102 protein-coding genes, 2 tRNA genes and 2 pseudogenes (1 of these 106 cut by a window edge) are annotated in these 111,718 nt (G+C 67.3%); 55 read left to right on the forward strand and 51 right to left on the reverse strand.

What is annotated here, in order from left to right; translation table 11 throughout:
• The first annotated feature begins 265 nt into the window (after positions 1–265).
• From ACOHX0_RS13895 to ACOHX0_RS13905, 3 genes and pseudogenes are all read left to right on the forward strand, one after another.
• The gene (locus ACOHX0_RS13895; protein WP_420677503.1) at positions 266–490 is read left to right on the forward strand and encodes a hypothetical protein; all 225 of its coding nucleotides are present in this window, start codon (positions 266–268) and stop codon (positions 488–490) included.
• A gap of 430 nt (positions 491–920) precedes the next feature.
• A tRNA-Asn gene (locus tag ACOHX0_RS13900) sits at positions 921–995 on the forward strand.
• Between the two features lie 123 nt (positions 996–1,118).
• A pseudogene (locus ACOHX0_RS13905) lies at positions 1,119–1,907 on the forward strand (transposase); the annotation flags it as partial.
• Positions 1,908–2,246: 339 nt separating this feature from the next.
• On the opposite strand, the gene ACOHX0_RS13910 reads toward ACOHX0_RS13905, so the two are convergent.
• Complete coding sequence (locus tag ACOHX0_RS13910; protein WP_420677505.1) at positions 2,247–4,796, reverse strand: hybrid sensor histidine kinase/response regulator; 2,550 nt, start codon at positions 4,794–4,796, stop codon at positions 2,247–2,249.
• Between the two features lie 13 nt (positions 4,797–4,809).
• Positions 4,810–5,298, reverse strand: a complete 489-nt coding sequence (locus ACOHX0_RS13915) for a putative pterin-binding protein (protein WP_420677506.1) — start codon at positions 5,296–5,298, stop codon at positions 4,810–4,812.
• A gap of 321 nt (positions 5,299–5,619) precedes the next feature.
• On the opposite strand from ACOHX0_RS13915, the gene ACOHX0_RS13920 reads away from it, so the two are divergent.
• On the forward strand, positions 5,620–6,234 hold the full coding sequence (locus ACOHX0_RS13920; protein ID WP_420677508.1) for a response regulator transcription factor: 615 nt from the start codon (positions 5,620–5,622) through the stop codon (positions 6,232–6,234).
• 211 nt (positions 6,235–6,445) lie between these two features.
• On the opposite strand, the gene ACOHX0_RS13925 is transcribed toward ACOHX0_RS13920, so the two are convergent.
• Together ACOHX0_RS13925 and ACOHX0_RS13930 are read right to left on the reverse strand one after the other, a co-directional pair.
• Positions 6,446–7,918, reverse strand: a complete 1,473-nt coding sequence (locus ACOHX0_RS13925; protein ID WP_420677509.1) for a glycosyltransferase family protein — start codon at positions 7,916–7,918, stop codon at positions 6,446–6,448.
• Positions 7,919–8,050: 132 nt separating this feature from the next.
• Entirely contained in the window at positions 8,051–9,292 is a 1,242-nt protein-coding gene (locus ACOHX0_RS13930; protein ID WP_420677510.1) for a cytochrome P450, read from the reverse strand.
• A 156-nt stretch (positions 9,293–9,448) separates the two neighbouring features.
• Between ACOHX0_RS13930 and ACOHX0_RS13935 the strand changes: the two genes are divergently transcribed.
• From ACOHX0_RS13935 to ACOHX0_RS13945, 3 genes are all read left to right on the forward strand, one after another.
• Entirely contained in the window at positions 9,449–9,829 is a 381-nt protein-coding gene (locus tag ACOHX0_RS13935) for a TfoX/Sxy family protein (RefSeq protein ID WP_420677512.1), read from the forward strand.
• A 771-nt stretch (positions 9,830–10,600) separates the two neighbouring features.
• Positions 10,601–10,771, forward strand: coding sequence for a YqaE/Pmp3 family membrane protein (locus tag ACOHX0_RS13940; RefSeq protein WP_420677514.1), 171 nt, complete (start codon positions 10,601–10,603; stop codon positions 10,769–10,771).
• Positions 10,764–11,246 carry a DUF4112 domain-containing protein gene (locus tag ACOHX0_RS13945; RefSeq protein ID WP_420677515.1) on the forward strand — a complete coding sequence of 161 codons (483 nt, stop codon included), beginning with the start codon at positions 10,764–10,766 and terminating at the stop codon, positions 11,244–11,246. Before ACOHX0_RS13940 ends, ACOHX0_RS13945 begins: the two co-directional genes overlap by 8 nt.
• A 145-nt stretch (positions 11,247–11,391) precedes the next feature.
• Here ACOHX0_RS13945 and ndk read toward each other — a convergent pair whose 3' ends face one another.
• Complete coding sequence (ndk, locus tag ACOHX0_RS13950; protein ID WP_420677516.1) at positions 11,392–11,814, reverse strand: nucleoside-diphosphate kinase; 423 nt, start codon at positions 11,812–11,814, stop codon at positions 11,392–11,394.
• A gap of 151 nt (positions 11,815–11,965) precedes the next feature.
• A complete protein-coding gene (locus tag ACOHX0_RS13955; protein ID WP_420677517.1) occupies positions 11,966–13,168 on the reverse strand; it encodes a multidrug effflux MFS transporter in 1,203 nt (400 codons plus the stop codon).
• 116 nt (positions 13,169–13,284) lie between these two features.
• Between ACOHX0_RS13955 and ACOHX0_RS13960 the strand changes: the two genes are divergently transcribed.
• The 4 genes from ACOHX0_RS13960 (at position 13,285) to ACOHX0_RS13975 (ending at position 16,978) form a co-directional block, all read left to right on the forward strand.
• Positions 13,285–15,141 carry an ABC-F family ATP-binding cassette domain-containing protein gene (locus ACOHX0_RS13960; RefSeq protein ID WP_420677519.1) on the forward strand — a complete coding sequence of 619 codons (1,857 nt, stop codon included), beginning with the start codon at positions 13,285–13,287 and terminating at the stop codon, positions 15,139–15,141.
• Positions 15,138–15,758, forward strand: coding sequence for a MarC family protein (locus ACOHX0_RS13965; RefSeq protein ID WP_420677521.1), 621 nt, complete (start codon positions 15,138–15,140; stop codon positions 15,756–15,758). The genes ACOHX0_RS13960 and ACOHX0_RS13965 overlap by 4 nt, the downstream gene beginning before the upstream one ends.
• Positions 15,759–15,802: 44 nt before the next feature.
• Positions 15,803–16,384, forward strand: a complete 582-nt coding sequence (locus tag ACOHX0_RS13970; protein ID WP_420677523.1) for a retropepsin-like aspartic protease family protein — start codon at positions 15,803–15,805, stop codon at positions 16,382–16,384.
• 252 nt (positions 16,385–16,636) lie between these two features.
• Positions 16,637–16,978, forward strand: coding sequence for a hypothetical protein (locus ACOHX0_RS13975; protein WP_420677525.1), 342 nt, complete (start codon positions 16,637–16,639; stop codon positions 16,976–16,978).
• A gap of 76 nt (positions 16,979–17,054) precedes the next feature.
• On the opposite strand, the gene ACOHX0_RS13980 is transcribed toward ACOHX0_RS13975, so the two are convergent.
• Positions 17,055–17,513 carry a DNA polymerase III subunit chi gene (locus ACOHX0_RS13980; protein ID WP_420677527.1) on the reverse strand — a complete coding sequence of 153 codons (459 nt, stop codon included), beginning with the start codon at positions 17,511–17,513 and terminating at the stop codon, positions 17,055–17,057.
• A 7-nt stretch (positions 17,514–17,520) separates the two neighbouring features.
• Positions 17,521–18,996, reverse strand: a complete 1,476-nt coding sequence (locus ACOHX0_RS13985) for a leucyl aminopeptidase (RefSeq protein ID WP_420677528.1) — start codon at positions 18,994–18,996, stop codon at positions 17,521–17,523.
• Between the two features lie 185 nt (positions 18,997–19,181).
• Here ACOHX0_RS13985 and lptF point away from each other — a divergent pair, with 185 nt between their 5' ends.
• The 6 genes from lptF to rsmA all read left to right on the forward strand — a co-directional run bounded on the left by lptF (position 19,182) and on the right by rsmA (position 26,763).
• Positions 19,182–20,312, forward strand: a complete 1,131-nt coding sequence (gene lptF / locus ACOHX0_RS13990; protein ID WP_420677530.1) for an LPS export ABC transporter permease LptF — start codon at positions 19,182–19,184, stop codon at positions 20,310–20,312.
• Positions 20,309–21,412, forward strand: a complete 1,104-nt coding sequence (gene lptG / locus ACOHX0_RS13995; protein ID WP_420677531.1) for an LPS export ABC transporter permease LptG — start codon at positions 20,309–20,311, stop codon at positions 21,410–21,412. Before lptF ends, lptG begins: the two co-directional genes overlap by 4 nt.
• A complete protein-coding gene (locus ACOHX0_RS14000; RefSeq protein WP_420677533.1) occupies positions 21,396–23,585 on the forward strand; it encodes an LPS-assembly protein LptD in 2,190 nt (729 codons plus the stop codon). Before lptG ends, ACOHX0_RS14000 begins: the two co-directional genes overlap by 17 nt.
• Entirely contained in the window at positions 23,570–24,865 is a 1,296-nt protein-coding gene (locus ACOHX0_RS14005; RefSeq protein ID WP_420677535.1) for a peptidylprolyl isomerase, read from the forward strand. Before ACOHX0_RS14000 ends, ACOHX0_RS14005 begins: the two co-directional genes overlap by 16 nt.
• A complete protein-coding gene (gene pdxA / locus ACOHX0_RS14010; protein ID WP_420677538.1) occupies positions 24,862–25,833 on the forward strand; it encodes a 4-hydroxythreonine-4-phosphate dehydrogenase PdxA in 972 nt (323 codons plus the stop codon). The genes ACOHX0_RS14005 and pdxA overlap by 4 nt, the downstream gene beginning before the upstream one ends.
• Before the next feature lie 84 nt (positions 25,834–25,917).
• On the forward strand, positions 25,918–26,763 hold the full coding sequence (gene rsmA, locus ACOHX0_RS14015) for a 16S rRNA (adenine(1518)-N(6)/adenine(1519)-N(6))-dimethyltransferase RsmA (protein WP_420677539.1): 846 nt from the start codon (positions 25,918–25,920) through the stop codon (positions 26,761–26,763).
• Positions 26,764–27,224: 461 nt separating this feature from the next.
• On the opposite strand, the gene ACOHX0_RS14020 is transcribed toward rsmA, so the two are convergent.
• The 3 genes from ACOHX0_RS14020 to prfA all read right to left on the reverse strand — a co-directional run bounded on the left by ACOHX0_RS14020 (position 27,225) and on the right by prfA (position 30,222).
• The gene (locus tag ACOHX0_RS14020) at positions 27,225–28,001 is read right to left on the reverse strand and encodes a DUF4167 domain-containing protein (RefSeq protein WP_420677540.1); all 777 of its coding nucleotides are present in this window, start codon (positions 27,999–28,001) and stop codon (positions 27,225–27,227) included.
• Positions 28,002–28,213: 212 nt separating this feature from the next.
• Positions 28,214–29,170 (reverse strand): peptide chain release factor N(5)-glutamine methyltransferase, encoded by a 957-nt coding sequence (prmC, locus tag ACOHX0_RS14025; RefSeq protein ID WP_420677541.1) that lies wholly within the window; start codon positions 29,168–29,170, stop codon positions 28,214–28,216.
• The gene (gene prfA, locus ACOHX0_RS14030; RefSeq protein WP_420677542.1) at positions 29,167–30,222 is read right to left on the reverse strand and encodes a peptide chain release factor 1; all 1,056 of its coding nucleotides are present in this window, start codon (positions 30,220–30,222) and stop codon (positions 29,167–29,169) included. The genes prmC and prfA overlap by 4 nt, the downstream gene beginning before the upstream one ends.
• 168 nt (positions 30,223–30,390) lie before the next feature.
• On the opposite strand from prfA, the gene ACOHX0_RS14035 reads away from it, so the two are divergent.
• Complete coding sequence (locus tag ACOHX0_RS14035; protein WP_420677543.1) at positions 30,391–30,666, forward strand: hypothetical protein; 276 nt, start codon at positions 30,391–30,393, stop codon at positions 30,664–30,666.
• 214 nt (positions 30,667–30,880) lie between these two features.
• Here ACOHX0_RS14035 and ACOHX0_RS14040 read toward each other — a convergent pair whose 3' ends face one another.
• The 4 genes from ACOHX0_RS14040 to ACOHX0_RS14055 form a co-directional block, all read right to left on the reverse strand.
• Complete coding sequence (locus ACOHX0_RS14040) at positions 30,881–31,321, reverse strand: DUF1499 domain-containing protein (RefSeq protein WP_420677545.1); 441 nt, start codon at positions 31,319–31,321, stop codon at positions 30,881–30,883.
• A gap of 69 nt (positions 31,322–31,390) precedes the next feature.
• Positions 31,391–32,338: an agmatinase gene (gene speB / locus ACOHX0_RS14045; protein WP_420677546.1), complete on the reverse strand. Its 948-nt coding sequence runs from the start codon at positions 32,336–32,338 to the stop codon at positions 31,391–31,393.
• Positions 32,331–33,299: an agmatinase gene (speB, locus tag ACOHX0_RS14050; protein WP_420677548.1), complete on the reverse strand. Its 969-nt coding sequence runs from the start codon at positions 33,297–33,299 to the stop codon at positions 32,331–32,333. Before speB (ACOHX0_RS14050) ends, speB (ACOHX0_RS14045) begins: the two co-directional genes overlap by 8 nt.
• Positions 33,300–33,470: 171 nt before the next feature.
• The gene (locus ACOHX0_RS14055; protein WP_420677549.1) at positions 33,471–34,646 is read right to left on the reverse strand and encodes a M20 aminoacylase family protein; all 1,176 of its coding nucleotides are present in this window, start codon (positions 34,644–34,646) and stop codon (positions 33,471–33,473) included.
• A 62-nt stretch (positions 34,647–34,708) separates the two neighbouring features.
• On the opposite strand from ACOHX0_RS14055, the gene mazG reads away from it, so the two are divergent.
• The 4 genes from mazG (at position 34,709) to ACOHX0_RS14075 (ending at position 37,710) form a co-directional block, all read left to right on the forward strand.
• Positions 34,709–35,524 (forward strand): nucleoside triphosphate pyrophosphohydrolase, encoded by an 816-nt coding sequence (gene mazG / locus ACOHX0_RS14060; protein WP_420677550.1) that lies wholly within the window; start codon positions 34,709–34,711, stop codon positions 35,522–35,524.
• A gap of 282 nt (positions 35,525–35,806) precedes the next feature.
• Complete coding sequence (locus ACOHX0_RS14065; RefSeq protein ID WP_420677552.1) at positions 35,807–36,748, forward strand: nucleoside hydrolase; 942 nt, start codon at positions 35,807–35,809, stop codon at positions 36,746–36,748.
• On the forward strand, positions 36,745–37,194 hold the full coding sequence (locus tag ACOHX0_RS14070) for a GNAT family N-acetyltransferase (protein WP_420677553.1): 450 nt from the start codon (positions 36,745–36,747) through the stop codon (positions 37,192–37,194). Before ACOHX0_RS14065 ends, ACOHX0_RS14070 begins: the two co-directional genes overlap by 4 nt.
• Before the next feature lie 240 nt (positions 37,195–37,434).
• Positions 37,435–37,710, forward strand: a complete 276-nt coding sequence (locus tag ACOHX0_RS14075) for a glycine zipper 2TM domain-containing protein (protein WP_420677554.1) — start codon at positions 37,435–37,437, stop codon at positions 37,708–37,710.
• Positions 37,711–38,555: 845 nt separating this feature from the next.
• On the opposite strand, the gene eno is transcribed toward ACOHX0_RS14075, so the two are convergent.
• From eno to ACOHX0_RS14090, 3 genes are all read right to left on the reverse strand, one after another.
• Entirely contained in the window at positions 38,556–39,833 is a 1,278-nt protein-coding gene (gene eno / locus ACOHX0_RS14080) for a phosphopyruvate hydratase (RefSeq protein WP_420677555.1), read from the reverse strand.
• Positions 39,834–40,021: 188 nt separating this feature from the next.
• Positions 40,022–40,915 carry a DMT family transporter gene (locus ACOHX0_RS14085; protein ID WP_420677557.1) on the reverse strand — a complete coding sequence of 298 codons (894 nt, stop codon included), beginning with the start codon at positions 40,913–40,915 and terminating at the stop codon, positions 40,022–40,024.
• Between the two features lie 232 nt (positions 40,916–41,147).
• Positions 41,148–41,561: a Fur family transcriptional regulator gene (locus ACOHX0_RS14090; RefSeq protein WP_420677558.1), complete on the reverse strand. Its 414-nt coding sequence runs from the start codon at positions 41,559–41,561 to the stop codon at positions 41,148–41,150.
• A gap of 370 nt (positions 41,562–41,931) precedes the next feature.
• Here ACOHX0_RS14090 and ACOHX0_RS14095 point away from each other — a divergent pair, with 370 nt between their 5' ends.
• Positions 41,932–43,254: a DEAD/DEAH box helicase gene (locus tag ACOHX0_RS14095; protein WP_420677560.1), complete on the forward strand. Its 1,323-nt coding sequence runs from the start codon at positions 41,932–41,934 to the stop codon at positions 43,252–43,254.
• 441 nt (positions 43,255–43,695) lie between these two features.
• On the opposite strand, the gene ACOHX0_RS14100 is transcribed toward ACOHX0_RS14095, so the two are convergent.
• Both ACOHX0_RS14100 and ACOHX0_RS14105 read right to left on the reverse strand, forming a co-directional pair.
• Entirely contained in the window at positions 43,696–44,409 is a 714-nt protein-coding gene (locus ACOHX0_RS14100) for an endonuclease/exonuclease/phosphatase family protein (RefSeq protein ID WP_420677562.1), read from the reverse strand.
• A 219-nt stretch (positions 44,410–44,628) separates the two neighbouring features.
• Entirely contained in the window at positions 44,629–46,047 is a 1,419-nt protein-coding gene (locus ACOHX0_RS14105; protein WP_420677564.1) for a protein adenylyltransferase SelO, read from the reverse strand.
• A 56-nt stretch (positions 46,048–46,103) separates the two neighbouring features.
• Here ACOHX0_RS14105 and ACOHX0_RS14110 point away from each other — a divergent pair, with 56 nt between their 5' ends.
• Entirely contained in the window at positions 46,104–46,523 is a 420-nt protein-coding gene (locus ACOHX0_RS14110; RefSeq protein WP_420677566.1) for a cupin domain-containing protein, read from the forward strand.
• Between the two features lie 111 nt (positions 46,524–46,634).
• On the opposite strand, the gene ACOHX0_RS14115 is transcribed toward ACOHX0_RS14110, so the two are convergent.
• Positions 46,635–47,744, reverse strand: a complete 1,110-nt coding sequence (locus ACOHX0_RS14115) for an anhydro-N-acetylmuramic acid kinase (protein WP_420677567.1) — start codon at positions 47,742–47,744, stop codon at positions 46,635–46,637.
• A 177-nt stretch (positions 47,745–47,921) separates the two neighbouring features.
• Here ACOHX0_RS14115 and tyrS point away from each other — a divergent pair, with 177 nt between their 5' ends.
• A complete protein-coding gene (tyrS, locus tag ACOHX0_RS14120) occupies positions 47,922–49,214 on the forward strand; it encodes a tyrosine--tRNA ligase (protein ID WP_420677569.1) in 1,293 nt (430 codons plus the stop codon).
• Between the two features lie 947 nt (positions 49,215–50,161).
• Here the strand turns inward: tyrS and ACOHX0_RS14125 are convergent.
• Positions 50,162–50,299: a hypothetical protein gene (locus tag ACOHX0_RS14125; protein WP_420677571.1), complete on the reverse strand. Its 138-nt coding sequence runs from the start codon at positions 50,297–50,299 to the stop codon at positions 50,162–50,164.
• 46 nt (positions 50,300–50,345) lie between these two features.
• Here ACOHX0_RS14125 and ACOHX0_RS14130 point away from each other — a divergent pair, with 46 nt between their 5' ends.
• The 3 genes from ACOHX0_RS14130 to ACOHX0_RS14140 all read left to right on the forward strand — a co-directional run bounded on the left by ACOHX0_RS14130 (position 50,346) and on the right by ACOHX0_RS14140 (position 53,141).
• Positions 50,346–51,272, forward strand: coding sequence for a GNAT family N-acetyltransferase (locus ACOHX0_RS14130; protein ID WP_420677572.1), 927 nt, complete (start codon positions 50,346–50,348; stop codon positions 51,270–51,272).
• A gap of 367 nt (positions 51,273–51,639) precedes the next feature.
• Positions 51,640–52,395 (forward strand): SDR family NAD(P)-dependent oxidoreductase, encoded by a 756-nt coding sequence (locus ACOHX0_RS14135; protein WP_420677573.1) that lies wholly within the window; start codon positions 51,640–51,642, stop codon positions 52,393–52,395.
• A gap of 182 nt (positions 52,396–52,577) precedes the next feature.
• Positions 52,578–53,141: a sugar O-acetyltransferase gene (locus ACOHX0_RS14140; RefSeq protein WP_420677574.1), complete on the forward strand. Its 564-nt coding sequence runs from the start codon at positions 52,578–52,580 to the stop codon at positions 53,139–53,141.
• Between the two features lie 241 nt (positions 53,142–53,382).
• Here the strand turns inward: ACOHX0_RS14140 and ACOHX0_RS14145 are convergent, their stop codons facing one another.
• The 3 genes from ACOHX0_RS14145 to ACOHX0_RS14155 all read right to left on the reverse strand — a co-directional run bounded on the left by ACOHX0_RS14145 (position 53,383) and on the right by ACOHX0_RS14155 (position 56,611).
• Complete coding sequence (locus ACOHX0_RS14145) at positions 53,383–55,200, reverse strand: ABC-F family ATP-binding cassette domain-containing protein (protein WP_420677576.1); 1,818 nt, start codon at positions 55,198–55,200, stop codon at positions 53,383–53,385.
• A 170-nt stretch (positions 55,201–55,370) separates the two neighbouring features.
• Positions 55,371–56,108, reverse strand: a complete 738-nt coding sequence (locus ACOHX0_RS14150; protein WP_420677578.1) for a GNAT family N-acyltransferase — start codon at positions 56,106–56,108, stop codon at positions 55,371–55,373.
• 29 nt (positions 56,109–56,137) lie between these two features.
• Complete coding sequence (locus ACOHX0_RS14155) at positions 56,138–56,611, reverse strand: outer membrane protein assembly factor BamE (protein WP_420677673.1); 474 nt, start codon at positions 56,609–56,611, stop codon at positions 56,138–56,140.
• Between the two features lie 100 nt (positions 56,612–56,711).
• Here ACOHX0_RS14155 and ACOHX0_RS14160 point away from each other — a divergent pair, with 100 nt between their 5' ends.
• From ACOHX0_RS14160 to ACOHX0_RS14200, 9 genes and pseudogenes are all read left to right on the forward strand, one after another.
• Positions 56,712–57,293: a YceD family protein gene (locus tag ACOHX0_RS14160; RefSeq protein ID WP_420677580.1), complete on the forward strand. Its 582-nt coding sequence runs from the start codon at positions 56,712–56,714 to the stop codon at positions 57,291–57,293.
• Positions 57,294–57,521: 228 nt separating this feature from the next.
• Positions 57,522–57,728 carry a 50S ribosomal protein L32 gene (gene rpmF, locus ACOHX0_RS14165; protein ID WP_420677582.1) on the forward strand — a complete coding sequence of 69 codons (207 nt, stop codon included), beginning with the start codon at positions 57,522–57,524 and terminating at the stop codon, positions 57,726–57,728.
• A 38-nt stretch (positions 57,729–57,766) separates the two neighbouring features.
• On the forward strand, positions 57,767–58,888 hold the full coding sequence (gene plsX, locus ACOHX0_RS14170) for a phosphate acyltransferase PlsX (protein WP_420677584.1): 1,122 nt from the start codon (positions 57,767–57,769) through the stop codon (positions 58,886–58,888).
• A 17-nt stretch (positions 58,889–58,905) separates the two neighbouring features.
• A complete protein-coding gene (locus tag ACOHX0_RS14175) occupies positions 58,906–59,877 on the forward strand; it encodes a beta-ketoacyl-ACP synthase III (RefSeq protein ID WP_420677585.1) in 972 nt (323 codons plus the stop codon).
• A gap of 91 nt (positions 59,878–59,968) precedes the next feature.
• Positions 59,969–60,271 (forward strand): integration host factor subunit alpha, encoded by a 303-nt coding sequence (ihfA, locus tag ACOHX0_RS14180; protein WP_008207184.1) that lies wholly within the window; start codon positions 59,969–59,971, stop codon positions 60,269–60,271.
• A 15-nt stretch (positions 60,272–60,286) separates the two neighbouring features.
• Positions 60,287–60,457: pseudogene (locus ACOHX0_RS14185) on the forward strand (MerR family transcriptional regulator); the annotation flags it as partial.
• 1,119 nt (positions 60,458–61,576) lie between these two features.
• Positions 61,577–62,473: a hypothetical protein gene (locus tag ACOHX0_RS14190; protein ID WP_420677682.1), complete on the forward strand. Its 897-nt coding sequence runs from the start codon at positions 61,577–61,579 to the stop codon at positions 62,471–62,473.
• Between the two features lie 105 nt (positions 62,474–62,578).
• Positions 62,579–62,655 (forward strand) — tRNA-Pro (locus ACOHX0_RS14195).
• A 133-nt stretch (positions 62,656–62,788) separates the two neighbouring features.
• On the forward strand, positions 62,789–63,868 hold the full coding sequence (locus ACOHX0_RS14200) for a 2'-deoxycytidine 5'-triphosphate deaminase (protein WP_420677587.1): 1,080 nt from the start codon (positions 62,789–62,791) through the stop codon (positions 63,866–63,868).
• 204 nt (positions 63,869–64,072) lie between these two features.
• Here the strand turns inward: ACOHX0_RS14200 and ACOHX0_RS14205 are convergent, their stop codons facing one another.
• Positions 64,073–64,600 carry an AsnC family transcriptional regulator gene (locus tag ACOHX0_RS14205; protein ID WP_475682895.1) on the reverse strand — a complete coding sequence of 176 codons (528 nt, stop codon included), beginning with the start codon at positions 64,598–64,600 and terminating at the stop codon, positions 64,073–64,075.
• A 75-nt stretch (positions 64,601–64,675) separates the two neighbouring features.
• On the opposite strand from ACOHX0_RS14205, the gene ACOHX0_RS14210 reads away from it, so the two are divergent.
• Entirely contained in the window at positions 64,676–65,836 is a 1,161-nt protein-coding gene (locus ACOHX0_RS14210; RefSeq protein ID WP_420677588.1) for an MFS transporter, read from the forward strand.
• Here the strand turns inward: ACOHX0_RS14210 and ACOHX0_RS14215 are convergent.
• The 8 genes from ACOHX0_RS14215 to ACOHX0_RS14250 form a co-directional block, all read right to left on the reverse strand.
• Positions 65,796–66,038, reverse strand: coding sequence for a hypothetical protein (locus tag ACOHX0_RS14215; protein WP_420677589.1), 243 nt, complete (start codon positions 66,036–66,038; stop codon positions 65,796–65,798). The genes ACOHX0_RS14210 and ACOHX0_RS14215 overlap by 41 nt on opposite strands.
• Positions 66,039–66,117: 79 nt before the next feature.
• Complete coding sequence (scpB, locus tag ACOHX0_RS14220; RefSeq protein WP_420677677.1) at positions 66,118–66,786, reverse strand: SMC-Scp complex subunit ScpB; 669 nt, start codon at positions 66,784–66,786, stop codon at positions 66,118–66,120.
• The gene (locus ACOHX0_RS14225) at positions 66,786–67,580 is read right to left on the reverse strand and encodes a segregation and condensation protein A (protein WP_420677591.1); all 795 of its coding nucleotides are present in this window, start codon (positions 67,578–67,580) and stop codon (positions 66,786–66,788) included. Before ACOHX0_RS14225 ends, scpB begins: the two co-directional genes overlap by 1 nt.
• The gene (nagZ, locus tag ACOHX0_RS14230) at positions 67,573–68,577 is read right to left on the reverse strand and encodes a beta-N-acetylhexosaminidase (RefSeq protein ID WP_420677592.1); all 1,005 of its coding nucleotides are present in this window, start codon (positions 68,575–68,577) and stop codon (positions 67,573–67,575) included. Before nagZ ends, ACOHX0_RS14225 begins: the two co-directional genes overlap by 8 nt.
• Before the next feature lie 107 nt (positions 68,578–68,684).
• Positions 68,685–69,890 (reverse strand): SPOR domain-containing protein, encoded by a 1,206-nt coding sequence (locus ACOHX0_RS14235; protein ID WP_420677593.1) that lies wholly within the window; start codon positions 69,888–69,890, stop codon positions 68,685–68,687.
• A gap of 97 nt (positions 69,891–69,987) precedes the next feature.
• Positions 69,988–71,733, reverse strand: coding sequence for an arginine--tRNA ligase (gene argS / locus ACOHX0_RS14240; RefSeq protein ID WP_420677594.1), 1,746 nt, complete (start codon positions 71,731–71,733; stop codon positions 69,988–69,990).
• A gap of 205 nt (positions 71,734–71,938) precedes the next feature.
• Positions 71,939–72,238 carry a YciI family protein gene (locus ACOHX0_RS14245; protein ID WP_420677595.1) on the reverse strand — a complete coding sequence of 100 codons (300 nt, stop codon included), beginning with the start codon at positions 72,236–72,238 and terminating at the stop codon, positions 71,939–71,941.
• Between the two features lie 339 nt (positions 72,239–72,577).
• Positions 72,578–73,801: a deoxyguanosinetriphosphate triphosphohydrolase gene (locus ACOHX0_RS14250; RefSeq protein WP_420677596.1), complete on the reverse strand. Its 1,224-nt coding sequence runs from the start codon at positions 73,799–73,801 to the stop codon at positions 72,578–72,580.
• 18 nt (positions 73,802–73,819) lie between these two features.
• On the opposite strand from ACOHX0_RS14250, the gene ACOHX0_RS14255 reads away from it, so the two are divergent.
• Positions 73,820–74,143, forward strand: a complete 324-nt coding sequence (locus tag ACOHX0_RS14255) for a HesB/IscA family protein (protein ID WP_420677597.1) — start codon at positions 73,820–73,822, stop codon at positions 74,141–74,143.
• A 63-nt stretch (positions 74,144–74,206) separates the two neighbouring features.
• Here ACOHX0_RS14255 and ACOHX0_RS14260 read toward each other — a convergent pair whose 3' ends face one another.
• From ACOHX0_RS14260 to ACOHX0_RS14270, 3 genes are all read right to left on the reverse strand, one after another.
• On the reverse strand, positions 74,207–75,139 hold the full coding sequence (locus tag ACOHX0_RS14260; protein ID WP_420677598.1) for a DMT family transporter: 933 nt from the start codon (positions 75,137–75,139) through the stop codon (positions 74,207–74,209).
• Complete coding sequence (locus tag ACOHX0_RS14265) at positions 75,136–76,215, reverse strand: DUF6902 family protein (protein ID WP_420677599.1); 1,080 nt, start codon at positions 76,213–76,215, stop codon at positions 75,136–75,138. The genes ACOHX0_RS14260 and ACOHX0_RS14265 overlap by 4 nt, the downstream gene beginning before the upstream one ends.
• A 101-nt stretch (positions 76,216–76,316) precedes the next feature.
• On the reverse strand, positions 76,317–76,862 hold the full coding sequence (locus ACOHX0_RS14270) for a hypothetical protein (protein ID WP_420677600.1): 546 nt from the start codon (positions 76,860–76,862) through the stop codon (positions 76,317–76,319).
• A gap of 383 nt (positions 76,863–77,245) precedes the next feature.
• Here ACOHX0_RS14270 and xth point away from each other — a divergent pair, with 383 nt between their 5' ends.
• Positions 77,246–78,055: an exodeoxyribonuclease III gene (gene xth / locus ACOHX0_RS14275; RefSeq protein WP_420677602.1), complete on the forward strand. Its 810-nt coding sequence runs from the start codon at positions 77,246–77,248 to the stop codon at positions 78,053–78,055.
• A gap of 132 nt (positions 78,056–78,187) precedes the next feature.
• On the opposite strand, the gene ACOHX0_RS14280 is transcribed toward xth, so the two are convergent.
• Together ACOHX0_RS14280 and dksA are read right to left on the reverse strand one after the other, a co-directional pair.
• Complete coding sequence (locus ACOHX0_RS14280) at positions 78,188–79,354, reverse strand: FAD-dependent monooxygenase (RefSeq protein WP_420677603.1); 1,167 nt, start codon at positions 79,352–79,354, stop codon at positions 78,188–78,190.
• A gap of 107 nt (positions 79,355–79,461) precedes the next feature.
• Positions 79,462–79,884, reverse strand: coding sequence for an RNA polymerase-binding protein DksA (dksA, locus tag ACOHX0_RS14285; RefSeq protein WP_420677605.1), 423 nt, complete (start codon positions 79,882–79,884; stop codon positions 79,462–79,464).
• A gap of 196 nt (positions 79,885–80,080) precedes the next feature.
• Here dksA and ACOHX0_RS14290 point away from each other — a divergent pair, with 196 nt between their 5' ends.
• The 6 genes from ACOHX0_RS14290 (at position 80,081) to ACOHX0_RS14315 (ending at position 86,286) form a co-directional block, all read left to right on the forward strand.
• A complete protein-coding gene (locus tag ACOHX0_RS14290) occupies positions 80,081–80,920 on the forward strand; it encodes an AAA family ATPase (protein ID WP_420677607.1) in 840 nt (279 codons plus the stop codon).
• Positions 80,921–81,197: 277 nt separating this feature from the next.
• Positions 81,198–82,556 carry a DUF2927 domain-containing protein gene (locus ACOHX0_RS14295; protein ID WP_420677679.1) on the forward strand — a complete coding sequence of 453 codons (1,359 nt, stop codon included), beginning with the start codon at positions 81,198–81,200 and terminating at the stop codon, positions 82,554–82,556.
• Between the two features lie 46 nt (positions 82,557–82,602).
• Positions 82,603–82,770, forward strand: coding sequence for a hypothetical protein (locus ACOHX0_RS14300; protein ID WP_420677609.1), 168 nt, complete (start codon positions 82,603–82,605; stop codon positions 82,768–82,770).
• A gap of 64 nt (positions 82,771–82,834) precedes the next feature.
• Positions 82,835–84,019 carry a vWA domain-containing protein gene (locus ACOHX0_RS14305; RefSeq protein ID WP_420677611.1) on the forward strand — a complete coding sequence of 395 codons (1,185 nt, stop codon included), beginning with the start codon at positions 82,835–82,837 and terminating at the stop codon, positions 84,017–84,019.
• 191 nt (positions 84,020–84,210) lie between these two features.
• Complete coding sequence (locus ACOHX0_RS14310; protein WP_420677612.1) at positions 84,211–85,539, forward strand: HD-GYP domain-containing protein; 1,329 nt, start codon at positions 84,211–84,213, stop codon at positions 85,537–85,539.
• Between the two features lie 60 nt (positions 85,540–85,599).
• A complete protein-coding gene (locus ACOHX0_RS14315; RefSeq protein ID WP_420677613.1) occupies positions 85,600–86,286 on the forward strand; it encodes a M48 family metallopeptidase in 687 nt (228 codons plus the stop codon).
• Positions 86,287–86,502: 216 nt separating this feature from the next.
• Here ACOHX0_RS14315 and ACOHX0_RS14320 read toward each other — a convergent pair whose 3' ends face one another.
• The 4 genes from ACOHX0_RS14320 to ACOHX0_RS14335 form a co-directional block, all read right to left on the reverse strand.
• Positions 86,503–87,054, reverse strand: a complete 552-nt coding sequence (locus ACOHX0_RS14320) for an RSP_2648 family PIN domain-containing protein (protein ID WP_420677615.1) — start codon at positions 87,052–87,054, stop codon at positions 86,503–86,505.
• A gap of 6 nt (positions 87,055–87,060) precedes the next feature.
• Positions 87,061–88,275, reverse strand: coding sequence for an RSP_2647 family RNA methyltransferase (locus tag ACOHX0_RS14325; RefSeq protein WP_420677617.1), 1,215 nt, complete (start codon positions 88,273–88,275; stop codon positions 87,061–87,063).
• 101 nt (positions 88,276–88,376) lie between these two features.
• Positions 88,377–88,646 (reverse strand): hypothetical protein, encoded by a 270-nt coding sequence (locus ACOHX0_RS14330; RefSeq protein ID WP_420677619.1) that lies wholly within the window; start codon positions 88,644–88,646, stop codon positions 88,377–88,379.
• Positions 88,630–91,452 carry a [protein-PII] uridylyltransferase family protein gene (locus tag ACOHX0_RS14335; RefSeq protein WP_420677621.1) on the reverse strand — a complete coding sequence of 941 codons (2,823 nt, stop codon included), beginning with the start codon at positions 91,450–91,452 and terminating at the stop codon, positions 88,630–88,632. The genes ACOHX0_RS14330 and ACOHX0_RS14335 overlap by 17 nt, the downstream gene beginning before the upstream one ends.
• 542 nt (positions 91,453–91,994) lie before the next feature.
• On the opposite strand from ACOHX0_RS14335, the gene ACOHX0_RS14340 reads away from it, so the two are divergent.
• The 4 genes from ACOHX0_RS14340 to ACOHX0_RS14355 all read left to right on the forward strand — a co-directional run bounded on the left by ACOHX0_RS14340 (position 91,995) and on the right by ACOHX0_RS14355 (position 94,356).
• Positions 91,995–92,444 carry a DUF2852 domain-containing protein gene (locus ACOHX0_RS14340; protein ID WP_420677622.1) on the forward strand — a complete coding sequence of 150 codons (450 nt, stop codon included), beginning with the start codon at positions 91,995–91,997 and terminating at the stop codon, positions 92,442–92,444.
• Between the two features lie 113 nt (positions 92,445–92,557).
• Positions 92,558–93,052: an RDD family protein gene (locus ACOHX0_RS14345; RefSeq protein ID WP_420677623.1), complete on the forward strand. Its 495-nt coding sequence runs from the start codon at positions 92,558–92,560 to the stop codon at positions 93,050–93,052.
• A gap of 96 nt (positions 93,053–93,148) precedes the next feature.
• Positions 93,149–93,973 carry an arginyltransferase gene (locus ACOHX0_RS14350; protein ID WP_420677624.1) on the forward strand — a complete coding sequence of 275 codons (825 nt, stop codon included), beginning with the start codon at positions 93,149–93,151 and terminating at the stop codon, positions 93,971–93,973.
• Positions 93,973–94,356, forward strand: a complete 384-nt coding sequence (locus ACOHX0_RS14355) for a VOC family protein (RefSeq protein ID WP_420677626.1) — start codon at positions 93,973–93,975, stop codon at positions 94,354–94,356. The genes ACOHX0_RS14350 and ACOHX0_RS14355 overlap by 1 nt, the downstream gene beginning before the upstream one ends.
• Positions 94,357–94,523: 167 nt before the next feature.
• Here the strand turns inward: ACOHX0_RS14355 and ACOHX0_RS14360 are convergent, their stop codons facing one another.
• The 3 genes from ACOHX0_RS14360 to ACOHX0_RS14370 form a co-directional block, all read right to left on the reverse strand.
• Entirely contained in the window at positions 94,524–96,878 is a 2,355-nt protein-coding gene (locus tag ACOHX0_RS14360) for a TRAP transporter large permease (RefSeq protein ID WP_420677628.1), read from the reverse strand.
• Between the two features lie 16 nt (positions 96,879–96,894).
• Entirely contained in the window at positions 96,895–97,821 is a 927-nt protein-coding gene (locus ACOHX0_RS14365) for a TRAP transporter small permease subunit (RefSeq protein ID WP_420677630.1), read from the reverse strand.
• A 124-nt stretch (positions 97,822–97,945) separates the two neighbouring features.
• A complete protein-coding gene (locus tag ACOHX0_RS14370) occupies positions 97,946–99,028 on the reverse strand; it encodes a TRAP transporter substrate-binding protein (protein ID WP_420677631.1) in 1,083 nt (360 codons plus the stop codon).
• Positions 99,029–99,319: 291 nt separating this feature from the next.
• On the opposite strand from ACOHX0_RS14370, the gene ACOHX0_RS14375 reads away from it, so the two are divergent.
• Both ACOHX0_RS14375 and ACOHX0_RS14380 read left to right on the forward strand, forming a co-directional pair.
• The gene (locus ACOHX0_RS14375; RefSeq protein ID WP_420677632.1) at positions 99,320–100,747 is read left to right on the forward strand and encodes a cache domain-containing protein; all 1,428 of its coding nucleotides are present in this window, start codon (positions 99,320–99,322) and stop codon (positions 100,745–100,747) included.
• A 19-nt stretch (positions 100,748–100,766) separates the two neighbouring features.
• Positions 100,767–101,408 (forward strand): response regulator transcription factor, encoded by a 642-nt coding sequence (locus ACOHX0_RS14380; protein WP_420677633.1) that lies wholly within the window; start codon positions 100,767–100,769, stop codon positions 101,406–101,408.
• A 159-nt stretch (positions 101,409–101,567) separates the two neighbouring features.
• On the opposite strand, the gene ACOHX0_RS14385 is transcribed toward ACOHX0_RS14380, so the two are convergent.
• Entirely contained in the window at positions 101,568–102,425 is an 858-nt protein-coding gene (locus tag ACOHX0_RS14385) for a HalD/BesD family halogenase (RefSeq protein ID WP_420677634.1), read from the reverse strand.
• Positions 102,426–102,830: 405 nt separating this feature from the next.
• On the opposite strand from ACOHX0_RS14385, the gene ACOHX0_RS14390 reads away from it, so the two are divergent.
• The 3 genes from ACOHX0_RS14390 (at position 102,831) to ACOHX0_RS14400 (ending at position 106,807) form a co-directional block, all read left to right on the forward strand.
• Positions 102,831–104,582, forward strand: a complete 1,752-nt coding sequence (locus ACOHX0_RS14390; RefSeq protein ID WP_420677636.1) for an acetolactate synthase 3 large subunit — start codon at positions 102,831–102,833, stop codon at positions 104,580–104,582.
• Between the two features lie 86 nt (positions 104,583–104,668).
• Complete coding sequence (gene ilvN / locus ACOHX0_RS14395) at positions 104,669–105,232, forward strand: acetolactate synthase small subunit (RefSeq protein ID WP_420677637.1); 564 nt, start codon at positions 104,669–104,671, stop codon at positions 105,230–105,232.
• Between the two features lie 777 nt (positions 105,233–106,009).
• Positions 106,010–106,807, forward strand: coding sequence for a helix-turn-helix domain-containing protein (locus ACOHX0_RS14400; protein WP_420677681.1), 798 nt, complete (start codon positions 106,010–106,012; stop codon positions 106,805–106,807).
• On the opposite strand, the gene ACOHX0_RS14405 is transcribed toward ACOHX0_RS14400, so the two are convergent.
• The 4 genes from ACOHX0_RS14405 to ACOHX0_RS14420 form a co-directional block, all read right to left on the reverse strand.
• A complete protein-coding gene (locus ACOHX0_RS14405) occupies positions 106,804–107,580 on the reverse strand; it encodes a DUF2189 domain-containing protein (protein ID WP_420677639.1) in 777 nt (258 codons plus the stop codon). The two genes, ACOHX0_RS14400 and ACOHX0_RS14405, sit on opposite strands and share 4 nt — an antisense overlap.
• A gap of 167 nt (positions 107,581–107,747) precedes the next feature.
• Positions 107,748–108,875 carry a peptide chain release factor 2 gene (gene prfB, locus ACOHX0_RS14410; RefSeq protein ID WP_420677640.1) on the reverse strand — a complete coding sequence of 376 codons (1,128 nt, stop codon included), beginning with the start codon at positions 108,873–108,875 and terminating at the stop codon, positions 107,748–107,750.
• Positions 108,876–109,011: 136 nt separating this feature from the next.
• Positions 109,012–111,513, reverse strand: coding sequence for a penicillin-binding protein 1A (locus tag ACOHX0_RS14415; protein ID WP_420677642.1), 2,502 nt, complete (start codon positions 111,511–111,513; stop codon positions 109,012–109,014).
• 178 nt (positions 111,514–111,691) lie between these two features.
• Positions 111,692–111,718, reverse strand: partial view of an N-acetylmuramoyl-L-alanine amidase gene (locus tag ACOHX0_RS14420; RefSeq protein ID WP_420677644.1) — the end only. 1,197 nt of this gene lie beyond the right edge of the window; only the last 27 of its 1,224 coding nucleotides appear in the window; its start codon lies beyond the right edge, outside the window; its stop codon occupies positions 111,692–111,694.

Consider the following 111,718-nt stretch of genomic DNA (forward strand, 5'->3'; position numbering starts at 1 on the left):
TGGGGAAGAAAGGCTCAAGGCGCGCCATCTGCGCGTCAGTTAGCCAGAAAAGATCAGACATGGTCACCGCTCGTTTTCGAGCCGTGAATCATACCGATAGCCGAAAATCAATGGGTCCTGACCCTAGCGGGAGAGCCGGTTCATTTCGGAAATGGCACCGGCCGCAGATGCCGCTGCCACAGCTGCCAATCCTCGCTTTAGAAAAAGAAAACGGCAGCCAAGGACCAAGGCAGAGTACCTGCATGAAGAAATACCATCCGCGCGAATGCAGCAGGCGTTGAAGCATAAAGGGTGGTTGAACGCGCGAGCCACGGGTGGCACCGCAAATGATGATGCATATCAATTTCTCCGTCGCGATTTCGTGGCCGATCCCGCGCTTTGCGACCAGCTTGGGCCGTTCGTCAGGACCTGCCTTAACCTGTCCGGCTTCTGGACCTGTTTCCAGCGCGAAGCAGAGCGCTACGCCGAGCGGCGCGAGATCGTCGGCTAGGCGTTCACACCCCTCGACCGCGCACTGGCTGCGCCAGCCATGCTCCGCCTTGGTCATGGCTCGAAGGCTGGCGAGTTCCGCAACTTGGGCAGCGGCCTCCGTGAACCCAAGCTATGAGGTGCCGTTGTTCACGGCAGCCGGCGCAGCAAAAATCATCAGCCAAGCTGCTGACTTCCAGCGCGCGCCAAGAAATGGCGGGGGGCTTTGGATCGCTGTTGACCATTTGGCGGCAGTGACGATCCCGACTGCCGGAAGCAACCTTCCTCCGCCAGTATTCCAGACAAGCCAGCTGTCAGACGATGGCCGTGCACGCAATAACCCGTGGCTAAACAACCGCTTGCGCACGTTCTCGGGCTCCGGAAAAAATTTCCGGGGGACGTGATTTTCCTATGGACGCCAGTATCCGCGCGCCCTATACACCACCTCGTGTTCCGGCGTAGCTCAGCGGTAGAGCAGTTGACTGTTAATCAATTGGTCGTAGGTTCGATCCCTACCGCCGGAGCCAACTTCCACATAAAAATTTGGAAATAAACGAGAAAGCGCCCCGCTACGGGGCGTGTTTGTCGTTCTGGGCACATTCTCCGTCATTTCCGGTTACACACACCGCTTGCGGGAGCCGGAGCAATGCGGACCGGTGTGGACTTGGTTTGATCCTGAGATGATCCGGACGCCGCCGCCAACAGGCAAGCGTGAACCGCCTGTGCCAATTAAGCGATGCAGCGATCCAGACCTGCCTGCCCTTGAAGGTGTTATTTGGCATGCCATTGCGGCAAACCACCGGGTTCGCGCAGAGCCTGGTGAGGCTGGTCAGTCTGGACTGGGCCGTGCCCGGCTGCAGTCCGCTTTGCCGCTGCCAGAAGACGCTGAACGGGAACCTGCTCTACCGGGGCGGAACCGGTCCGCTGAACCTTCTGATCGGCAGCACAGGCATCAAGGCCACCACCAGCAATGCTGGTGACGCGCCCATTCTCCCGGACCTGCCGGGCCAAATCCCGTCCGGTCAGGACATCGGCAGCGTCACTGCTGACGGGGCCTGCGACACCCGAAAATGCCATGATGCCATTGAAGCGCGCGGCGCTCATGCCGTCATACCCCCGCGCCAGAACGCCAAGCCATGGCAGCCCGCGAGCGCGGGGGCCCCTCTCGGCAGATTTCTTTCAGAATTCGCCTGCCGGCAATGATCGCCCGGAGCGAGGCGATCAATGCTTCGCGATACCTCGGCCGAGCCATCTGGCAACGATGGAGCCGATGCCTCCGCCGGAGCCGCGCCGGAACCACGATGCATTGTGTGAAGCTGTAGGGGCAAAGCCTCATGGCGAGGGACGTCGACCGCCAGGTCGCGGAAGCCCAAGTCCGCGCCGCCGTTCTCAACCGCTGCACCGCTAGCGGCAAACCCGTCACAGAGGCCGTGGGTTAAATCCGTCCGGGGAAAGGGAAACTGCGCCCAAAGCCCGCTTGGCGCAACAATGCCCGCGCAATGTCCTTTCGATTGCCATTGAAGCGGCTGCCACCGGCGGCGGCGCTGGCCTCTGCGCTGGCCGGCGCGGTGAAGGTGCGGGTCCAGAGGCTGATTTTCCATGCTGGCGTCGCTTTCGTCCGCAGCACGGAGACAAGCACGGCACCCAAGCGTCCCGGGCAGCGGAGGCGGCGGCCGCGCCGCGCTGCATGTCCTGCCGCGCGGATCCGGCTCTCAGCTGACAGCGGCGGCAGCCGCCTGCGTCTCTGCCCGCTCCCGCACCGCCATCGGCGCGCTCTATCAGCCGCGCAGGTGCGGGGTGAGCATCTGTTCCGCTTCGCGCCAGGATTGCGCCAGACCGCCCTGCGGCGGCGTGCTGCCCTCCTCGGCGGTTTCGATGTCCAGCATCGCTGCGCGCAGGCCGGTGAGTCCCAGCACCGCGGCAGAGCCCGCCAGCCGGTGCGCTTCCTTGCGCTGGCTGTCGCTGAGCTGCTCTGCCTCCTGCAAGCCGCCGTTGAGGCGGCGCACGTCCTCGCAGAAGGTGATCAGGAAACCGCGGGCGCGGTCGCGGCCCAGCGCGTCGAAGAACTGGTGAATGTCTGACTGCGGCGCCCCGGCATGGTCCGTTGCGACGGGGGCGGCCGGCGCGGGTGCGGGCGGAGGTGCGGCAGCGCTCTTACGGGCGCGGCGGGCCACCAGATCGGCCAGCGCGGCCGGGCTCACAGGTTTGGTCAGCACCTCGGCAAAGCCCGCCTCCAAGATGCGGGCGTGATCTTCGGCGGCGGCATGGGCGGTCAGCGCCACAACCTCGATGCCTTCGGCCAGGTTCCGGGTGCGGATGCGGCCCAGCGCCTCGATGCCGTCGACACCCGGCATGCTGATATCAGTGAGGATCAGGTCGAATTGCGCCTTTTCGGCGGCCTCCACGGCTTCGGCGCCGCCGGGCACCGCGGTCACGCTGTGGCCCTGCCCCGTCAGCATCTGGGCCAGGAGCTCGCGGTTGATGTCATTGTCCTCCGCAATGAGCAAACGGCGGGGGCAACCCGCCTGCTCCGCCTCTTTGGCGGCCACATCCTGCGGCGCGGCCAGAGCGGCATCGGCGGCGGGCATCGGCAGCGTGATGGTGAACTGGCTCCCCTCCCCCACCTCGCTTTCGCAGCGGATTTCACCGCCCATCGCCAGCACCAGGCGGCGGGTGATGGCGAGCCCCAGACCGGTGCCCTCACTGCCGCGGCGGTAGCTGGCATCGAGCATGGTGAAATCCTCGAAGATGCGTTCCAGATCGGCGGCGGGGATGCCCTTGCCGGTGTCGGCAACGTGGAATTCCACCGTGTCACTACCCGGGCGGCGCTCCACATCAACGCTGACGGCGCCCTCGCGGGTGAATTTCAGCGCATTGCCGATCAGGTTCAGCAGCGCCTGCTGCACCGCCCGCGGCTGCCCCGAGACATGCGGCGCGGCGCCAAGGCTGCAATGCAGCGACAGCGCGATTCCGTTGCTTTTGGCGGCGGCCTGCTGGCTTTCCACCAGATCGCCCACCAGGGCGGCAAGATCGAAGACGCGCGGCTCCTCGGTATCGCGGCCGGCCTCCAGCCGGGAGAGTTCCAGCACGTCGTTCACATGGTGCAGCAGCAGCTCGCCAGAAACCCGCATCGCCTGCAGGTAGCGCTCCTGTTCCGGGCTGGGAGCGGTGGATTCCATAAGGTCGATCGCACCCAGCACGCCGGTCAGCGGTGTGCGCATCTCGTGGCTCATCACGGTGAGCAGATTGGCCTTGGCGCGCTCCCCCGCCAGCGCGTCGTCCCGCGCGCGGCGCAGCTCTTCTTCGGCGGCGATCCGGTCGGAAATGTCGCGCAGGAAGCTGATGAAGACGGTGTCACGCTCCGAGCGGCTGATGGCGAGCGACATTTCAACCGGGAAGACCTCCCCCGACTTGCGCCGCGCCTCCAGCCGGATCCGGCCCTTGCCCGCCACCCTTGTCTTGCCGCTGCGGGCAAAGCGGCGCATCCCTTCCAGATGGGCGTCGCGCAAGTGATCGGGCACAATCAGATCCGCCAGAGCCTGGCCCTTGGCTTCGGCGCTGGTGTAGCCGAAAATGGCCTCGGCGGCGCCGTTGAACTCACGGATGCGGCCGTCGGCACCGGCCATCAGCACGGCGTCCAGCGAGGAGGCCACCATCGCCTCCATCCGCTTCGCGGTGCGGGTGCGCGCCGCCGCCAGCCGCCGGCCCGCGCGGTAGAGGCCGCCGAGCGTCAGCGCAGTGAGCGCCAGCGCCAGCACCAGCGCCAGCACCACCCAGCTTAGCCGCGACAAAAGCGCCATCAGCTCCAGGCGCTGGCCATGGCGCAGGTCGCTTTGCAGGACCAAACCCAGCAGCGCCAGCTCGCGCACGTCGCGGCCATTGTCTGCCAGCAGCGTGCGGATCTGCGGCGCCGCGGCCAGAAGCGCCGCATCGCTGCCGTCGATCCAGCCGGTCATGGCGTCGAGGCGCCCTTGCATCCGGTCCAGGAACGCGGCTCCTGGCCCAGTGCCGCGCAGGCCGGCAAACAGCGGGCTGTCGCGGAAAGTGGCGATTCGGCTGTAGAAAATGTCGAACTGGCGCCGGAGCTGCGGCAGCGCGGCCGGCTCTGCAGCCGCCTGGGCGGCCTGCGACAGCTTCAGATGCTCTACTTCGGCCTGCGACAAGCTCCACTGCATGTTGTCCGTCGCCGCGGTGGAGAGATCGTCGAGCCGCTGCACCACCTGGTAGCCGAGGTGCAGCGACTGCGCGACCAGAACTGCCGCTGCCGCAAGCGCCAGGACCAGAACCCAGCCCGGCAGTTCGGGGAAGCGGCGGCCGGTCTCACGCATCGCCAGGTCAGCCTCAGTTGCGCAGCTCGATTCGGTCGAGCTGCCAGATGCTGCGGGAATAGACCTCCTCGGTGCGGAAGGCGGGATTGCTGTCATAGGGGTAGACCACCCAGAGCGGCCCCTTGCCGCGCAGCGGCATTTCCGCGCCGTTGCGCTCGAAAGCGACCATCGGGCCGTCCTCGCCCGGGGCGGGCAGCGGGATTTCCACCGCATAATCGTTGACCGCCTTGGCCAGCACGGTGCTGCCCTCCCCGCCGAGGCGCGCCGCCAGGGCGGCCAGCGGCACACCGGTGAAGCGCTGCGGCCCGGTGGTCCAGATCGTTTCGGTCTCAAACGTGACGGTGTCCATCGCGCGCAAGTCTTCAAGGCTCAGCTGTTGCGCCGCGCTGCTGCCCTCCACCCGCAAGGTCAGCACCGGGCCGCCGCCGGCGGCGGCCGCGGTAGCCAGGGCGGTGAAGGCAATCGCGGCGGCGGCCGCAAACCGTGTGATCCAAGCTTTCATGTGCACGTCCTTTTCTGAGGCAGCCGGCCCGCCCGGCTGTGTTGCTTCTGAAGTGGTCTTCGCATTGCGGTCTTCGGGTTGGAATCTTCGTCTTGGGTTCTTGCTGCTTGCCAAGCTGCCACAGGTGCCGCGGCGAGGCACAGGATAAGGCGTATACCGGCCTAGCCTTCCGTATAGGCCAGACCGGGCGCCGCCGATCATAGAGCAAGCTTCCTAACGCGGGCTTACCGGCGGCCTGCGCCGCTCCGCCGTTAAGTTGACCGTTTGGCAACCTTTCCGTGTCACGCTGGCCCAGGACAGCCACAACAGGTCTGAGAAGTGATGCGCATTTTGCTGGCAGATGACCATGACTTGGTCCGGGAAACCATCTCCGCCTATCTGAAATCCGAAGGCGGTGCCGAAGTGAGCCTGGCGGTGGACCTGGCCGGGGCACTTACGCAGATCGGCGAAGAAGGCCCTTTCGACCTGGTTCTGCTCGACTACAACATGCCTGGGATGATGGGGCTCGACGGGCTCGGCAAAGCACTGCAGGCCAATGGCGGCAAGGGGGTTGCGATCCTGTCGGGCAGCGCTCCGACCCGCACCGCACAGGAGGCGCTGGACAGCGGCGCCGTCGGCTTCCTGCCCAAGACGATGGGGGCGCAATCGCTGCTGAACGCAGTGCGCTTCATGAGCGCAGGAGAGATCTACGTGCCGGTGAACCTGATGCGGGAGGAAGCCGCCGCACCGGCGCATCCGCTGGCAGAACGTCTCAGCCCGCGGGAGCTGGAGGTGCTGAACGGGCTGTGCCGGGGTTTGTCGAACAAGGAGATCGCGCGGGAGCTGGAGTTGCAGGAGGTCACCATAAAACTGCATGTGCGCACGCTCTGCCGCAAACTGGAGGCCAAGAACCGCACCCAGGCGGCGCTGACCGCGAAGGAAGCCGGGCTGTTCTGACCTGGCGCCCCGGCTGGCAACGCCGCTTGCACCGGCCAGCGGAGCGCAGCGGCGGCCCGCGGCGGGCGCAATTCGGCGAAACGCCTCCCCCGGAAGTCCCCTCAGCGTCCGCGGGGCAAAAGCGGGCGGCAGTTCGGCATTGACCGTGCCAATGGCGCGCCGCGTGACTGCGGGAATTCAGCACAAGTCCGGCACAGCCCTCCTCTGCCCGTCAGCAGGGGCGCGGCCGGCTTGGGACCGGTTGCGAGGCCAGAGACGGAAGCGGGACAATGGCGGCGCTTTCTTCCGGCCAGGCGGGCAGCGGCTTCGCGGCAGACAGTTGGCGCGGGCAGGCTTCGACCAGGACCGCGTGCAAGGGCGCCCGGGTTGGGTTTTCAATCACCAGGCCGCCGCCTGCCGGCACCACCGCGCTCTGATCCTCCCAGAGAAGGCGGCTGCGGCCGCGGCTGCAGAGGAGCGCGCAGCCCTGCAGCACAGCCAGGTGGCCGGGCACCGCCCCAGGGGGCAGCTGCAGCCGCGCGCCGGGCTGCAGCTCCAGCCGCTCCACCCGGACCGCACGCTCCGGTGCGCCGGCGCCGGACGGCGGCGATTCCGGCACCGTTTGGAGGCCGCTGCCAAGTCGGGCCCCCTGCCCGTCCCCTGCGACAAGGGAGCGCGAAGGCGGGCAGCCCGCGCCGCCAAGCGTGCCGGTGCCGGACCATTGCCCCGCAGCCTGCGGCACATCCCCGGCGCTTTCAGGCACTGCCGGAGCGCCAGGGTGAGAAGCAACCGCGTCCGGAAAGCCCGGGGCAGCCAGAGGCATCCTGATCACATCGCAGGAGACGCCGGGCAGCGCTGCGGAGGGCTTGGCAGACGGGGCGCGGCGGTCGGCTTCCCACTGCGCATAGATATCCGGCGCAGGCCCGCTGGCAAGCGCCACCAGCGATCCCGCGCGGCTGGCGACCGCCTCTTCGAAACTGGCGGACCGCGCCCGCTGCCAGCCCGCGGCGTCCAGCTGCACGGCGCCGCGGGAGCCGCGCGCGCCGGCCAGCGCCGCCTTGGCCGCCTGAAGGATGCGCGGCGCGCAGCGCTTGAGGGCCGCCAGCAGCGTGCCCGCACGCAAGAGATAAACGCCGGTATTGTGCAGCGCGCCAGGTCCGGCCTCGGTCAGTTTGCAGCCCGCGGGCAGCAGCACCGCAGGCTGCGGGCTGCGGCCGGGGCGCGGGCTGCGGCAGTCCAGCAGGCCAAATCCCAGCGCCGCGCTGCCGGGCGCCGCGCCAAGCGCCACGATGCGCCCTTGGGCAGCATCCGGCAGAGCCCCCAGAAGCAGCCGGTCCAGCGCAACGGCATCTGCTAAATGATGGCTGGCCGGGACAATCAGCAGCAGCGCCTCAGGCCGGTGCTGAAAGTGCAGCGCCGCAACCGCGGCCGCGGCGGCGGGTTTGCTGCCCCCGGGCTCCAGCAGAAGCCCGGGCCCGGGGCTTGCGGCGCCTTGGACGGCGGCGGCCTGCGCGGTGGCGGCAAGCCGGCAGCCTGTCCCGGTAATCACGAGGGGGGCCGCACAGCGGGTTCCGGAAAGTGCGCGCAGCACCGCCTGAAAGCGGCTCTCGAGTCCCGGTCCGGCGCTGAAATGTGCAGGCAGGCCATCGGCTTGCGTGGCATTCTCACCGGCACTCCCACTTGCCAGAACGATCGGGTAAATCATCGTGAACCTCCTTCACCACACTGTTTTTCCGAATGTCAGAATAGGTGGAGGCTGCCCTCCGGTCTGCTATCCGGGGGGCGGCTGGCGCCGGGCAAAAGCGGCGCGGCAAGCGCAAAAGGATAGGCAGTCGGGTCAGCCGGCGGCACAGCCCAGCACCGCGGGCAGCGCCGCATAGCCGCGGAAGCGGATCCGCCCGCCCGGCACCCGGCCCGGCCGCAGCCGGTAATCCGGGTAGCGGCTGAGCAGGCGGGAGATTGCGGCCTGCGCCTCGAGCCGCGCGAGGCTCAACCCGACGCAGACATGCGGCCCGGCGGCAAAGGCCAGGTGCCGGTTCGGCTTGCGGCTGATGTCGAAGACCTCCGGCGCCTCGAACACCGCGGGGTCGCGGTTGGCGGCACCGATCACCAGGTGCAGATTGACGCCCGCGGGCAGGTGCAGCCCGCCTATTTCCACCGGCGCGGTGGTGGCCCGGTTGCCCAGCTGGTTGGGCGAGCGGAAGCGCAGCATCTCCTCCACCGCGGGTTTAATCAGGGCGGGCTGGTCCAGCAGCAGGCGCTTCTGCTCCGGATAATCATTGAGCAGGGCCAGCCCATTGCCGATCAGGTTTGTGGTGGTTTCATGGCCCGCGTTCAGGATGAAGATACAGTTCTGGATCAGTTCGGCCGGGCTCAATTTCGCGGCTGCCGCCTCGCCCCGGATCAGCCGGGTCAGCACATCACTTTCGGGGTCCCCGGGCGCGGCGCGGCGGCGGGCGATTAGGATTTCGAGGTAGGCCGAGAACTCCTCCACCGCCCGGTGCCCGGCGTCCAGCTGCGCCGGGGTCAGCGCGGGCTCCAGCGCACCGAGGATGGCCAGAGACCAGCTCCGGAGCGGCGCCCGCTCGGCCATGGGCACATCGAGCAGATTGCCGATGATCTGCACCGGGATCGCGGCAGCGAAATCCTCGATCAGATCCACCTCCGCCCAGCCCGCCATCCGGTCAAGCAGCGCATCCACCGCGGCAATCAGCCCCGGCTCCATCTGCGCGATGGCCCGCGGGGTAAGCGCGGCGGCCATGATCCGGCGCACCCGGGTGTGCAGCGGCGGATCGGAGAAGACAAGCGAGGTGGTGTGATGCTCGTAAAGCGGCGAACCGGCGCCGAATTTGGGCGCAAAAGCCGCTTTCTTGTCCGAGGAGAACAGCGTGGTGTCCCGGTAGATCCGGTCCAGATCGGCATGGCGGCAGAGCAGCACCGAGCCATCGGGCTGCGGCAGCACCGGAGCTTCGCGCAGGAGGGTGTCGTAAATGGGGAACGGATCTTCGATGAAACCTTGCGGCGGGTCGGAAAGATCAAAATCCAGAATGTTGTGAGGGTCTTGCCATGCTTCTTTCATCCAATGCCTCCCCGGCTTGCCGCCCGCTTGCAGCCTGTCTCCGGACGCAGGGTTTCCGTGGCGTATGCGACTGTCAATCGTCAAGTCTCCGGCAAAAGGGTTTTGCAGGCGGATTTGCCGGGTGACAGCAGCGCGCCGAGCCTGTATGAACAAAGCATGAACACGCCCATCTCTTCGATCCGCAATCTCGGCCCCGCCTATGAGGAGGCCTGTTTGCGTGCGGGCATCTCTTCGGCAGAGGAACTGCGCGCGTCCGGGGCGGATGCGGCCTATGCGCGGCTGCTGCAAAGCGGGACGCGGCCGCATTTCATCGGCTATTACGTGCTGGTGATGGCGCTGCAGGGGCGCCCGTGGAACGATTGCAAGGGAGCGGAGAAGCAGGAACTGCGCAAGCGGTTCGACGACATCAAGGCGCGCGCCTTCGACCGCGGCCGCGCCGAGCTGGAGGCGGCGCTGGACATGATTGGAGTGATCGCGCGGCCCGGTTCCGCAGCTCCCGGCGCTGGCAACGAGGCGGGCCGGGCGCCGGAGGGTTAGCGCGGCTGCATATACGGCCAGTGCGGCGGCCGGCCCAGTGGTGGGAACGGCTTTCGCATCGATGCAGGCCGCGGCAAGGTAGGGGTACGGTCTTTGTGCGGCGCGGCCCGGAGCTAGATGCGCATGCTGGCGGTGCCGCAACATAAGCAGGCGCCGGTGGCTGGCACTCCAGTTGCACCCGTTGGTGCGTTAGCTGCACCAGCCAATGCGTCAAGTGCAGCAGTTGCACCCGCTAGTGCGTCAGGTGCAACAGCCAGTGCGTCAGGTGCAGCAGTTTCGCCCGCTAGTGCGTCAGCTGCGTCAGCCAGTGCGTCAGGTACAGCGGTTGCGCCCGCTAGTGCGTCAGCTGCGTCAGCCAGTGCGTCAGGTGCAGCACTTGCGCCCGCTAGTGCGTCAGGTGCATCGGCCAGTGCGTCAGGTGCAGCGCTTGCACCCGCTAGTGCGTCAGCCGCATCAGCCAGTGCGTCCCGTGCAGCAGTTGCGCCCGCTAGTGCTTCAGTTGCATCAGCTAGTGCATCAGCTGCCTCAGCCGGTCATCGGCACTTGCGGAGGCTGCGGCAAAGCCTGGCGCAGGCAATTCAGCAGCGAAGCCAGCGGCCGGGGGATGGGCAGCGTTTCTTCACCGGGTTCCGCTGCTGCGGCGTCAAGACCGGCGGCAGGCACAACCCTTGCAACGGCGGCTTCGCCATCGCAACGCCAGCAAGAACGGAACCAAAACCGTCCCCTGAGGGTTAGTCCGGCAACAGCCGCTAACCAAAAGGGAGATCCGGTATGGACCTGATCCGCATCATCTTCGCCATCCTTCTGCCGCCGCTGGGCGTGTTTCTCCAGGTCGGCCTGGGCAAGCATTTCTGGCTCAATATCCTGCTCACCATCCTGGGCTACATCCCCGGCATCGTGCACGCTGTCTGGATCATCGCGAGGACGCCGGACCATGCCTGACGCGCCGCTTCTTCATCAAGAGCGCCTGGAGCAGCTGGAGCGGCTCGCGGGGCGCATGGATAAGGCCTTCCGGCTGCCGGTGATCGGCACGCGGATCGGCTGGGACAGCATCCTGGGCCTGATTCCGGGTGTGGGCGATGCACTGACGCTGCTGCCAGCGGGCTATATTCTGATATCCGCGCACCGGATGGGCGTGCCCAACACGACGCTGGCGCGGATGGTGGCCAATACCGGAATTGATGCGCTGATCGGCTCGATCCCGCTGGTGGGTGACCTGTTCGATATCGGCTGGAAGGCCAACAGCCGCAACGTGGTCCTGCTGCGCCGCCATCTGGAACGCGAGGCCGAAGCGCGAGAACCGCTCGCCAAGCGCATGGCGCGCGCGGCGCGGCCAGGCCCGGGCCGGCGTGAACGCCGCACGCCGCCGCGGCCGGGGCAAGGCGCCCGGCACGATCCGCAGATGCGGATGCATTGAGCGCCGTTGGCTAAGAAAAAGCCCGGGCCGGGACCCCGCCGGCAGCCAGACTGGGATACCGGCGCTGGAAACCAAACCAATATCAAAAAAGGGCCGCACCGGCATTCCGGTGCGGCCCTTTTCCTTATGCTCTGGCAGCGTTGGCTTAGCCTACCAGCTCGGTGCCGGAGAAGAAGTAGGCGATCTCGGCCGCGGCGGTTTCCGGCGCGTCGGAGCCGTGCACGGAGTTTTCGCCAACCGATTCAGCAAATTCGGCGCGGATGGTGCCGGCGGCCGCGTCGGCCGGGTTGGTGGCGCCCATCACTTCGCGGTTCTTGGCAATGGCGTTTTCGCCTTCCAGAACCTGCACCACGACCGGAGCCGAAGACATGAACTCGCACAGTTCGCCGTAGAACGGGCGCTCGGCGTGCACTTCGTAGAACTTGCCGGCCTGTTCCTTGGACATGTGGATGCGCTTCTGCGCGACGATGCGCAGGCCCGCTTCCTCGAACTTGGCGTTGATCTTGCCGGTCAGGTTGCGGCGGGTTGCATCAGGCTTGATGATCGAAAAGGTGCGTTCCAGAGCCATTTGGCGTTCTCCTTACTGTCCGGTCCGGGGATTGGCCCCCGATCCGCAAATACCGCGCGCCGGGTACCATGGCTGCGGCGTCTTGGGAAGGGGGAGATTGGCGTGCGTACGGGGTTTCGGACGCGGTACCGGTCGGGGCTGAACGCGTGGCTCAGGTCAGGTCCGGCAGCGGCTCGCGCCGGTCGACCCAGCGGGTGTAGAGCGCCGACAGCAGAGCCAGCGCATTTGTCGCCAGGATTACGCCGAGCACCGCAAGAGGAGCATTTTCCGGCTCCACCAACGCCCCAGTCAAAGTTGTCAGCACCGCGCCCAGCGCCACCATCATGGCTCCGGACAAGCCGGACGCGCTGCCCGCGAGTGAGGGGCGCACCGACATCAGTCCGGCGCTGGCGTTTGCCAGGGTCAGCCCGTTGCCAAACCCGACAAAGACCGCGGCCCCAAAAAACACCCAGAGCGACCCCTGCCCTGCCAGGAACAGCGCCAGACCACCGGCCGGCCCGGCGATGGCAATCACGCGCCCGGCTAGGATCAGGGTCAGCAGGCTGACCCGCACTGCCAGCCGGCCGGTCGCAAAATTGCCTGCCATGAAACCCCAGGTAATGATCCCGATGCCAAGGCCCAGCATTGCGGGGCTCAGATCGAACCAAGCCTCCGCCACGAGCGGCGCGCCGGTGATGAAAGCGTAAAAGCCCCCTACCGAGAAGGACGCGCAGAAGCTGTATCCCCAGAACCGGCGAGAAGAGAACAGTTGCGGATAGGTCCGCATCTGGGCTCCGAACGTTGCCGAGCGCTGGCTGTTGGTCTCGCCCCAGTCGCGCCAGGTCAGCACCAGCATGGCAACCCCCATGAGCGAATAAAGCACAAAGGACGACCGCCAGCCGAACGCCATGTCGAGAAACCCGCCCAGCATAGGCCCCAGCATCGGCGCCAGCGCCATGGCCATCGAGATGTAGCCCAGCTTGCTGGCAGCCTCGGAGGCCGGATGCATGTCCCGCACCGCCGCACGGCTGACAACTGCCCCGGCCACCACCGCGCCCTGCAACAGGCGAAAGCCCAGGAACACCCAGATATCCTGCGCCAGCGCGCAGCCGGCTGAGGCAAAGGCAAATATCAGCAGCGACACCAGCATCACCACCCGCCGCCCGTAGCGGTCGGACAGCGGCCCCATGACGATCTGCAACACCGCCGAGACCGCCAGGTAGGCGGCGATTGACAAGTTCGCGAGGCCGTAGTCCACCTGAAACTCTCCCGCGATCCGCGCCAGCGAGGGCAAGAACATGTTCAGCGACAGAACCGCCAGCCCGGTCGCCAGAATCAGAGTGGCAATATGCGGCGGGGTTTGGTCTGGGCGCATCTGCGGGGCCTCAATAACATCAATATCCTAGTCAGCTATCGCGGCAACAGACACCTCTGCCCTGACCCTGTCAATGCCGCTGGCGGCACGGCCAGCCCTCTGCTAAGAGCGCTGCCATGCTACGCATTCAGGACATCACATATTCCGTCGAAGGCCGCCCCCTGATCGAGGGCGCATCGGCCACCATTCCCACCGGCCACAAGGTTGGCCTGGTGGGGCGCAACGGCACCGGCAAGACCACGCTGTTCCGGCTGATCCGGGGCGAGCTGGCGCTGGAGGGCGGCAGCATCTCGCTGCCGTCGAAGGCGCGCATTGGCGGGGTGGCGCAAGAGGTGCCCTCCTCCAATATGTCACTGACCGACACGGTGCTTGCGGCCGATACCGAGCGCGCGGCGCTGATGGCAGAGGCCGAGACCGCCACTGACGCCGCCCGCATTGCCGAGATCCAGACAAGGCTGGCGGACATCGACGCATGGTCGGCGGAGGCGCGCGCCTCGGCGATCCTGAAGGGGCTGGGCTTTGACGACGCCGACCAGAAGCGGCCGTGTTCGGATTTCTCCGGCGGCTGGCGGATGCGGGTGGCGCTGGCCGCTGTCCTCTTTGCGCAGCCCGACCTGCTGCTCTTGGACGAGCCGACCAACTACCTCGACCTCGAAGGTGCGCTGTGGCTGGAAAGCTACCTCGCGAAATACCCGCACACGGTGCTGATCGTCAGCCACGACCGCGGGCTGCTGAACCGCGCGGTGGGGGCGATCCTGCATCTGGAGGACAAGAAGCTCACCTTCTACCAGGGCCCCTACGACACCTTTGCCGAAACCCGCGCCGCGCGGATCCTGGCGGCGCAGTCCGAGGCCCGCAAGCAGGAGGCCCGCCGCGCCCATCTGCAGAGCTTCGTCGACCGGTTCCGCGCCAAGGCCTCAAAAGCGGTGCAGGCGCAGTCGCGGCTGAAGATGATCGCCAAGATGAAGCCGATCACCACGCCGCAGGAAGCCGCGCTCAGGGCCTTCACCTTCCCCGAACCGGAGGAGCTGCCGCCGCCGATCATCCATATCGAGAGCGGCACCACCGGCTATGGCGAAACCGAAGTGCTGAAGCGGCTGAACCTCAGGATCGACCAGGACGACCGCATCGCGCTTCTGGGCAAGAACGGCCAGGGCAAATCGACCCTGTCAAAACTGCTGGCGGACCGGCTGCCCTTGATGGCAGGCAAGCTCACGCGGTCCTCGAAGCTCAGGATCGGCTATTTCGCGCAGCACCAGGTCGATGAGCTGCATGTGGATGAAACCCCGCTCGACCACCTGCGCCGCCTGCGCCCCGAGGAGGCGCCTGCCAGATGGCGGGCGCGGCTGGCGGGCTTTGGCCTGGGGGCCGCGCAGGCGGAGACCGAGGTGGGCCGCTTGTCCGGCGGGCAGAAGGCGCGGCTTTCGCTGCTCATTGCCACCATCGACGCGCCGCATCTGCTGATCCTCGACGAGCCGACCAACCACCTTGATATCGAAAGCCGCGAGGCGCTGGTGGAGGCGCTCACCGCCTATTCGGGCGCGGTGATCCTGGTGAGCCACGACATGCACCTGCTGAGCCTTGCCGCCGACCGGCTGTGGCTGGTGGCGGGCGGCACGGTGACGCCTTACGACGGCGATCTGGAGAGCTACCGCGAGCTGCTGCTGGCGCGCGACAAGCCTGCATCCAAGGGCGAGCAGGGCAAGCCCGCGAAGCCCAAGCGCACCTCGCGCGATCAGCTCCAGGGGCTGCGCGCCGAGCTGCGCAAATCCGAGGCGCGGGTGGAAAAGCTCAGCGAAATGCGTGAAAAGCTTGACGAAAAGCTGGCCGACCCCAGCCTGTACGAGCCGGGCAAGACCACCGACATCGAGGTCTGGCAGAAGAAACACGCCGAATGCCTGGAGGCGCTGGAGCGGGCCGAGGGCCTGTGGATGGCAGCGCTGGAGAAACTGGAGCAGGCCGAGGCGCAATGATCGATACCGCATTCCTGATCACCTCATTCGTCACGCTGTTTGTCATCGTCGACCCGATCGGCCTCACCCCGGTGTTCCTGGCGCTGACCCAGGGCATGCCGCCCGCGCGGCGCCGCAGCATCGCGGTCCGCGCCATCGTGACCTCGGCCTTCATCCTGGCGCTGTTCACCGCCTTTGGCGAGGCGGTTCTGGGCTTCATCGGGATTTCGATGCCCGCCTTCCGCATCGCGGGCGGGGTGCTGTTGTTCCTCACCGCGCTCGACATGCTGTTCGAGCGCCGCAACAAGCGCCGCGAGGACCGCAGCGAGGAGGAGGAGTTCGACGACCCTTCCGTCTTTCCGCTGGCGATCCCGCTGATCGGCGGCCCGGGCTCGATCGCCACCGTGATCCTGCTTGCGGGCCAGCAGCCGGGCTTCACCGGCTTTGCCATGGTGATGGGCGTCGTGCTCGCGGTGCTGGCGATCCTTCTGGGGATGTGCCTGTTCTCCGGCATGCTGGAACGGATGCTGGGCAAGACCGGCATCACCGTGGTGACCCGGCTTCTGGGTATGCTGCTGGCGGCCCTGTCGGTGCAATTCGTGCTCGACGGGCTGCGTGCTTTCGGCTTTGCCGGCTAGCATCCGCGCCCGCCCTGCCTACATCAAGATCAGGAGGTACGCGGATGGGAGAACATGACATTGGCCGGCTGATCTACCTTGGCCTGCTGCTTGCGGTGATCGGGGGCTGGGTCTTCGTGCAGAACCGCCAAAGCCTGGGCAAGACATTCCAGATGCTTGCGGTCTGGGGACTGATCTTCCTGGGCGTGATCGCGGCCTACGGGCTGTGGGAGGACATCCGCCAGACAGTGCGGCCGCAGCAGTCGGTGCTGACGGAGGCGGGGCGGGTCGAGGTGCCGCGGGCGGGCGACGGGCATTATTACCTTACGTTGCAGGTGAACGGCACGCCGGTGGAGTTCCTTGTCGATACCGGCGCCAGCGAAGTTGTGCTGAACGGCGCGGATGCAGAGCGTGCGGGTATCGACACCGAAAGCCTCGCCTATCTCGGCCGCGCCCAGACCGCCAATGGCGAGGTGCGCACTGCTTCGGTCTGGGTCGACGAGATATCGCTCGGCGGCATTGCCGACCGGGACGTGCGGGTCTGGGTGAACGAAGGCGCGCTGGAGCAGTCGCTTCTGGGCATGGGCTATCTGCAGCGCTGGACCAGTATCGAGATCACCGGCGGCGCTCTGGTGCTGACCCGCTGAGGCTGCCCCTGCCCGGCTGCCGCGGCCTCCGCGGAGCCGGCCCGCACCTCCGCCGCCCTCCCGCAGCTGTGAGCAGAGTTCACCGCCCGGGGGATGGCCTTGTGCCCCTTGCTGCCGCATCATGGGGGGGCCCTTCGGGGCTGCACAGGTAGGAGTGACGGGCAGGAGACCGCCTGCGATCCGATCCGCGATCACTGCCAGAGACTTCCTGCCGGCGCGCCCTGCGAGGGCCGCAACCGGAAAGGAGGCCGCATGTTCCGCCTTGGATTCCTCACCTCCACAGCCGCAGCCTTTGCGCTGGCCGCGGGCCTGATGGTGCCGGCGCCGGCCGCCGCGCATGACTCGGGCCGCGACTTTGCCCGGGCGCTGGCGGGCATCGTGGCGCTTGGCATCATCGCCAAGGGCGTCAGCGATCACCGCTACGAGCGGCGCGCCTACCGGCATCACCACAAGCCGAAGGTCTACTACCACCACTACGGCCACCGCCACCACGCGGGCACCCGGCGGCATCACCACCGCCACCTGAGCCACCAGCGGCGGCCCTATCGCTATGACGGCTATTACTACGGCAAGCCCTACCGCTACCGGCACTGAGACCGGTACAGGGCAACTGAACAGGCAAGAGCGGGCAGAACCGGAGGCCGCCGCGGCGCAGGGGCCGCGGCGGAGGTCATTTCTCGGCCTTCTTCTCCCAGCGGCCGGATTCCTCGGACCAGTATTGCGCCGCGCAGCCCGCGCCGGTCAGCGCCTTCCACTGGGCGCGGGCGTGATCCACCGCCTGCGGGTCGGTGCCGTCGAACAGGATGCAGACGCGCTCCAGCGCCTGCACTTCCTCAGCGGTGACGGCGGCGCCATCCACCGCCATCACGCAATCGGGGTTGTTGGCGGCCTCCGGCCCGCTTGTGAGCAGCACCGGCTGCCCGGCGTCATGGGGGCCGCCCGCGAGCCCGTGCGGCAGGAAGCTGTCCGCAGGACCCTGCCACAGCCGCTCGTCCAGCCAGGCCATGCGCTCTTCGCTCAAACCGCGCACCGCGATGCGCCAGCCCGCCGCGCGCGCCTTCTCCAGCAGCACCGGCAGGGTCTCCTCCAGCGGGCGGCGGGTGAGGTGGTAGAAATAGGCAGCCCCCATTGCCAGCTCAGCTTGCCTCAAAGGCGTCGGCGACAAGCCGGTTCAGCGCCATCACGCCCCAGCCGGTGGCGCCTTTCGGGGCATAATCCGTATCCGACTTGACCGAGGCGACGCCCGCGATGTCGAGGTGGATCCAGGGCGTGCCTTCCTGGATGAACCTGGCCAGGAACTGCGCCGCGGTGATCGAGCCCGCGGGGCGGCCGCCGACGTTCTTGATGTCAGCAATACGCGATTTCAGCTGATCGTCATAGGCCTTGCCCAGCGGCATCCGCCAGGCACCCTCGTCCTCGGTCCGGGCGGCCTTGAGGAAGGCATCGCACAGGGTGTCGTCATTGGAGAAGACGCCCGCGTTCTCATGGCCGAGCCCGATGATGATGGCGCCGGTCAGGGTGGCGAGGTCGATCACTCCCGCGGGCTTGAAGCGCTCCTGCGCGTACCAGAGCACGTCGCAAAGCACGAGCCGGCCCTCGGCGTCGGTGTTGATGATCTCCACCGTGTCGCCCTTCATCGACTTCACCACGTCGCCCGGTCGGATCGCATTGCCGGAGGGCATGTTCTCCACCAGCCCGACGAGGCCCACGACGTTGGCCTTGGCCTTACGCAGCGCCAGCGCCTTCATGGTGCCCGCCACCACCCCGGCGCCGCCCATGTCCATGGTCATGTCTTCCATTCCGGCCGCGGGTTTCAGCGAGATGCCGCCGGTGTCGAAGACCACCCCCTTGCCGACCAGCGCCAGCAGCGCCGCGTCAGACCCGCCGCCCTTCCACTGCATCACAGCGACTTTGGAGGGGCTGTCGGAGCCCTGACCGACGCTCAGAAGCGTGCGCATGCCCAGCTCTTCCAGCTCGGCTTCGTCGAGGATCTCCACCTCCAGGCCGATCTCGCGCATGGCTTCGATACGGTTCGCGAATTCCGTGGTTGTCAGCACGTTGGCGGGCTCATTCACCAGGTCGCGGGTCATGTGCACGCCCTCGGCGACGGCAAGGAGCGGCGCGCAGGCGGCTTCCTGCTCCTGCGGCGACTTGCAGGCAATCACCACCTCGGGCTTCGCCGCGTCTTCCGAGGGCGTCTTGTGGCCGTCGAATGTGTAGGCCCGCAGCGCCATGCCCATTGCCAGATCCGCCGCCCGCGTCATGCCGCCCGCCATCACCGTGACCGGCTTGCCGCCCGCCTGGCTCACCAGCTTGGCGCCGGCCTTGCGGGCCTCCGCCGCGGTCAGCTTCTTGGGCAGCACCAGCACGTCCAGCGCCTCTGCCATCATCCCTGCGGGCCAGGCCAGCGAGAACACGTCGCCGCATTTCGCCTTCTTGAAGCCCTCCGATTCGACCAGCCGGGCGATGCCGCCCTTGGCCATCCGGTTGGCGCTGCGCGCGGCCTGGTCGAGGCTGCCTTCGGGGGTGACCGTCACCGCGACGCGGCCGGTCATCTCCGCCATGGCCTTCACGTCGAAATCGGCAAAGCGGATCGGGATAAGACTGCTCATTCTGGGCGCTCCTGTCGGGGTCTGGTGTTTTCTGGCGAAAGTGGTAGCGGCTGCGGCGGCGCTTGACCAGACCCGGCGCCGCCGGCGGCGAGGCGGGCAAGGCGCGGCGGAGATTGCAGTTTTCCCCGCCCGGCAAATCCACTAAGGTCCGGCGCAATCACTAACGGCAGGGTCCGGGGGATCGGGTGTCACGCTACGACAGATATGTGCTGTCCCAGTATCTGCTGTTCTTCAGCTTCTTTGCGCTGATTCTGGTAGCGGTGTTCTGGATCAACCGGGCGGTGGTGCTGTTTGACCGGCTGATCGGCAACGGCCAGTCGGCGCTGGTGTTTCTGGAGTTCAGCGCGCTGGCGCTGCCGAACCTGATCCGCATGGTGCTGCCGATTGCGGTGTTTGGCGCCGCGGTCTGGGTGACCAACCGGCTGAATGGCGAAAGCGAGCTGACGGTGCTGCGCGCCACCGGCACCAGCCCCTGGCAGATGGCCCGGCCGGCGCTGGTTTTTGGGGTGCTGACCGCGCTGATGATGTCGGCGCTGACGCATTATCTGCTGCCCGCCTCGATCAACCAGCTGGAGGCGCGCGAAAGCGAGGTGGCGCGCAACGTGACCGCGCAGCTGCTCAGTGAGGGCGACTTTCTGCACCCGGCCCGGGGCGTCACCTTCTACATCCGCCAGATCGAGCCGGACGGCACCATGCGCGACGTCTTCCTGTCGGACCGGCGCGACCCCGCCACCGTCACCACCTACACCGGCGCGCGCGCCTTTCTGGTGCGCGACGGCGGCAAGGCGCATCTGATCATGGTGGATGGCATGGCGCAGCGGCTCGACACCGAGTCGCAGCGGCTGTCGACCACGTTCTTTGCAGATTTTTCGTATGATATCAGCACATTGGCACAAAGCTCTGGCGCAGGCGCCCGTAACATCCGCGCCATTCCCAGCCACGAGCTGCTGCTTTCCCGCGACGCGGTCACCCAAAGCGACGGCCACAGCGCCGGGGCGCAGGCCGAGGAGCTGCACCTGCGCTTTGCCCGGGCGCTGGTCTGCGTCGCGGTGGCGCTGATCGGGTTTTCGGCGCTGATGCTGGGCACGTTTTCGCGGTTCGGCGTCTGGCGGCAGGCGCTCCTGGCCTTTGTGGTGCTGATCTTCATCGAAGGCATGCGCGGCGTCGTCTCGGAGCCGGTGCTGAAGGATCCGGGCCTGTGGCCGCTGATCTACCTGCCGACGCTTCTTGGCTTCGTTGTGGCGCTCGTGTTCCTGTTTCTGGCGTCACGGCCAAGGCGCACGCGCGCGGCGGCGGCGGCGGAGGCTGCGGCATGAAGCTCGATTTCTACTACGCGCGCCGTTTCCTGCAGTGGTTTCTGGTGATCTGCGGCGTCCTGATGACGCTGGTGATCCTCATTGACCTCAACGAGCAGATCCGCCGTTTCGAAGGCCAGGACCTGAGCGCGGGGCAGCTGATCGGGCTCACCCTGCTCAACACGCCCGCGGCGCTGAGCGAGTTCCTGCCGCTGATCATGATCCTCACCACCATCGTGCTGTTTGTGGGCCTCGCCCGCAGCAGCGAGCTGGTGGTGACCCGCGCCATCGGCCGCTCCGGCATCCGGGTGCTGGCGGCGCCGGTGCTGGTGGCGGCGCTGGTCGGCGGGCTGGCGGTGGTGATGCTAAACCCGATCGTGGCGGCGACCTCGAACCGGTTCCAGGACCTGTCGGAGACCTACCGCAGCGGCGGCGCCTCGGCCCTGTCGCTGAGCAGCGAGGGCCTTTGGCTGCGCCAGGGGGGCTTGCGCGGCCAATCGGTGATCCATGCCGCAGGCTACAGCGGCGATGCCGCCGAGATCATCCTGCACGACGTGACCATCCACACCTACACGCAGTCCGCAGGGCCGGTGCGCCGGATCACCGCCGAGAGCGCGCAGCTTGATGGCGCGGCCTGGGTGCTGAGAAACGCCAAGACCTGGCCGCTGGCGGCGGGGATCAACCCGGAAAGCGGCGCTGCGGAACTGGACGAGCTGCGCCTGCCGACCACGCTCACCACCGACCGCATCCGCGACACGCTGGGCACCGCGCGGGGGATCTCGATCTACGATATTCCGGAAACCATCCGCGAGCTGTCGGCTGCGGGCTTCACCACCAAGCGCTACGAAGTCTGGTACCAGGCCGAGCTGGCCCGGCCGCTGTTCCTGATCGCGATGGTGCTGGTGGGCGCGGCCTTCACCATGCGCCATACGCGCTTTGGCGGCACCGGGCTGGCCGTGCTGATGGCGGTGCTCCTGGGCTTTGGGCTTTATTTCATCCGCAATTTCGCGCAGATCCTCGGCGAAAACGGGCAGATCCCGGTGGCGCTTGCCGCCTGGGCCCCGCCGATCTCTGGCATTTTGTTGACTTTGGGACTGCTTTTACATGCCGAAGACGGGTAACCTGCGCCGCGCGCTGCTTCTTTCCGCCGTGCTGCCCTGGATGGCGCTGGCCTGGGCGCCCGCCACGGCGCAGGCCCAGGCACAGGCACAGGCCGCGCCGCGGGCCGAAGACGGCCCGGCAACACTGGTCGCCGATCAGGTCTTCATCACGCCTGAGCGCCAGCTGGTGGCCGAAGGCAACGTCGAGGCCTTCCAGGGCGATATCCGGCTCAGGGCCGAAAAGATCACCTTCGACCAGAGCACTGGCGCGCTGAAGATCGAGGGCCCGATCCGCATCGACCAGGGCGGCGAATTCACCATCCTCGCCAGCGCCGCCGAGCTGGACCGCAGCCTGCGCGACGGGATCCTGTCGGGCGCGCGCATGGTGTTCCAGCAGCAGGTGCAACTGGCCTCGCTGCAGATGACCCGGGTGAGCGGCCGCTATACCCAGCTCTACAAGACCGCCGTCACCTCCTGCCATGTCTGCGAGGACGGCCGCCCGCCGCTCTGGCAGATCCGCGCCGAGCGGGTGACCCACGACCAAGAGGAGCAGCAGCTCTATTTCGAGAACGCGCAGCTCAGGGTGCTGGACGTGCCGGTCTTCTACTTTCCCGCGATCCGCCTGCCCGATCCCTCGCTGGAGCGTGCCAGCGGCTTTCTGATCCCCTCGCTGCGCACCACCTCGAACCTCGCAACCGGGCTGAAGGTACCCTATTTCTTCACCCTTGGCCCGCACCGCGACCTGACGCTGGAACCCTACCTGTCGTCCAAGACACGCACCCTGGGCGCCCGCTACCGCCAGGCCTTCCGCAATGGCAGCATTGAGCTGAACGGCGCCTACACCCGCGACGACCTGCGCCCGGACGAGGGCCGCGGCTACCTGTTTGCCGACGGCGCCTTTGCATTGCGGCGCGGCTACAGCCTCGACCTCCACCTAAAGACTGTTTCGGACGACGCCTACCTTGCGGATTACGGCCTGCCCGACCTCGACCGGGTGCGCTCAAAAGCGGTGCTGGCCAAGGCGGACCGGGACCAGCTGTTCCGCGCCTCGCTCAACCACTTCAAGACCCTGCGCGACAGCGAGGAGCAGGACCTGATCCCGTCGGCCATCGCCGATGTCTTCCTGCAGCGGCGCTACCTGCGCGGCGGCGGCGAGCTGCGGACGACACTGGAGGGCCACGGCCACCGCCGCGAGTCCGGGCTGGATGCCACGCAAAACGCCAGCAACGGCCGCGACCTCGCCCGGCTCTCCGCCGATGTGGGCTGGCACCGGAGCTGGCAGACCCCCGGCGGCGTGCTGGCGGAATGGGAAACCGGCATCGCGGCCGATGCCTTCAACACCTATGACGACGATGTCTTCACCGGCAAGGAGAGCCGCCTGACGCCGCGCATCGCGCTTACCCTGCGCCTGCCGATGCAGCGGCCGGAGGGCGGCGGCGCGGTGCAATACCTGGAGCCGATCGCCCAGATTGCCTGGCGCGGCAGCGGCGGCGACACGGTGCCAAGCGAGGAGAGCCGCTTTGTCGAGTTCGACCAGGGCAACCTGCTGTCCCTGTCGCGTTTTCCGGCCACCGACGCGCGCGAGGAAGGGCTGACGCTGGTCTATGGCGCCAACTGGGCGCGCTATGCCGCCCGCGGCTGGCAAGCCTTCGCCACCGCGGGACAGGTGCTGCGCCACAACGGCGATGATCGCTTCACCAAAAGCTCCGGGCTTGGCGGCAGCTCTTCGGACATCCTGTTGGCCGGGCAGCTGCGCTACGGCCAGGACCTGGCTCTCACCGCGCGCGGGCTGCTGAGCGGCTCGGCAAATTTCTCCAAGGCTGAATTCCGCGGCGACTGGCGCACCGAGCGGGTGAACCTCACCGGCAGCTACCTGTGGCTTGGCACCGACCCGGAGGAGGACCGCAGCGAGGAGACCTCGGAAATGTGGTTCGACGGCAGCTACGACATCAACCCCAGCTGGTCGGCCAGCGCCCGGCTGCGCTATGACATCTCGGACGGGCGCGCGACACGGGCCGGGGTCGGCGTCGCCTACAGCACCGAATGCGTGACGGTCGACCTTTCGGTCAACCGCCGCTATACCTCGACAACAAGTGTTGAGCCGGCAACGGATTTCGGCTTTACCATCTCGCTCAACGGCTTTTCCGTGAAGAGCGGCAGCAAACAGTACAGGCGGACATGCAGCAAGACGTGAAAATCCCGAACCCGGCCCGTATGCTTTCCGGTGTGCTTTCCGGTGTTCTCTCCCGTGGTTCTTCCGCGGCGCTGAACGGCTGCGCCGCGCTGGTGCTGGCGGCGGGCCTCAACTGGACCGCCCTGCCCGCAGGCGCGCAGAACCTCTTTGCCCCGGCGGTCATGGTCAATGACGACGTGATCACCCGCTACGAACTGGAACAGCGCGCGCGCTTCCAATCGGCGCTGCGGGTGCCCGGCGACCCGTTGGAGACCGCACGCGAGGAGCTGATCAACGACCGGCTCAAGCTGATCGCGATGGAAGAGGCGGGCATCGTCCCCACCGAAGAGGAAATCGTCGCCGGGATGGAGGAGCTTGCGGGCCGCGCCAACCTGTCGCTCGACGAGTTCCTGGCGGTGCTGCAGCAAAACGGTGTGGCCCGCGAAACCCTGCGCGACTTTGCCAAGGCCGGCATCGGCTGGCGCGAGTTCTCCCGCGCCCGCTTCCTGTCGCGCGCGCGCCCCACGCCGGAAGAGATCGACCGCGCCATGGGCACCGCGGGCAGCGGCAGTGTCGAGGTGCTGTTGAGCGAGTTCATCCTGCCGCTCACCCAGCAGAGCGCGGCCCAGGTCGAGGAACTGATCGAACAGGTGGCCAAACTGAAGAGCTACGAGAGCTTCTCGGCCGCCGCCACGCAGTACAGTGCGGCCGGCAGCCGCGAGCAGGGCGGCCGCCTGCCCTGGATGCCGCTCACCAAGCTGCCGCCGCAGCTGCAGGAGGTGGTGCTGGCGCTGGACCCGGGCGAGATTTCGGAGCCGGTGCCGCTGCAGGGCGCGGTGGCGCTGTTCCAGATGCGCGGTGTGCGCGAGGCGGCGGGCGCGGCACCGCGCTATTCGGCGATCGAATACGCCACCTATTACATCTCCGGCGGCCGCAGCCCGGAGGCGCTTGCCGCCGCGGCGCAGGTGGCGGCCCGCGCCGACCAATGCGAGGATTTCTACGGCATCGCCAAGGAACAGGACCCCTCGGTGCTGGAGATCCAGAGCCAGCCGCCTGCCGGGATCCCGCAGGACGTCGCACTGGAGCTGGCCAAGCTGGACCCGGGCGAGACCTCCGTTACCCTGACCCGCAACAATGGGCAGACGCTGATGATGCTGATGCTGTGCGGCCGCACTGCCGAGCTGGGTGAAGGCGGCACCCGCGAGAATGTCGCCAATGCGCTCACCCAGCAGCGCATGGCCGCCTTCACCGAAAGCTACCTGGAACAGCTGAAGGCCGATGCGCGGATCGTGGTGAAATGAGCCCCGCCGCGCCGGTTGCGCTGAGCTGCGGCGAGCCGGGGGGCATCGGCCCCGAAATCGCGGCCAAGGCGTGGGAGGAACTGCGCGAAAGCCTGCCGTTCTTCTGGATCGGCGATCCGCGCCACCTGCCCGCGGGCACGCCGGTGAAGGAAATCTCCGCCCCGGGGGAAGCCGTGACCGCCTGTGCCGCAGCGCTGCCGGTACTGCCGCTGCAGTTTGACGGCGGCACCGCGAAGGGCGCGGCCGATCCGAAAAACGCCGCAGGCGTGATCCGCGCGATCGAGACCGCGGTGCAGCTGGTGCAGGCGGGCAAGGCCTCGGCTCTCTGCACCGCGCCGATCCACAAGAAGGCGCTGATCGACGGCGCGGGCTTCGCCTTTCCCGGCCATACCGAGTTCCTCGCCCATCTCGCAGGCGGCGCGCGGGTGGTGATGATGCTGGCGAGCCAGCAATTGCGGGTGGTGCCCGCCACCATCCATATCGCGCTGAAGGACGTGCCCAAGGTGCTGACTCCAGCGCTGCTGCGCCAAACCATCGAGATCACCGCCGCAGGCCTGCGCCAGCAGTTCGGCATCGCCCAGCCGCGCATCGCGGTGGCGGGCCTCAACCCCCACGCGGGCGAAGGCGGCGCCATGGGCAGCGAGGAACGGGACTGGATCGCCGGGCTGATCGCGGACATGCAGGGCGAGGGCCACGCTCTCACCGGTCCGCATCCGGGCGATACGCTGTTCCACGCCGCCGCCCGCGCGCGTTATGACGCCGCCGTCTGCATGTATCACGACCAGGCGCTGATCCCGATCAAGACGCTGGATTTCGACCGCGGCGTCAACGTGACGCTGGGCCTGCCCTTTATCCGCACCTCGCCCGACCACGGCACCGCCTTCGACATTGCAGGCACCGGCCGGGCCAGCCCTGCCAGTCTGATCGAGGCGCTTAAGCTTGCCCAAGGGATGGCCGCCGGCTCTTGACGCTTCTTCTGGCTGGAAATATCCCCGCCGCAGGCCTGAAATCTCTGGCGCATTGCCCGCGCCCTGCCCCGAGGTATCCGTGACATGAGCGCCATCGACTCCCTGCCCCCCCTGCGCGAGGTGATCGCGGCGCATCAGCTGTCGGCGCGCAAGTCGCTGGGGCAGAACTTCCTGCTGGATCTGAACCTCACCGCCAAGATCGCGCGCCAGGCCGGGGATCTGACCGGCTGCGACGTGCTGGAAATAGGCCCCGGCCCCGGCGGGCTCACCCGCGGATTGCTGGCCGAAGGCGCGCGGCGGGTGCTGGCCGTAGAGAAGGACAGCCGCTGCCTGCCCGCATTGCAGGAGATTGCAGAGGCCTATCCGGGGCAGCTCGACGTGATCAACGGCGACGCGCTGGAGATCGACCCGCTGGCGCATCTGACACCGCCGATCCGGATCGCCGCCAACCTGCCCTACAACGTCGGCACCGAGCTGCTGGTGCGCTGGCTCACGCCGCAGGTCTGGCCGCCGTTCTGGCAGAGCCTCACGCTGATGTTCCAGCGCGAGGTGGCCGAACGCATCGTGGCGCAGCCCGGCTCCAAAGCCTATGGGCGGCTGGCGCTTCTGGCGCAATGGCGGGCGGAGGCGCGGATCGTCATGTCGCTGCCCCCCGGTGCCTTCACGCCGCCGCCCAAGGTGTCCAGTGCAGTGGTGCATCTGGAGGCGCTGCCCGAACCGCGCTACCCGGCCGATGCCGCCACGCTGAGCCGGGTAGTGGCGGCGGCCTTCAACCAGCGCCGCAAGATGCTGCGCGCGGCGCTGAAAGGGGTGTCGCCCGATATCGAGGCGCATCTGGCCGCGGCCGGCATTCCCGCGACCGAGCGCGCCGAGCAGGTGGATCTGGAGGCCTTCTGCGCCCTCGCCCGCTCGCTGAAAGGCGCGGACTGAGGAACCGCCTTATCTGCCGCGCCGCACACGGCTTTCATGGCAGATCGCCGCAGCAGACCGGGTTTCAGCTATAAGACGGCTCTGCAAACAGCGCTGGTCCGTGTCTGAGAGGGCCGCGATTGCCCCCGGGCGGTGAGCCGCGCATTACCGGCGCGCGGGGGCGGCCCTGACGGGCGTGACTGGCATTTTTTCCGGCCAAACCCTTGCTTCCCACCCAGCTGGCATCCAGCCTCGCCAGATCGCCGCCGCGCGCCGGTAATGCGCGGCGGCCTGCCGGTGTTGTCCAACGCCGGAGGGTGCCGCAAGCGGGCCAATTTGCTGCGCGGGGAGACCCGGCAGCACGATAAGTGGACACGGCATAGCAAAACCCCCGGGCCGCTTCCGGCACCGGGGTTTTTTCTGTTTCAGGACCTCAACCTGCCGGCCTGCGCCGCTGCAATCCGGCCGCGGCAGCAGAGCCGTTACTCCGCCGCTTCAGCGCCCTCGGCCGGTTTCGCCTTGGGCTTGGCCTTGGCGCGCGAGCGGGTGGTCTTTTTCGGCTTGGGCTCGGCTGCGGCTTCGCCCTCCGTGCCGGACTGGTCCGCGCTGTTGTCAGCCTTGGTTTCGCCGCTGCTGGCGGCTTCGCCGTCCTGCGCCGCTTTCCCGCTGTCCTGCTTTTCGGCAGCCGGTTTACGGCTGCGCGGTTTGCGGGCGGGCGATTTCCGCGCCGGCGGCTCGTCCGCCCCGCCCGCCTGGCTTTCGGGGGTCTCCACCAGGCCGCTGTCGCCGTTGCCGTTGCCGTCGCGCAGGTCCAGCACGTCCGGCTCCGACGTGCCGGCGGCGGGGGCCGTCGCGGGCTCCGACGGGGCTTGTGCGGGCGGCTGCGCCTGGGCGGGCTTGGCCTGGGCGGACTCGCGCTCCTGGCGTTCCAGCCGCTCGCTGCGCTCTCGGTCGCGTTCAGCCTGGCGCTCGCGGTTCTGGCGTTCCTGGTCCTCGCGGCGCGCATCGATTTCCCGCTGCGCCTCGTTCAGCATTCGCAAGTAATGCTCGGCGTGCTGCTGGAAATTTTCGGTCGCAACGCGGTCGTTGGCCAGCTGCGCGTCGCGGGCGAGCTGGTTGTATTTGTCAATGATCTGCTGCGGAGTTCCGCGCACCTTGCCCTCGGGACCGGAGCTGTCGAACACGCGGTTGACAACATTTGCCCCGTTCGGGCGGTTCCGGTTTGACTTGGAACGTGAACGTGATTTGGATGATCTCATCTAACTAACGTCAGCCTTGGTTTCATGCGCCGTAGACCCAAATCTGCGCGCCTCAGCGCCGGATCATCGACTTTATTTGGGCTTGATGCCGCCGGGAGGCTGCAGAGCTCTCTCTTCGCGCGGCTTCTTCGAGTAACCATTTTACGGAGCCCCGCACAAGAGGCACAATGCGGTTTTCCGTGATTTTTCTTTCAAAAACGCGAATTTTCGCGTCAGTTTGCGCCAGAATTGCCGGAGTCTTCCCCGGAATCTGCGCCGCCATCGCCCGCGCTGCCGCCCGGACCGCCGCCTTTGCCGCCACCTGCGCCAGCGCCTGTGCCAGCGCCTGTGCCCAGATGCGCCCGCACCACGCGGTCACGGCCGTCAAGGTCGGGCAGTACCGCGATGCCGGAAAGCCCCGCTGCGCGCAGAAGGTCACTCACATCCGCGCCTTGCGTGGGGCCGATTTCCAGCAGCACCCGGCCCCCCGGGGCCAAGTGGCGGCTGAGACCCGCGGCGATCTGCCGGTAGGCCCCCAGCCCGTCGCCGCCGTCGGTCAGCGCCATGTCCGGCTCGTGGCCGCGCACCTCCTCAGACAGCTCCGCCATTTCATCTAGCGCGATGTAGGGCGGGTTCGAGACGATCAGGTCGAATTTTCCCGCGACCGCGGCAAACCAGTCCGACTGGCGGATGTCGGCGCGCTCGGCCACCCGGTGCAGCACCGCATTGGCGCTGGCCTGCAGACAGGCGGCCTCGCTCAGATCGACACCCAGGCCGGTGGCCTCGGCGCGTTCCGCCAGCAGCGTGACCAGGATGCAGCCGGAACCGAGCCCCAGGTCCAGCACCCGCTGGTAGGGGCCCGCCAGCGCCGCCTCGATCAGGGCTTCGGTTTCGGGGCGCGGGTCCAGCACCTCGCGCGAGACCTTGAAGCGGCGGCCGTAGAATTCGCGCTCGCCAACCAGATGCGAGACCGGCACCCGCACCGCGCGCAGCGCGATCAGCTGCTCGTAGCGCTCGGCCACCTCGGGCGCGAGGTCCTCGGGCGCAATCAGCGTGACGCGGCTGGCTTCGATGCGGGCGGCATGGGCGAGCAGCACGCGGGCGTCGCGGGCCGGGTCAGGCACCCCCGCAGCCCGAAGCCGGGCGGCGGCGGCGGCCATGGCCTGGGCGGCGGTCGCGGGCCCGTTCATTGGCCCATCTCGGCCAGCAGCCGGGCCTGGTGATCGGCGGTCAGCGCGTCGATGATCTCGTCCAGCTCGCCGCCCATCACCTGCTCCAGCTTGTAAAGCGTGAGATTGATGCGGTGGTCGGTCATCCGGCCTTGCGGGAAGTTGTAGGTGCGGATCCGTTCGGAGCGGTCGCCGGTGCCCACCTGGCTCGCGCGGTCGGCGGAGCGTTCGCTGTCGATGCGCTGGCGCTCCAGATCGTAAAGCCGCGTTTTCAGCACCTGCATCGCGATCTCGCGGTTGCGGTGCTGCGACTTTTCCGAGGAGGTGACAACGATGCCGCTGGGGATATGGGTGATGCGCACAGCGGAATCGGTGGTGTTCACATGCTGGCCGCCCGCGCCCGAGGCGCGCATGGTGTCGATGCGCAGATCGTTCTGGTCGATCTGGATATCGACATCTTCGGCCTCGGGCAGCACCGCGACGGTGGCCGCCGAGGTATGGATGCGGCCGCCGCTTTCGGTGGCGGGCACGCGCTGCACCCGGTGCACGCCGGATTCATACTTGAGCCGGGCAAAGACGTTGTCGCCCTTGATGTGGGCCACGACTTCCTTGATGCCGCCAAGCTCGGTCGCCTGCTCCTCGATGATGCCGAAGGACCAGCCCCGCGCCTCGGCATAGCGCTGGTACATGCGCAGGAGGTCGGCGGCAAACAGCGCCGCCTCGTCGCCGCCTGTGCCGGGGCGGATCTCCAGCATCGCCGGGCGGACGTCGGCCTCGTCCCGCGGCAGGAGCGCCAGCTGCAGGGCGTGCTCGGCCTCGGGCAGAGCGGCCTGCAGCGCCGGGATCTCCTCCTCGGCCAGCGCCTTCATGTCGGGGTCCGAGAGCATCGCCTCGGCGTCTTCGAGATCGGCGCGCAGGCGGCGGTAGGCGGTGATCTGTTCGGCCACCGGGCGCAGCCCGGCATATTCCCGCGCCAGCGCGGCAATGTCCCCGGCCCCGTTACCATCCGCCATTGCCGCTTCAAGATACTGAAACCGCTGCAGGATCTGTTCGAGGCGTTCTTCGGGAACCATGGGTGGGCCTATCCGTTCCAAGTTTGGCGTCGCTGGCACCTGTGATATGCTAGTGCCATGCAACATGCCAGTGCCCATCATTCCTGTGCCCTCCATACAAGTGCCCGTCTTTGCCGCCGGCGGCGGGCGGGGGGCCGGGGGACCGGCGCACGCCTTGGTCGCGCGCTCTTGGCAGCGGTCCTGCTGGCGTTCGCGGGCGGTGCGGGCGCCGAGCTGACCGCACAGAGCGGCAAGACCATCGACTGCTACTGCACCGACAAGACCGGCGCCCGGGTCGAGCTTGGCGAGATGCGCTGCCTGTCGGTGGACGGTCGCCAGTACCTCGCCCAGTGCCAGATGTCGCTGAACGTGCCGATGTGGCGCGAGGTGCGGGAGAGCTGCCTGTCGGCCGCGCTGAGCTCGCCGCGGAACTTCAGCGCGCTGCGCGCTCCGCCGCCGCTCTGACGCGGCTGTGACCGCCTTCGGTTGATGGTTCGGCGCCAGACGCTGCCGGAGGCAGCCAAGCCGCTGTGAAGCGGCTTTGCGCCGCGCAGAAGGCGCGGCGCAAAGCCCAACCGCCGGGGGATTTCCTTGAAATGCCGCTGGGCGGGCGGGAGCGCTCCCCCCAGATGGACCGGGGCCGCGTTGCGGGGCCGGCCGGCCTCCCCCGCCCCGAGGGTTAGTCCGGCGCTTCCGCCTGAGCCCCGGCGCGTTCCATCCGGCCCAGCCAGCGGTTGATGCGCGCCTTGTTGGCGCCAAGGTCGGAGCGGCCGAAACGCAGCCGGGCGTAGACCTTCAACAGCTCGCCGTCCTGCCTGGCGGTGGTATAATCGGGCAGCCCCAGCACCTGGGTGCGGGTGATATAGGTCGCCATGCCGTCCTGCGGCCCGCCCGCCAGCACAGAGGTACGCGGTGCGGCGGTGGCGATGCGGTGGAAGCGCTCCAGCCCGTCCGGCCCGGTGCGCACCACCCGGAACACGCCGCCGCGGAACTCCTTGTCCTCGCTGAATTCGGGCTGGGTGTTCCAGTCCAGCGGATCGCTTGGCGCCAGCCGCACGAAGCCGAGGCCCACCACCAGAGCCGCCACCAGCAGCCAAGCCAGAAGCATCAGCCGCCCCATTGCCGTCTCAAGGTCACCCTTGCCTCCTCCCTGTGCAGGCGCAGCCCCCTGCCCGGGCGGCCTCCCCGCTTATCGTGTCTTCACCCCCGGCAGCACGCACAACAGCTCGTAGAGCAGATTGGCCGCCACCAGGGCGGTATTGCCCGAGGGATCGTAGGGCGGCGAGACCTCGACCAGGTCGCAGCCCACGATGTTCACCCCCCGGAGCGCCCGGATCAGCTCCAACGCCTGCGGCGTGGTCAGCCCGCCGATCTCCGGCGTGCCGGTACCCGGCGCAAAAGCCGGGTCGAGACTATCGATATCATAGCTCACATAGACCGGCCTATTGCCGATATCGCGGCGAATTTCCGCACCCATGCCGCTGAGCGAGCGGTTCCACAGCTCCTGCACCGGGAAGTGCTGAAACCCCCAGCCCTGCGCCTCGGTGAAGTCGGTGGCGGCATAACCGGTGCCCCGGATGCCGATCTGATATGTCTTGTCGGGGACGATCAGCCCTTCCTCGAAAGCGCGGCGGAAGACGGTGCCGTGGGTCTCCTTCTCGCCGAACATCTCGTCGTTGACATCGGCGTGGGCATCCACATGCACCAGCGCCACGGGGCCGTATTTGCGGGCGATGGCGCGCAGGATCGGCAGGGTGATCGAGTGATCGCCGCCCATCGCCACCGGCACCGCATCGCTGTCGAGGATAGCGTCATAGCTGTCCTCGATGATGCGCAGCGAGTCCTTAAGCGAAAACGTGTTGATCGCCAGATCGCCGATATCCGCCACGTTCAGGCTGTCGAAGGGCGCCGCCCCCGAGGCCATGTTGTAAGGCCTGAGCATCGCGCTTTCGGCGCGGATCTGCTTGGGGCCGAAGCGGGTGCCGGAGCGCCAGGAGGTGCCGATATCCATCGGAATGCCCAGCACCGCCACGTCGATCCCGTCGAGCGAGGTCGCCTGCGGCAGCCGCATGAAGGTGTTGGGTCCGGAAAACCGCGCCAGGTCGTTGCCGCTGATCGGCTGGTTGAACTCAGTCATTGCGTCTCATGTTCCAGCCCAGCAGGCAGAGGATGTTCATCGCCACATGGGCGCCCGCAATCGCGGTGGCGCCGGTGGTGTCGAAGGGCGGCGAGACCTCAACCACATCGCCGCCCTTGAAATCGAGCCCGGCCAGATCGCGCAGGATGCGCGCCGCCTGCGCCGAAGTGAGCCCGCCCCAGACCGGGGTGCCGGTGCCGGGCGCGAACGCCGGGTCCAGGCAGTCGATGTCGAAGGTGAGATAGGCCGGGCGGTCGCCGACGATGCCGCGGATGCGCCGCGCGGTCTCCGCAGGCCCGATCTCGTGCACTTCGGGCGCGTCGATGACGGAGACGCCCAGCGTGTCCTCGTTGGTGGTGCGGATGCCCACCTGAACCGAGGTCTTGGGGTCGACGATCCCCGACTTCACTGCCTTGTAGAACATAGTGCCGTGATCGACGCGGGAGAAATCGTCATCCGCCCAGGTGTCGGTATGGGCATCGAACTGCACCAGCGAGATGGGCCCGTACTTCTCGGCGTAGGCTTTCAGGATCGGGAAGCTGATGTAGTGATCGCCGCCCAGCGTGACCGAGGCGGTGCCGCTGCCGAGGATGCCGCGGATATGCGCCGTCAGGGCTGCCGGGAAGGCCGACACATCGGCATAGTCGAAGGCCAGGTCGCCATAATCGGCAATTGCCAGCTCGCTCAGAGGGTCGTAGCCCCACCCATAAGGCGCATCCGGGCTCTGCAGCAGCGACGCCTCGCGGATTGCGCGCGGCCCGAGCCTTGTGCCGGGGCGGTTGGTCACCGCCTGGTCGAAGGGCACGCCAGTGACGGCGATGTCGGCAGCGCTCAGGTCCTTGGTGTAGCGGCGGCGCGCGAAGGAGGCCGCCCCGCCAAAGGTGTTCTCGAAGCTCAGACCTTTCAGGTCCGCGCGGGTGAAGGCCTGATCGACCTGGGTCTTGGCGTCTTCCAGTGCCATGCGGCGTCTGCCCCTGTTCTGATATCGGATGATCCTTGCGGTTTCGAATAGCCGGCGCCGGGCGGCTTGTCACCACTCCCGCCGCCCGCTTGCGGCTCTCCTGTGGCCGCCCTGCGGCTGCGGTCCGGTCCGCCAGCCTCGGGGGGCTTTGTCCCGGGGTCCGCGTCCGGCTCAGGTCACCGGCTGCGCGCGCTCCACCAGCCGGGCAAAGAAGGAGGCCCCCACCGGTGCCACCGCATCGTTGAAATCGTATTTCGGATGATGCAGCCCGGCGCTCTCGCCCTGGCCGAGGAACAGGTAGGCGCCGGGGCGCGCTTCCAGCATATAGGCGAAATCCTCCGCCCCCATCTCGCGGCCGCCCTCCGGCTCGACGTTACCCTCGCCCGCGATCTCACGTGCCACGCCGACCGCGAACGTGGTCTTGCCGGCATCGTTGATGGTGGCCGGGTATCCGACCTCATAGTCCAGCTCCGCCGTCACGCCGTAGCTCGCGGCCTGCCCCGCGACGATCTCCTTCATGCGGCGCATCACCATCTGCTGCACCTGCGGATTGAAGGTGCGCACGGTGCCGTTGATATAGGCAGTGCCGGGGATCACATTGTCCACCGTGCCGGTGTGGATCTGGGTGACCGAGACCACCAGATCCTCCAGCGTGTGGTGGTTGCGGCTGACGATGGTCTGGATCGCCTGCGCGATGCCGCAAGCCGCCATCACCGGGTCGCGGGTCTCATGCGGCATGGCGCCATGGCCGCCCTGGCCCTGAATGTGAATGTGGAAAGTATCGACCGCCGCCATCAGCGCCCCCGGCGTGGTCAGGAAACTGCCCTCGGCCATCCCCGGCGCATTGTGCAGCGCATAGACCTCGCCGATGCCGAAACGCTCCATGATGCCCTCTTCCACCATGATGCGGGCGCCGCCGATGGCCTCCTCGGCGGGCTGGAAGATCAGCGCCACGCGCCCCTTGAAGTTGCGCGTCTCGGCCAGGTACTTGGCCGCGCCCAGCAGCATCGTGGTATGGCCGTCATGGCCGCAGGCATGCATGGCGCCGGGATGCTGCGAAGCGTACTCGGCGCCGGTCTCCTCGCTCATCGGCAGCGCGTCCATGTCGGCGCGCAGGCCAATGGTGGGGCCCTCTCCGGCTTCATTCCCCTGGCCGTTGATGATCGCCACCATGCCGCTGGTCGCGATCCCCTCGTGCAGCTCGTCCACACCGAACTCCCGCAGCCGCTCCGCCACGAAGGCCGCGGTCCTGGGCAGCTCCAGCGCCAGCTCGGGGATCTGGTGCAGATGCCGCCGCCAGGCCGTCATTTCCTCGGCGTAATCGGCAATTCGGTTCACGACCGGCATGGGCTGGACTCCTGTGTAAGACTCGCGATGATGCATCTGACACCGAAGCAAGCAGGGCCGCAATGCCTCAAACCGATCTGATCCACGACGAAACCGCCGGCATCGAACGGCTCCTGGAAATCATGCAGCGCTTGCGCGATCCGCAAACCGGCTGCCCTTGGGACGTGGAGCAGGATTTCGCCAGCATCGCGCCCTATACCATTGAAGAGGCGTATGAAGTTGCCGATGCGATCGAGCGCGAGGCCTGGGACGAGCTGAAGGGCGAGTTGGGCGATCTCTTGTTCCAATCGGTCTTCCATGCCCAGATGGCGGCCGAGGCCGGGCATTTCACCTTCCAGGATGTGGTCGCCACCATGTCTGGCAAAATGGTCGCCCGCCACCCGCATGTCTTCGGCGAGGAGTCCCGCGACAAGTCCGCCGAGGAGCAGAGCCGGGACTGGGAAGCGATCAAGGCGGCCGAGCGTGCGAGCCAGGCGCAGAGGGGCACGCTCGACGGCGTCGCCCTCGGGCTGCCCGCGCTTCTGCGCGCCTTCAAGCTGCAGAAACGCGCCGCCCGTGTGGGTTTCGACTGGCCCTCGGCAGACAATGTGATCGCCAAGATATGCGAGGAATGCGCCGAGCTGGTGGAGGCGCGCGACACGCTTTCGCAAACCGAGGTCGAGGAAGAATTCGGTGACCTGCTCTTCGTGATGGCGAACCTCGGCCGCCACCTCGGCGTCGAGCCCGAGGCGGCCCTGCGCCGCGCCAACGCGAAGTTCACCCGCCGTTTCGAGGGCGTGGAGACAAAACTCGCCGCCCGCGGCAAGACCCCCAGGGACAGCGACCTGGCTGAAATGGACGCGCTCTGGGACGCGGTAAAGACAGAGGAGCGCCGCTAAGGCGCCCGCTGCCCCGCGCCGCGGCAAGCCTGACACGGCGTCTTGCGGGCGCCGTCCGCCCCCGCCCTCTTGCGGGCGCCGTCCGCCCCCGCCCTCCTGTCATCTTGCCATAAGTACTCAAACCTCCGCCACCAGCGGCGCAATGTGGCGGCTTCTGCTCTGCCCCGCCCCTATTCTTCTTTGCCCAAATACTCATAACTCCGCCGCCCGCCCCGCGCGCCGCGGCTGGACATTCGATGCCGCGCCTGCGACTGTCCGGCTCTCTAAAGCCGGAACCAAGCCATGAGCCCACGCAAGATCATCATCGACACCGACCCGGGCCAGGACGATGCCGTCGCCATCCTGCTGGCGCTCGCCAGCCCGGAGGAGATCGACCTCCTCGGCATCACCTGCGTCGCGGGCAACGTGCCGCTGGCGCGCACCGCGGTCAACGCGCGGCTGGTCTGCGAGGCGGCGGGGCGTCCGGATGTGAAGGTCTTCGCGGGCTGCAAGGCGCCGCTGGAGCGGCCGCTGGTCACCGCCGAGCATGTGCATGGCAAGACCGGGCTGGACGGGCCGGACCTCTGGGAGCCGCAAATGCCGCTTGCCGGCGGCCATGGCGTGGATTTCATCATCGACACGTTGCGCGACGAGCCTGCGGGCAGCGTCACCCTCTGCCCGATCGGCCCGCTCACGAATATTGCCGCCGCCTTCAACCGCGCCCCCGACGTGATCGAACGGGTGCAGGAGATCGTGCTGATGGGCGGCGCCTATTTCGAGGTCGGCAACATCACGCCGGCGGCGGAGTTCAACATCTACGTCGATCCGGAAGCGGCCGAAACCGTGTTCAAATCCGGGGTGCCGCTCACCGTGATGCCGCTCGATGTCACCCACAAGGTGCTGGCCACCCGCGACCGTGTCGCGGCGATCCGCGCGCTTGGCACCAGGGCCGCCACCTTCACCGCGGATATGCTCGGCTTCTTCGAGCGTTTCGACGTCGCCAAATACGGCAGTGCCGGGGCGCCGCTGCATGATCCCTGCACCGTGGCCTATCTGATCCGCCCCGAGCTGTTCAGCGGCCGCCATATCAACGTGGAGATCGAAACCTCTTCCGAGCTGACCCTCGGCATGACCGTAGCGGACTGGTGGGGGGTCACGGACCGGGTGCCCAATGCGCTGTTTATCGGCGATGCGGATGCGGACGGATTTTTCAAGCTGCTGACCGAGCGGCTGGCACGGCTATGAGCGCAGCCCTGCATCTGGCCCGGCCCGAGCATCTGGACAAGGTGCTGGCGCTGGTCGCGGCCTTCCACGCCGAGACCGGCATTGCCAGCACCGAAGAAGACCGCCGCGCCGGGGTCGAGCCGCTGCTCGACGGCCACCCGTATGGCGCCATCTACCTGATCGGCCCGACCCGCGCGCCGATCGGCTACATTGCGGTGACTTTCGGCTGGTCGGTGGCCTTTGGCGGGCTCGACGGCTTTGTGGACGAGCTGTTCATCCGCCCCGCCGTGCGCGGCCGCGGCATTGCCACCGAAGTGCTGACCACGCTGCCGAAATCGCTGGCGGGCGCCGGGGTGCGGGCGCTGCATCTGGAGGCTGACCGCAGAAATGAGAGCGCGCAGCGGCTCTATGCCCGCACTCGCTTCGAGCCGCGCGAGGATCACGTGCTGATGACCAAGCGCCTCTAGCCCACGTGCAGTCCACGTGCAGTCCACGTGCGCGGGCCTGGCCTCCAGACGACACGCGCGGACCCGCGGCTGAATGGCCACGGTCCGGCGGCGCGCCGTCCCGCGCTTGAGCAGACCTCCGCACAGTTTTGATCCGCGCCGCTTTTCACGGGAACCTTCGCCGCGCGGCCTGCGTTCCTCTCTCAGCCGCGGCCGCGGTCCCCGGCCGCCGCCCGGACAGTGACAACTAGGAGAACAATGATGACCACCCGTTTGATTCCCGCAATCGCCTGCACCGCCATCCTGGGCCTGGGCGCCTGCACCAACCTCACTCCCGAGCAGCGCACCGTGGCCGGTGTCGCAGGCGGCGCCGCCGCTGGCCTGATTGCCGCCGATGTGCTGGAGGCCGATGACGACTGGCGCCTGATCGCCGCCCTGGGCGGCGCCGCAGCCGGCACCGTGGTGGCGCAGAACAACCAGACACAGCAGTGCGCCTATGCGCGCGGCGACGGCACCTATTACACTGCCGCCTGCTGAGGCATGGCGGGGAATGCCCCGCCTCTGACAAGAAAAGCGGCGCCCTGCCCCGGCCAGGGCGCCGTCTGTTCCGGCACTGGGCCCGTATTCGGGCTCAGACGTCCGGAAGGGGCATGAACCCCATGTAGGAAAGTTGCGCCACCGGATCGTCCGGCGCGGCCGAATGGCCGCTCATTGGATAGGATCCCGTGCTGCTGCATCCCGACAAGGCTGCAAGGACCGCGCAGAGCGCTACTGTCCGGACCATTGTGCGCAGATTATGCGGTATCATGGCCGTTTCCCCTTTCCCGCAGCTGCAAAAGCGCCGCGTGCATTAAATTATCACAAATTCCATCACACGTCTGTGAACCGGGCCACATAGGCGGGCGCCGTGCACAGAGCCGTGCCTGCTGAAAGGGATCGGGAGGGAGTGGCAGCTGGCATAAAGCGTAAGAAAGGGACCGGAACCAACCCGGTGCCTGTCCGTCATGAGGAACACCGCCGCCGCCCCGGAGCGGTGAGCCGCGCATTGCCGGCGCGAGCGGGCGCGATCCGGAAAGGTGCGGCTGGCAATTTCTGCCGGCCGGATCCGTGTTCCCCCGCAAGGGAGCACCCAGCCTGGCCAAATCACCGCCGCGAGGGGCGCGCCGCAATGCGGGGCGGACTGCCGGCCCTGCCCCGCGTTGCAGCACACTCAGATGCGGTTGCGCAGCCGAGATTTGACGCAGCTGTGCCAGAAACGCTTCTCCGCGCTGTTTTGCTGCGGGCGGAAGCTCGCGGACCGCGGCAAGGCTCGCCCAAAGAAAAGCCCCCCGGCCGCAGCGCCGAAGGGCTTTGGGACTGCGAAGCGGCAGAGCCGTCGGCGCTCAGCCCTTCAGGATCGAGCGGCCCGCATATTCGGCCACTTCACCCAGCGCTTCCTCGATGCGGATCAGCTGGTTGTATTTCGCCAGCCGGTCGGAGCGCGCCAGCGAGCCCGTCTTGATCTGGCCGCAGTTGGTGGCGACGGCGAGATCGGCAATGGTGGCGTCCTCGGTCTCGCCGGAGCGGTGGCTCATCACGTTGGTGTAGCGCGCGCGGTGCGCCATTTCGACGGCCTGCAGGGTCTCCGTCAGGGTGCCGATCTGGTTCACCTTCACCAGCATGGAGTTGGCGCAGCCGCGCTGGATGCCGTCAGCCAGACGGGCCGGGTTGGTCACGAAGAGGTCGTCGCCCACCAGCTGCACCTTGCTGCCCAGCTCGTCCGTGAGGGCCTTCCAGCCGTCCCAGTCATCCTCGCCCATGCCGTCTTCGATGGAGATGATCGGGTAATCCTTCACCAGCGCCGCAAGATAGGCGACATTCTCTTCGCTGGTCAGGGTCTTGCCCTCGCCCGACAGCACGTATTTGCCGTCCTTGTAGTACTCGGTCGCCGCGCAATCGAGCGCCAGATAGATCTCCTCGCCAGGCTTGTAGCCGGCCTTTTCGATCGACTTCAGAACGAAGTCCAGCGCCTCGCGGGTGGAGGCGATGTTGGGGGCAAAGCCGCCCTCGTCGCCGATGCCGGTGGAAAGCCCCGCGGCCGAGAGCTCCTTCTTCAGCGTGTGGAAGACTTCCGAGCCCATGCGCACCGCGTCGCGGATGTTCTCCGCCGCCACCGGCATGATCATGAATTCCTGAATGTCGATCGGGTTGTCGGCATGCTCGCCGCCGTTGATGATGTTCATCATCGGCACCGGCAGCACGCGGGCCGAGGTGCCGCCGATGTAGCGGTAAAGCGGCTGGGTGGTGAAATCGGCCGCAGCCTTGGCCACCGCCATCGACACACCCAGAATGGCGTTGGCGCCCAGGCGGCCCTTGTTGTCGGTGCCGTCCAGCTCGATCATCGCGCGGTCGACGGCGACCTGCTCGCAGGCGTCAAAGCCGACGAGCTCCTCGGCGATCTCGCCATTCACCGCGGCAACGGCTTCCAGAACCCCTTTGCCCATGTAGCGGGATTTGTCGCCGTCGCGCTTTTCCACCGCCTCGTATGCGCCGGTCGAAGCGCCCGAGGGCACGGCAGCGCGGCCCATCGTGCCGTCTTCCAGGATCACATCGACCTCGACCGTCGGGTTGCCCCGGCTGTCCAGGATTTCGCGGGCGTGAATGTCGATAATGGTGCTCATCTGTCCGTCCTTGGTTTGGGCCTTGAGGTGGCGCGGTGGCCTGTCAGCGTCATAGCAGCGCCGGTCAAAAAGTAAACTCTGATCGTTACCGCTAACACGCCTTAATCCGGCAGGTTAGGGTTAACAGAAGCCTGTTTGCGCCAACATGCGGCAGATCCCCGCGCGCATCCCCGGCCTTGCAGCAGGGCTCAGGCCGCCGCCAGCGCCGCGCGGCGCGCGCCGCGCGCCAAGCGGCGTTCGCGCAGGAAGGTATAGAGGCCGGAGCCGATGATCAGCGCCGCCCCCGCCAGCGTCAGGGCGTCGGGCCGCTCGCCGAAGACGATGACGCCCGCGAGGATCGAAAACACAAGCCGCGAATAGCGGAACGGCGTCACTGCCGAGGCATCGCCGATGCGCATCGCGGTGACGATGCCGTAATAGCCCATCACCCCGAACAGCACCCCGCCCGCGACCATCGCCCATTGCCCGCCCGTCAGCGACTGCGCCTCCCCCGGCGTCAGCCACAGCAGCAGCGCGCCCGCCGGGATCACCGCGAGGAAGGCCTGAAAGCTCACCACCGAGGAAGGAACGGCGCTGTCCATTACCCGTGTCATCAGGTCGCGGGCGGCGACGCCCAGCACCGCCACCACCACCAGGAGCGCGGCCGGCTCGAAACTGTCGAGCCCGGGGCGGATGATCAGCAAGACCCCGGCAAAGCCTATGCAGATCGCCAGCCAGCGGCGCCAGCCGACCTGTTCGCCCAGGAACAATGCGGCCCCCATGGTGATCACCAGGGGTGTCGCCTGAAACACCGCCGCAACCACCGAGATATCGGCCAGGGCCAGCGCCGAGGCAAAAGAGACGGCCGAGATGGCCTCGGTGCTGGCCCGCAGCACCGGCCGCGCCCGCCAGGCCCGCGGCGCCAGCAGCCGGTGCCCCTGCGCCCGCGCCAGCAGCGCCATCACCAGCGCGCAGCCGGTGCCGAGGCAGATCAGAATCTGCCCCACCGGCAGCGCGCCGGAGAGCTGCTTTATGAACATGTCCTCCAGCGTGAAGAAGGCCATGGCGGCGATCACCATCAGGATGCCGTTGAGGTTATTCATGGCGGTTGTCCTTTGCTGGCGGGTCCCGCGGCCAAGGAACACAGAAGGGCAGGCGCGGGCAACTGCGTTTGCGGCACCGGCCCGCGAATTTCCGTGCGCCCTGTCATCATTGTTCGTGATAGACCGCGAGACTCCGGCTGCCGCGGCAGCCGGAATTTTCAGAAAAATTCCGGTACGGAAAACATCCGTTTTCCGGGCCGTTTTCTTTGCGAGAAAACGGTTTACTGCCGCCTCACTCCGGCTTGCGCGGCACGCCGTAAAGCTCCAGCTTGTGGCCGCGCAGCTCGTAGCCCAGCTTGCGGGCGATCTTTTCCTGCAGTTCCTCGATCTCCGGGTCGCAGAATTCGATCACCTCGCCCGAATTCATGTCGATCAGGTGGTCGTGATGCTCGCGGTCGGCGTCTTCGTAGCGGGCGCGCCCGTCGCCGAACTCCAGCCGCTCCAGGATGCCCGCCTCCTCGAACAGTTTCACCGTCCGGTACACCGTGGCAATCGAGATTGCCGCATCCAGCGCGCTGGCCCGGGCGTAGAGCTCCTCCACGTCCGGATGGTCGTCGCTGTCCTGCAGCACGCGGGCGATCACCCGGCGCTGGCCGGTCATCCGCAAGCCCTTGTCCTCGCAGCGGGAGATGATCGACTCGCCCATCCTGGTCCTCTCGTTTTTCTGGGCTCCCTCTTTACTGGATGTGGCGGGCCGCGCAAACCGGGTTTTCCCGGCCCGCGTCAACCTGGATCGGCCCGGACGCTTGACAAATGCGCGCCGCACCGCCATTTGGGCTCACAGGCATCCCTCCCTGCCGCGTGAGCAGAGACCGCACCGGAGCCGCGCCAGGCGCAGCACGCCATTTCCGGGGTCTAGTGATATGCCGCCATTCCCAAAATCACGCGTGGGGATCTGCAGAGGCCAGCGGCCTGGCATCCGGCCAGCGCCCGCCCGAGGTCCCTGCCCCGCAAGATACCGCTGATACGCAGCGGACACCGGCCCGTGCACAAAGCAGGGCCGTGAAAGGACATACGTGACCGAATTTTCGACCATGGGGCTTCCCGACAAGCTCCTCGCCCGGCTTGCAGAAATGGGCCTCAACGATCCGACCCCGATCCAGTCCCGCGCGATTCCGCATGCGCTGAACGGCAAGGACGTGCTGGGGCTGGCGCAGACCGGCACCGGCAAGACCGCCGCCTTTGGCGTGCCGCTGATCGCGCAGATGCTGCAATATGGCCGCAAGCCCGCCGCCAAGACCGTGCGCGGCCTGGTGCTGGCGCCGACCCGCGAGCTGGCCAACCAGATCGCCGACACCCTGAAAGGGCTGACCGAGAACACCCCGATGAAAGTGGGGCTGGTGGTGGGCGGCGTTTCCATCAACCCGCAGATTGCCCGCATCGCCAAGGGCACCGACATCCTGGTCGCCACCCCGGGCCGGCTGATCGACATTCTCGACCGCGGCGCGCTGGATCTCGGCTCCTGCGACTTCCTGGTGCTGGACGAGGCCGACCAGATGCTGGACCTCGGCTTCATCCACACGCTGCGCAAGATTGCGGCGCTGCTGCCTGCCGAACGCCAGACCATGCTGTTCTCGGCCACCATGCCCAAGCAGATGAACGAGATCGCGGCCAGCTACCTGCAAAGCCCGGTCCGGGTCGAGGTCTCGCCCCCGGGCAAGGCCGCCGACAAGGTCACCCAGTCGGTGCATTTCATCGCCAAGGCGGAAAAGCTGAACCTGCTCAAGGAGCTGCTGGACGGCCACCGCGACGAGCGCGCACTGGTTTTCGGCCGCACCAAGTGGGGCATGGAAAAGCTGATGAAGACGCTGGATAAGGCCGGCTTTGCCGCCGCCGCGATCCACGGCAACAAGTCGCAAGGACAGCGCGAACGCGCGCTCTCGGCCTTTAAGACCGGCGACATCAAGGTGCTGGTGGCCACCGACGTGGCAGCGCGCGGGCTGGATATTCCGGATGTGAAACACGTCTACAACTTCGAGCTGCCGAATGTGCCGGACGCCTATGTGCACCGCATCGGCCGCACCGCGCGTGCGGGCAAGGACGGCGCCGCAGTGGCGCTCTGCGCACCGGACGAGATGGACGAGCTGAAGGCGATCCAGAAAGTGATGAAGATCTCGATCCCGGTTGCCTCGGGACGCCCCTGGGAGGCGATGCCGGATCCGGATGCGCCCGAGGGCAAACCCTCCGGCCGCCGCGGCGGCCCGCGCCGCCGGGGTGGCGGCGGCGGCGGCCGTGGCGGCAAAGCCGGCAGCGGCGGCGGCAAGCCCCGCGCCCAGGGCCAGGCTCCCGGCAGTGCGCACAGCGGCGCCCGCCGCGGCCAGAAGCAGCGGGCCCGATAAGGCGGCCCCGGGCGCTGCCCGAAGGCAAATACCGGAAACCGGGCGGGGCGCATGACATGCGCCCCGTTTTTTTTTCTCTTTGCGGCGATGCCGTTACCGTACGCCAGCGCCTTTGCCCGGGGTGCGCCAGACCTTTGCAGGCGCCGCCCGAAAGACCGCCTGACGGTCCGCGCGCCCTTTCAGCAGTGCGGCCGCCGCGGCCCTGCCCGGGCCAGTACCGCGCGCTCTTGACACAGCGCCATAGCCGCCCTGCCCTGCGCCGCGCAGCGGCGCCCGGCCCAAGGCCGCCAGGGGGCCTTCGGCGGAGCCGGAGACACCCGCGGGCGCGGGAGCCCTCCCCCTCTCGCACGCAACCGTCAAGCGCTTCCTTATGTGAAAGGCGGCGGCGCTACCCTACAGCTCTTGGCAAGTCCGCGCGGAACATGAACTGGCGCAGCAGCCTCAGCTGGCGGCCAGGTCGACCCAGACCGGCAGGTGGTCCGAGGCGATTGGCGCCGGGCGGGCGGCATGCACGCCATGCGCCACCACCTTCAGCCGCTGGCAATGGGCAATCCGGTCCAGCGCGCCCAGCGGCCGCAGCGCCGGGAAGCTGGGTTTGGGCGGCACGAAACGCAAGGCAGGCGCGATATGCTCCAGCACACCGCCGCGGGACCATTCGTTGAAATCGCCCGCCAGCACCACGGCTTCGCCGTGCGCCTCCCGCTCCGCAGCCGCCTGCGCCAGGTGGTGCATCTGCTCGCGCCGCGCCCGCCCCGTCAGCCCCAGATGCGCGCCGATCACCCGTACCGGCCCCAGCGCCGTGCCGAACCGCACCCAAACCGCGCCGCGCGGCTCCAGCCCCGGCAGCGGCAGGTGGCCCTTGGCCTCCAGCTCCACCGGCCCGCGGAACAGCACCGCATTGCCATGCCAGCCGAGCGAGCCCGCGCCGCCCAGGTCCGCCGCCTGCCAGCCGGTCTCCTCGACCAGGAAATGCGGCAGCGCCGCGGGCCGCGGCGGCAGGCGCTTGTCGGCCTCCTGCAGCACCACGATTTCGGCGCCAAGGCCGGAAATCACCTGCAATGTCCGCTCCGGCCGCCGCCGCAGGTCGAGGCCGACGCATTTCTGGATATTGTAACTGGCAACACGCAGCGTATCCGGCTGTCTGGTCTTGGGCATCCGCTTCCCTCTGGCTTTTCTCAGTTTGGCGCAGAGCCAGGGGCGGTGGGAAGGGGTTTCCGCCCGCGGGTAATGCGCGTTTTATGGGCAGGATGGGGCGGGCAGCGCTCGGATTGTCAGGCTTGAGGGGGCTGTCCGCCCCCTCTTGGGCCTTTGGCCCAATTCACCCCCGAGGGTATTTTGGGTCAGAAAGTGGCGTTGCCGGCGGGTCCTTGCCGTTCAGGTGCCGCAGAAGGTGGCTTCGACCTCCTCGCCCGGAGCCGGCGGGCGTTGCAGATCGGCGTGTTCAGGCTGGCTGTCATAGGGGCGCGCCAGCACCTGGTTCAGCCGGTTGAAGGGAGCAAGATCACCCGCGGCGGCGGAGGCGATCATCGCCTCGATCCGGTGATTGCGCGGGATGAACGCCGGATTTGCCGCGCGCATCACCGCTTGCGGGCCGGGCTCGCCCTCCAGCCGCGCCTGCCAGTCCGCGGCCCAGGCCTGGAAACCTTCGTCCTGCGCGAAGACATCTTCCGCGCGGTCCTCGGCCAGGGCGCGGAAGCTGTTGGTGAAGTCGCAGCGCTGCGCTGCCATCAGGTCCAGGAGGCGGGTGATCAGCGCCATGTCGCCGTCGCGCGCCGCGCTCAGCCCCAGCTTGGTGCGGAAGCGGCGCAGCCAGGCTTGCTCGATCAGGGCGGGCATCGCGTGCACGATTTCCGTCGCCTCCTCCACCCCCGCCTGCGGATCGTCGAGCTGCCGGATCAGCGCGGTCGCGAGCTGGGCCAGGTTCCAGACTGCGACGCCGGGCTGGCTGGAATAGGCGTAGCGCCCGCCGCGGTCGATCGAGGAGAATACCGTATCGGGGTGGTAGGCATCCATGAAGGCGCAAGGCCCGTAGTCGATGGTCTCGCCCGAAACAGCGCAATTGTCGGTATTCATCACCCCATGGATGAAGCCGACCGCCATCCAGGCGGCGATCAATTCGGCCTGGGCATCGCGCACCGCCCGCAGAAGGCCCATTGGCCCTTCGGCGCCGGGGTAGTGGCGGGCGATGGCGTAATCCGTCAGCCGCCTCAGGCTGGCAATGTCGCCGCGCGCGGCAAAGACCTGGAAGCTGCCCACGCGCAGGTGGCTTGCCGCAACCCGGGTGAGCACCGCGCCGGGCAGGCCCGCTTCACGCCAGACGGTCTCGCCTGTGGCCACCGCGGCGAGCGCCCGGGTGGTGGGAATGCCGAGCGCATGCATCGCCTCCGAGATCACATATTCGCGCAGCACCGGCCCGAGCCAGGCGCGCCCGTCGCCGCCGCGCGAATAAGGCGTGCGGCCAGAGCCCTTGAGCTGGATATCGCGCCGCTTGCCATCGGTCCCCACTGTCTCCCCCAACAGGATCGCGCGGCCATCGCCAAGCTGGGGATTGTAGGTGCCGAACTGGTGGCCGGAATAGAGCTGGGCCAGCGGTTCGGCGCCTTCGGGCACGGTGTTGCCGGCAAAGACCGCGGCCATGTCTTCTGGGTCTCCCGGGGAGATGCCCATGAGCTGCGCCAGGTCCGCGTTGAAGGCCAGGAGCTTCGGCGCCTCCACCGGCTCGGGCGGCAGTTTGCTGTAGAAGGCCGACGGCAGGGCGGCGTATGTGTTGTCGAAAGGAATGCTGAATGTCATGGCGCAAAGATATGCGCGCCCACAGGATTTACCAGCAGCAAAAGAGAGGAAGAGCCATGCGGGCGCAGGAGATCATCGAACGGCTGGGGCTTCAGCCCCACCCTGAGGGCGGCTGGTACCGGGAAACCTGGCGGGCCGGGAACGCCGGCAGGCCCGCGGCGACCTGCATCTATTTCCTGTTGCAGACGGGCGAGCGCAGCCATTGGCACCGGGTCGACGCGGCGGAGATCTGGCTCTACCACGCGGGCGCGCCGCTTGTGCTGTCGATGGCGGAGAGCGGGGCGGGACCGGCCCGGGACCATCTGCTTGGCCCGGACCTCAGCGCGGGCGCGCCGCAGCTGATCGTGCCGGCGGGCTATTGGCAGGCGGCGCGCAGCACCGGTGATTTCACGCTGGTCAGCTGCGCCGTGTCGCCGGGGTTCGAGTTCGAGGGCTTCGAGCTGGCGGCACCGGGATTTGACATTCCGCGCGGCTGAGGCACACAGAGTTCGCATCCGCCGCCTTGGCCGCAAGACGGGCGGCGCAAATTTCTTCTGAAGAAAATTTGCAAGGAATTCCTGAAAATCCTTGCGCGCCGGCGGCGGCAGCTACTGCCCGGGCCGGCTCACGACTCCGCCGCCCACGCAGGCGCTGACGCCGGTGGTGCCGGGGGCCGAGGTCGGCAGTCCGCGCGCCACCCGCACCGCGAGATGGGCAAAGGCCTGCGCCTCCAGCATGTCGCCGTCGAGGCCTGCGTCTTCGATTATTTTCACCGGACAGTCGAGCGAGACCTTCAGCATCTCCATGAGCACCGGGTTGCGGCGGCCGCCGCCGGTGACCAGCACCGCCCCGGGCGGCTCCGGGCAGTGCTCCATGCCCTGCGCCACCGAGGCCGCGCACATCGCGGTGAGGGTCGCGGCAGCATCGCTATCGCTCAACTCCCGCACCAGTCTGACCATCTCGGCAAAGTCGTTGCGGTCCAGAGACTTGGGCGGCATCCTGGCAAAGAAGGGCTCGGCCAGGAACAACTCCAGCGCGCCCGTCTCGACCTGGCCCTTGCGCGCGACCCTGCCGTCCTCGTCGCAAGGCAGGTCCAGCCGCTCCTGCATCAGGTCGTTGAGCGGCGCGTTGGCGGGCCCGGTGTCAAAGGCGATCAGCGCGCCGGCGTCCTCGGGCCGGGCATGGCGCGGGTCGACATAGGTCAGGTTGCCGACACCGCCGAGGTTCAGGAAGCACAAGGGCCGCGTGGCGCCGATGTACCTGGCGCAAGCGAAGTGGAAGAAGGGTGCGAGCGGCGCGCCCTCGCCCCCCATCGCCACGTCGTCGGAGCGGAAGTCCCAGACCACCGGCTTGCCCAGATGCCCGGCCAGCGCGGCGCCGTCGCCGACCTGCAGAGTGCCCTGCCGCCGGGGCGCATGGGCGAGCGTCTGGCCGTGAAAACCGATGAGCTCCGCGTCCGCATAGGGCGCGAGCGCCTCGGCGTGGGCGCGGGTCGTGACCTCCGCCGCCGCTTCAACTTCGGGGCCCGTCCATTTGCCAAGCCCCGCCCGCAGCACCGCGCGCTCCTCCGTGCTGTAGGGGCGGTAGCTGCTGGCGCCGAAGCCGTGGATGCGGGTGCCGTCGGTCAGCACCATGGCCGCGTCAACCCCGTCGAGCGAGGTGCCGCTCATCGCGCCCAGCGCCCAGACCGCGCCCTGTCTTGCAATGGCCCTGCTCATCGCCTGTCTCCGCTCCAGCCTGTTCCTGCCTCTGCGCCCTGCCCGCAGCGCCTGTCCTGGCGCAGCTGCGGCCGCCTGCGCTTCTTGTAGCCTGCGTTTTTTGCCGGGAAAACAGGTTCCCACCGGGGCCAATGCGTTTTATACAGCCCGACGCATAAACACGAGCCGAGGCATGCCATGACCTACTCACCCAAATCGGACTTCATCGCTGTCATGATGGAACGCGGCTATCTTGCCGATTGCACCGATTACCAGGGCCTGGACGAAGCGCTGATCAAAGGGGTTCAGCCTGCCTATATCGGTTATGACGCCACTGCGCAGTCGCTGCATGTGGGGCATCTGTTGAACATCATGATGCTGCGCTGGTACCAGAAATGCGGCCACAAACCGATCACCCTGATGGGCGGCGGCACCACCAAGGTGGGCGACCCCTCCTTCCGCTCGGATGAGCGCCCGCTGCTCGGCCCCGAGCAGATCGACGCCAATATCGCGGGCATGCAGCAGGTCTTTGCGAAATACCTCGTCTATGAAGGCGACTCCGAGCACCGTGCTACGGAAATGGGCGGTGTCGCCACGGCACAGCGCGCGCTGATGCTGAACAATGCCGAATGGCTGGACGGGCTGAACTACCTGGACTTCCTGCGCGACATCGGCCGCCATTTCTCGGTGAACCGGATGCTGTCGTTCGAGAGCGTGAAATCGCGGCTCGACCGCGAGCAAAGCTTGAGCTTCCTCGAGTTCAACTACATGATCCTGCAGGCCTATGACTTCCTGGAGCTGAACCGGCGTTATGGCTGCATCCTGCAGATGGGCGGCTCGGACCAATGGGGCAACATCGTGAACGGCATCGACCTGACCCGCCGGGTGCTGGAGCAGGAGATCTACGGCCTCACCTCGCCGCTTCTGACCACCTCGGACGGGCGCAAGATGGGCAAGTCGCAAGGCGGCGCGATCTGGCTCAATGGTGACATGCTCTCCCCTTACGGGTTCTGGCAGTTCTGGCGCAACACCACCGACGCCGATGTCGGCCGGTTCCTCAAGCTCTATACCGAGCTGCCGGTGGCGGAATGCGAGCGGCTGGGCGCGCTGCAGGGCTCCGAAATCAATGAGGCCAAGGTGATCCTCGCCAATGAGGTGACGGCGCTTTTGCATGGGAGTGACGCCGCGGCGGCGGCGGAAGCCACCGCGCGCGAGGTCTTCGAGAAGGGGGGCGTCGGCGAGGACCTGCCCACCCTGACCCTGAGCCCCGCCGATCTGGGCGAGGGTCTGTCGGTCGTGCAGCTGATCGTGAAATCCGGGCTGGCAAAATCCGGCAAGGAGGCAAAGCGGCTGATCGCCGAGAACGGCGCCCGGCTCGACGACAAGCCGCTGACCGACGCAGGGCTGATGATCGACGCAGGCGCTCTGGCAGCACCCATCAAGCTCTCCGCCGGTAAGAAGCGCCACGCGCTGGTGCAGCTGGCAGGCTGAGCCGTCTGCTTCTGGGCCGGCCAGTCCGGGCGGTGTCAAGGGGCCGCGTTCAAGCCTTGGGAGAAAGGGAGCCTTGTGTTCCCTTTTTTCGTGCCCTTCCGCCCCCCAGCGGCCCCCTCCCGTCCGCTCCGGACCCATCGGAGATGGATCCTCACAGTTGGGCCGGGCGCCGCGCTGACGAGCAGCGCGGGCTCGACTGGTGCCGATGCAGCGGCCCTGGCGGAGCACGGGCCGCGCCGGAGCAGCCAAGGTTCGAGAACCCGCGGTATCATAAACTCAGCCGCCAGCTGTGCTCCGGCGGCTATGGGCCTGCCATGGGCAGCGGCCTTCGGCAGGTGATGCGGGACCCCCCTCCGCCCCGGCGCACGGGATGCTTGGGAACCCGCTTTCAGCGAGGCTTCCGTGCTTGCCGCGACGAAGCAGGTACTGCCGGGGTTGCAGGCGGCTTCGGCTGCGGCCGCAAACGTGCGCTCTGGCCATGCGCGGACCGGCAGCTGCACTCGCGCCAAGCCGGGCGCTTGGGCCATACGCTGCGGTCAAGACCAGGAGCTGGTGAAGCGCTTTCCGGCCGCATACCTGCGCGCGCTTCCGCTGGACTGTGGCGCCCGGCCGCCGAGACTCCCGCGTGGGGGACATCCGCATGCACACCACCGCTGGACCGCGCCGCGCAGCGGCGCCCGGCCCAAGGCCGCACAGAAGGCGGAGTGGCGCAGCCAGTCCGCCTGCGGGCGCGGGAGCGCGCCGGCCGCCATCCTCCGCGTCCGCCGCGCCGCTTTCCGGCACTTACCGCAGGCACGGCGGACGACTTGGCCGCTCCCGAGTGCCTTCGGGTCCAGTCTGGGCGCAGTGTGCCGCGCGCTTGGGACCCGGTCCGCACGGGCTTGACGCGGCGTTCCGGCCTGGCGCTCCGGCGCCCTATTCAGTCGTCGGCACGCTCCCCTGACCGATCAGGACAGCAGAACCTGCAACAGCGTCAGGATCAGGAACACCGGCAGCGACAGCGCCGTGGCGAGCAGAGTGGCAGCGGCCTTGGTCATCCGCGGCGCGGGGGCGGCCTGCCCCAGGATCCGAGTCGTTTTTTTCATGCCCCAGATTAACCGCCATTTAGGTTTCGGAGCCGTAAACAGGTGTATGCTCGATTTCCAGACTGCCGCCGCCATGCCCCGTCAGCCCGCCTGCAGCGGCGCCCCGCGCGCCCTTCAGCAAACTCCCGAATTCACCCGCGCCCTGTGCGCCTGCGGGCAGCGGCCGCTGGTGCTCGCCCGGCTGCAAGACACGGTGGTGCTGCGCCGCCGCCTGCCCTGCGGACTCAGCGCCGCGATGGTGGCCCGCGCCCGCCTCGAAAAACCGTCGCAGCTCCTGGAGATGCTGCGGGAGGAAGGTCTGCGCCGCACGCCGGTGATCCTGTCGCCCGAGGCCCCGGCGCCGGAGCTTGCCCGCCTCGGCGCGGTGCCGCTGATGAGCCCGGCCCATGCCGCGCTGCTCGCGCTCGACCCGGACCCGGAGCGCCGCCGCGCCGCGCTGCACCAGAAGTGGCGCAACCGGCTGAAGCGCGGCGAATCGCATGGGCTCCGGCTTACCCGGCAGAACCTGCCCCTCGACCCCGGCCACTGGCTGTTTGCCGCCGACAGCGCGCAGCAGGCGGCGCGGCGCTACCGCAGCTGGCCCATCGCCCTGACGCTGGCCTATGCGCGGGAGAACAAAGGCCAGGCGAAGCTGTTCCAGGCCCACGCGGGGGGCGAGGCGGTGGCCGCGGTGCTGATCCTTACCCATGGCAGCAGCGCCACCTACCACCTCGCGCAGGCGACGGACCGCGGTAAGGCGCTCTGCGCGCCAAACCTCTTGCTGTGGGAGGCGATGTCCTGGCTGGCGGCCCGCGGCTGCAGGCAGCTGGATCTGGGCGTGATCAATACCGAGGACGCGCCCGGGCTTGCCCGTTTCAAGCTCGGCACCGGCGCCCGCGCGCACCGGCTGGGCGGCACCTGGGCCTTCTGGCCGCCGGTTGGCCGCCTGCTGCGCCCGCTTGCGCGGCTTGACAGGGGGCTGATGTCGGCCTGAGCGGCTGCTCCTCTTTTCCCTGCGGGCCTGTTTTCCCTGCGGGCTTGGCCCATGCTGCGGGCCCTGCCCTTCAGCCTCTGACTGGCGGGCGGGCATTTTGCCAGCGCGCCGCCCGGCGGTGCCCGGAACGCATCCCCGCAGCAGGCGCCCTAGCGGGGACAGTGGAGCGCAGAGCCGCGGTTTCGCTGCCACCGTCCCGGCTGCGTCCGGCAGCGCCTCGGCTTCAGGGTGCCGCCCCGCGCGCGGCCCGCTCCCTTTGGCACCCGCCGCTTTGACTGCCCACTGCCCGCGCGCCCGTGCCGCTGGACAGGAAGGTCCCGGCGCCGTTATATGAACACATGTTCAAATAACGGGAGGAGCCCCGCTCATGAAACTTGCAGATACTGCCGCCGTCATCACCGGCGGTGCCTCCGGCCTTGGCGAAGCCACCGCGCGCCATTTTGCGGACGCGGGCGCGCAGGTGACGATCCTGGACCGCGACGCCGAGCGCGGCAAAACGGTGGCCCAAGAGATCGGCGGCCATTTCGTGGAGACCGACGTGACCGACGAGATCTCTGTCGCCCGCGCCATTGCCTTTGCCGCCGGCAAGATGGGCAAGATCACGGCCTGCGTGAACTGCGCGGGCATTGCCTATGGCATCAAGACCGTGGGCAAGGACGGCCCGCACCCCTTCGACGCCTTCAAGCGCACGCTGGACATCAACCTCGCAGGCACCTTCAACGTCGCGCGGCTTGCGGCGGTGGAGATCGCCAAGAACGCACCCGAAGCAGACGGCGCCCGCGGAGTGATCATCAACACTGCCTCGATCGCGGCCTTTGACGGCCAGAAAGGCCAGGCCGCCTATGCCGCCTCCAAGGGCGGTGTGGCCGGCATGTGCCTGCCGATGGCACGCGACCTCGCCTCCACCGGCATCCGGGTGATGACCATCGCGCCCGGCATCTTCATGACGCCGATGCTGGCGGGACTGCCGGAAGAGGTGCAGCAGCAGCTCGCCGCCGATGTGCCGAACCCGCCGCGTCTGGGCGATCCGGGCGAATACGGCCGCCTGGCGGGGTTCATCGTCGAGATGGGCTATCTGAATGGCGAGGTCATCCGCATCGACGGCGCGCTGCGGATGCGCTGAAGACGCGCCTTGGGGTCCTTGGGCCGGCTGCGGCGCCTTCGCGGTGCAGATTTGGGCTCCAAACTGCGTCTTACTTAAAATCCTGGTCCGGGCCGAAAGCCCGGGCCGGGCGCGGCCTTCCAGCTGCGCGCATTGACAAGCGCCCGCCCGCCAGTCTCCACTGCCGTAAGAGGGAGGCCGCCATGAGCCCAAGCGAACGCCAGAAGATGCAGGCCGGCGATTGGTACAGCTGCCTTGACCGCGAACTGGAAGCGCTGCGCCATCGGGCCCGGCTGGCGGTGCACCGGCACAATAGCGCGGTCCCCGATCCCGCCTGCCGCCTGAGCGCGCCGCTGGCGGCGCTGTTTGCCGGATACGGCGAGGACTGTTTCATCGAAGCGCCCTTTCACTGCGCCTATGGCTTCAACATCACGCTGGGCAGCCGGGTCTATCTGAATGCGGGCTGCACCATCCTCGACAGCGCGCCGGTGCGGATCGGCAATGGCTGCCTTTTGGGGCCGGGGGTGCAGATCTACTGCGCCCAGCACCACAAGGACCCGGACCTGCGCGCCAAGGGGCTGGAGACGGCCCGGCCGGTCAGCCTGGGCGCCGGGGCCTGGATCGGCGGCGGCGCGATCCTGCTGCCGGGCATCACCATCGGTGAGAGGGCCATCGTTGGCGCGGGTGCGGTCGTCACCCGCAATGTGGCCGCGGGCGGCACTGTTGCCGGTAACCCGGCCCGGCAGATACCCGGTCCGGACGCGTGACCGGAACACGCGGCAAAGCTCATCTGACAGAAAAAGTGAAGAATTCCCGGCAACCATCTGATCTTCAGGATTCTTCACGCGGCGCATGACTGCTGCGCCACACCCGTCAACCGGCTGCTCCCGCCCGCGCTAGTGGCCTTGCGGCCCCATCGCGCCGTTGGGCCAGGCGCCGCGCCAAAGGCGCGGCGCGGGTCGCGCCGGTCGCTGCCCGGGGCGAAATATCTCCCGCCTGGCAAGCGGCTCAGCCTTCGGCCTTCTCCTCCAGGAGCAGCCATTCCTCCTCGGCGGCGGCGAGTTTTTCCTGCCGTTCCACCAGCGCCGCGGTGGCCTTCTTGAACTTCATCGGCTCGCGGGCGAACAGCCCGGGGTCCGCCATCAGTTCCTGCAGCTTGCCGATCTCCGCCTCCAGCCGCTCAATCTCGCCCGGCAGCGCCTCCAGCCGGTGCTTTTCCTTGAAGCTCAGGCCGTCCTTGGGCTGGCTGTCCTGTTTCGGCTTGGGCTTGGCGGGCTTCGGCTTGCCGGCCTTCTCAGCCTTCTCTGCGCCCTCTGCGGGCGCGCGCTGTGCGAGGTAGTCGCTCCAGCCGCCGGCATAGGCGGTGGCCCCGCCGCCGCCTTCCATCGCAATCGTCGTGGTGGCGACGCGGTCGAGGAAGTCGCGGTCGTGGCTGACCAGCAGCACGGTGCCGTCATAGGCGTCGAGCAGCTCCTGCAGCAAATCCAGCGTCTCCACGTCGAGATCGTTGGTGGGTTCGTCCAGCACCAGGAGGTTCGACGGCCGCGCCATCAGCCGCGCCAGCAGGAGCCGCGCCTTCTCGCCGCCCGAGAGCGAGCGCACCGGCGCACGGGCCTGGCGCTCGTCGAACAAGAACTCCTTCAGGTAGCCCACCACATGTTTCGGCTGGCCGCGCACCATGACCTGATCGGCCTTGCCGGAAATCCCCAGCAAGGGATCCGCGGTCAGGTTCTCCCAGAGGCTGGCATCGCCATCGAGCTGATCGCGGGTCTGGTCGAACAGCGCGATTTCCAAGTTGGTGCCCAGCCGCACCTCGCCCGCATCCGGCGCCGTCTGCCCCAGGAGGATTTTGAGGAGGGTGGTCTTGCCCGCGCCGTTGGGGCCGACAAAGGCCACCCGGTCGCCCCGCTGCACCTTGATCGAGAAATCGCGCACGATCTCCTTGCCGTCAAACGCCTTGGCAAGGCCCGCGGCCTCGATCACCTTGCGTCCGGATTTGGGGCCTGCGTCCAGCGCCATCTCCGCGGCACCCTGGCGCTTGATCTGGGCGGCGCGCTCCGCTTTCAGATCGTGCAGCGCGCGGACCCGGCCCATGTTGCGCTTGCGCCGGGCCGAGATGCCCTCCACCGCCCAGCGGCTTTCGGATTTGATCAGCCGGTTCAGCTTGTGGCGCTGCTGGTCTTCTTCTTCCCAAAGCTTGTCGCGCCAGGCCTCGAAATCCTCGAATCCCTTTTCCTGGCGGCGCACCTGGCCGCGGTCGATCCACAGCGTGGCGCGGGTCAGCGCGCGCAGGAAGGCGCGGTCGTGGGAGATCAGCACGAAGGCGGTGCGGGTGGATTTCAGCTCATTCTCGAGCCAGGTGATCGCCTCGATGTCGAGGTGATTGGTGGGCTCGTCCAGGAGCATCAGCTCGGGCGCCTCGGCCATCAGCTTGGCGAGTGCCGCGCGGCGGCGCTCGCCGCCCGAGGCGGTCCCGACCGGCCGCGCCGGGTCGAACTTCAGGCCTTCGCCCGCGCGCTCCACCTTGTACATCTCGCCCGGATCCAGCGCGCTGGCGGCAAAATCGCCGAGCGTGGCAAAACCCTCCATCCTGGGGTCCTGCTCCATGTAGCCAACCGATTTGCCCGGCGGCACCACGATGGAGCCCCGGTCGGGCTCAACCAGCCCCGCCATCACCTTCATCAGCGTGGATTTTCCCGAGCCGTTGCGGCCCACAAGCGCAACCCGGTCGCCGGGCTGCACCACCAGATCGAGATCGGCGAAAACCGGCTCACCCCCGAAGGTGAGGGAAATGCCGGACATCTGCAAAAGAGGAATACGTGCCATGGCAGCCAGCTAAACCGGGCAGCAGAGCGCGTCAACGGCTGTCAAGCGGACGGCGCCGCGCGCGCCACCGCGGGCCAAGGCCGAAGGCCGCCGCGCATCGCCCAAAAGCAGGTCAGTATTCTGCATTGAGAACCACCACGCCTAACGGGCACTTCCAATTCTTCCCCGGCTCAGCCTGCCGCGGCGCGCAGCAGCCGCTTGCGGGCGGCAGGGATGGCCGCGATCTCGAGGCCGGTGAACACATGCAGCGTGTTCATTTGCCGGTCCACCACCGCGTGGTCGCTGACCCAGCCGCCCATCGCGAGGTAGCTGCGCAACAGCGGCGGCAGGCGGCGCAGCGCCTCGGCGGTATCAGGACCCGCGCCCGCCGCCGCAGCGAAATGGTGCAGCTCCGCCGCCTTCTCGCCAGGCCGCCAGCGCGGCGGCGCGAGGTGGCGCCGGCGGAGCCAGGCAAAGGCTGCGCTGTACTCCGCCGGGTCTGTCCCCGCAAACGACGCGCAGCCAAACAGCAGCCCCGCCCCCGCCCGGTCCACCAGCAGGGCAAGCGCGCCCCAGGCCAGCCGCAGGATATCCGCGTCGCGCTGCGCGGGATCAATGCAGAAACGGCCGATCTCCGCCATCGGCGCGGCATAGCCCTGAAGCGCGCCGAGGTCATAGTTCTGCGCGGAATAGCTGCGCGCCACCCCGGCGCCGCTCTCCAGAAGCAGCAGGCGGAAGCAACACAGGAGCCTGCCGTCCAAATCCTCGATCAGCACATGGGAACAGATCTCGTCGTAGCGGTCCAGCCCCGCCGCCCGGCTGCCGAAACAGCGCAGGCGCAACGCCTCCGCCGCCGCCAGATCCGCCGCGCCACAGGCCAGACGCGCGCGCAGGCGCCCCTTTTCCAGCAGCATCGCGGGATCGGCCATGACGCACCTTTCCTATGCGGAAGCGGACCCTATTCGTCGCCCAGGATCTGGCCCGCGCCAAAGTTGCCGAGGTTGCCCAGAAGCTGGCGCAGGAAGGTGTTGTCCTGCACGCTGGAGCTGGTTACCCGGCGCTCCAGCGGCACCACGCGGCCGTCTGCGAGGCTGTAGCGCTCCACCGCCTGCACCACGCCCGCGGTGTCAAAGCTGATCGCCACCAGATCGCGCGCCACCGGCTTGGGCTCGGCTGCGCCATAATGGCGGAAGCGGGTTGCCACATAATAATAGCCGCTGTCGTTCAGCACGCCGGTGGAGGACGGCACTCCGATGCTCTCGGCCACGGAATCGCGGGTGTCGACACCGACCACAACCTCGTCCAGCAGCCCGGGCGCGGGCACGTAGCCGTGCTTGCGGTAGACCGCCGCGCAGCCCGCCAGCGCCACCGCCGCGGCTGCCATCACTACGCCGCGCAGCACCGTCTTGGTGTGAAACGCCTTTGCCAATATCCTGCCCCCCAAGCATCCGCACCTTTGCGCGGCTTGAATACGTCTTTGAACCCGATTACCTAATGACCGCTTCCGGTTCAAGAAACGAAAGACTCCGATCATGTCTGACAGCACCGCCTTGCGGGTCGCGGATCTGCCGCAGAACGCCGCGACCGCCTTTGATATCCAGCCCTGCAGCGAGGAGCTGGCGGCGCTGGCCCGTGACCTGGGCATCAACACCCTGCGCAAACTCCGCTTCACCGGCGAACTGCGCGCCCGGGGCAAGCGCGACTGGCAGCTGAAGGCGCATCTGGGTGCCACCGTGGTGCAGGATTGCGTTGTGACGCTGGAGCCGGTCACCACCCGCATCGAGGAAGAAGTGGAGCGCGTCTACCTCGCCCGCTTCGAGACGCCGGACGAAACCGAAGCCGAAATGGCCGAGGACGACCGCAGTGAGCCGCTGGGCACCCATATCGATCCGGCCGCGGTGATGGCCGAGGCGCTGGCGCTCCATATTCCCGCCTACCCGCGCAAGGAGGGCGCCGAACTGGGTGAGGCAGTTTATGCCGAACCGGGTGTCACCCCGATCCGCGACGAGGATACCAAGCCTTTTGCGGGCCTGGCAGCCCTGCGCGGCCAGCTCAAGGGCAGCGAAGATGATGGCGAAGACGGCGGCGGGACCGGCTCGGGCGGCAGCGCCTGAACGGCAAAATCTGCGCGCAAGGCAAATCGCATCTGGCGCCGGGCGCCGCTCTGCCCTAAAAAACCGCTTGCGCCGCAGGAGATTCGCAGTATTTTCGCGCGCTCATCGGGATTTTTGGTTGGACATTGCTTGGGCCTATGCCTAAACGCGCGTCACGACCGATCGAACACCAAAACTAACCGCGCCGCGGGGGATGGCCCCAAGGCCCCAGCAGACAAAGGTTGAGACATGGCCGTCCAACAGAACAAAGTATCCAAATCGCGCCGCAACAACCGCCGCGCGCACGATGCACTGGTTGCTGCCAACCCCAACGAATGCGGCAACTGCGGCGAACTGAAGCGCCCGCACCACGTGTGCCCCTCCTGCGGCCACTACGATGACAAGGAAGTCATCGCAGCTGCAGACGAAATCGAGATTGACGAGGACGCGGCGTAAGCCCGCACCCTCCCCCTTGATGCCAGGCAGGCTTTCGCATGACGGGTAAACCCGCGCAAAATCAGGCAGAAGCCGGCCGCATCATTATTTCGGTTGACGCCATGGGCGGAGATGCCGGCCCCGCGGTTGTGGTGGCCGGCATTGCCATGTCCGCCGAACGGAACCCGGACATCGGGTTCATCCTGCATGGGCCGGCCGCCGAGCTGGAACCCCTGGTTGCCAGGAAACGCGTGCTGAAAGGCCGCGTCGAGATCCGCGATGCGGACAAGGTGGTGACCATGGAGGACAAGCCCAGCCAGGTGATGCGCAACGGCAAGGGCACCTCGATGTGGTCCGCGCTGGATGCGGTGAAAAGCGGCGAGGCGGCGGGAGCGGTCTCCTGCGGCAACACCGGCGCGCTGATGGCGCTGTCGATGCTGCGGCTGCGCAAGCTGCCGGGCATCAACCGCCCGGCCATCGCGATCCTGTGGCCCTCGCGCAACCCGCAGGGCTTCAACGTGATGCTCGACGTCGGCGCCGACGTGAAGGCGGATGCCGAGGATCTATTGCAATACGCGCTGATGGGCACGTCTTACGTGCGCAATTCCATGGATATTGCCCGGCCCCGGGTCGGGCTGCTCAATGTGGGCACCGAGGAGCACAAGGGCCGCGCCGAACTGAAGGAAGCGCACCGGCTGATCGCCGCGAGCGCAGACGCCGCGAGTTTCGAGTTCACCGGGTTTGTCGAGGGCAGCGACATTCCCGGCGACACCGCCGACGTGATCGTGACCGACGGCTTCACCGGCAACGTCGCGATCAAGACCGGCGAAGGCACCGCCAGCCTGATGCGCAGCGCGCTGCGCCAGGCGTTCGAATACTCGGTGCTGTCGCGCATGGCGGCACTCCTGGCGGTCACCTCGCTCAGGCGGCTGTCCAAGCGAATGGACCCGCGGCGGGTGAACGGCGGCGTCTTCCTCGGCCTCAACGGCACCGTGGTGAAATCCCATGGCGGCGCCGATGCCATGGGGGTCTCCGCCGCGGTCAAGCTCGCCTACCGCCTGGCGGAGCAGGGATTCGCCGAAAAACTGGCCGCACGGGTTGCATCTGCCGGCGGGCTTACCCAAGATAATATAGACAAAACGGCCCCCCGCACCCTGCGGACGGCCAGCAAAAAAGACTGACAAAGGCAGGCACTCGAATGACGCTACGTGCGGTAGTTGTAGGCACAGGCCACTATCTCCCTGAACGGGTGGTTGAAAACGCTGAATTCGAAGCCACGCTCGACACTTCGGACGAATGGATCCGCAGCCGGTCCGGCATCGAACGCCGCCATTTTGCCGCCGAAGGGGAGACCACCTCGGACATGGCCACCAAGGCCGCCGAAGCCGCCTTGGCGGATGCCGGTCTTGCGGCCGGTGACATCGACGCCATCGTGGTGGCTACCTCTACCGCGGACCTGACCTTTCCTTCCGCCGCAACCATGGTGCAGGCGCAGCTGGGCATGACCAAGGGCTTTGCCTTCGACGTGCAGGCGGTCTGCGCCGGTTTCGTCTATGCGCTCACCAACGCCAACGCGCTGATCGCCTCAGGCCAGGCGCGCCGGGTGCTGGTGATCGGGGCCGAGACCTTCTCCCGCATCATGGACTGGAGCGACCGTTCCACCTGCGTGCTGTTCGGCGATGGCGCCGGTGCTCTGCTGCTGGAAGCGCAGGAGCTTTCCGGCAGCAACAAGGACCGGGGCGTGCTGGCGACCGACCTGAACTCCGACGGCCGCTACAAGGACCTGCTTTATGTCGATGGCGGCGTTTCCACCGGCACCTCGGGTTTCCTGCGCATGCAGGGCAACCAGGTGTTCCGCCACGCGGTGGAGAAACTCGCCTCTACCGCGAACACCGCGCTGGAGCGGGCCGGGCTGGACGCCTCGGATGTGGATTGGATTGTGCCGCATCAGGCCAATATCCGCATCATTCAGGGAACCGCCAAGAAAATGGGCCTGAGCATGGACAATGTGGTCGTTACGGTTCAGGATCACGGCAACACCTCCGCCGCCTCCATTCCGCTGGCGCTGTCGGTCGGCAAGGCGCGCGGCCAGATCAAGGAAGGCGACCTGGTCGTGACCGAAGCCATCGGCGGCGGCCTGGCTTGGGGCGCGGTGGTGCTGCGCTGGTAGCAGCCGCGCGCTGAATTTGCGCCTGCAATTCATTGATATTGACAGGTAAATTCCCCCCGCCCTATGCTTTGGCAAAACAGCGGGGATTGGAATGGGCGAAAAAACACTGACGCGAATGGATTTGAGCGAAGCCGTTTTCCGGGAAGTGGGCCTGTCGCGCAACGAAAGCGCCCAGCTCGTGGAGAGTATGCTGCAACACATGTCGGACGCCCTGGTGCGCGGTGAACAGGTGAAGATCTCCTCGTTCGGAACTTTCAGCGTGCGGGACAAATCGGCCCGGGTCGGGCGCAACCCGAAAACCGGCGAGGAGGTACCGATTCAGCCGCGCCGGGTGCTGACCTTCCGGCCGTCCCACCTGATGAAAGACCGCGTGGCAGACGGCAACCGTAAGTAACGGGACCAATAGGCCATGTCGAAATCACCGGACGCGTTCCGCACCATCAGCGAAGTTGCGGATTGGCTGGGGGTGCAGGCGCATGTCCTGCGCTTCTGGGAAAGCAAGTTCACCCAGATCAAACCCGTCAAGCGCGCGGGCGGGCGGCGCTATTACCGCCCCGCCGACATGCAGCTTTTGGGCGGCATCAGGAAACTGCTGCACGAAGACGGCATGGCGATCAAGGAGGTGCAGGCGCTGCTGCGCGATTCCGGCACCGCCCATGTCGCGGGTTTCTCCGCGCCGCTGGACGGGGTCTCCCAGACTTCTGAGGACGCATCGGCTGTGTCTGCCGCCGTCCGGGATGAGGGCGCGCCGGCCGCACAGGAGACCCTGGCCGCGTCCGGCGCCGGCGTGCTGCCCTTTGCCGCCGCCGGGCACGCGGAAGTTCCGCGCCAGGCTGCATCGGGCTCCGGCGGAACTGCGCAGGAGCCGCCAGAGCCGGAGCCCGCACACCCGGAACCCGCGCCCCCGGAAACGCCTGCCCCCGAAACGCCGTCACCCGAGGTGCCCGCACCGGACGCCCCGGAGCCCAAAACCCCTGGTCCGGAAGTGCCATCGCCCGGCAGCCCCGGTCCGGACGCGCCGGAACCCGCGCCTCCGGGGCCGGAAATCCCTGCGCCCGATGCGCCCCAACCGGAGACGCCAGGCCCCCGAACGCCTGCGCCGCAAGACCCGGAGCCGGAACCTCCTGCGCCTGAAATCCCAACCCCCGGAACCCCCGGTCCCGATGCACCGGCGCCAGCCGCCCCGGAGCCGGAAATCCCCGCGCCCGATGCGCCCGGCCCGGAAATCCCCGCGCCCGGTCCCCGCACGACCGCAGCGTCCGGCAGGGAAATCTCCGCTCTTGACGCCGCCGGGCCGGAACTGCGCCCGCAAGCCGCCCCTGCCCCTGCAGATGCGCCGGCAGAGGCAGCTGCCGCCCGAACCGCACAGCCAGCGGCACCGGAATCCGCCGACACCGCCATGCCCGGTGCAGGGACCGGGAACGGCGCACCATCTTCTGACACCGCAAGCCCCGACGGACCGTCCCCCGCCCAAAGCGCCTCCGCAGCGCCCGCGGCTGCTGGCACTGCGGCCCCAGCGTCTGCGGCGCAGACTGCCAATACCGAAACACCCGCGGACGCGGCGCCTTCCGGAAGCGCCGCTGCGCCTGCGCCGTCTTTCGCCGGTGCGGCCGAACCGGCCCAGAACAGCGGCTCGCCCTGGTCGGGGAACGCCGACGCAGCGGATTCCGGCCAGCCCGCGTCGGCACCGGCCGCACCGGTGGCGGGAACAGCCGGACCTTCCGACGCGGCACGTTCCTTCTCGCCTCCCCCGCCCGCTCAGCCAGGCCCGGCCGGGCCGCCCGCGGCAGAGACGGCAGAGCGCGGGTCCGCCGCTCCGCAGCAACCCGATGTTGCGCAGACAGACCTGCCCTTCTTCGATGCGGAGGCCGAAGCAGAGCAGGCAGAGGACGATGGTGCAGATGACCTTGCACTGGCCGCGGCCGCCGGGCTGATCGCGGATGAGCCCCTGGCGTTTGACACCGCCGCCTCCGGCCCTGCAGAGGAGCAACCGGCAGACACCGCGCCATCCGCCGATCCCGCGGCCGGCTTCCCGCCGCAGGATCTGGACCCGGCCGCCAAACTGGTGGACGCGCTGCAATTCGCCTCGGGCTTTGATGCCGCCGGGGCGGAATCGGACGCGGAGACGGAGCCGCAGGCAGCAGTAGAAGCCGAGGAAACCACGGACCCGCAGCCCGCAGGCGAAGCCGCCCCCGCTCCGCAAGAGGATGCCGGAGCGGACGCCGCGCCTGCTGTTGACCTGCAGCCGGAGCTGAAGCCGGGGCGTGCCGCAGAGGACGCCGTGGACGCTGCCTTCATTGCCGAAACCTTCCCGGCGAGCGTATCGGCCACCGCCGCCGGCACAGAGACTGGGGACCGGCACGAACCGGCAGCCAGTATGCCAGAAGCGGCCCCGGTGTCCGATTTGGACACGCCCCCGGACAGCCCCGCGCCCGCCGGACCCACTGCAGAAGCCGCGCCGGAGCCACCCGCGCAAGCGGCGCTGCGCCCCGGGGTGCTTGCCCATCTGGCCGCGGTGCGCCGCTTGCCGCCGCAGGCCCTGGCCGATGCCTCCGCCTGTGCTGAAGCGCTCAGGGCATTTGCGCACCGCGGCTGAGGCTTGCCGCTAACACACTCTGGCGGCTGAATTTTGTGGATAGGCGGAAAAAAATCTGCTTGCCCCTCTTGCCCCCGCCGGGAAAACCGGTAGAACGCTCCTTAACGGGCTATGGCGCAGCCTGGTAGCGCGTCCGTCTGGGGGACGGAAGGTCGCAGGTTCGAGTCCTGCTAGCCCGACCAACAAAACGCCCGGGTGCATCGGCACCCGGGCGTTTTGTTTTTTCCTCCGCTTTTTCAAAGCCATTTGCAGATTGCACGAAACGGCGGTATCGGCCAGCATCACTGCCAGCGGCCCGCAGATAGGAATTTGATCATGACCGGCGTATTGCCCAGCCAAGCCATTGAAACCATGCTGTCGCGCGAGGAAATCACCCTCAGCGCGCCGCAGGTGGAGGGGCAGGTGCAGCCCGCGAGCCTGGACTTACGGCTGGGCCAGGTGGCTTACCGGGTGCGGGCGTCGTTTCTGGCGGGCCAGGGCAGCAGCGTCTCCGACCGGCTGAGCGAGTTCGAGATGCACCGGATCGATCTCGCCGGCGGTGCGGTGCTGGAGAAGGGCTGCGTCTACGTGGTGCCGCTGATGGAGGGGCTCGACCTGCCCGCCTCGGTCTCGGCCGTGGCCAACGCCAAGAGCTCCACCGGGCGTCTGGACCTGCTGACCCGCACCATCACCGACGGCGGCGAGGAGTTCGACCGGATCAAGCCGGGCTACAAGGGCCCGCTTTATGCCGAAATCTGCCCGCGCTCGTTCTCGGTGCTGGTGCGGCCGGGGATGCGGCTCAACCAGATCCGTTTCCGCGCGGGCCAGGCGGTGCTGTCGGATGCCGAGCTGAAGATGCTGCACGCGGGCACGCCGCTGGTGGACGGGCCTGCGGTGATCGAGGACGGCCTCGGCTTCTCCGTCGACCTGCGCCCCGAGGGCGCCGATCTCGTCGGCTACCGCGCCAAGCCGCATACCGGCGTGATCGACCTGGACCGTGTCGGCCATTACGACCCGCAGGACTACTGGGAGGAGGTGCGCAGCCGCGACGGCCGCATCATCCTGGACCCCGGCGCCTTTTATATCCTGGTGAGCCGCGAGGCGGTGCATATCCCGCCCGGCTTCGCCGCCGAGATGGCGCCCTACCTTGCCATGGTGGGCGAGTTCCGGGTGCACTACGCGGGTTTCTTCGACCCCGGCTTCGGCCATGACGCGGCGGGCGGCACCGGATCGCGCGGGGTGCTGGAGGTGCGCTGCCACGAGGCGCCGTTTGTGCTGGAGCACGGCCAGGTGGTCGGGCGGCTGGTCTACGAGAAGATGGCCGACGTGCCGCAGCAGCTCTACGGCGCGGGGATCGCGTCGAACTACCAAGGCCAGGGGCTGAAACTGTCGAAGCATTTCAAGTCGCCGGGCTGACCTCCTCACAATAAGGGCAGCGCCGGAACCTCGAGGAGGGTGCCGTCGCGCATTCTGCGAATGCAGCCCCGGAACAGAAAGCTGTCCTTCTACAACGGAGGGCAGCGCCCGGCCCTGGGTGGGTGCGAAGCGCCCTCCCGCGGGGAGGGTCGGGCGCTGCCCGGCCTTCAGCCGGGCGGTAGGTTCGCGGACAGCGCTCCGCCCCTACTTCACCGGCCCGCCCGCCGCCAACGCCTCGGTGGTGCCCGCCTGCACCGGGCGTTCCAGATGGGTGGAGAGCGCCACGTAGGTGCGGGTGGCGCGCACGCCTTCGGCTTCGTAGACCCGCGCGAGCAGCCCCTCCAGCGCGCGCGGCGAAGCGACACGGACCTTGAGGATCAGATTGGCGTCCCCGGCGGAGGAATGGATCTCCTCCAGCTCCGGCAGCTCCTGCAGCGCGAGCAGCCCGGCGGTCACACCCCAGCCCTCGGTATCGACGTGGATGAAGGCCAACAGCGGCTTGCCTGCCGCCGCGCCGTCCAGCTGCGCCACCGTCGCCCGGATCGTCCCCGAGGCGCGCAGCCGTTTCACCCGCTCATGCACCGCCGGCGCCGACAGACCGGCGAGCTTGCCGATCGCCGCATAAGACAGAGTCGCATCGCGGCTCAGCGCACCTAATATTCTTCGGTCCAACTGGTCCACAGGCCGCGGCGCAGGCGCGTCTTTCCGAAGCCTGTCTGTTTTTTCACTCATCGTCTCTTTCCGCAGTTCCCAGAATTTCATTCAGCCGATAGCAGAATGCTCTGAACAATTTTCGAGAGCAATGCAATGCTGGCCCCTATCCTGATTCTGATGTGCGCGATTGGCGTGATTGGCGCGAACTCCCTCTTGCTGGCGCCGGTGGTGAATGCAGTGGGCGCCAGCCTCGGGGCCTCCGCGGGGGAGGTCATGCGGGCGGCCAGCGCCTACGGGCTCGGGGTGGCGGCGGCGGCGCTGCTGCTCGCGCCATTGGGAGACCGCATCGGCGCGGGCCGTGTCCTGCGCGCGGCCCTTGCGGTGCTGGCCCTGGGGCTTGCCGCCAGCGCGATGGCGCCGGGGCTTCTCGCCTTGTGCGCGGCGCAGGCGCTGTGCGGGGCGGCGGCGGGGGCGGCGCTGCCGTCGATCTACACGCTGGCGGTGGTGATCGCGCCGAAGGGCCGCGAATCGCGGGTGCTCGGGCTGGTGCTGTCGGGCTGGACCGTATCGATGGTGCTGGGGGTGAGCATAAGCGCCTGGGCCACCGCCCTCTTTGGCTGGCGCGCGGTCTATGCCGCTCTGGCGCTGGCGGCGCTTCTGCTCTGGGCCGCGGCGGCGCTGCTGCGCCACGCGGGCGCGCCAAGCGGCCGGGCCAGTTCACCCCTGAGCGCCCTTCGCGTGCCCGGGCTGAAACGCGGGCTGCTCGCAACCGCGCTGCTGATGATGGCCTTCTACCTCAGCTATTTCTTCACTGGCGCGCATATCACCGGACGGCTGGGGCTCAGCACCGGCCAAGCCGGGCTCTTGCCGCTCACCTATGGCATCGGCTTTGGCCTTGCGGTGCTGATCGACCCCGTGCTGGACCGGCTGGGGGTTGCGCGGGCGACGCCCTGGGTGTTCCTGGGTGTGGCGGCGAGCTACATGGCGCTGCTCGCGGTGGCGGACTCCTACGTCCTGCTGCTGGCGCTGTCCCTGTTCTGGGGCATGGGGCAGCACCTGGGGCTGAACCTGGTGGTGGCGCGGGTGACGGCGCTGGATCAGGGCCAGCGCGGCGCCATCATGGGGCTGTTCAGCACCGTGACCTACCTCTGCGTCTTTGCAGCACCTGTGGCGGGGGCTGCGGCCTATGCGGTCTGGGGGCTGGCGGGCTGCCTTGCGATTTCCGCCCTGCTGGCGGCGGCCGAGGCCGTGGAGGCGCTAGGCCTGCGCCGTGTCAGACCTTCGGGCCCCGCATCCCCCGGCGCGCCTGCCTGAGCGCGCGGATGCGGGCGCGGTCAGCCTCTTTCCCGGCTTTGGTCTGAACCGGCTTTGAGGCCCCCTGCCCCGCATCACGCTTATTACCGGATTGCGCCCCGCTGCGGCGCGCCAGCCAGCGCAGCCCGGCGTCCACACCCAGCCGCATGCCCCGCCCGATCAGGCGGCGCAGCAGCATATTGACGATCCAATTGGCGTTCATGCGTAGCCTCCCCGCGTCTGCGCGCGGCCAGCATAGCAGCAAAATGCGCCGGTTTCAGGGCGTAAGCCGCAAAAGGCCCCTATTCCTCGAACAGCTCGGCCTGGCTTTCGCTGCTTTCATCCTCCTCCGCCTCTTCGCGGGCGCCAAGGCTAAGCGCGCCGGGCGGCGGGCGGTTGTCCAGGAGGCCTGCGGCGCGCAGCTCCTTCAGGCCGGGCAGGTCGCGCGCGCTTTCCAGGCTGAAGTGATCCAGGAACGCCTGCGTCACCACAAATGTCACCGGCCGGCCCGGGCTCATCCGGCGGCGGCCCAGACGGATCCAGTCCATCTCCATCAGCTGGTCGATGGTCCCGCGCGAGACCGACACGCCGCGGATCTCCTCGATCTCGGCCCGTGTCACCGGCTGGTGGTAGGCGATGATTGCGAGCGTCTCGGTCGCCGCGCGGCTCAGCTTGCGCAGCTCCACGGTTTCTTTCTGCATCAGATACGCAAGGTCCGGCGCGGTGCGGAAGGCCCAGGCGTCGCCCACCCGCACCACCCGCACGCCCCGGCCCTCGTACCGGCGCGCCAGATGCGCCACCGCGGCTTCGGGGTTGCAGCCATGCGGCATCCGCGCGGCCAGGCCGCGCAAGCTCACCGGCTCGGCACTGGCAAACAGCACCGCCTCGGCCATGCGCTCCTGCTCGGCCATCGGAGGCGCGTCGAACAGGCTGTCGGTGTCGTCTTCAATGGCTGCGCTGTGGTCTTCCATCATGTGTCCTTACTCATGCTGCGCAGCTGGATCGGCGCGAAGCTTTCGCTCTGGCGCATCGCCAGCTTGCCCTCCTTGGCGAGCTGCAGCGTGGCCGCAAAGGTCGCCGCGGTGGCCGAGCGGCGCTTCACCGGGTCGCTGTCCCAGCCCTCCGGCAGGTAGCTCAGCATGTCGGTCCAGCTTCCGGTAAAGCCGATCAGCGTGCGCATCCGTTCCAGCGCCTCCTCCATCGTGTAGACCGACTCGCGGTCCATCACGAAGGGGCGGAATTCCTCCTTGGTGCGCAGGCGGGCATAGGCCTGCATCAGGTCGAGGAGGTTCGCGGTATAGGTCACCGATTTCACCCGGTCGACGGTCTCCACCGCGCCGCGGGCAAAGGTATTGCGGCCCAGCCGGTCGCGCGCCATCAGCTGCGCCGCGGCATCGCGCATCGCCTGCAGGCGTTCGAGCTGGAAGGCAAGATGTGCCGCCAGCTCCTCGCCCGAGGGGCCTTCCTCGGTCGGGTCCGGCGGCAGCAGGAGGCGCGATTTCAGATAGGCCAGCCAGGCCGCCATCACCAGGTAGTCGGCGGCGAGCTCGATCCTCAGCGCCTTGGCGCGTTCGACAAAGGCGAGGTACTGGCGCGCCAGCTCCAGCACGGAAATCCTGCGCAGGTCCACCTTCTGAGTGCGTGACAGGGTCAGCAGCAGGTCGAGCGGGCCTTCGAAACCGTCCACGTCGATGATCAGCGCCTCGGCTGCAAGACGCTGTTCCACCTCGGTTTCCTGTGCTGTTTTGCGTGCCTGCTCAGCCATACACCTGTCCGCCCATGAGCGCGGCAAGTTCGTCTTCAGCGGCCTGAATGTCAAGGTCGCGGGGCGGTTTGCGCATCGCCTGCGCAGCCTCTGCGCGGGTTTGCGCCGCCGCCGTCATGCGGCCCGAGGCCTCCGCCACCGCGGCGCGCTCGGCCAGCGGGGCATTGCACAGCAGCACCACGTCGCAGCCTGCATCGAGCGAGGCACGGGCGTTCTCCGCGGGGCTGCCGCTCAGCGCCTTCATCGAGATATCGTCGGTCATGATCAGCCCGTCAAAGCCGATCTCCTCCCGGATCAGGCGCATCACTGCGGGAGAGGTGGTGGCGGGAAGCGCATCCAGCGCCTCGTAGACCAGATGCGCAGTCATGCCGAGCGGCAGGTCATTCAGCGCCCGGAAGGCGGCGAAATCGGTGCGGCTCAGCTCCTCCGCCGTGGCGGAGACGCGCGGCAGGTCATAGTGGCTGTCAGCGACCGCGCGGCCGTGTCCGGGAATGTGCTTCACCACCGGCAGCACGCCTCCATCCAAGTGCCCCTCGGCCACCGCGCGGGCGATCTCCGCCACGGTCTGCGCATCTTCGCCGTGGCAGCGGTTCTTCAGGAAGGGGTGGGTTTCGGCAAAGGCCACATCGGCCAGCGGCGCGCAGTTGCTGTCGATCCCCAGCGCAAAGAGCTCATGCGCGATCAGCCGGTAGCGCAGGTACATCGCGCGCGCGGCACCTTCGCCTGCCCGCGCCACATGCTCCATCGGCGGCAGCCATTGCCGTGCGAGCGGCGGCACCAGCCGCTGCACCCGTCCGCCTTCCTGGTCGATGGTGATCGGGCAATCGCGGCCCACCGTCTCGCGGAAATCGCCGCAGAGCGCGCGGATCTGGTCGGCGCTCTCGATATTGCGGGCAAAGAGGATGAAGCCGAAGGGGTCCGCCTCGCGGAACAACGCCTTCTCGTCCGCGCTGAGGCGCAGCCCGTCCGCATCAAGAATGGTGGCTCCGAATGTCATGGGGTATGCCCTCCTGCCCCCGGATCACGGGCCAGGCGCCCGCCCCGGGGAGCAGACGGGCGCAACCCGGCGCGGCCGCCGGGCAGTTCAGAACGGCAGCCGGCGGGTCAGCGCGTGGTTACAGGAATGCAATCGGCATTGCCAGCCACCAGCGCCGAGCAAAAGCGGCGCGCATCCGACAGCCCGTCAAAGCCCATCACCCGCAGGCGGTAGAAGGTGCGCCCGCCGCTGGCCGCGCGCTGGATAACCCGCGGCCGGTTGTCGAGGTAGCCGGGGAAGCGGGCCGCGATGCGGTCCCATTCAGCACGCGCGACCTCGGCGCTTTCATAGGCGCCAAGCTGCGCCAGCCGGGTGCCCGCGGGCAGGCTGGCGGCATCCACTTCAGTGGCAGCGGGGGCCGATGCCGGGGTGGCGGTCACCGGGGCGGCAGGCGAGGTGTCGAGCCGCGCAGGCCGAGCCTCCGGGCGCAGCGACTGTTTCAGCCCCGGCGCCTTCAGCAGCGCGGGCGATGGTGCCGAAGCCGGCTCCACGCGCCCGAGATCGGCGGCGCTCGCCGCGGCGTTCTGTGCCGAGAGCGGCTGTGCGTCGCGGGTGAGCTCGGCCACAAGCGCGTCGATGCCGCCGTCCTGATAGGCGGCAATCACCTGCTCGCCGGCTTCGGCACCGGTTTCTTCAGATTCGCGAGCCTCCGCGGAAGGCACCGGCGCAGGCGCCGCCTCCGCCGCCAGTTCCGGCAGCGGCTTGTCGTCTTCGGTCAGCTTGATTGCTGGCGGCGCCAGCGTCAGCCGCTCGGCCGGCGGCGCGGCGCTGCCCTTGGCGGCCACCGCGTTCACCGCCAGTCCCTGATGATCGGCCTGGGCACCGCCGGGGTTGTCCGGCTGCACCCGCATCGGCCCTTCCACGGCACGCACCACCGGCACGCCGCTGACATCGCGCATCACCAGCTTGTAACCCCAGACGCCGACGCCCGCGACAAGCGCGATCGAGGCGGCGGCGCCGAACAGGCTGAGGACGCGGCCGGCCCGGGCGCGCAGACCCGGCGGCGGCGGATAGCCGCCGTCATAGCCGCCATAGCCGTCACCGGCACCATAGGAATCATAGGTCTCGTAAGCATCACCGGCCTGCGTCTGGCCGTCGGAGTGGTAGCCGTAGCTGCCGCCCGCCTGGTCATAACCGCCATCCTGGCCGTAGTCGGGTTCGGCGCCGGGGCCGGTGTATTGCGGCCCGTCCGAAACGCCAGAGGCGGCGTCCCGTTCCCGAACACCGCCCTGCATGTGGGGCCGGCCGCTGCCAGCCTGCGCAAAATACGCCATTATCCGCCTCACTGCCCGGATCAAGCGGCGGCGCGCGCAAGCGCCGCCTGCTCCGGTTTCCTGATCTGCCTCAGTCCGGCGGAAGCTGCGGTTTTTATTAGCGCATTTCCTCTGCCGGTTTGACGCCCAGAATACCAAGACCAGCGGAAATGACAACGGAAACGGCCCGCGCGAGGGCCAAATTCGCATGTGTTGCCGATTGGCTGCTCTCGTTAACAAAGCGTAAACCCTTCTGGCTCTTGCCGAGGTGGTAGAGCCCGTGCAGCTCCGACGCGAGGTCGTAGAGATAGAAAGCAATCCGGTGCGGCTCGCTGGTGCGGGCGGCGATTTCCACCTGCCGCGGCCATTCCGCCAGCTTGCGCGCCACCGCCAGTTGCGCCGGGTCCGAGATCAGCGTGAGGTCCGCCGCCGCGAGGGTGGCGTCATCGGTGGCGGTCTCCTGCTCCTGCGCTTTCCGCAGAGTCGAGCAGATCCGCGCATTGGCATATTGCACGTAGAACACCGGATTGTCCTTGGACTGCTCCAGCGCCTTGTCGAGATCGAAATCGAAGCCCTGGTCGTTTTTGCGGGTGAGCAGCATGAAACGGGTCACGTCCGGGCCCACCGCATCGACCACGTCGCGCAGGGTCACGAAGGTCCCTGCCCGCTTGGACATCTTGAACTCCTGCCCGTCCTTGAACAGCTTAACCAGCTGGCAGAGCTTCACCTCCAGCGGCACCTTGCCGCCCGACAGCGCCGAGACCGCTGCCTTCATCCGCTTCACATAGCCGCCATGGTCGGCGCCGAAGACGTCGATCAGGAGGTCGAAGCCGCGGGTCAGCTTGTCGTAGTGATAGGCGATGTCGGGGGCGAAATAGGTCCAGGAGCCATCGGATTTTTTTACCGGGCGGTCGACGTCGTCGCCGTGCTCGGTGGATTTGAACAGCGTCTGCTTGCGCGGCTCCCAGTCCTCCGGCTTCTTGCCTTTCGGCGGTTCCAGCACGCCTTCGTAGATCAGGCCTTCGCTCTCCAGCGCCGCAAGCGCCGCCTCGATGCGGCCGGTGCCGTAGAGCGACTTCTCGGAATAGAACTTGTCCATCACCACGCCGAGCGAAGCCAGATCCTCGCAGATCAGATCCATCATCGCTTCGGTCGCGAAGCTGCGGATCTCCTCCAGCCAGACCTCTTCCGGCTCGCCCACGAAACGGTCGCCGTATGCCTCCTTCAGTGCTGCGCCGACCGGGATCAGGTAGTCGCCCGGATAGGTGCCATCGGCAAAGGCCACCTCCTGCCCGTGGGCCTCCAGGTAGCGCAGATAGGCCGAGCGGGCCAGAACGTCGACCTGGGCGCCGCCGTCGTTGATGTAATACTCCCGCGTCACATCATAGCCCGCGAAGTCCAGCAGCGAAGCCAGCGCATCGCCAAAAACGGCGCCGCGGGTGTGACCCACGTGCAAGGGGCCGGTCGGGTTGGCGGAAACATACTCCACGTTCACCTTCTGGCCCGCGCCGATGTCCGCGCGGCCAAAATCGGCGCCCTCTTCCAGAATGGCCTTCAAAGCGCGCTGCCAGACACCGGGTGCCAGCCGCAGGTTGAGAAAACCGGGGCCCGCCACCTCGGCCGAGGTGATGCGCTCATCCGCCGCCAGCCGCGCCGACAGCGCTTCGGCAATGTCACGCGGCTTCATCTTTGCAGGCTTCGCCAGCACCATCGCCGCATTGGTCGCCATGTCGCCATGGGCGGCATCGCGCGGCGGCTCGACCGCGACATTGCCGAAATCGAGCCCTTCGGGCAGTGCACCCTCGGCGGTCAAGGCGGCGAGGCTGTCGGTCACTAGCGAGCGGATATCGGTAAAAAGGTTCATCTCTGGCGTCCCATTGGTTCGCCCAAGCGGATAGCGGCGGGCGCGCTGAGGGTCAACCGCCGCGCGCGGCCCGGGCCCTGCGGCACAGGGGCGGCAGGCGCCGGAAAATGGCACATTTTCCGGCCAACATTCTTTGCAGGAAAATCGGCCCGGCGCGCCGTACTGTCCAGCGCACAGCGGCAGGGCAGCCGGTCAGGGCAGCCGGTCAGGGCAGCAAGCCCGGAACCGCCACCTCCGTGCCAAGCGCCTTGATGCAATAGCGGCGCAGGGCCGGGACATAATAGGGATCCTGGCGGATCAGCCGCTCTGCATCCGCGCGGGTCCCGGCCGTCACCGTCCAGATCGCCCCTGGGAAATCCTGCATTGGGCAAAGCGCCAGCGGCCCGCCGATCTGCAGGCCCGGGCTGGCGCGCACATAGGCGATATGCGCCGCCCGGCGCGCCTTGCAGGTCCGGATGCGCGCCATACCCGGCGCATCGCAGAAAGTAACGGTCCAGCGGTTCATCGGCCTCCCTCGCAACACTCCCTGGGGATAGGGCGCACCTTGCCGCCCGGCATAGGGCCAGTTTGCAGCGCGGCTTACGGCCAGTCCACCCGGATCGCTGATATTTGCAAAAATGCAAAGCCTGACAGGTTCAGAGGTAGCCCGGAAATTCAAGCATAAATAACAATAACACTCAAAATAGCAAAAAAATACAATCAGGGATCTTTGCCCGGAGGTGGCAGAAACCTCTAGGCGGGAACAACTTATCCCCACCCTGCCAATTACCGAAGCGGCAGGGGGCTTGCACATATCTTACTTTCAATCAAATATCTCAGGATACCCGATCTGCGCGCCCGCAATTCAGACGTTGGGCTTGATCCCGAAAATCCGCTCATATTGCTGGAGCGCGAAACGGTCGGTCATGCCGGCGATATAATCCGAAACGATGCGGGCCAGCGCAGTGCGGTCCGCGGCGGCCTGGATGTCGGCCTGCCAGGGGCCGGGCATCTCCTCCGGATGACCAAGAAAATGCGGGAACAATGCCTCCACCACCTTGGCGACCTCGGCACGTTTCTGCATCACCGTGGGCGCCCGGTACATGCGGGTGAAGAGAAAGGCGCGGATCTCCTTCAGCCCGGCCCACAAGCCAGGCGAGAACTGCACCACCGGATGGCCAAGCGCCCGCACCGCCTCGACGCTGCCCGCCCCGCTGTCGGCCAGCCGCTGCCGCGCGGTGGCAATCACATCCTCCACCATCACCCCGAAGAAGCGGCGCAGCGCCTCGTGGCGGCGGCGGTCGGGGTCGAGTCCCGGATAGCGCCGGTCGACGTCGTGATAAGCCGGACCCAGCAGCGGAAGCTGGGCCAGGTCATCGTCAGAGAACAGCCCGGCGCGCAGCGCATCATGCAGGTCATGGTTGTTGTAGGCAATGTCATCGGCGAGTGCGGCCACCTGCGCTTCGGCGCTGGCATGGGTGTGCAGCTCAAGGTCCATCGCAGCGTTGCACTCGGCCAGCGCCCAAGGCAGCTCCCCCACCACCGGGCCATTGTGTTTGGCAATCGCCTCAAGGGTTTCCCAGGTCAGGTTCAAGCCATCGAACTCGGCATAATGGCGTTCCAGGCAGGTCACGATGCGGATCGCCTGAGCGTTGTGGTCAAAGCCGCCATACGGCGCCATCAGCGCATGCAGCGCGTCCTCGCCGGTGTGGCCGAACGGGGTGTGCCCCAGATCATGCGCCAGCGCCACGCCCTCGGTCAGCTCCTGGTTGAGACCCAGCGCCCCCGCGATGGTGCGCCCGACCTGCGCCACCTCGATCGAATGGGTGAGCCGCGTGCGGTAGTTATCGCCCTCATGTTCGACAAAAACCTGCGTCTTGTGTTTGAGCCGGCGGAAGGCGCTGGCGTGGATGATACGGTCGCGGTCGCGCTGATAAGGCGAGCGGAAGGAGCTCTCCTCCTCGGCGACCAGCCGGCCGCGGCTGCGGTCCGGCGACGTGGCATAAGGCGCATGCATTTTGAATCTTTTCCCCAGCAAATCTTGCCGCCTGAATTGCAGCTTTCTATATAATGGCTTGCGCTGCAACATGAGCTTTGGAGAGACGCGATGCAATTGCCCCCGAAAGTGACAGACCGAGCCTTCGCCCGGCTGGCCGAAATCGGCGCCGCCGAGCAAGGCAAGGCGCTGCGCGTGGCGGTCGAAGGCGGCGGCTGCTCCGGCTTCCAATACGAGATTGCGCTGGACCGCCCCAAGGCGGAGGACCTGGTGCTGGAAGGCAAGGGAGAGAAGGTAGTGGTGGACGAGGTTTCGCTGCCGTTTCTGGAAAACGCGGTGATCGACTTCACCGAAGAGCTGATCGGCGCGCGGTTCACCATCGAGAACCCGAACGCCTCTTCCAGCTGCGGCTGCGGCACGTCGTTTTCCATGTAGGCACCGCCCCCGGCGCAGGAACGGCTTACGGGCCGTCCTCTTGCAGATCCCGGGACCGGCAGGTCAGGGATCGGTCTGCGGGCGGGTGAAAAGCGCCACCCGGGCCGTGCGCGGGGCAAACTGATCCCAGACCAGAAAGAGCCCCGAGGCCATCACGATGACGCTTCCAAGGAACGTGCTGAGCGGCGGCACCTCGCCAAAGGCCGCAGCGCCAATCACCGCCATCCAGATGAATTGCAGGTTCATCAGCGGCGTCACCGCGTAAGACGCCAGAAGCCGCAGCGCCACCACCAGCACCCAGCGCGCCCCGAACAGCAGCAGCGCATAAGCCGCGGCCCAGGCCACGTCAGCGGCCGGCATCGGCTGCCAGACAAACGGCAGCGCCACCAGCATCACCGCGCCCAGGAGCAAGTTCGGAAAAAACACCTGCGCCAGCGCGTTGCTTTCATAACGGCCGATAAACCGCGCCATCGTCATCGAAAACGTGCCAAATACCGCGGCCGCAAGCGCCACCAGATGCCCGCCCGCAAGGCCGCTCAGTCCTTGCGGCAGAAGCACCAAGACACCGCAAAACCCCAACGCCAGGGCACCCCAGGCAGCCCCGCGCACCGGCTCTTTCAGCACCAATCCGGACATGGCGCCCGCCAGGAGCGGCATCAGCCCGATGAAGACAAAGACCTCGGCAAAGGGCAGCAGGCGGAAGGCGTAGAAGAAGCAGACAGCCGCCAGCAGCCCCGCACCTGCACGCAGCGCCATCGCCCGCGGGCAGCTGGTGCCGAGGCCCCTGCGCTGCGTCTTGTGGCGGTCGGCCAGCAGGCACAGCGCCGCCACCATCAGCCCCGAGAGCGCATAAAGCTGCGCCGCCGCATAGTGCCCGGCCAGCAGCTTGGTGATGCCATCGGCCGAGGCAATCAGCCCGGTGTAGATCACCGCCAGCAGCGCCCCCGCCAGCACGGTCTTGCGCGCCCCGTCCCTTACCCCGCTCGCGCCAATCATGCCGCGCCGTCCATGGCGGCGCTTCCGGCGCGGGCAAATCCTTCGAAGAAGCGGCCAAAGCACGCACAGCTGCGCTCGGCCGCCGCCAGCAGATTGCTTTCCGCGGGTTCAAGCGCGGCCTCGACCCGGGCTTTCAGCGCGGCAAGGCTGCGCGGCGGTCCGCCCGCCTCGAACAGGGCCTGGGACAGTGGTCTCAAAATGCTTCCTCCCTGCCGGGGCGGAATCCGCAGGGGACCGCCCGGGACCGGCTGCACAAACGGCGCGCCTCCCGCCACCGCTGCCTGCCAGTTGACCACAAAGTACTCGTGATACGCATCGTGAAGTCCAGACAAATCTCCCTTAACGATAGTATAGGCCAAAAGCTGCCGCTGCAGCCACGCCTCCCAGGCGGCGGGCGGCTCGGCCCCGGCGTAGCGCAGAGCGATACAGACCTCGGCAAGCAGATCGGCGTCCTGATCGAGGAAGGCGATCAGCCCGGCGAACTCCAGGCTGGTCACGGACTCCGGGGGCAGATCCGGGCAGCGGCGGCCATATTCCGACAGGTAGAAGACGATATGAGTCAGCTCGTAGGCAGCTTTTTTGTTGGGAATGGCAAAGGTTTGCGGCCGCGCGGTAAAGCGGCGCAACCGGTCGTCGAGGCCTGCGTCGCGCAACGCGACACCGCGGCGGGCAAGCAGGCGGCGGGCCTCGGCGCGCTGCAGGTCCGAGAGCTCCGCCCCCGCCAGCCCCTGGGCCGCCACCCATTCGGCAATCTGCGCGCCCTGGCCGCCCCCGGCGCCCTCCAGTCCGAGGTCTTCGAGATCGAGGCAGATCGACAGAATGAAACGGTAATATTGCCGGAAGAAGCTCACATGCCGCGCCGCGCCTTCATAGAACGCCGCCAGCGGCGCCAGCGCCCCGGGCCGGAGTGCGGTGCCGGTGCATTCCAGGATGTTCAGGAGCTCGGCGTTTTCCTTCAGCCAGAACACATCCTCCAGCCCCCGGCGGTGGCTGGCAAAGCTCTCGATCAGAGCTGCGCGGGTCTGGTCCCGCGGCTGGCGGTGAAGCGGGGCGGAAAACGGAAGGATCTGGGCCATGACACGCTCCTCGGGCAAAGCGGCGGCGGTCCTGGCGTGACCGCCGCCCGGATTGATCCGCCCCGCCGCCGGACCGGCCGCGGGACAAGGGGTTGAAGCGCTCAGCTGCCCGAGGAAAACAGACGGGTGGCTTCGCCCGCATGGGCCGCCGCCTGCGCCACAGGGGCCGAGCCCGAGGAGTACAGCCCGGCCTCAGCGCCCGACGCAGTCTCTGCCTGCGCCGCAGGGGCGGAGCCGGAGGAGAACATCTCAACGCGGTCGCCGGAAGCGGCCTCTGCCCGTGCTGCCGGCGCGGAGCCGGAAGAGAACATTTCCACCCGGTCGCCCGAAACCGCCTCTGCCCTCACGGCCGGGGCGGAACCGGAAGAGAACATCTCCACCAGGGCGCCCGAGGCTGCCGTGGTTTCAGCAACAGGGGCGGAGCCGGAGGAGAACAGCCCGGTCATATCACCGCTGGCAGCGGCAGTGTGCGCGGCCGGGGCGGAGCCGGAAGAGAACATCTCCACCCCTTCGCCCGCCGCCATCGGCGCGCTGCAAACCGGCGCCGAGCCGGAGGAGAACAGGCCGGTCTCCCCGCCCTCGAACAGGCTGGCGGCAGCGGCAGCATGCATTTCCCGGAAGTCCTGGATCTTTTTCTGAGCGGTCATTTGGTACCCCATTTCTTGGTGACTTAACGCTCCTCCAAGCTGCCAGCTTTTGCAGGGCGATCAACAATTATTTGCAATCCAGCATTGTAAATTAGTTATCCACAGGATTAACTTCTTTCCGCTTATTTTTGAGCTGCAAAAATTCGCTGTAAGTACTCACAGGATATACACCGGGTTACACACAAGTGAAGATGCGCAAAACAAATTTAAACAATCTATAAGGTGTATTTCATCCATGCAAAACAGCAGGTGAAGAGCCCGTCCGGCGTCCTCCGCTTGCGATTCGTCAGCCGCCGCGCGGCGGGTTGCCCCGGCGCGGCGTTTCGGCGATAGAACGGGCCAATGACCCCATTCCGCCAGGACATCCGCCAGGGAGGCACGGCATGAAAATCGCCACGTTCAACATCAACGGCATCAAGGCCCGTGCCCAGGCGCTGCCGGCCTGGCTGGACGAGGCGCAGCCCGATGTGGTGGTGCTGCAGGAAATCAAGTCGGTGGACGAGGCCTTCCCGCGCGAAATCCTGGAAGAACGCGGCTACAACGTCGAAACCCACGGCCAGAAGGGCTTCAACGGTGTGGCGATCCTGTCGAAACTGCCGCTGGAGGACGTGCAGCGCGGCCTGCCCGGCGACGATAGCGACGACCAGGCCCGCTGGATCGAGGCCACCGTGGCCGGCAAGCAGGCGCTCCGGGTCTGCGGGCTCTACCTGCCCAACGGCAACCCGGTCGATATCGACGGCGCGGGCCAGCCCGTGGCGGGCGGCAAATACGACTACAAGCTGGCCTGGATGGAGCGGCTGAAGGCCCGTGCCGAAGCGCTGCTGGCGGCGGAGATGCCTGCGCTGATGGCGGGCGACTACAACATCATCCCGCAGGCCGAAGACGCCAAGCGCCCCGAGGCCTGGGTGGAGGACGCGCTGTTCCGCCCCGAAAGCCGCGCCGCCTACCGCCGTATCCTGAACCTCGGTTTCACCGAGGCCTTCCGCGTCCGCCATGGCAGCGGCGGCGGCCATTACAGCTTCTGGGACTATCAGGCTGGCGCCTGGAACCGCGACGACGGCATCCGCATCGACCATATCCTGCTGACGCCGCAGGCCGCCGACCTGCTGATCGATTGCCAGATCGACCGCGCAGTGCGCGGCGGCGAGAAGCCCTCGGACCACGTTCCGGTCTGGGCTGAGCTGGATCTCTGAGAGCAGCACGTCCGGCACACGCCACCTGCGCCGCGCCGGAGGCGCGGCGCCCGGCCCAACCGGTGCCAAGCAGCTTGCCTGCGCCGCGCGCCGGGCGGGAGCCCCCCGCTTTCCCTTGGAAACGCCACAGGTTCAGGCGGTCACATCGTGGCGGTAGATCCAGTCGAACTGGCGCACCATGCGCTCCGGCGCCAGTTGCCCGGCGGCGCGCAGGACAAGATGCGCAGGCCAGTTCAGCGGCCGGCGAAGGTGGTATTTCCAGGCATTGCGGCCTGCTGCCCGGACCACCTGCTCGACCCTTCCGCGGCGAAGCTGCTGGTAGAGCGCAAGGCCCGCCGCAATATCCGGCGCCTCCTGCAGGGCGCGGCACAGCACCCAGGCATCTTCCAGCGCCAGATTGGCGCCCTGCGCCATGAAGGGCAGCGTCGGATGCGCCGCGTCTCCCAACAGCGCCACATGACCGCCGTGCCACGCTGCCGCCACCGGATGGCGGAACAGCCCCCAGAGCGCCACCTGCTCCACCGCTTCCAAGAGCGCGGCCGCGGTGCCGCCAAATCCCGTAAAGGCGGCGCGCAGATTGTCCGGGCGGTCGGTGATATGCCAGCCCTCCCCCGCCCAGGCCCGGCGCTCCTGCACCGCAACCAGGTTAACCAGCCGCCCGTCGCGCAGCGGATAGGCCACCAGATGCCGCCCCGGCCCCATGAACAGCTGCGCCTCGGCAGGCAGGTTCAGGTGGTTGGGCACGGTGGCGCGCCAGGCGACCTGGCCGGTGAAGAACGCGTTGTCCCCGCCATTTAGCGCCACCCGCGCGCGCGAATGCAGCCCGTCGGCGCCGATCACCAGGTCGCCGCCGCATTGCGCGCCATGGCCCAGGTGCACCACCGGCCGCACCCCCGGCTCGACCCGCTCGGCCTTCTGCAACAGCCGCACCTGCACACCCTCGCGGCGCGCCGCGCCGGCCAGGAGCGAGATCAGATCGGAACGGTGCACGAAGTAATAGGCCAGCCCCGCCGCATATTGGTCGAGGTCGAGCCGCAGCACCTCGCGGCCGCGGGCATGGCTGCGCAGCACTACCGCGCGGGCACGCTGTGCGCCCCAGGCCAGGTCATCCTCCAGCCCCAGCGCCCGAAGCACCGCCACCCCGTTCGGCGTCACCTGCAGCCCGGCGCCGACCTCGGAGATCGCGCCCGCCTGCTCCAGGATGGTGACCCGCGCGCCTGCCCGGCCCAGCGCCAGCGCCGCGGTCAGCCCGCCGATGCCAGCGCCGATGATGTTGATTTTAAGACCGGAGAGGTTCATGCGGGCCCTGCAAGATTTCAGCTTGCCCCAAATGAAACAAAAAACGCCGGAGCAAAAGACCCCGGCGTCCGGCAGAGGCCGGATTTTCCTGCAAACGGCTGAAAAGATCAGTCGTCGCGGTGCACTTTCTCGCGCCGCTCGTGGCGCTCCTGCGCCTCCAGACTCATGGTGGCAATCGGACGCGCGTCCAGGCGCTTGAGCGAGATCGGCTCGCCCGTCACTTCGCAATAGCCGTATTCGCCCTCGTCGATGCGGCGCAGGGCCGAGTCGATCTTGGCAACCAGCTTGCGCTGGCGGTCCCGGGTGCGCAGTTCCAGGGCGCGGTCGGTCTCCTCGCTGGCGCGGTCGGCCACGTCGGGAATGTTGCGGGTGCTGTCCTGCAGCCCCTCGATTGTGTCGCGGCTGCCTGCCAGGAGTTCCTGTTTCCAGTTCAAGAGCTTGCGGCGGAAATACTCAGTCTGCCTTTCATTCATGAAAGGCTCATCTTCGGCCGGGCGGTAGTCGTCCGGCAGAAACACTTCTTGCTTCATTTCGGCTCCTTCGGTCTGGCCCATAATGCTGGTCTCAAATCTCTTTCCAAACATCGTGGCTCCCCCATGCCGCAGCGTTTAATCCCAACCGCCGCGATTGTCACTACACAATAGTAAGTGCGTCTGGTTAAAAGCGGTCTAAGACCGCATGCGGCGGAACACGGCTGCAGAATGCCACAGACAGATTGGGAAAGACATGCAATTTCAGGGCACTGAAGACTATGTTGCCACGGATGACCTGAAAGTCGCGGTAAATGCCGCGGTGACACTGGAGCGGCCGTTGCTGGTCAAGGGCGAGCCCGGCACCGGCAAGACCGAGCTGGCGCGCCAGGTCGCAAACGCGCTGGGGCTCAGGATGATCGAGTGGAACGTCAAATCCACCACCCGCGCCCAGCAGGGTCTTTACGAATACGACGCCGTCAGCCGCCTGCGCGACAGCCAGCTCGGCGACGAGCGCGTGCATGACGTGAAGAACTACATCCGGAAGGGCAAGCTGTGGGAGGCCTTCGAGGCCGGGGAAAAGGTCGTGCTGCTGATCGACGAGATCGACAAGGCCGATATCGAGTTTCCCAACGACCTTTTGCAGGAACTCGACAAGATGGAGTTTCACGTCTACGAGACCGGCGAAACGATCAGGGCGAAGCACCGCCCGGTCATGATCATTACTTCCAACAACGAAAAGGAGCTGCCGGACGCCTTCCTGCGCCGCTGCTTCTTCCACTACATCCGCTTCCCCGATGCGGAGACGATGAAAAAGATCGTCGCGGTGCATCATCCGGGACTGAAGGAATCGCTGCTGACCACCGCGCTCACCCAGTTCTACCAGATCCGCGAAACCCCGGGCCTGAAGAAGAAACCCTCCACTTCGGAGGTGCTGGACTGGCTGAAGCTGCTCCTGGCCGAGGATCTGAGCCCCGAGGATATCGCCAGCAAGGGCGCCGACGCGCTGCCGCGGCTGCATGGTGCGCTCTTGAAAAACGAGCAGGACGTGCACCTGTTCGAACGCCTCGCCTTCATGGCGCGCGGCAAGCGCTGAGCCGCTCTTGAAACCTGCGGCTTTCCTTCGCGCAGCCGCCGCATTAGGCTGAGGCAGGAACCGGCGCGGGACGGCCCGCCCGGCAAGGCATCCGGCGCCGTACCGGGAAAGACAGGAGGCCGCGCCCAAAGTGCCCGTGATGTGCCCGTGACGTTCCGGTGAGGCGCCCGTGAAGACCGCCCGCCCCCTGCGCCCCGCCCTGCGCGGACTGCTGCCGCGGTCCTTGCCAGCCGTGCTTCCGCTGTGGCTCCGCGAAGGGGGCGCCTGGCGCAATGGGCTGCGCGCAGCAGCACTGGGTATCGCCGCGCTGGCGCTTGCGGGCTGCGCCGCCGTGCCCCGCAGCGCACCGCCCAGCCGCGCCGCGGCCGCGCCGGTGCCGCTGCCGCCGGTCAAGGTCTTCACGAGGGCGCAGCCGCAGCCGCCGCAGCGCGCCAACGCCGATATCGCCCGCGATTTCCTCGACCTGCATTTCCAGCTCGAAGGCGGCAGCCCGTTGCCCGTCTTCACCCGCTTCGAGATGCCCATCACCCTGCGCGTCACCGGCCACCCCCTGCCCGGCTTCACCCGCGACCTCGCCGCGCTTCTGGCCCGGCTGGAGCGCGAGGCCGGCATTCCCATCCGCCGCACCGCCAGCCCCGGGGCCAGCATTACCGTCGAACTGGTGCCGCGCCGCGAGATCCGCCGCGCCCTGCCCAATGCCGCCTGTTTCGTGGTCCCCAATGCGGCTTCGCTGGCCGAGTACCGCCGCGCCCGCCGCCATCCGCGCAGCAGCTGGCCGCTCCTGCGCGAGCGCAAGCAGCTTGCCATCTTCCTCCCCAATGATGCCAGCCTCCAGGAGGCGCGCGACTGCCTGCACGAGGAGCTGGCCCAGGCCATCGGCCCGCTCAACGACCTCTACCGGCTGCCGGATTCCGTCTTCAACGACGACAACATCCACGTGGTGCTCACCGGATTCGACATGCTGGTGCTGCGCGCCACTTATGCGCCCGAGCTGCACACCGGCATGACGCGGGACCAGGTCGCAGCCCGCCTGCCCGCCATCCTGGCGCGGCTCAACCCCGCCGGCGAGCGGCGCCAGGCGCAGTTCCTGCCCGAAACCGCCCCAGCCTGGGCCGATGCCTTCGAACGGGCGCTTGGCGCCAAATCCGCCCTGCGCGAGCGCAGCCGCGCCGCAGTTCAGGCGGCGGCGATTGCCCGCGATCTCGGCTGGCAGGACCACCGCCGCGCCCACAGCCACTTCCTCCTTGGCCGGATGCTGCAGTTCCAGGACCCCGCGCTTGCCCTGCGCCACTTCCAGAGCGCGCTGGCCTTTCTCGGCACCGGGCCGGAGACCGCGATGCACCGCGCCCGGGTCAGTGTGCCGCTTGCGGCCTATGCCATCGCCCATGGCGACGGCGCCACTGCGCTTACCCTGCTGGAGCCCGCCGCCCGGCTGGCCGAAGCGCATGAAAACGCGGCCCTCCTCGCCACTCTCCTCATGCTGAAGGCCGAGGCCCTGGCGCTGGAGGGTGAAGCCGTGGCAGCGCGCAGGGTCAGGCTGGACAGTCTCGGATGGGCGCGCTACGGGTTTGGCCCGGACTGGGCGGTGGAAGCACGGGTGCGGGAGATCGCCTCCCTGCGGCCGCCGTCCCGATGACAGGACACCGCGCCGCGGCGCGGGCAGGCAGCGAGGCGGAGACATCATGATTGTTATTGGCGGGGTTCTGCTGGGCGCGCTTCTGGGCGCGGCACAGGCGCGCAGACGCGGCGGCAATACCGCCGACATGCTGCAATACGGGGCTGTCTACGCGATGGTTTTTGGTATTCTCGGCCTGCTCGCCACCATCCTGGCGCACCGGTTCCTGGCCTGATCCCGGGCCCGATGTGCCCGCCGGATGCCCCGGCCCGGCAAACCAGACGCAAGCGGAGGCCCCGATGTTCCAGCCCTTCTTCGAGAACCTGCGCAAGGCCGCGGTGCCGGTTTCCCTGCGCGAATACCTCAGTTTCCTGGAAGCGATGAAGGCCGGGCTTGCCACCTATGACGTGGAAGCTTTCTACTACCTCGCCCGCGCCGCCATGGTGAAGGACGAGCGCAACGTCGACAAGTTCGACCGCGCCTTCGCCGCCACCTTCGAAGGGCTGGAGCAGATCCCCGCCGCGGCGGTGATGGAGGCCGTTGACATCCCCGAGGACTGGCTGCGCAAGATGGCCGAAAAGCACCTCAGCGCGGAGGAAAAGGCCGAGATCGAGGCGCTCGGCGGCTTCGACAAGCTGATGGAGACGCTGAAGGAGCGGCTGAAGGAACAGCAGGGCCGGCACCAGGGCGGCAACAAGTGGATCGGAACGGCCGGCACCTCGCCGTTTGGCGCCTATGGCTACAACCCCGAAGGCGTGCGGATCGGGCAGGACAAGAGCCGCCACCAGCGCGCGGTCAAGGTCTGGGACAAGCGCGAGTTCAAGAACCTCGACGGCGATGTCGAGCTCGGCACCCGCAACATCAAGGTGGCGCTGAAACGCCTGCGCCGCTGGGTGCGCGAGGGCGCGCATGAGGAGCTGGACCTCGACAGCACCATCCGCTCCACCGCCGAGCACGGCTATCTGGACGTGAAGACCCGGCCCGAACGCCACAACGCAGTGAAGGTGCTGCTGTTTCTCGATGTGGGCGGCTCGATGGATCCGCACATCCAAGTGGTGGAGGAGCTGTTCTCCGCCGCCCGGGCCGAGTTTAAGCATCTGGAATACTATTACTTCCACAATTGCCTTTACGAAGGCGTCTGGCGCGACAACCGCCGCCGCTGGAACGAGAAGATCCCCACCCATGAGGTGCTGCGCACCTACGGGCCGGACTACAAATGCATCTTTGTCGGCGATGCCTCGATGAGCCCCTACGAGATCGCCTATGCGGGCGGCGCCAACGAGCATTGGAACGAGGAAGCCGGCCAGGTCTGGCTCACCCGCGCGCGGGAGGCCTGGACCTCGAACCTGTGGATCAACCCGGTGCCGGAAAAATACTGGGACTACACCCATTCCATCGGCATGATCCGCGAGATCTTCGAGGACCGCATGGTGCCGATGACGCTGGACGGCCTGGAACGCGGCATGAAGGAGCTCACGCGGTAGGGGCGCGGCATTTTTAAACAAAACCGCAGCATATAACCGGACCCGCGCCGCGGACCGGTAAGGCAGCGTTAAGCGAGCACAAACAATTCTGACCTTCCCCGGATTTTATCCTGATATTGTGGTGAAGGCAGATGTCTCAACTGGCCCATTCCCTTGGCCCCGCTCCGCGTACGGTGCCGCTTGGAGAGCTAATGGGCGCGCTCAGTCACGCGCTCGACCTTACTGAAGGACAGCCCAAGGGGCATTGCGTGCGCTGCTGCTGGATCGGCATGCAGGTGGCCGCGGCACTGGAACTGGCGCCGCAGGCGCGCGCGCAGCTCTATTTCACGCTGCTGATGAAGGATCTCGGGTGCAGCTCTAACGCGGCGCGGATCTGCGAATTGTACCAGACCGACGATCTGGCCTTCAAACGCGAGTTCAAGAAGGTCAATGGCACCCGACAGGGGCTGGATTTTCTGATCCGCAACACTGCGGCGGGCACGCCGCCGCTGAACCGGATCAGGACCTTGGGCCAGGTGCTGGCGAACAACCGGGATATTGCCGGCGAGCTGATCCAGACGCGCTGCGACCGCGGCGCCGCGATCGCACGGCGGATGCGGTTTCCCGAGGAGGTCGCGCAAGGGATTGCCTGCCTGGACGAGCACTGGAACGGCGGCGGGCGGCCGCTGGGGATCGGCGGGGAGGCGATCCCGCTTTATGCCCGCATTGCGCTGATGGCGCAGATCACCGACATCTTCACCACCGGCATCGGCGCAGAGGCCGCTGCCGCCGAGCTGGAGCGGCGGGCGGGCAGCTGGTTCGATCCGGAGCTGGTGCCGGTGTTCACCGCGCTGGTCCGCAGCCCCGGTTTTGCCCGCGATCTGGCGGACCCCGGCCTGGCGGGCGCGGTCTTTGCCAGCGCGGCGGCGCATCAGACCCGTCCCGTGGACGAGGATTTCCTGGATGAGATCAGCGAATCCTTTTCGCTGGTGATTGACGCCAAAAGCCCGTTCACCCACGGCCATTCGCAGCGGGTGGCCCGGTATACCGGGATGATCTGCGACCAGTTCGGCTATACGCCTGAACGGCGCCGCTGGATGGTGCGCGGCGCGCTGCTGCATGACATAGGCAAACTGGGAGTTTCCAACATGATCCTCGACAAACCGGGCAAGCTTACGGATGAGGAGTTTGCCGCAATGAAGCGCCATCCGGTGCTGGGGCACGAGGTACTGAGCAAAATTTCGGTGTTTGGGGAGCTGGCCGACGTCACCGCCGCGCATCATGAGCGGCTGGACGGGCGCGGCTATCCCCACGGCCTGAACGCGGATCAGCTGACCCTCGACATGCGGATCATCGCGGTGGCCGATATCTTCGATGCGCTGACTGCCGACCGGCCCTATCGCGATGCGCTGCCGCTGGACAAGACCTATGCGATCATGGATGGGCTGGCAGGGCCCGGGATCGATCCGGACTGCTATGCTGCCTTGCAGGATGCAATCACATCCAGCGCCTGGCCGTCGGCGGCGAACACACCGCTATAACCGCTGCACATCTTGCGGAAAGAGCTTGAGCCATCAGCCCGCCCGCCCCATATCTGAAGCATGCTCAAACTGACCCCCATCCTGCTGGCGGTGCTCTATGGACTGGTGATGTACCGGATTTCGGTCTGGCGCACCCAGAGGGAACTGGACCGGCGGTCGACCGAGCTGGCGGACCCGCGGCTGAAACGGATCACCGACCGGCTGGCCGCGGCGCTGAACCTCGCGCGCATCAAGGTGCATATCTACGAGACCGACCCGGTGAACGGGCTGGCCGCGCCGGACGGGCGGATCTTCATCACCCGCGGGTTCTACCGCAAGTACCAGAACGGTGAGGTAAGCGCCGAGGAAATGGGTTCGGTCATCGCGCATGAGCTGGGCCATGTGGCGCTGGGGCATGCCCGGCGGCGGATCATCGACTTTTCCGGCCAGAATGCGCTGCGGACCGCGCTGATGATCATCCTTGGCCGGTTCGTGCCCTTCGTCGGGCCCTGGATTGCCGGGGTGCTGACTTCGCTGCTGGCGGCGCGGCTGTCGCGGGCGGATGAGTATGAGGCCGATGAATATGCCGCGGCGCTCCTGACCAAGGCGGGCATCGGGGTGGGGCCGCAGAAGAGCCTGTTCCGCAAGCTGGAAGAGCTCACCCAGGCGCGAGCAGGCATGGCGCCCGCCTGGCTAATGAGCCATCCGAAGACCGAAGAGCGCATCGCGGCGCTGGAGCGGCTGGAGGCGAAGTGGGCCAAGGGGTGAGGCGGGTTCGATGCGCATCAGCGCCAGTGTTGAGGCCGCCGACGGTTCGGTCCGGTGGCTGTATCGCGGCGTGTGTGTTCGGGGCTGAGGCTTGAGGGACCAGCCCCTCAAGCCCCCCGGAGTATTGTTTGCAAAGAAGAAGAGACGGCGCGGACCGGATTCGGCGGTCGGCGGTGCAGCCGGGCCGTTTGGGGCGGTCTGCCCGCGCGGGTGTTCCTACCCGGACGCAGATGCCAGCGCCTTGGCGAGGCGCGGCAGGCGGGCTTTCTTCAGGAGCGGGCGCAGCTGCCAGCCGCCGCCTGCGAGCCGGTTGGCCTCGGCCAGGACTTCAGCGCCAAGACCCTCCATGCCGGCCGGATCTTCGAGCCAGAAACTGTAGAGCAACTCGTCAGGGCCGCGCCGCTCCAGGCCTTCCTCGGCCAGGGTGTGGCGCGGGAAGTCCTTGTTGTTGAGCGTGACGATGGCATCTGCGTGGCCTGCGATGGCGGCGGCGAGCACGTGGATGTCGGCGCTGTCGGGCAGCCAGAGGCGGGCTTCCAGCCCCGGCGCCGGGGCGGCCTCGGCCTGCGGCCAGGCGGCGCGGGTCAGGGCGATTTCGGCCTCGGCCTGGGCCATGCCCTGCGGCCCCAGCTTCTGCGCCGCGTGCGCCCATTCGCCGAGAATGCGCGCCGACCACAGCGGCGCAAAATGCCCGCGCCGGGCCGCGCCCAGGAGCATCTCGCGCATCACCGTGGGGTAGAGCACGCAGGTGTCGAGCAGCAGCTTCATGGGGCCTCAGTCGAGCCGGAAAAAGACGGCCTTCAGATAGCCGCTTTCGGCAAGCTGCGGCAGCTGCGGGTGGTCGGGGCCGGCATAGCCCGTGTGCAACAGCTGGCCGCGGCGGCCTGCCCTTCCGATACCGCGGGCGGAGGCATTGCGGAAACTCGCAAGATCCGCGGCGTGGGAGCAGGAGCAGAGGCCGAGATAGCCGCCCGGTTTCACCAGGGGGGCGGCCAGTTTCGCCACCCGCTCATACGCGCGCAGACCGGCGTCAAGCGCCTGCTTCGACGGAGCAAAGGCGGGCGGGTCGCAGATCACCACATCGAAGGTCTCGCCCTCCTCACCCAGGGCTGCGAGCACGTCGAAGGCATCGCCCTGGCGGGCGGTGAATTTGTCCTGATGGCCACCGGCTTTCGCACCGTCGGCGGCGAGCTCCAGCGCTGCGGCGGAGCCGTCGGCGCAGGTAGCATGGGTGGCACCGGCTGCCAGCATCGCAAGGCCAAAGCCGCCGACATGGGAGAAGACATCCAGCACCTTGGCGCCGGGCGCGGTCAGCCGGGCGGCAAAGGCGTGGTTTTCGCGCTGGTCGTAGAACAGGCCGGTCTTCTGGCCGCCGGTGAGGTCGGCCATGTAGGTGGCTCCGTTCATCTGAACCGGCACCGGCGCGGCCGGGGCCTCGCCCAGGAGGGTCTGGCTCACGTCGTCCAGCCCTTCCAGCGACCGGGTGCGGCCGGAGGCATTCTTGAGGACCACCTCCGCGCCGGTCACTTCACCCAGCGCCGCGGTCAGCGCGTCGAGATGCGCGTCGGCCCAGGCGGCGTTGGGCTGCACCACGCAAGCCGCGCCGAAACGGTCGATCACCACGCCGGGCAGCCCGTCGGCCTCGGCGTGGACCAGGCGGTAGAAGGGGGCATCGTAAAGCCGCTCGCGCAGCACCAGCGCGCGGCTGAGCCGGGCGGCGAACCAGGCCTGATCGATCACCGCCTCCGGGTTGCGGTCGAGCATGCGGGCGATGATCTTGCTTTCGGGGTTCACCGCCACCAGGCCCAGCGGGCGCTGCGCCTCGTCCTCGAGCACGGCGAGGCTGCCGGGTGCGAGCTTGCGGGTGCGCCGGTCGGTCACCAGCTCGTTGGCATAGACCCAAGGAAAGCCGTGCCGGATGGCGCGGGCGTTCGACTTGGGCTTCATTTTCACGCGGGCGCGCTCGGGCGCGGGGATAGGGGCTGTCATGGGCTTCTCTTAGCGGCAAGCCGCGCGCAGGGAAAGAGGCAGCGCCGGCCGGGGGACCCGCGCCGTGGGCTGCTGGGAACGGTCAGGCCGGGGGGCCGGGATCAGCGCGGGCGGGCGCGCCAGCCGCCGCGGCGGCGGGGGGCGGCCTGCTGCTCCAACCCCTGCTGCAGCACCGCTGTCATCGGGTGCTCCGGGTGGCGGCCGCCGTAGATCTCCAGCAGGCTGCGGATATCTGTCAAAGCGTCACGCTCCGCGGCCACCCCCAGCGCCCAGTCGAAGAAGATGCTGCGGCACTGGGCCTCGGTGATCCCTTCGATCCGGTAGCACTCGAAGATCAGCCCGCGCGGGTCCTGTTCAATCCTGCCCTGCAACTGCGCCCTCCCTGGCCAAGGCTTCCGCAATGATCGCCGCGCATCTGCCATAGCGGGCCTCCAGCTCGTGCTCAAGCGCCTCCAGCCGGGCATAGCCGGTGGTCTGGCAGAGGAAGCGGGCCCCGCCCTCCCCGATCGCGGCGGCCGTGATGGCCTTGCCGGACAGCAGCCGTGCGGCGGTCTGCACGGACCAGAATAGCTGGTATGCGGCATCCAGATATTGTGCATCCGCGTCCTCCAGCCAGCCGCCAGCGACAGCACCGCGCAATCCTTCGGCCACGCCGCGGGTGGCGGATCCGGAGAGGAGCGAGCCGGCCTGGGAGATCAGCTCGATATCCATCATCCGGCCCGGACCGGTCTTGGCGTCCCAGGTGCTGGCGGGGGACTTCGCCGCGGCGAGGCGTGCGCGCATGGTGGCGACCTCTTGCAGCACCTTGCCGCGGTCGCGCGGCTGGCTGAGGAAGCCGGAGCGGAAATCCTCGATTTCCGCCGCCAGGCCGGGATCGCCGGCCACCACCTTGGCACGCGTGAGCGCGAGGTGCTCCCAGACCCAGGCCTCGTTCTGCTGGTAGAGAGTAAAACTCGCGAGGCTCGCCGCCACCGGCCCCTGGTTGCCCGAGGGGCGCAGGCGCATGTCGACTTCATAGAGCTTGCCCTGCGCCATCGGCGCGGTGAGCGCGGTGACCAGCGCCTGGGTGAAGCGGGCGAAATAGGGGCGCGTGGCGAGCGGGCGCCTGCCCTCGGACATGTCGGTGCCGGCGGCGTCGTAGATCACGATCATGTCGAGGTCGGATTGCGCGTTGATCTGCCCGGCGCCAAGCGAGCCCATCGCCAGCACCGCCGCACCGCGGCCCGGGGCGGTCCCGTGCTTTTCGGCAAAATGCGCTGCTACCTCGGGGGCGAGGCCGGCGATCACCGCTTCGGCCAGTTCGGCATAGTGCGCGCCCGCCTCCCCGGCGCCGATCAGCCCGCGCAGGTGGTGGACGCCGATGCGGAAATGCCATTCCTTGCTCCAGCGCCGGGTGGCGTCGAGCTTGGCCTCGTAGTCGCCTTCGCGGGCCAGCAGCGCCGCCAGTTCGCTGTCCAGCGTCTCCCGCCCCGGCCAGGGGTCGAAGAAGGAGCCGCCGATCACCGCATCAAAGACACCGGAGTTGCGCGACAGGAAGCCTGCGAGCGCATGCGAGGTCCCCGCGATATCAATCAGCAGGTCGATGAGCTGCGGATTGGCACGGAACAGGGAGAACAGCTGCACCCCCGCGGGCAGCCCGGCGAGGAAGCCGTCCAGCGCCAGCAGGGTTTCCGAGGGCTGCGCAGTGCGGGCGACGCGGGCCAGCAGTTCAGGCTTCAGCCGCTCGAAGATCTGTGCGCCACGCGGGCTGCGCAGCGCCGGGTAGGTGGGCCAGCGGGAAATAACGGCGCCGTCGAGTTCGGCGGCGGCCTCGGGAGGGACCTCGGGGGGCGCGGCGGCGGCCTCCGAGGTGCCGCTGCCAGGGGCAAAGAAGCCTTCGGTCAGCTCGTGCACCTCGCGGAGCCGCTCCTTCAGCGTCTCCAGCAGATCGCCGGGCGCACAGTCCATCAGGCAGGCGATGCGGGCGATGCCGTCTTCGGACTTGGGCACCTGGTGGGTCTGGGCGTCATGCACCATCTGGATGCGGTGCTCCACCTCGCGGTGGGCGCGGTAGTGTCTGGTCAGGGTTTCAGCGGCCTCCTGCGGCACCCAGCCCTTGGCCGCCAGCGCCGCCAGGCCTTCTACCGTGCCGCGCACCCGCAGGCTGTCGTCGCGGCCGCCCGCGATGAGCTGCCGGGTCTGGGTGAAGAACTCGATCTCGCGGATGCCGCCGCGGCCCAGCTTCATGTCGTGGCCGGGCACCTTCAGGGCGCCGCCGGTGCCCTTGTTCTCGCGGATGCGCAACCGGATGTCGTGGGCGTCCTGGATGGCGGCAAAATCCAGGTGCCGCCGCCAGACGAAAGGGCGCAGGGTCTTGAGGAAGCGTTCGCCCGCCGCGATGTCGCCGGCACAGGGCCGGGCCTTGATGTAGGCGGCGCGCTCCCAGCTGCGGCCCAGGCTTTCGTAGTAGCGTTCCGCTGCCTCCATCGCGAGGCACACGGGCGTGACGGAGGGGTCCGGGCGCAGCCGCAGGTCGGTGCGGAAGACATAGCCGTCGCCGGTGCGGTCGCTGAGGGCCGCGCACATGTTGCGGGTGGCGCGCACCATGCCCTGGCGCGCCTCGTAGAAGTCGCTTGGCTCAAAGCGGGTCTCGTCGAACAGGCAGATCAGGTCGATGTCGGAGCTGTAGTTCAGCTCATGCGCGCCCATCTTGCCCATCGCGAGGACGGTGAGGCCCGCGGCGGTCTCAACATCCTCTTCGCTCAAGCCCGGCAACTTGCCGCGGCGGATCAGGGTGGCGATCTCCGCCTTGATGGCCACATCGGCCGAGAGCGCGCCAAAGTCGGTGAGCGCGCCGGTCACCTGCTCCAGCGTCCAGGCCCCGGACAGGTCGCACAGCGCGGTCAGGAGCGCCAGCCGCCGCTTGCCTTGGCGCAGCCCCGGCTTGAGCTCGTCCGGCGCCAGCGCGCGGCAGTCCGCAAGCACCTGCTGCAGGGCCGCGTCCGGATCGGCCAGCGCCTGCGGCAGCCAGTCCGCCTCGCGCGCTGTCAGCTCGTTCAGATAGGGGCTGGAGCCGCAGACGCCGGCAACCAGAGCGGCCTCGTCACCGCCGAGGTCCGGTACAAGCGCGCGCGCCTCCTCCCCCAGGGTCTCGTCAAATGCGCGCGGCAGGCGCGTGATCTTCAAAGCGTTGCTCATGGGCCGAGACTGTGCCGCGCGGCGGGGGGCGTCAATGGGCAAAGCCGCCCGGGGCGTGCGGCCCGGGCCTAATACTGCAGGCGTAGTACTAATGCTGCAGGCGTAGTACTTACGTAGGGTCAGGAATACCCGCATCGCCAGAGCGCATCTGCCTTGCTAAACTTACAGATGCGGTCGCGTTCCACTGCGCGGGGCATTTTTGCATTGTTGACGAGTGATCTTAGGTATCTTGGATGCCCGGGGAAAGGTGTGCCGCTGTGTCCGCCGCCCCCGGGCAGTCCCTTGCTCCGACGGTCAGCCTCCGGAGCTTTCAGGCACCGGACAACGGGATGCGGCCGCACGAGACCCAGCCGCGCGCGCTGACTGTTTTCTGGGTCCGGCCCCCTCCCCGCCCCCCGACATCAGATAAAATCAGGCCTTTCCAGTGCGATGCCACCCAAATGTAAAAAACATTCACATTCACCCTTGAAGCGGGCGCCCGCGCTTCCGATATGCTATCATGTGAAAAGGATTTACATTCACGCGCAACCTGGAGACCCCTGATGACGAGTTACACCCAACCCGCCCCGCAGCTTTCCGCCCAGGGCTGGTTTTCCCGCAGCGAAGCCTGGCTGGACAGCAAGGGTAAAGGCGCCTGGATCGCCGTTATGGTGCTGGGCTTTGTGTTCTTCTGGCCCGTCGGCCTCGCCCTTCTGTTCTACATGATCTGGAGCAAGCGCATGTTCAGCAAATCCGCCTGCCGCCGCACCAGCTGGATGTCTTCGGGGTATTCGGCAATGAAATCCTCCGGCAACCACGCCTTTGACGCCTACAAGGCCGACACGCTGCGCCGGCTGGAGCGGGAGCAGCATGACTTCGAAGCCTTCCTGCAACGCCTGCGCGAGGCCAAGGACAAGGCCGAGTTCGACCAGTTCATGGACGAGCGCGCCCGTCACGCCGATCACGCCGATGAGGACGGCGAAGAGGATCCGCGCGGCGATGACCGCCGCTGAGCGTTGCCGGACCCGGCAGATGACGATGCCGCCACGCCCCCGTCGGGCGGGGCGGCGCCTGCGATCGGGCCGCGCTGCCGGCCCTCCCCTTTCCCCGCCTGAAAAGGACCGCCATGCGTGACCACTCCCCCCTGCCCCGTTCCGCGTTCCGCCCGGATCCCGCCGGCCCTGGCCTGCCCGATCCCTTCGAGCGGCCCGAGGCCTATAGCGGCGTCACCGCCAAGCGGCTCCTGGCCTGGATCGTGGACAGTATCGTGATCCTCTGCCTCAGCGCCGTGACGGTGGTGCTCACTGCCTTCACCGGGCTTCTGATCTGGCCGATGCTTTATCTTGCGGTGGGGCTGGCCTACCGGACGCTGACCATTGCTGCGGGCTCGGCCACCTGGGGCATGCGGGCAGCCGGGATCGAGCTGCGCACCGCCGCCGGCACGCCGCTGAACGCGGGCGAGGCGGCGCTGCACACCGCGGGCTATTCGCTCTCGATGGCATTTGCGCCGCTGCAGGTGATCTCGGTGGTGCTGATGCTGACCGGCGCCCGCGGCCAGGGGCTGAGCGACCTGGCGCTCGGCACCGCGATGCTGAACCGCCGGGCGCTGGCAGCCGATTAAACCATTTTCAACAACGCCCCTTGGCGCATTGCGGGGGCGTTGCTATCATATTTGCAACTGCCTGTCCCCGCCGCCACGAAAGCTGCCGTTTCCCCGATGCGCCACACCCTTCCGATTGCCCCGCAATTCTACGTGACGGCGCCGCAGCCCTGCCCCTACCTGGATGGCCGCATGGAACGCAAACTGTTCACCGCGCTGCAGGGCGACGGGGTGGAGCAGCTCAACAACAGCCTCAGCCAGCAGGGCTTCCGGCGCTCGCAGAACGTGCTCTACCGGCCATCCTGCTCGGAGTGCTCGGCCTGCCTGTCGGCGCGCATCGACGTGGCCGCCTTCGGTCCCAGCCGCAGCCAGAAGCGCACTCTGCGGCGCAACCGCCACCTGTTGCGCCGGGCCACCTCGCCCTGGGCGACGGAAGATCAGTTCACCCTGTTCCGCCGCTATCTGGACAGCCGCCACGCCGATGGCGGCATGGCCGACATGGATGTCTTCGAATATGCCGCGATGGTGGAAGAGACCCCGGTGCGCAGCCGGGTGGTGGAATATTCCGAACCCGGCACCAATACGCTCGCCGCGGTCTCGCTCACCGATGTGCTGGAGGACGGGCTGAGCATGGTCTATTCCTTTTACGCCCCGGACCAGCCGCAGAATTCGCTGGGCACCTACATGATCCTCGACCATATCGAGATCGCGCGGGAGGCCGGGCTGCCCTATGTCTACCTCGGCTACTGGGTGCCGGGCAGCGCCAAGATGGGCTACAAGGCGAAGTTCTCAGGCCTGCAGATCTACCACGAGAGCCAGTGGAAGGTGATGACCGACCCCGCCGCCTACGCCGAGGCGGACCACCCGCTCTCTACCGATCCGATCGCCGAACAGGTCGCCAACATCCAGCTGCCGGAGCAGCCGGTGCACCGGAACCGCTGATGCAATATCTTCACGCCGTGAGCCTCGTCGTGACCGACTACGATGCGGCGATATCCTTCTACTGCGGCCAGCTCGGCTGGCAGCTGGCCGCAGACGTGGACTTGGGCAGCAAGCGCTGGGTGCGCATCCTGCCGCCGGGGGCGGAGCACGGCAGCCTGATCCTCGCCCGCGCCGAAGGCCCTGCCCAGAAGGCCGTCATCGGCAACCAGTTCGGCGGCCGCGTCGGGCTGTTCCTCGCCAGCGATGACTTCGCCCGCGACCATGCGGCGATGCAGGCGCAGGGCGTCATCTTCGAAGAAGAGCCGCGCCGCGAGCCCTATGGCACCGTCGCCGTCTGGCGCGACCCCTTCGGCAACCGCTGGGACCTGATCCAGTTCACCTGACCGCCGCCGCCCGCGCTTCCTCCTGCCACTTTCTGACCTCGAAAACCCCGGGGTGAATGCGCCCGCGGGGCGCAGAGGGGCAGCGCCCTTGCCCGGCTCTCAGGGCATCAGAAAAAGCGAAGAAGGGCCCCGCAGGGCCCCTCTCATCTCTCTCCCGCGCGCGCCGGTCAGCTCGGGATCAGCGCCGGCACGATGGTCACGATGGCCGGGAACAGCCACAGGATGCCAAGCCCCACCACCTGGATCACCACGAAGGGCAGGATACCGCGGTAGATATGGCCGGTGGTCACCTCCTTCGGCGCGACCCCGCGCAGGTAGAACAGCGCAAAGCCGAAAGGCGGGGTCAGGAACGACGTCTGCAGGTTCACCGCCACCATGATGGTCACCCATTTCGGATCGAAAGACCCGCCATAGATCACCGGGCCCACGATCGGGATCACGATGTAGATGATCTCCAGGAAGTCCAGCACGAAGCCCAGGAAGAACAGCACCAGCATCACGATCAGGAAGACCGTCATCTCGTTGTCGAAGCTCTTCAGGAACTGCTGGATGTAGTGTTCGCCGCCAAAGGAGATCACCACCAGGTTCAGAAGCTGCGAGCCGATCAGGATGGTGAACACCATCGAGGTCACCTTGGCGGTCTCCCGCACCACCGGCGTCAGCACCCCGGCCTTGAACAGCACCCAGCAGCCGAACAGCAGCCCGAACAGCGCAAAGAGATAGGCGCCATAGGCCACGATGAAGGCAATCCAGCTCTCGGCGCTCACGCCGCCCTGGTTCACCCGCAGGTCGAAGTTGACCCCGACCAGGATGCAGAGCGCCACCGCGAAGGTCGACCAGATGATGATCTTGCCCGACCGGCCCTGGTCCTGCAGCTTGCGGTAGGCGGCCAGCATGATGGCGCCGCCCGCTCCCAGCGCCGCGGCGGGCGTCGGGTTGGTGATGCCGCCCAGGATCGAGCCCAGCACCGCGACAATCAGAACCAGCGGCGGGAAGACCACCCGGATCAGATCATTGCCGGCGCAGCGCCTGGCGGCTTCCTTGCAGCCGTAAAGCGCCAGCAGAAGCGGCAGCGCGATCCACAGCACCGTCGCCCCGGGCGAGGTGGTGGGCGCGATGGCCACCAGGTCCGCCAGCGCGATCAGCAGCACCCCGATGGCGCCGAGGATCAGCGGCTTGGCATCGCGCGAGGGCGCAACGCCGCGGCCGAAGGCCAGCACCAGCCCCGCCATCACCATCAGCACGGTGAGACCGGTGCCGATCGGGGCGGCATTTGCGATCTTCGCTGCGCGCGCGGCTTCCAGCTCCTCCGGGCTCAGCCGCTGGGCCTCGCTGACGCCGCCTGCGGCGCGGATCGCTTTCTGCTCTTCAACCGCAGCGTCCCAGGCTGTCTGGCCGTGCAGTTCGATCATCGACGCCTTGCAATCGGCGCCTACATTGGTGCGCAGCGAGGCTGTCTGGCCAGCGTCGGAAAAGGCCGAGACGGTGATGTTCTGGCTGCCGATCAGGTTGACGCTTCCCAGGAGCATCGCGCCGCCGATCAGGGCTGCCGGAACCGCGAGGAACCAGGTCAGCCCTTCGCTGCGGGTGATGACCGTGCCGGTGCCGGTTTCCAGGTTCACCGCCGGGGCTTTTTCCGGGTTCAGCAGCGCATAGCCAAAGGCATAGCCCGCATAGAGCAGCGCCAGCAGGATGCCCGGCAGCAGGGCCGCCTGGAACAGGGTGCCGACCGAGACCACCGCAGGCTCGCCCAGGTAGGTGAGCGCGTCGGAACAGCCGGCCTCCTGCGCGCGGGCTTCCTGGGCGGTGGAGTAGAGATCGCCCGCCAGGGTGCCCAGGAGAACGATCACGATGGAAGGCGGGATGATCTGCCCCAGCGTGCCGGAGGCCGCGATCACGCCGGTGGCGAGCTCGGGCGAGTAGTTGTTGCGCAGCATGGTGGGCAGGGCGAGGAGGCCCATGGTCACCACGGTGGCGCCGACGATGCCGGTGGAGGCAGCCAGGAAGGCGCCCACGACCACGATCGACACGGCGAGGCCGCCCGGCAGCGGGCCAAAGACCCGGGCCATAGTGGTCAGGAGGTCATTGGCGATCTTGGAACGCTCCAGCGTGATGCCCATCAGCACGAACATCAGCACCGCCAGCAGCGTCTCGATCGACGCGCCCGCCAGAACCCGCTCGTTCATCCGGTTCACGATGAAGGACACGTTGCGGTCCATCGCCACTTCCCAGCCCTGCGGGAACACCGGCTCGGCGATGCGCGGCAGTTCCGGGTATCGGAACACCGAGACCGCGTCCGGCTTCACCCCGCTGGCGACAAGATCGCGGTAGAGCTGGGACGAGGTGTCGATGGCCTGGTGCACCAGGATGCCCGCACTGTCGAGCGCGGCGATGATCCCGAAGGAGATGACCCCGGCACCGCCGATGGCGAAGGCCACCGGAAAGCCGGAAAGGATGCCCCCGAAGAGGCAGAAAAACACGATGATCAGGCCGATTTCGACGCCATCTAGTCCAAATAGCATAACTGCTGCCTCTTACTTAATGCGTGCCTTCGTAGGCTTCTTCACCCTCTCCAAGGCTGTCCTTGTCGAGGTATTTGTCTTCGCTTTCCGGGCCTTCCGAGAACTCCAGGAAGGAGCGGTAGAAGAAGGCGATCGCATGCAGGAACACCATGGCGGCAAACAGGACCAGCAGGATCTTGAACAGGAAATAGGCGTTGAAACCGTTCGGGCTGAAGCCGATGGTCTCCACGTTCCAGCGCAGGGCACGGGATTTCATCACCAGCCGGTCCAGCGTGTCCGAAGCCGAGGGTTTCGGCACGATCAGGTGCCGCCACAAGAAATACCAGCCGTACATCCACGTGAGCACCGCCGCGGGCATCATGAAGATCAGCGAGCCGAACATGTCGACCACCCGCTTGGCGCGGAAGCTGATGCCGGAATAGATCAGGTCGACGCGCACATGGCCGCTTTGCACGAAAGTGTAGGTGACGCAGAGGCAGACCACCAAAGCATTGTAAAGCTTCAGCTCCTCGGCGAACCAGCTGATGTCCTGGCTGAACGGGATGCCGAAGCCGAAGCTCATGTCCGGGCGGGCGAAGACCCGCTGCATGAAGACAATGACGATCTGCTGGATCACCATCAGAAGGCCGGCCCAGGCAAAGAAGCGCCCGGTGGTGTTGGCAAAGGCCTCCAGCCCGCGCACCACCGCCCACATCAGCGGCCGGAAATAGATCCCGGCGGCCGTCAGCAGCAGGAAGGCGGTGAAGATGACGAAGAAGAACTCGACCGAGCCGCCGTAATAGACAAAGCGCATGATCGAGGCCTTGTCCGACCAGTCGAGCCAGAGCTGCGGATGGGTGACGGCGTAGCCGAAGTTGTAAAAGGCGCCGGCCAGGTTCTGGATCAGCCACACGAGGCCGCCCCAGATGGCGCCAAAGAAGGAGATGCCAGTCTCTTCCTGCATGTTTCCCCCGGAAGATTGCTGCTGCGGGCTGGGCGCGCGGAGGGCGCCGGCCGTCCCGTCTTATGCAACTGCAAAGGGACCCCCCGCGCCAGGCGGGGGATCCGATGAAGGCGGTGCGGTCCGGTTAGCCCAGAACGCGGTCGCGTTGTGCGGTGTAGACGCCGGAGGACAGGTTCTGCCAGGCCGAGGAGGACTTCATCGACTTCATGGCGCTGTCGTGGATCTTCTTGTAAAGCTCGTCGCCGAGGTTCTCGTCGTGGACTTCCTTGCTCGCCTTGCCGAAGGCATCCCAGACGGAATCGGGGAATTCCATGACCTTGACGCCGCCGGCCTGCAGGCGCTGCAGCGCGTCGCCGTTGTTGGTCAGGAACTGGGCCAGGTTCCACTGGTGGCACTCGGCCGAGGCGATCTCAATGATTTTCTGATGCGCGGGCGACAGGCTCTCATAGACTTCGCGGTTGGTCGCCACCGACAGGCCCGCACCCGGCTCGTGGAAGCCCGCGGTGTAGTAGGTCTTGGTGATTTCCTGGAAGCCCGCCTTCTCGTCCGCCCAGGGGCCGATCCACTCGGTGCCGTCGATGGCGCCGGAGGACAGCGCCTGGTAGACTTCGGAGCCGGGAATGTTCTGCACCGAGGCGCCCAGCTTGCCCAGCGCCTTGCCGCCCAGGCCCGGCATCCGGAACTTCAGGCCGTTGAAATCTTCCGGTGCGTTGATTTCCTTGGAGAACCAGCCGCCTGCCTGGGCGCCGGTGTTGCCGCCGAGGAAGGATTTCAGCCCGAAGATCTGGCCCAGCTCGTCGTGCAGCTCGTGGCCGCCGGCGTGGTAGTACCAGTTGGTCAGCTCCTGCGCGGTCATGCCGAAGGGCACCGCGGTGAAGAACGCATAGCCCGGGTGCTGGCCGACGAAATAATAGTCGGCGCCGTGGTACATGTCGGCCTGGCCGGAAGTGACGGCGTCGAAGACCTCGAAGGCGCCGACCAGCTCGCCGGCGGCTTTCAGGTCGACGGTCAGGTCGCCGCCGGACATGGCGGTGATGTTGTCGGCAACGCGCTGTGCGGAATCATGCACGCCCGCCAGGCCGCGGCCCCAGGTGGTCACCATGGTCAGGGTGCGCTTGCCCTGGGCATAGGCCGGCGCGGCCAGGCCGGTGGCGGCAGCGGCAGTGCCGCCCAGTGCGGACGTTTTCAAAAAAGAACGGCGATCCATCAAATGTTCCTCCCATTTTATACGGATGCCCGCGGCAGGCGCGGGCGGATCGGTTCGGGTGCGGCAAGCCTACCGCCGGGGAAATTAATGTGAATACCAAGTACTACGTAGACGAGCGCGTTTTTCATGTTCTCCACAAGCATGAGACACAACCAAGGATTGAAAGACGCCGGTTTCCGGGGTGTTTCAGGGACGGCGGCGGGGGCGCTGCCTGCGCGGCTCTTTGATTCTGCCGCAGATTTGCGTAACGATTCGCCCCGATTCCGGCCCGGCTCGCGGAGACCCGCCAAGATGCGCCTGCTCAGCTTCCTTCTGCGCCCCAACTACGCGCAGAAACTTTCGCTTCTGACGACCTTGCCGCTCCTGGTGGCGGGGCTCGCGATTGCGCTGGTTGTGGGCTACCAGTCGCGCGCCTTGGCCGAGCGCGAGATCCAGGCGCTGGAGCGGCAGCTGATCCGCACCAAGAAGGACGAGCTGCGCAACTATGTGACCCAGGCGCGGAACGCCTTTGGCCATATCTACGGGCTTGCCAGCCCCGACGATGCCGAGGCCAAGGAACAGGTCACCCAGATGCTGAGCGCGATGATCTACGGCAAGGATGGTTTCTTTTTCGTCTACGATTATGCCGGCACCAACCTGGTGAGCCCGCGGCAAACCGAGTTCATTAACCGCAACTGGACGGGGCTCACCGACAGCCGCGGCGTGCCGGTGGTGGACGAGTTCATCCGCCTCGCCCGCGAGGGCGCGGGCTGGCACAGTTTCACCTGGCAGAAGCCCTCCACCGGCGAGGAGGCGCAGATGATCGCCTATGTAGTGGGCTTGCAGGACTGGCAATGGGCTGTGGGCACGGGCGTGTTCATCGACGATGTGCTGGCCTCGGTCGCGGCTTCGCGGGCGGATGTGGAGGCGCGGGTGCGGCGCACGTTCCTCTACATCGGGGCGATCACACTGGTGTCGCTGATCCTGGTCTTTGCCTCGGGAATGCTGCTCAACATCCGCGAGCGGCGGCTGGCCGATGCCAAGCTGAAGGAGCTCACGCAGCGGGTGTTCGATGCCCAGGAGGAAGAGCGCGGCCGGGTGGCGCGGGAGCTGCACGACGGCATCAGCCAGCTGCTGGTCGGAGTGCGCTATGCGCTGGACAACGCCCGGCGCAGGCTGGGCCGCGGCGACAGCGCGGGTGCGGAGGCGCCGCTTGGCAAGGGCATCACCAGCCTGCTCACCGCCATTTCCGAAGTCCGCCGGATCAGCCGCGACCTGCGGCCCGGGGTGCTCGACGACCTCGGCCTCGGCCCGGCGCTGAAGGCGCTGACGGATGACTTTGCTGCCCGCACCGGCATCGAAACCGAGTTTTCTACCGTGGTGTTCCGAAACCGGCTCGACCAGGACGCCAAGATCGCGCTCTACCGGATCGCGCAGGAGGCGCTCACCAACATCGAGCGCCACGCCGACGCCAGCAAGGTCAGCATCAGTCTGCGCGGCCACACCAGGGGCGCCACCATGCGCATCACCGACAACGGCTGCGGCCTGCCGTCCGCGGACATGCGCGGCGGCACCGGCATCGGCTTGCGCAACATGCAGGAGCGGATGGAGCAGCTTGACGGCACCTTGCGCATTCTGTCATCACGTGGCGGCCAAAGCGGCACAGTGATCGAGGCGGGGCTGCCGCTCAGCCATCTGCTGCCGCCCGGCGATGAAGCCACGCCCGCGCGGCTGCCATGACGCCAGAGGGGACTCCCGCATGCAACCGGTGAAAGTTCTGATCGTGGACGACCACCCGATGGTGGCCGAGGGCATCCAGTCGATCCTGGAAAGCTATGACGACATCGCCGTGGTCGGTTGTCTCACCGATGGCCGCGAGGCGGTGGCGCAGGCGGGCAAGCTGGCGCCGGACGTGATCCTGATGGATCTCAACATGCCGCAGCTTGGCGGGCTCAGCGCCACCGAGATGATCCTGGAGCAGACCCCCGGCGTGCGCATCCTGATCCTGACGATGCACGACAGCGCCGAGTACATCTCCACTGCGCTCAGCCATGGCGCCATGGGCTATGTGCTGAAGGATGTGCCCACCGAAGAGATCAAGCAGGCCATCGACGCGGTAATGCAGGGAGAAACTTATCTCTGCACCGGCGCGGCCGGCTCGCTGAAACCCAAGGAAGGCGGTGCCCGCGAGGCACTGACCGGGCGCGAGCAGACCATCCTGCTGGAGCTGGCGCAGGGCAAATCGAACAAGGAAGTGGCGCTGGCGCTCGACATTTCCGTGCGCACGGTGGAGACCCACCGCAAGAACATCAAACGCAAGCTGGGCATCTCCTCCACTGCCGGGCTGACCCGCTATGCGCTGGAACACGGCGTGCTGCAGGGGACCGGCGCGGGGCTTTAGGGCCCCCGGCGCGGGCTGGGCACTTCCAAGACGCATAGCACGGTTCAATCTGGCACGGATCTTTCCGGCACCGGCCCGTCTTAGGGCTAACGCGGTCAAGGCGCCCTCTCCGTGACAACGCGCCAAGACCGCATCCGCTCAGTCGCGCAGCGCATCCGCTCAGTCGCGCAACGCATCCGCCCGCACCCGGCTGGCGGCCCGGTGGCAGGGCAGCACCCGGCCATAGAGCTGCCGGGTGCGCTCCTCGCCGCCGCACATGCCTTCGGCCTCGACAAAAGAGAAGATGCCGACGTAGCGCCGCCGCGCGCCCTCCACCGGAGTCACGCGGTGCAGCGAATAGCGGCCGCGGAAGATCTGCAAATCGCCCGGCTGCAGCACCAGCTTGCGCACCAGGGGCGAGCTGCCGGCCAGTACCTGGGCCACGCCTCCATAGTTCTCATCCGCGGCCGAGCGCAGCATCGGGGCGTATTCGAAGTCGCCGCCCGCCTCGCCGTTCTGGATCGCCAGCGTCACCGTGTAATTGTTGGTATCGAAATGCCAGGGAAAGCCGCCGCCTTCCTCCACCATGTTGATGATCACATCGGCGAGCGGATCGCTATAGCGGAAGAACCGCTCCTCCGGTTCGCCGAGCGCGGTGCGGATGAAGGGCATGAAGGAGGGGGCCTCGTAGATCTGCCGCAGCGGGCTGTCCGGGCCGAAGCTGTCGGCCGGAATGAAGGCGTTCGAGCGGCCGTGGAACTGGCGCGCCGGGTGATCCGGCGGCAGCCGCGGGTCATCCTGGCTGAAATAGGGGTTGGCGCGGCTGAAGGACCGGTGCGCCCGCTCCGCCACCGCCTCGGCTTCCTCCGCGAGCCGCGCCACGCCCCCGGCGTGCACGAAGCCCGGCAGCACTGCGCAGCCGCTGGCGCCCAGGTCGCGCTGCAGATCCGCGATCAGCTGCGCATAGGCGCGCGAGCCTGGCCGGTCCAGTGGGTAGCGCCCGACATCGACCAGCGCGGAGAGGTTATCCTCAGTCATGCAATATCCTTTCCCGTGAAAACACCCACGGGTTGAGCCTGCCTGCGGTCCCGGCGGGTTTCTGGCACAAACGGGACACCCGTCTGCCGGTTTTGGCATTTTTTTGCCGCTGCACAGGCCGCGGCCTTCGCGGAAATGTCCCGGCCGACCCGCTTGACGCAAGAAAATGTCCCCAGAGGGTGTTTTTTTGACAGGTTTGCCGGTTGACGCCCCTGCCCCCCGCGCCTAATGTCCGCTGCAACGCAACGAGGAGCCTGTGGCCGTGACCACCCTAGTCGTAATCGTAGGAACCAAGCGCATGGGCCGGTAACGGTTAACCATACTCGAACCCATGCGCCTCCGACCTGACATCGGGGGCTTTTTTTATGCGTAACGGACGATGCCGCCAATTGGAGCAGAAAGCAGATGACACGTGAAATGACCGGCGCGAAGATGGTTGTTCAGGCCCTGAAGGATCAGGGCGTGGACGTGGTGTTCGGGTATCCCGGCGGCGCCGTACTGCCGATCTATGACGAGATCTTTCAGCAGAACGACATCAAACACGTCCTGGTCCGCCACGAACAGGGCGCGGTGCATGCTGCCGAGGGCTATGCCCGCTCCACCGGCAAGCCGGGCGTGGTGCTGGTTACTTCCGGCCCCGGGGCGACCAATGCGGTCACCGGCCTGACTGACGCGCTCCTGGATTCGATCCCGATCGTGGTGCTGACCGGCCAGGTGCCGACCTTCATGATCGGCTCGGACGCCTTCCAGGAAGCCGATACCGTCGGCATCACGCGCCCCTGCACCAAGCACAACTGGCTGGTGAAGGACACCGACACGCTGGCCCCCACCCTGCATGAGGCCTTCCACGTCGCGATGGCCGGCCGCCCCGGTCCGGTGCTGGTCGACATCCCAAAGGACGTGCAGTTTGCCACCGGCGCTTACCAGGGCCCGAAACCCGCGGCCTCGCACTACCAGCCGCCGCTGAAAGGCGACATGGAGGCGATCACCGAGCTGGTGGAGGCGATCGAGACCGCCAAGCGGCCGGTGTTCTATACTGGCGGCGGCGTGATCAACTCCGGCCCCGCCGCAAGCCAGTTGCTGCGCGAGCTGGTCGGTGCCACCGGCATCCCCGTCACCTCCACCCTGATGGGGCTCGGCGCCTACCCGGCTTCGGGGGAGAACTGGCTGGGCATGCTGGGGATGCACGGGCTCTATGAGGCCAATATGGCGATGCACGGCTGCGATCTGATGATCAACATCGGCGCCCGCTTCGACGACCGCATCACCGGCCGCATCGACGCCTTCAGCCCGCGTTCGAAAAAGGCGCATATCGACATCGACCCCTCCTCGATCAACAAGGTGATCCGGGTCGATATTCCAATCGTCGGCGACGTCGGCCATGTGCTGGAGGACCTCCTGAAGGTCTGGAAGGCGCGCGGCCGCAAGGTGAACCGCGAAGCACTCGCCAAGTGGCAAAAACAGATCGCCGAATGGCGCGCGGTCAACTGCCTGTCGTTCAAGAACTCAGGGACCACGATCAAGCCGCAGCACGCGCTGCAGCGGCTGGAAGCGCTGACCAAGGACCGCGACCGCTACATCACCACCGAGGTCGGCCAGCACCAGATGTGGGCGGCGCAGTATCTCGGGTTTGAGGATCCGAACCGCTGGATGACCTCCGGAGGCCTCGGCACCATGGGCTATGGCTTCCCGGCGTCGATCGGGGCGCAGATGGCACATCCGGACGCGCTGGTGATCAACGTGGCAGGCGAAGCGTCCTGGCTGATGAACATGCAGGAGATGGGCACCGCGGTGCAGTTCCGCCTGCCGGTCAAGCAGTTCATCCTCAACAACGAGCGCCTCGGGATGGTGCGCCAGTGGCAGGAGCTGCTGCACGGCGAGCGCTACAGCCACAGCTGGTCCGAGGCGCTGCCCGACTTCGTCAAGCTGGCCGAGGCCTTCGGCGCCAAGGGTATCTGCGTGAGCGACCCCAAGGACCTGGACGATGCGATCATGGAGATGATCGAATATGACGGGCCGGTGATCTTCGACTGCCTGGTGGAGAAGCACGAGAACTGCTTCCCGATGATCCCATCCGGCAAAGCGCACAACGAGATGCTGCTGGGCGAGGCCGAGACGCAGGGCGTCATCCAGGCTGGCGGCGCGGTGCTGGTGTAACGCAGCAACGCCGCAAATTTCTTCGAAGAAATTTGCCAAGAATTTTCGAAAATTCTTGGCAGCGAGAGACGAGAGAAAGGCACAACATGTCTGCCCTGCACATCAAAAAAGGCTCAACCCGCCATTCCGCTTACAACCTGCGTCCGACGTTTTCGGACGTGCAGGAGCGCCACACCATCGCGGTGCTGGTGGAGAATGAACCCGGTGTGCTGGCCCGGGTGATCGGCCTGTTTTCCGGCCGCGGCTACAATATCGAAAGCCTCACCGTGGCGGAGGTCGACCACACCGGGCACCTCAGCCGGATCACCGTGGTCACCACCGGCACGCCGCAGGTGATCGAGCAGATCAAGGCGCAGCTGGGGCGCATCGTCTCGGTGCGCGACGTGCACGACCTCACCGTCGAAGGCGTCGCGGTGGAACGGGAGCTGGCAATCCTGAAAGTGGCGGGAGAGGGCGACAAGCGGGTCGAGGCGCTGCGGCTGGCGGATATCTTCCGCGCCAATGTGGTCGACAGCACGCTGAACAGCTTTGTCTTCGAGATTACCGGCGCGCCCGACAAGATCGACGCCTTTGCCGAGCTGATGCGGCCTCTTGGCCTGACCGAGATCGCCCGCACCGGGGTGGCGGCGCTGCTGCGCGGCAACGGCTAGGCAGGACAGGGGCGCTTCCCTGCTGCCTCCCGCGTCCCTTGTTGAAACAAAAGCCGCGCATCAGCGCGGCTTTCTTGCGTTGGGGCGGTGCAGGCGGCAGGTGCGCAGGCCCGCTGCCGACAGCGTTAGCCGCCGCGTCGCCGGACGCTCAGGGGCGGCCTTGCCTCAAGCGCTGGGGGGCAGAGGATGCGGCTCCGCTGCTGCGCGGTCCGGGAAAGGGGATCACCGCGCCGGAGGCTGCGGGCGGCTGGGAGATGCCCAATTCCGCCCGGCCGGGAGCCGCAGGCTCAGCGCCGGCGTCAGCGGCCGCGGTCAACTGGTCCGCAATCTCCGGGCTGGCAGGATCCGCCAGCACCACCGGATTTTCCGCGAGCCGGAGATTTCCCCGCAAAACCAAATCGAATTCAACCCAGTCCCCGGCGCTGAGCGGCGCTTGTCCGAATTGCCTTTCCCGTCTGAAGAAAGCCAGGTCGCCCTGATCCTCGCACCAGATAACGGCCTTATTCAGGGCTGCGTCACTCCAGAGAACGACTCCAATCATACCATTCCTCGCTTTGCGGCATACCAATTCTGGAACAAATAGGAACCATCCAACACGGCTATTTATGTTCTGGTCTATTGCAATTTGTGACAGTTCCGATAGGCTTCTGACGTCTATTGGCGGCATCTCTGACGCTAACCAGCGACAGAGATGCCGCTTCCTGCTGCTGATCCGTGGCGGTAACGCACGTAAAACCGGCGGGTCCGCCCGCATTTTGTCAGGGAAACCGCGCGGTTATGGCAACTCCTACCCGTTCTCCGGCCGATCTGAGAAATATGTTTGGCGCCAACCTGCGCCAACTGGCGCGGGACTACCCGTCGATCTCCGAATTGTCGCGGCAGCTTGGCGTTAACAGGACGCAATTCAACCGCTACCTCTCCGGCGAGAGCTTTCCGCGGCCGGATGTGCTGGACCGCATTTGCAGCTTCTTCGATGTCGATGCGCGTATTCTGCTGCACCCGGTCGATACGCTGTCGCAAGGCGGGCAAGTCGTCAACGGGCCATTTCTTTCGGATTTTTTGGGTCACGGTGTGCGGCACCTCTCGGAATCCTTTTTTCCGTCGGGATTTTACCGTTTTACTCGCCGAAGTTTCATAAATGAGCAAAAATTCGTCATCGGCCTGGTCTTGGTCTTCCGCAAGGGCGGGGTCACCTATATCCGCGGGTTCGAGGCGAAGGAAGCGATGGCAAGCCAGGGCCTGCCGACGCACCCCGCCGCGCGCGAGTTCCGCGGGTTCGTCAGCGCTCATGAGGACGGTGTCGCCTTTGTGATCGCGCGGCGCAAGGCGATGACCTACTCCTTCAACTACCTCGCGCGCGCAGCGTCCTTGGAGAACAACTTCTGGTCCGGCTACGTGGCGCGCACCGTGCGCGAGGGCGCCGTGGGCGAGCGGGTGACGCGCATGGTTTATGAACACCTGGGCCGCGACCGGCGGCTTGTGCTGCAGGCTGCGCGCAGCGCGGGGTTTGCGGCTGAAGAAGATCTCCTGCCCTTCCACCGCCGCCTATTGCGCTGCGGCGAGCCCTTCCGCTAACCGCGCCCCGCTGCCGCCAGCCGGTAGATGTGCCAAGCCGCATGGCCAAGGAGCGGCAGCACCAGGAACAGGCCGAGAAAGCCGGGCAGCAGCGCCGCAAAAGTCACGCCCGCGATCAGCGCCGCCCAGACCATCATCACCGCGAAGTTCTGCTGCACGTACTGGAAGCTGGTGATCATGGCGGTGACGAAATCCACCTCCCGGTCGAGGAGCAGCGGCAGCGCGATCACCGTGATCATGTAAAGGAGCAGTGCAAACAGCGCCCCCGCAAAGGTTCCGAAGGCCAGCATCGCCGCGCCTTGCGCAGTGAAGAAGACCTCCAGCGAAGAGGAGATGTTGGTCATCACCGAATGGCCGAGGAAGAGCGCAAAGATCATGTGGCCAAGGAAGAACCAGAACAGGAAGACAACCAGAATGATGGCGCAGAGCGAGGGCAGCTGGCGGCGGCTCTGCTGCAGCACAACGCCGAGAATGGCGCCAAATCGCACCGGTTCGCCCTGCTCCAGCCGGTGCGAGACCTCGTAGAGCCCGACGGCAAGGAACGGGCCGATCAGCGGGAAGCCGATGACGGCGAGCACCAGCCAGAAGGTTGTGCCGGTCTCAAACGTGATCCAGGCCATGGCCCAGCCCGCCAGCACGTAAACGGCGGCAAAGAACAGGCCGTAGCCCGGCTTGGCGCGGAAATCGGCCCAGCCGCGGCGCAGCGCTTCGGGCAGCATGGAAAGAGTTGCAGCGTGCAGCTCCGGCACACCTAAGGGCTTCTCAATGGTCATTGCGGCCGGTCCTCCCCTTCCCTGCTGCTGCCGCGGCGCCCCGGTGGGAAGTCAAGCGAGTCGGAAACGCACTCGGCCCGCCCAGATTAGACGGGGCGGGCCGGAGTTCAAATGTATGCGAAATGTATCAATTCACCGCGTCCGCTGCACGGTGGCAGCGGCGGCGGTCAGTCGTCGCCCTGCGCTTCGGAGCGGCTCTTGCCGGAGACCTTCAGCGCCAGTGTCGCGGCCATGAAGCCGTCGAGGTCGCCGTCGAGCACACCCTTGGTGTCCGAGGTTTCGTAGCTGGTGCGCAGGTCTTTCACCATCTGGTAAGGCTGCAGCACATAGGAGCGGATCTGGTTGCCCCAGCCGGCATCGCCCTTGGCCTCGTGGGCCGCGTTGATCTCCGCGTTGCGGCGGTCGAGCTCCTGTTGGTAGAGCCGCGATTTCAGCGCTTTCATGGCGATGTCGCGGTTCTGGTGCTGGGATTTCTCGGACGAGGTCACCACGATGCCGGTCGGGATGTGGGTGATCCGCACTGCCGAGTCGGTGGTGTTCACGTGCTGGCCACCCGCGCCGGAGGAGCGGTAGGTGTCAACGCGGATGTCGGCGGGGTTCACCTCGATCTCGATGTTGTCGTCCACCACAGGGTAGACCCAGACCGAACTGAAGGAAGTATGCCGCTTGGCCGCCGAGTCATAGGGCGAGATCCGCACCAGACGGTGGACGCCGGACTCCGACTTCAGCCAACCATAGGCGTTGTGGCCGGAGATCTTGTAAGCGGCGGACTTGATGCCTGCCTCTTCGCCCGCGCTTTCCGATTGCAGCTCGACCTTGTAGCCCTTCTTCTCCGCCCAGCGGACGTACATGCGGGCGAGCATCGAGGCCCAGTCGCAGCTCTCCGTGCCGCCGGCACCTGCGTTGATCTCCAGGAAGGTGTCGTTGGCGTCGGCCTCGCCATCGAGCAGCGCTTCGAGTTCCTTCTCGGCGGCTTTCTCCTTCAGGGCTTTCAGCGACTCCTCGGCATCCTTGACGACTTCGGCGTCCTCTTCCATCTCGCCCAGCTCGATCAGTTCGATGTTGTCGGAGAGCTCCTGCTTGATGCCCTTGTAGGTGTCGATGGCATCGACCAGCGACTGGCGGTCGCGCATCAGCTTCTGCGCGGCCTCCGGGTCGTCCCAGAGATTGGGGTCCTCGACCCGGGCGTTGAACTCCTCCAGCCGGTATTCCGCCGTCTCCCAGTTCAGCCGCTGGGCGAGCAGCTCCAGCGACTTTTCGATTTCTGCCACGATGTTCTGGGTCTCGGCGCGCATGGCGTTTCCTTGCATTCACTGCTTTGGAGCGGGTGTAAACCAGTGCAGCGCCGCGGGCAAGCGGCGCTGCGGACGCGGACGGCGTCAGGGCGGCGGGCGGCAGGCTGTGGCCCTCCCCTGCCCTGCCCTGCGAGGCTCAGTAAAGCCCGCCCGAACTGATGGTGCCGAAATTGGCCTTCGGTCCCAGCACGGCGGTGCCGCCGCTGGAAGTGGTGACCTTGCGGCCGGACTGCTCCACCTCCTCGACCAGCGGCAGGTTGGAGCCCATCGCGAAGCCGCCGTCGAAGGCCATGCCAAACATCGGCTCGGCGCCGTCGCGGAAGTACTCTGCCACCACGTAGTCGCCGGAGGCATCATCCGGCAGGCGGGCGCCGGTGAAGCGGTCGATCTTGATGAAATGGCCGCCCTCCGGCACCTCGAAGGGGCCGCCGCCGAATTTCTCCACCGCCTTTTCCATGAACTGCTGGAACACCGGGCCGCACATGGTGCCGCCATAGGCGCCGCGGCCCATCGGGCGGGGCTGGTCATAGCCCATGTAGCAGCCCGCCACGATGTTGGAAGTGAAGCCGACAAACCAGACATCGCGGGAGTCGTTGGTGGTGCCGGTCTTGCCCGCGGTGGGCACCGGCAGGTCGATGACGCTGGAGGCGGTGCCGCGGTCGACCACCCCTTTCATCATCGAAGTGAGCTGATAAGCGGTGACCGGATCCATCACCCGCTCGCGGTCGGCGACAATGCGGGGGGCCTCGCCCGGGGCCAGGCCGGGGACTGCACAGTCCACGCATTCGCGGTCGTCGTGACGGTAGATGGTGCGGCCAAAACGGTCCTGCACCCGGTCCACCAGCGTCGGCTGCACCCGCTCGCCGCCATTGGCGAACATCGCGTACGCCGCAACCATCTTGTAGAGCGTGGTTTCCTCCGACCCCAGCGAGTTCGCGAGGAAGGTGCCCATGTTGTCGTAGACGCCGAAACGCTCGGCATAGCCTGCGACCACCGGCATGCCGATTTCCTGCGCCAGGCGGATAGTCATCAGGTTCCGGCTTTTTTCGATGCCAGTGCGCAGGGGGGTCGGACCGTAGAACTTGTTGGAGGAGTTCTTGGGCCGCCACAGGCCCTGCGGTGTGTTGATCTCGATCGGAGCGTCGACGACGATGGTCGCGGGGCTGTAGCCGCTGTCGAGGGCCGCGGCGTAGACAAACGGCTTGAAGCTGGAACCCGGCTGGCGCAGCGCCTGGGTGGCACGGTTGAACACCGAATGCTGGTAGGAGAAGCCGCCCTGCATGGACAGAACGCGGCCGGTGTTCACGTCCATTGCGACAAAGCCGCCCTGCACTTCCGGCACCTGCCGAAGCGACCAGTGGCTGAAGGCGCCATCGGCGTCTACGGCGCGCACCAGCACCACGTCGCCGCGCTTGAAGTTGTCCTCGAAGCTGCCCTTCATCCACTCGATGTCGGAGCGCGGCACCGTGCCGGTGCCCTCCTGCTTCTCGACGCCGACGGTCAGCGCCTCGCTGCCCACCTCCAGCACCACCGCGGGCAGCCACTCGCCGCCGAGCGCGATGTCGCGCGGCACATCGGCCCGGGCCAGCGCGCCGCGCCAAGTGCTTTCGTCCTTGAGCTGCGCCTCTTCCAGCGTGACGCCGGTGCCGCGCCAGCGGCCGCGGGACCGGTCGTATTCCTCCAGCCCCCCGCGCAGTGCCAGCGCGGCTTCGGCCTGCATTTCCGGGTCGATGGTGGCGCGCACCGAGAAGCCGCCGGTGAAGAATTCGCCCTCGCCGAAATCCTCGGTCAGCTGGCGGCGGATCTCGTCCGTGAAATAGTCGCGCGGGGGCAGCGCGGTGCGGAAGCTCTGGAAATCGCCGTTCTGCACCGAGCGCAGGGGCTGCGCGACCTCCGCCTCGTAGACCTCCTTGGAGATATAGCCGTTCTCGCGCATCTCGCGCAGCACGTAGTTGCGCCGCGCCAGCAAGCGGTCCTTCTGCCGGACCGGGTGGTAGTCCGACGGCGCCTTGGGCATCGATGCCAGCGTCGCCGCTTCATGCGGGGCAAGCTCGCCCAGGGTCTTGTTGAAATAGGTCTGCGCCGCGGCGGTGACGCCGTAGGAGTTCTGGCCGAGGAAGATCTCGTTCATGTAGAGTTCGAGGATCTGCTCCTTGTCGAGCGTTTCCTCCAGACGGGTGGCGAGGATGATCTCCTTCACCTTGCGTTCCGCCTTGCGGTCGCCGTCGAGCAGGAAGTTCTTCATTACCTGCTGGGTGATAGTGGAGGCGCCGCGCACGTTTTGCCCGCGCGAGCGCACCGCCTCGGCCGCGGCAGCGAGGATACCGCGGGCGTCATAGCCGTTGTGGGTGTAGAAGTTCTTGTCTTCAGCCGAAATGAAGGCCTGCTTCACCAGATCCGGGATTTCCTCCGACGGCGTGAACAGGCGGCGCTCCTTGGCGAACTCGTCGATCAGCTGCCCCTCGCCCGAGTAGATCCGGCTGATGGTGGGCGGCTGGTACTGCGCGAGCGACTCATGGCTGGGCAGGTCGCGGCCGTAGATCCAGAACACCGCCCCGATGGTCAGCGCAACCGCCGCCACACCAAGGGTAATGGTGCTGAAAATGGAGCCAAAGAAGGAGAAGATGTACCTGAGCACTGATATGGGCCTTTCTCGCGGGGTTCCGCCTATATAGGGGGCGCTGGTGCCCGGGTCAAAACGGGAAACAGCGGATCTATGCCGGGCTGTGCGGGAAAATCCTGGCACAGGTCCCTGCCCCTCGCTGCGGTCCCCGATGGGGAACGCCCGGGGCGGCGGGAAAGTTCCGCGCCGCCTGCTACTTGCGCAGAAGCGCCCTGCGCGC

Source organism: Cribrihabitans pelagius (assembly GCF_048820915.1).
Classification (GTDB): domain Bacteria; phylum Pseudomonadota; class Alphaproteobacteria; order Rhodobacterales; family Rhodobacteraceae; genus Cribrihabitans_A; species Cribrihabitans_A pelagius.

Coding starts and splice junctions, on each gene's coding strand:
- ACOHX0_RS13895 (WP_420677503.1), top strand. CDS start 266: ATGCAGCAGGCGTTGAAGCATAAAGGGTGGTTGAACGCGCGAGCCACG.
- ACOHX0_RS13910 (WP_420677505.1), bottom strand. CDS start 4,796: ATGCGTGAGACCGGCCGCCGCTTCCCCGAACTGCCGGGCTGGGTTCTG.
- ACOHX0_RS13915 (WP_420677506.1), bottom strand. CDS start 5,298: ATGAAAGCTTGGATCACACGGTTTGCGGCCGCCGCCGCGATTGCCTTC.
- ACOHX0_RS13920 (WP_420677508.1), top strand. CDS start 5,620: ATGCGCATTTTGCTGGCAGATGACCATGACTTGGTCCGGGAAACCATC.
- ACOHX0_RS13925 (WP_420677509.1), bottom strand. CDS start 7,918: ATGATTTACCCGATCGTTCTGGCAAGTGGGAGTGCCGGTGAGAATGCC.
- ACOHX0_RS13930 (WP_420677510.1), bottom strand. CDS start 9,292: ATGAAAGAAGCATGGCAAGACCCTCACAACATTCTGGATTTTGATCTT.
- ACOHX0_RS13935 (WP_420677512.1), top strand. CDS start 9,449: ATGAACACGCCCATCTCTTCGATCCGCAATCTCGGCCCCGCCTATGAG.
- ACOHX0_RS13940 (WP_420677514.1), top strand. CDS start 10,601: ATGGACCTGATCCGCATCATCTTCGCCATCCTTCTGCCGCCGCTGGGC.
- ACOHX0_RS13945 (WP_420677515.1), top strand. CDS start 10,764: ATGCCTGACGCGCCGCTTCTTCATCAAGAGCGCCTGGAGCAGCTGGAG.
- ndk (WP_420677516.1), bottom strand. CDS start 11,814: ATGGCTCTGGAACGCACCTTTTCGATCATCAAGCCTGATGCAACCCGC.
- ACOHX0_RS13955 (WP_420677517.1), bottom strand. CDS start 13,168: ATGCGCCCAGACCAAACCCCGCCGCATATTGCCACTCTGATTCTGGCG.
- ACOHX0_RS13960 (WP_420677519.1), top strand. CDS start 13,285: ATGCTACGCATTCAGGACATCACATATTCCGTCGAAGGCCGCCCCCTG.
- ACOHX0_RS13965 (WP_420677521.1), top strand. CDS start 15,138: ATGATCGATACCGCATTCCTGATCACCTCATTCGTCACGCTGTTTGTC.
- ACOHX0_RS13970 (WP_420677523.1), top strand. CDS start 15,803: ATGGGAGAACATGACATTGGCCGGCTGATCTACCTTGGCCTGCTGCTT.
- ACOHX0_RS13975 (WP_420677525.1), top strand. CDS start 16,637: ATGTTCCGCCTTGGATTCCTCACCTCCACAGCCGCAGCCTTTGCGCTG.
- ACOHX0_RS13980 (WP_420677527.1), bottom strand. CDS start 17,513: ATGGGGGCTGCCTATTTCTACCACCTCACCCGCCGCCCGCTGGAGGAG.
- ACOHX0_RS13985 (WP_420677528.1), bottom strand. CDS start 18,996: ATGAGCAGTCTTATCCCGATCCGCTTTGCCGATTTCGACGTGAAGGCC.
- lptG (WP_420677531.1), top strand. CDS start 20,309: ATGAAGCTCGATTTCTACTACGCGCGCCGTTTCCTGCAGTGGTTTCTG.
- ACOHX0_RS14000 (WP_420677533.1), top strand. CDS start 21,396: ATGCCGAAGACGGGTAACCTGCGCCGCGCGCTGCTTCTTTCCGCCGTG.
- ACOHX0_RS14005 (WP_420677535.1), top strand. CDS start 23,570: ATGCAGCAAGACGTGAAAATCCCGAACCCGGCCCGTATGCTTTCCGGT.
- pdxA (WP_420677538.1), top strand. CDS start 24,862: ATGAGCCCCGCCGCGCCGGTTGCGCTGAGCTGCGGCGAGCCGGGGGGC.
- rsmA (WP_420677539.1), top strand. CDS start 25,918: ATGAGCGCCATCGACTCCCTGCCCCCCCTGCGCGAGGTGATCGCGGCG.
- ACOHX0_RS14020 (WP_420677540.1), bottom strand. CDS start 28,001: ATGAGATCATCCAAATCACGTTCACGTTCCAAGTCAAACCGGAACCGC.
- prmC (WP_420677541.1), bottom strand. CDS start 29,170: ATGAACGGGCCCGCGACCGCCGCCCAGGCCATGGCCGCCGCCGCCGCC.
- prfA (WP_420677542.1), bottom strand. CDS start 30,222: ATGGTTCCCGAAGAACGCCTCGAACAGATCCTGCAGCGGTTTCAGTAT.
- ACOHX0_RS14040 (WP_420677545.1), bottom strand. CDS start 31,321: ATGGGGCGGCTGATGCTTCTGGCTTGGCTGCTGGTGGCGGCTCTGGTG.
- speB (WP_420677546.1), bottom strand. CDS start 32,338: ATGACTGAGTTCAACCAGCCGATCAGCGGCAACGACCTGGCGCGGTTT.
- speB (WP_420677548.1), bottom strand. CDS start 33,299: ATGGCACTGGAAGACGCCAAGACCCAGGTCGATCAGGCCTTCACCCGC.
- ACOHX0_RS14055 (WP_420677549.1), bottom strand. CDS start 34,646: ATGCCGGTCGTGAACCGAATTGCCGATTACGCCGAGGAAATGACGGCC.
- mazG (WP_420677550.1), top strand. CDS start 34,709: ATGCCTCAAACCGATCTGATCCACGACGAAACCGCCGGCATCGAACGG.
- ACOHX0_RS14065 (WP_420677552.1), top strand. CDS start 35,807: ATGAGCCCACGCAAGATCATCATCGACACCGACCCGGGCCAGGACGAT.
- ACOHX0_RS14070 (WP_420677553.1), top strand. CDS start 36,745: ATGAGCGCAGCCCTGCATCTGGCCCGGCCCGAGCATCTGGACAAGGTG.
- ACOHX0_RS14075 (WP_420677554.1), top strand. CDS start 37,435: ATGACCACCCGTTTGATTCCCGCAATCGCCTGCACCGCCATCCTGGGC.
- eno (WP_420677555.1), bottom strand. CDS start 39,833: ATGAGCACCATTATCGACATTCACGCCCGCGAAATCCTGGACAGCCGG.
- ACOHX0_RS14085 (WP_420677557.1), bottom strand. CDS start 40,915: ATGAATAACCTCAACGGCATCCTGATGGTGATCGCCGCCATGGCCTTC.
- ACOHX0_RS14090 (WP_420677558.1), bottom strand. CDS start 41,561: ATGGGCGAGTCGATCATCTCCCGCTGCGAGGACAAGGGCTTGCGGATG.
- ACOHX0_RS14100 (WP_420677562.1), bottom strand. CDS start 44,409: ATGCCCAAGACCAGACAGCCGGATACGCTGCGTGTTGCCAGTTACAAT.
- ACOHX0_RS14105 (WP_420677564.1), bottom strand. CDS start 46,047: ATGACATTCAGCATTCCTTTCGACAACACATACGCCGCCCTGCCGTCG.
- ACOHX0_RS14110 (WP_420677566.1), top strand. CDS start 46,104: ATGCGGGCGCAGGAGATCATCGAACGGCTGGGGCTTCAGCCCCACCCT.
- ACOHX0_RS14115 (WP_420677567.1), bottom strand. CDS start 47,744: ATGAGCAGGGCCATTGCAAGACAGGGCGCGGTCTGGGCGCTGGGCGCG.
- tyrS (WP_420677569.1), top strand. CDS start 47,922: ATGACCTACTCACCCAAATCGGACTTCATCGCTGTCATGATGGAACGC.
- ACOHX0_RS14125 (WP_420677571.1), bottom strand. CDS start 50,299: ATGAAAAAAACGACTCGGATCCTGGGGCAGGCCGCCCCCGCGCCGCGG.
- ACOHX0_RS14130 (WP_420677572.1), top strand. CDS start 50,346: ATGCTCGATTTCCAGACTGCCGCCGCCATGCCCCGTCAGCCCGCCTGC.
- ACOHX0_RS14135 (WP_420677573.1), top strand. CDS start 51,640: ATGAAACTTGCAGATACTGCCGCCGTCATCACCGGCGGTGCCTCCGGC.
- ACOHX0_RS14140 (WP_420677574.1), top strand. CDS start 52,578: ATGAGCCCAAGCGAACGCCAGAAGATGCAGGCCGGCGATTGGTACAGC.
- ACOHX0_RS14145 (WP_420677576.1), bottom strand. CDS start 55,200: ATGGCACGTATTCCTCTTTTGCAGATGTCCGGCATTTCCCTCACCTTC.
- ACOHX0_RS14150 (WP_420677578.1), bottom strand. CDS start 56,108: ATGGCCGATCCCGCGATGCTGCTGGAAAAGGGGCGCCTGCGCGCGCGT.
- ACOHX0_RS14160 (WP_420677580.1), top strand. CDS start 56,712: ATGTCTGACAGCACCGCCTTGCGGGTCGCGGATCTGCCGCAGAACGCC.
- rpmF (WP_420677582.1), top strand. CDS start 57,522: ATGGCCGTCCAACAGAACAAAGTATCCAAATCGCGCCGCAACAACCGC.
- plsX (WP_420677584.1), top strand. CDS start 57,767: ATGACGGGTAAACCCGCGCAAAATCAGGCAGAAGCCGGCCGCATCATT.
- ACOHX0_RS14175 (WP_420677585.1), top strand. CDS start 58,906: ATGACGCTACGTGCGGTAGTTGTAGGCACAGGCCACTATCTCCCTGAA.
- ihfA (WP_008207184.1), top strand. CDS start 59,969: ATGGGCGAAAAAACACTGACGCGAATGGATTTGAGCGAAGCCGTTTTC.
- ACOHX0_RS14200 (WP_420677587.1), top strand. CDS start 62,789: ATGACCGGCGTATTGCCCAGCCAAGCCATTGAAACCATGCTGTCGCGC.
- ACOHX0_RS14205 (WP_475682895.1), bottom strand. CDS start 64,600: ATGAGTGAAAAAACAGACAGGCTTCGGAAAGACGCGCCTGCGCCGCGG.
- ACOHX0_RS14210 (WP_420677588.1), top strand. CDS start 64,676: ATGCTGGCCCCTATCCTGATTCTGATGTGCGCGATTGGCGTGATTGGC.
- ACOHX0_RS14215 (WP_420677589.1), bottom strand. CDS start 66,038: ATGAACGCCAATTGGATCGTCAATATGCTGCTGCGCCGCCTGATCGGG.
- scpB (WP_420677677.1), bottom strand. CDS start 66,786: ATGGAAGACCACAGCGCAGCCATTGAAGACGACACCGACAGCCTGTTC.
- ACOHX0_RS14225 (WP_420677591.1), bottom strand. CDS start 67,580: ATGGCTGAGCAGGCACGCAAAACAGCACAGGAAACCGAGGTGGAACAG.
- nagZ (WP_420677592.1), bottom strand. CDS start 68,577: ATGACATTCGGAGCCACCATTCTTGATGCGGACGGGCTGCGCCTCAGC.
- ACOHX0_RS14235 (WP_420677593.1), bottom strand. CDS start 69,890: ATGGCGTATTTTGCGCAGGCTGGCAGCGGCCGGCCCCACATGCAGGGC.
- argS (WP_420677594.1), bottom strand. CDS start 71,733: ATGAACCTTTTTACCGATATCCGCTCGCTAGTGACCGACAGCCTCGCC.
- ACOHX0_RS14245 (WP_420677595.1), bottom strand. CDS start 72,238: ATGAACCGCTGGACCGTTACTTTCTGCGATGCGCCGGGTATGGCGCGC.
- ACOHX0_RS14250 (WP_420677596.1), bottom strand. CDS start 73,801: ATGTTGCAGCGCAAGCCATTATATAGAAAGCTGCAATTCAGGCGGCAA.
- ACOHX0_RS14255 (WP_420677597.1), top strand. CDS start 73,820: ATGCAATTGCCCCCGAAAGTGACAGACCGAGCCTTCGCCCGGCTGGCC.
- ACOHX0_RS14260 (WP_420677598.1), bottom strand. CDS start 75,139: ATGATTGGCGCGAGCGGGGTAAGGGACGGGGCGCGCAAGACCGTGCTG.
- ACOHX0_RS14265 (WP_420677599.1), bottom strand. CDS start 76,215: ATGGCCCAGATCCTTCCGTTTTCCGCCCCGCTTCACCGCCAGCCGCGG.
- ACOHX0_RS14270 (WP_420677600.1), bottom strand. CDS start 76,862: ATGACCGCTCAGAAAAAGATCCAGGACTTCCGGGAAATGCATGCTGCC.
- xth (WP_420677602.1), top strand. CDS start 77,246: ATGAAAATCGCCACGTTCAACATCAACGGCATCAAGGCCCGTGCCCAG.
- ACOHX0_RS14280 (WP_420677603.1), bottom strand. CDS start 79,354: ATGAACCTCTCCGGTCTTAAAATCAACATCATCGGCGCTGGCATCGGC.
- dksA (WP_420677605.1), bottom strand. CDS start 79,884: ATGAAGCAAGAAGTGTTTCTGCCGGACGACTACCGCCCGGCCGAAGAT.
- ACOHX0_RS14290 (WP_420677607.1), top strand. CDS start 80,081: ATGCAATTTCAGGGCACTGAAGACTATGTTGCCACGGATGACCTGAAA.
- ACOHX0_RS14300 (WP_420677609.1), top strand. CDS start 82,603: ATGATTGTTATTGGCGGGGTTCTGCTGGGCGCGCTTCTGGGCGCGGCA.
- ACOHX0_RS14305 (WP_420677611.1), top strand. CDS start 82,835: ATGTTCCAGCCCTTCTTCGAGAACCTGCGCAAGGCCGCGGTGCCGGTT.
- ACOHX0_RS14310 (WP_420677612.1), top strand. CDS start 84,211: ATGGGCGCGCTCAGTCACGCGCTCGACCTTACTGAAGGACAGCCCAAG.
- ACOHX0_RS14315 (WP_420677613.1), top strand. CDS start 85,600: ATGCTCAAACTGACCCCCATCCTGCTGGCGGTGCTCTATGGACTGGTG.
- ACOHX0_RS14320 (WP_420677615.1), bottom strand. CDS start 87,054: ATGAAGCTGCTGCTCGACACCTGCGTGCTCTACCCCACGGTGATGCGC.
- ACOHX0_RS14325 (WP_420677617.1), bottom strand. CDS start 88,275: ATGACAGCCCCTATCCCCGCGCCCGAGCGCGCCCGCGTGAAAATGAAG.
- ACOHX0_RS14335 (WP_420677621.1), bottom strand. CDS start 91,452: ATGAGCAACGCTTTGAAGATCACGCGCCTGCCGCGCGCATTTGACGAG.
- ACOHX0_RS14340 (WP_420677622.1), top strand. CDS start 91,995: ATGACGAGTTACACCCAACCCGCCCCGCAGCTTTCCGCCCAGGGCTGG.
- ACOHX0_RS14345 (WP_420677623.1), top strand. CDS start 92,558: ATGCGTGACCACTCCCCCCTGCCCCGTTCCGCGTTCCGCCCGGATCCC.
- ACOHX0_RS14350 (WP_420677624.1), top strand. CDS start 93,149: ATGCGCCACACCCTTCCGATTGCCCCGCAATTCTACGTGACGGCGCCG.
- ACOHX0_RS14355 (WP_420677626.1), top strand. CDS start 93,973: ATGCAATATCTTCACGCCGTGAGCCTCGTCGTGACCGACTACGATGCG.
- ACOHX0_RS14360 (WP_420677628.1), bottom strand. CDS start 96,878: ATGCTATTTGGACTAGATGGCGTCGAAATCGGCCTGATCATCGTGTTT.
- ACOHX0_RS14365 (WP_420677630.1), bottom strand. CDS start 97,821: ATGCAGGAAGAGACTGGCATCTCCTTCTTTGGCGCCATCTGGGGCGGC.
- ACOHX0_RS14370 (WP_420677631.1), bottom strand. CDS start 99,028: ATGGATCGCCGTTCTTTTTTGAAAACGTCCGCACTGGGCGGCACTGCC.
- ACOHX0_RS14375 (WP_420677632.1), top strand. CDS start 99,320: ATGCGCCTGCTCAGCTTCCTTCTGCGCCCCAACTACGCGCAGAAACTT.
- ACOHX0_RS14380 (WP_420677633.1), top strand. CDS start 100,767: ATGCAACCGGTGAAAGTTCTGATCGTGGACGACCACCCGATGGTGGCC.
- ACOHX0_RS14385 (WP_420677634.1), bottom strand. CDS start 102,425: ATGACTGAGGATAACCTCTCCGCGCTGGTCGATGTCGGGCGCTACCCA.
- ACOHX0_RS14390 (WP_420677636.1), top strand. CDS start 102,831: ATGACACGTGAAATGACCGGCGCGAAGATGGTTGTTCAGGCCCTGAAG.
- ilvN (WP_420677637.1), top strand. CDS start 104,669: ATGTCTGCCCTGCACATCAAAAAAGGCTCAACCCGCCATTCCGCTTAC.
- ACOHX0_RS14400 (WP_420677681.1), top strand. CDS start 106,010: ATGGCAACTCCTACCCGTTCTCCGGCCGATCTGAGAAATATGTTTGGC.
- ACOHX0_RS14405 (WP_420677639.1), bottom strand. CDS start 107,580: ATGACCATTGAGAAGCCCTTAGGTGTGCCGGAGCTGCACGCTGCAACT.
- prfB (WP_420677640.1), bottom strand. CDS start 108,875: ATGCGCGCCGAGACCCAGAACATCGTGGCAGAAATCGAAAAGTCGCTG.